Annotated in this window: 108 protein-coding genes and 1 pseudogene (1 of these 109 running past the window's edge); 38 read left to right on the forward strand and 71 right to left on the reverse strand. The window is 42.6% G+C overall.

Annotated elements, in window-relative coordinates:
* On the reverse strand, positions 1-243 hold a 243-nt coding region (locus BP27_RS0103690; RefSeq protein ID WP_027850396.1), incomplete at its 3' end, for a helix-turn-helix domain-containing protein.
* A gap of 82 nt (positions 244-325) precedes the next feature.
* On the opposite strand from BP27_RS0103690, the gene BP27_RS0103695 reads away from it, so the two are divergent.
* Both BP27_RS0103695 and tusA read left to right on the forward strand, forming a co-directional pair.
* A complete protein-coding gene (locus BP27_RS0103695) occupies positions 326-778 on the forward strand; it encodes a universal stress protein (protein ID WP_036239334.1) in 453 nt (150 codons plus the stop codon).
* Positions 779-850: 72 nt separating this feature from the next.
* Entirely contained in the window at positions 851-1,093 is a 243-nt protein-coding gene (gene tusA, locus BP27_RS0103700) for a sulfurtransferase TusA (RefSeq protein ID WP_027850398.1), read from the forward strand.
* A gap of 16 nt (positions 1,094-1,109) precedes the next feature.
* Here the strand turns inward: tusA and BP27_RS15115 are convergent, their stop codons facing one another.
* Positions 1,110-2,345, reverse strand: coding sequence for an EAL and HDOD domain-containing protein (locus tag BP27_RS15115; RefSeq protein WP_051610257.1), 1,236 nt, complete (start codon positions 2,343-2,345; stop codon positions 1,110-1,112).
* 300 nt (positions 2,346-2,645) lie between these two features.
* Here BP27_RS15115 and BP27_RS0103710 point away from each other — a divergent pair, with 300 nt between their 5' ends.
* Positions 2,646-3,812, forward strand: a complete 1,167-nt coding sequence (locus BP27_RS0103710; RefSeq protein ID WP_027850399.1) for an HD-GYP domain-containing protein — start codon at positions 2,646-2,648, stop codon at positions 3,810-3,812.
* An 89-nt stretch (positions 3,813-3,901) separates the two neighbouring features.
* Here the strand turns inward: BP27_RS0103710 and rpsA are convergent, their stop codons facing one another.
* From rpsA to BP27_RS0103725, 3 genes are all read right to left on the reverse strand, one after another.
* The gene (gene rpsA, locus BP27_RS0103715) at positions 3,902-5,569 is read right to left on the reverse strand and encodes a 30S ribosomal protein S1 (protein ID WP_027850400.1); all 1,668 of its coding nucleotides are present in this window, start codon (positions 5,567-5,569) and stop codon (positions 3,902-3,904) included.
* Between the two features lie 213 nt (positions 5,570-5,782).
* On the reverse strand, positions 5,783-6,478 hold the full coding sequence (gene cmk / locus BP27_RS0103720; RefSeq protein WP_027850401.1) for a (d)CMP kinase: 696 nt from the start codon (positions 6,476-6,478) through the stop codon (positions 5,783-5,785).
* A gap of 87 nt (positions 6,479-6,565) precedes the next feature.
* A complete protein-coding gene (locus BP27_RS0103725; RefSeq protein WP_027850402.1) occupies positions 6,566-6,979 on the reverse strand; it encodes an acyl-CoA thioesterase in 414 nt (137 codons plus the stop codon).
* 164 nt (positions 6,980-7,143) lie between these two features.
* Between BP27_RS0103725 and BP27_RS0103730 the strand changes: the two genes are divergently transcribed.
* From BP27_RS0103730 to BP27_RS15120, 9 genes are all read left to right on the forward strand, one after another.
* The gene (locus BP27_RS0103730; protein ID WP_084324497.1) at positions 7,144-8,682 is read left to right on the forward strand and encodes a TrkH family potassium uptake protein; all 1,539 of its coding nucleotides are present in this window, start codon (positions 7,144-7,146) and stop codon (positions 8,680-8,682) included.
* A gap of 11 nt (positions 8,683-8,693) precedes the next feature.
* Entirely contained in the window at positions 8,694-10,070 is a 1,377-nt protein-coding gene (gene trkA / locus BP27_RS0103735) for a Trk system potassium transporter TrkA (protein ID WP_027850404.1), read from the forward strand.
* Positions 10,071-10,177: 107 nt separating this feature from the next.
* Positions 10,178-10,567 carry a response regulator transcription factor gene (locus tag BP27_RS0103740; RefSeq protein ID WP_027850405.1) on the forward strand — a complete coding sequence of 130 codons (390 nt, stop codon included), beginning with the start codon at positions 10,178-10,180 and terminating at the stop codon, positions 10,565-10,567.
* A gap of 2 nt (positions 10,568-10,569) precedes the next feature.
* Positions 10,570-12,606, forward strand: coding sequence for a 3'-5' exonuclease (locus BP27_RS0103745; RefSeq protein WP_027850406.1), 2,037 nt, complete (start codon positions 10,570-10,572; stop codon positions 12,604-12,606).
* Between the two features lie 52 nt (positions 12,607-12,658).
* Positions 12,659-12,856 (forward strand): hypothetical protein, encoded by a 198-nt coding sequence (locus tag BP27_RS0103750; protein WP_027850407.1) that lies wholly within the window; start codon positions 12,659-12,661, stop codon positions 12,854-12,856.
* Positions 12,846-15,575 (forward strand): sensor histidine kinase, encoded by a 2,730-nt coding sequence (locus BP27_RS0103755; protein WP_027850408.1) that lies wholly within the window; start codon positions 12,846-12,848, stop codon positions 15,573-15,575. The genes BP27_RS0103750 and BP27_RS0103755 overlap by 11 nt, the downstream gene beginning before the upstream one ends.
* Positions 15,576-15,644: 69 nt before the next feature.
* Positions 15,645-16,019: a hypothetical protein gene (locus BP27_RS0103760; RefSeq protein WP_027850409.1), complete on the forward strand. Its 375-nt coding sequence runs from the start codon at positions 15,645-15,647 to the stop codon at positions 16,017-16,019.
* Between the two features lie 36 nt (positions 16,020-16,055).
* Positions 16,056-16,658: an SCO family protein gene (locus BP27_RS0103765; protein WP_036239336.1), complete on the forward strand. Its 603-nt coding sequence runs from the start codon at positions 16,056-16,058 to the stop codon at positions 16,656-16,658.
* A 9-nt stretch (positions 16,659-16,667) separates the two neighbouring features.
* Positions 16,668-17,147 carry a copper chaperone PCu(A)C gene (locus BP27_RS15120; RefSeq protein WP_036239338.1) on the forward strand — a complete coding sequence of 160 codons (480 nt, stop codon included), beginning with the start codon at positions 16,668-16,670 and terminating at the stop codon, positions 17,145-17,147.
* Here BP27_RS15120 and BP27_RS0103775 read toward each other — a convergent pair.
* The 3 genes from BP27_RS0103775 to BP27_RS0103790 all read right to left on the reverse strand — a co-directional run bounded on the left by BP27_RS0103775 (position 17,144) and on the right by BP27_RS0103790 (position 20,774).
* Positions 17,144-18,277 carry a DUF294 nucleotidyltransferase-like domain-containing protein gene (locus BP27_RS0103775; protein WP_027850411.1) on the reverse strand — a complete coding sequence of 378 codons (1,134 nt, stop codon included), beginning with the start codon at positions 18,275-18,277 and terminating at the stop codon, positions 17,144-17,146. The genes BP27_RS15120 and BP27_RS0103775 overlap by 4 nt on opposite strands.
* A gap of 175 nt (positions 18,278-18,452) precedes the next feature.
* On the reverse strand, positions 18,453-19,688 hold the full coding sequence (locus BP27_RS0103785) for an argininosuccinate synthase (protein WP_036239340.1): 1,236 nt from the start codon (positions 19,686-19,688) through the stop codon (positions 18,453-18,455).
* 162 nt (positions 19,689-19,850) lie between these two features.
* Positions 19,851-20,774: a MotY family protein gene (locus BP27_RS0103790; protein ID WP_051610258.1), complete on the reverse strand. Its 924-nt coding sequence runs from the start codon at positions 20,772-20,774 to the stop codon at positions 19,851-19,853.
* Between the two features lie 177 nt (positions 20,775-20,951).
* On the opposite strand from BP27_RS0103790, the gene rnt reads away from it, so the two are divergent.
* Positions 20,952-21,581: a ribonuclease T gene (rnt, locus tag BP27_RS0103795; RefSeq protein ID WP_084324507.1), complete on the forward strand. Its 630-nt coding sequence runs from the start codon at positions 20,952-20,954 to the stop codon at positions 21,579-21,581.
* A gap of 2 nt (positions 21,582-21,583) precedes the next feature.
* On the opposite strand, the gene grxD is transcribed toward rnt, so the two are convergent.
* Positions 21,584-21,916, reverse strand: coding sequence for a Grx4 family monothiol glutaredoxin (gene grxD / locus BP27_RS0103800; protein WP_027850415.1), 333 nt, complete (start codon positions 21,914-21,916; stop codon positions 21,584-21,586).
* Between the two features lie 193 nt (positions 21,917-22,109).
* On the opposite strand from grxD, the gene BP27_RS0103805 reads away from it, so the two are divergent.
* Positions 22,110-23,294 carry an aspartate aminotransferase family protein gene (locus tag BP27_RS0103805; RefSeq protein WP_027850416.1) on the forward strand — a complete coding sequence of 395 codons (1,185 nt, stop codon included), beginning with the start codon at positions 22,110-22,112 and terminating at the stop codon, positions 23,292-23,294.
* A gap of 3 nt (positions 23,295-23,297) precedes the next feature.
* Entirely contained in the window at positions 23,298-24,224 is a 927-nt protein-coding gene (argF, locus tag BP27_RS0103810) for an ornithine carbamoyltransferase (RefSeq protein WP_027850417.1), read from the forward strand.
* Positions 24,225-24,330: 106 nt separating this feature from the next.
* Here argF and BP27_RS0103815 read toward each other — a convergent pair whose 3' ends face one another.
* Positions 24,331-24,768 (reverse strand): hypothetical protein, encoded by a 438-nt coding sequence (locus BP27_RS0103815; RefSeq protein WP_027850418.1) that lies wholly within the window; start codon positions 24,766-24,768, stop codon positions 24,331-24,333.
* A 159-nt stretch (positions 24,769-24,927) separates the two neighbouring features.
* On the reverse strand, positions 24,928-25,410 hold the full coding sequence (locus BP27_RS0103820) for an FKBP-type peptidyl-prolyl cis-trans isomerase (RefSeq protein WP_027850419.1): 483 nt from the start codon (positions 25,408-25,410) through the stop codon (positions 24,928-24,930).
* Between the two features lie 154 nt (positions 25,411-25,564).
* On the opposite strand from BP27_RS0103820, the gene BP27_RS0103825 reads away from it, so the two are divergent.
* Positions 25,565-26,398: a peptidoglycan DD-metalloendopeptidase family protein gene (locus BP27_RS0103825; protein ID WP_027850420.1), complete on the forward strand. Its 834-nt coding sequence runs from the start codon at positions 25,565-25,567 to the stop codon at positions 26,396-26,398.
* Between the two features lie 17 nt (positions 26,399-26,415).
* Here BP27_RS0103825 and BP27_RS15125 read toward each other — a convergent pair whose 3' ends face one another.
* The 8 genes from BP27_RS15125 to BP27_RS0103865 form a co-directional block, all read right to left on the reverse strand.
* Positions 26,416-28,617, reverse strand: coding sequence for an acetate--CoA ligase family protein (locus BP27_RS15125; protein ID WP_084324499.1), 2,202 nt, complete (start codon positions 28,615-28,617; stop codon positions 26,416-26,418).
* An 8-nt stretch (positions 28,618-28,625) separates the two neighbouring features.
* Entirely contained in the window at positions 28,626-29,456 is an 831-nt protein-coding gene (locus tag BP27_RS0103835; RefSeq protein WP_051610260.1) for an enoyl-CoA hydratase/isomerase family protein, read from the reverse strand.
* The gene (locus BP27_RS0103840) at positions 29,446-30,357 is read right to left on the reverse strand and encodes a MurR/RpiR family transcriptional regulator (RefSeq protein WP_051610262.1); all 912 of its coding nucleotides are present in this window, start codon (positions 30,355-30,357) and stop codon (positions 29,446-29,448) included. Before BP27_RS0103840 ends, BP27_RS0103835 begins: the two co-directional genes overlap by 11 nt.
* Before the next feature lie 222 nt (positions 30,358-30,579).
* Positions 30,580-31,509: an eIF2B alpha/beta/delta subunit family protein gene (locus tag BP27_RS0103845; protein WP_027850423.1), complete on the reverse strand. Its 930-nt coding sequence runs from the start codon at positions 31,507-31,509 to the stop codon at positions 30,580-30,582.
* Positions 31,506-32,192 carry a bifunctional 4-hydroxy-2-oxoglutarate aldolase/2-dehydro-3-deoxy-phosphogluconate aldolase gene (locus BP27_RS15130; RefSeq protein WP_051610264.1) on the reverse strand — a complete coding sequence of 229 codons (687 nt, stop codon included), beginning with the start codon at positions 32,190-32,192 and terminating at the stop codon, positions 31,506-31,508. Before BP27_RS15130 ends, BP27_RS0103845 begins: the two co-directional genes overlap by 4 nt.
* Positions 32,193-32,238: 46 nt before the next feature.
* Complete coding sequence (locus BP27_RS0103855; protein ID WP_027850424.1) at positions 32,239-33,015, reverse strand: alpha/beta fold hydrolase; 777 nt, start codon at positions 33,013-33,015, stop codon at positions 32,239-32,241.
* A gap of 66 nt (positions 33,016-33,081) precedes the next feature.
* Positions 33,082-33,741 (reverse strand): 7-cyano-7-deazaguanine/7-aminomethyl-7-deazaguanine transporter, encoded by a 660-nt coding sequence (locus tag BP27_RS0103860; RefSeq protein WP_027850425.1) that lies wholly within the window; start codon positions 33,739-33,741, stop codon positions 33,082-33,084.
* Positions 33,742-33,887: 146 nt separating this feature from the next.
* Positions 33,888-35,777 carry a propionyl-CoA synthetase gene (locus tag BP27_RS0103865; RefSeq protein ID WP_027850426.1) on the reverse strand — a complete coding sequence of 630 codons (1,890 nt, stop codon included), beginning with the start codon at positions 35,775-35,777 and terminating at the stop codon, positions 33,888-33,890.
* 385 nt (positions 35,778-36,162) lie between these two features.
* Here BP27_RS0103865 and BP27_RS0103870 point away from each other — a divergent pair, with 385 nt between their 5' ends.
* Positions 36,163-36,498: an ArsR/SmtB family transcription factor gene (locus tag BP27_RS0103870; RefSeq protein ID WP_051610266.1), complete on the forward strand. Its 336-nt coding sequence runs from the start codon at positions 36,163-36,165 to the stop codon at positions 36,496-36,498.
* Between the two features lie 37 nt (positions 36,499-36,535).
* Here the strand turns inward: BP27_RS0103870 and sohB are convergent, their stop codons facing one another.
* Positions 36,536-37,558, reverse strand: a complete 1,023-nt coding sequence (sohB, locus tag BP27_RS0103875; protein ID WP_027850428.1) for a protease SohB — start codon at positions 37,556-37,558, stop codon at positions 36,536-36,538.
* An 86-nt stretch (positions 37,559-37,644) separates the two neighbouring features.
* Here sohB and BP27_RS0103880 point away from each other — a divergent pair, with 86 nt between their 5' ends.
* On the forward strand, positions 37,645-37,959 hold the full coding sequence (locus tag BP27_RS0103880; protein WP_027850429.1) for an SCP2 sterol-binding domain-containing protein: 315 nt from the start codon (positions 37,645-37,647) through the stop codon (positions 37,957-37,959).
* A gap of 162 nt (positions 37,960-38,121) precedes the next feature.
* Positions 38,122-40,401, forward strand: a complete 2,280-nt coding sequence (locus BP27_RS0103885; protein ID WP_027850430.1) for a PP2C family protein-serine/threonine phosphatase — start codon at positions 38,122-38,124, stop codon at positions 40,399-40,401.
* A 1-nt stretch (position 40,402) separates the two neighbouring features.
* On the opposite strand, the gene cheD (BP27_RS0103890) is transcribed toward BP27_RS0103885, so the two are convergent.
* From cheD (BP27_RS0103890) to BP27_RS17495, 12 genes are all read right to left on the reverse strand, one after another.
* On the reverse strand, positions 40,403-41,014 hold the full coding sequence (gene cheD, locus BP27_RS0103890; protein WP_027850431.1) for a chemoreceptor glutamine deamidase CheD: 612 nt from the start codon (positions 41,012-41,014) through the stop codon (positions 40,403-40,405).
* A gap of 4 nt (positions 41,015-41,018) precedes the next feature.
* The gene (locus BP27_RS0103895) at positions 41,019-42,365 is read right to left on the reverse strand and encodes an ATP-binding SpoIIE family protein phosphatase (protein WP_027850432.1); all 1,347 of its coding nucleotides are present in this window, start codon (positions 42,363-42,365) and stop codon (positions 41,019-41,021) included.
* Positions 42,362-42,646, reverse strand: coding sequence for an STAS domain-containing protein (locus BP27_RS0103900; protein ID WP_027850433.1), 285 nt, complete (start codon positions 42,644-42,646; stop codon positions 42,362-42,364). Before BP27_RS0103900 ends, BP27_RS0103895 begins: the two co-directional genes overlap by 4 nt.
* Before the next feature lie 38 nt (positions 42,647-42,684).
* Positions 42,685-43,344, reverse strand: a complete 660-nt coding sequence (locus BP27_RS17565; RefSeq protein ID WP_425411876.1) for a methyl-accepting chemotaxis protein — start codon at positions 43,342-43,344, stop codon at positions 42,685-42,687.
* A 534-nt stretch (positions 43,345-43,878) separates the two neighbouring features.
* Positions 43,879-44,961, reverse strand: coding sequence for a protein-glutamate methylesterase/protein-glutamine glutaminase (locus BP27_RS0103910; protein ID WP_027850434.1), 1,083 nt, complete (start codon positions 44,959-44,961; stop codon positions 43,879-43,881).
* 16 nt (positions 44,962-44,977) lie between these two features.
* Positions 44,978-45,577, reverse strand: coding sequence for a chemoreceptor glutamine deamidase CheD (gene cheD, locus BP27_RS0103915; protein ID WP_027850435.1), 600 nt, complete (start codon positions 45,575-45,577; stop codon positions 44,978-44,980).
* Positions 45,578-45,580: 3 nt separating this feature from the next.
* On the reverse strand, positions 45,581-46,429 hold the full coding sequence (locus BP27_RS0103920) for a CheR family methyltransferase (protein WP_027850436.1): 849 nt from the start codon (positions 46,427-46,429) through the stop codon (positions 45,581-45,583).
* Between the two features lie 3 nt (positions 46,430-46,432).
* Positions 46,433-48,151: a methyl-accepting chemotaxis protein gene (locus BP27_RS17490; protein WP_027850437.1), complete on the reverse strand. Its 1,719-nt coding sequence runs from the start codon at positions 48,149-48,151 to the stop codon at positions 46,433-46,435.
* 15 nt (positions 48,152-48,166) lie between these two features.
* Complete coding sequence (locus BP27_RS0103930) at positions 48,167-48,664, reverse strand: chemotaxis protein CheW (protein ID WP_027850438.1); 498 nt, start codon at positions 48,662-48,664, stop codon at positions 48,167-48,169.
* A 23-nt stretch (positions 48,665-48,687) separates the two neighbouring features.
* Complete coding sequence (locus tag BP27_RS0103935) at positions 48,688-50,787, reverse strand: chemotaxis protein CheW (protein WP_027850439.1); 2,100 nt, start codon at positions 50,785-50,787, stop codon at positions 48,688-48,690.
* A 36-nt stretch (positions 50,788-50,823) separates the two neighbouring features.
* Positions 50,824-51,189 carry a response regulator gene (locus BP27_RS0103940; RefSeq protein WP_027850440.1) on the reverse strand — a complete coding sequence of 122 codons (366 nt, stop codon included), beginning with the start codon at positions 51,187-51,189 and terminating at the stop codon, positions 50,824-50,826.
* 34 nt (positions 51,190-51,223) lie between these two features.
* Positions 51,224-52,948, reverse strand: a complete 1,725-nt coding sequence (locus BP27_RS17495; RefSeq protein WP_036239344.1) for a methyl-accepting chemotaxis protein — start codon at positions 52,946-52,948, stop codon at positions 51,224-51,226.
* 240 nt (positions 52,949-53,188) lie between these two features.
* Between BP27_RS17495 and rsxA the strand changes: the two genes are divergently transcribed.
* The 9 genes from rsxA to BP27_RS0103990 are packed head-to-tail and all read left to right on the forward strand — an operon-like array spanning position 53,189 to position 61,060.
* On the forward strand, positions 53,189-53,770 hold the full coding sequence (gene rsxA, locus BP27_RS0103950; protein ID WP_027850442.1) for an electron transport complex subunit RsxA: 582 nt from the start codon (positions 53,189-53,191) through the stop codon (positions 53,768-53,770).
* 10 nt (positions 53,771-53,780) lie between these two features.
* Positions 53,781-54,395, forward strand: a complete 615-nt coding sequence (rsxB, locus tag BP27_RS0103955) for an electron transport complex subunit RsxB (protein WP_027850443.1) — start codon at positions 53,781-53,783, stop codon at positions 54,393-54,395.
* Between the two features lie 2 nt (positions 54,396-54,397).
* On the forward strand, positions 54,398-56,218 hold the full coding sequence (rsxC, locus tag BP27_RS0103960; RefSeq protein WP_027850444.1) for an electron transport complex subunit RsxC: 1,821 nt from the start codon (positions 54,398-54,400) through the stop codon (positions 56,216-56,218).
* The gene (locus tag BP27_RS0103965) at positions 56,215-57,270 is read left to right on the forward strand and encodes an RnfABCDGE type electron transport complex subunit D (RefSeq protein WP_027850445.1); all 1,056 of its coding nucleotides are present in this window, start codon (positions 56,215-56,217) and stop codon (positions 57,268-57,270) included. Before rsxC ends, BP27_RS0103965 begins: the two co-directional genes overlap by 4 nt.
* Positions 57,263-57,943 (forward strand): electron transport complex subunit RsxG, encoded by a 681-nt coding sequence (gene rsxG / locus BP27_RS15140; RefSeq protein WP_051610270.1) that lies wholly within the window; start codon positions 57,263-57,265, stop codon positions 57,941-57,943. The genes BP27_RS0103965 and rsxG overlap by 8 nt, the downstream gene beginning before the upstream one ends.
* Positions 57,940-58,653, forward strand: coding sequence for an electron transport complex subunit E (locus tag BP27_RS0103975; protein ID WP_027850446.1), 714 nt, complete (start codon positions 57,940-57,942; stop codon positions 58,651-58,653). The genes rsxG and BP27_RS0103975 overlap by 4 nt, the downstream gene beginning before the upstream one ends.
* Positions 58,654-58,655: 2 nt before the next feature.
* The gene (nth, locus tag BP27_RS0103980) at positions 58,656-59,288 is read left to right on the forward strand and encodes an endonuclease III (RefSeq protein WP_027850447.1); all 633 of its coding nucleotides are present in this window, start codon (positions 58,656-58,658) and stop codon (positions 59,286-59,288) included.
* Between the two features lie 40 nt (positions 59,289-59,328).
* Positions 59,329-60,024 carry a DUF3334 family protein gene (locus BP27_RS0103985; RefSeq protein ID WP_027850448.1) on the forward strand — a complete coding sequence of 232 codons (696 nt, stop codon included), beginning with the start codon at positions 59,329-59,331 and terminating at the stop codon, positions 60,022-60,024.
* Between the two features lie 34 nt (positions 60,025-60,058).
* Positions 60,059-61,060, forward strand: coding sequence for a branched-chain amino acid aminotransferase (locus BP27_RS0103990; protein ID WP_027850449.1), 1,002 nt, complete (start codon positions 60,059-60,061; stop codon positions 61,058-61,060).
* An 18-nt stretch (positions 61,061-61,078) separates the two neighbouring features.
* On the opposite strand, the gene BP27_RS0103995 is transcribed toward BP27_RS0103990, so the two are convergent.
* Both BP27_RS0103995 and BP27_RS0104000 read right to left on the reverse strand, forming a co-directional pair.
* Positions 61,079-61,582 carry a L,D-transpeptidase gene (locus BP27_RS0103995; protein ID WP_027850450.1) on the reverse strand — a complete coding sequence of 168 codons (504 nt, stop codon included), beginning with the start codon at positions 61,580-61,582 and terminating at the stop codon, positions 61,079-61,081.
* A gap of 3 nt (positions 61,583-61,585) precedes the next feature.
* Positions 61,586-62,236, reverse strand: a complete 651-nt coding sequence (locus tag BP27_RS0104000) for a TetR/AcrR family transcriptional regulator (protein WP_027850451.1) — start codon at positions 62,234-62,236, stop codon at positions 61,586-61,588.
* Between the two features lie 164 nt (positions 62,237-62,400).
* On the opposite strand from BP27_RS0104000, the gene acnA reads away from it, so the two are divergent.
* Together acnA and BP27_RS0104010 are read left to right on the forward strand one after the other, a co-directional pair.
* Positions 62,401-65,061, forward strand: coding sequence for an aconitate hydratase AcnA (gene acnA / locus BP27_RS0104005; RefSeq protein ID WP_027850452.1), 2,661 nt, complete (start codon positions 62,401-62,403; stop codon positions 65,059-65,061).
* Positions 65,062-65,190: 129 nt separating this feature from the next.
* Complete coding sequence (locus BP27_RS0104010; protein ID WP_027850453.1) at positions 65,191-66,111, forward strand: 1,4-dihydroxy-2-naphthoate polyprenyltransferase; 921 nt, start codon at positions 65,191-65,193, stop codon at positions 66,109-66,111.
* A gap of 32 nt (positions 66,112-66,143) precedes the next feature.
* On the opposite strand, the gene BP27_RS0104015 is transcribed toward BP27_RS0104010, so the two are convergent.
* The 4 genes from BP27_RS0104015 to BP27_RS15145 form a co-directional block, all read right to left on the reverse strand.
* The gene (locus tag BP27_RS0104015; protein WP_027850454.1) at positions 66,144-66,569 is read right to left on the reverse strand and encodes a DUF2335 domain-containing protein; all 426 of its coding nucleotides are present in this window, start codon (positions 66,567-66,569) and stop codon (positions 66,144-66,146) included.
* Complete coding sequence (locus tag BP27_RS0104020; protein WP_027850455.1) at positions 66,547-66,744, reverse strand: hypothetical protein; 198 nt, start codon at positions 66,742-66,744, stop codon at positions 66,547-66,549. The genes BP27_RS0104015 and BP27_RS0104020 overlap by 23 nt, the downstream gene beginning before the upstream one ends.
* A gap of 88 nt (positions 66,745-66,832) precedes the next feature.
* Positions 66,833-68,104 carry a serine--tRNA ligase gene (serS, locus tag BP27_RS0104025; protein ID WP_027850456.1) on the reverse strand — a complete coding sequence of 424 codons (1,272 nt, stop codon included), beginning with the start codon at positions 68,102-68,104 and terminating at the stop codon, positions 66,833-66,835.
* On the reverse strand, positions 68,101-70,530 hold the full coding sequence (locus tag BP27_RS15145; RefSeq protein ID WP_051610272.1) for a Lon protease family protein: 2,430 nt from the start codon (positions 70,528-70,530) through the stop codon (positions 68,101-68,103). Before BP27_RS15145 ends, serS begins: the two co-directional genes overlap by 4 nt.
* Before the next feature lie 142 nt (positions 70,531-70,672).
* Here BP27_RS15145 and BP27_RS0104035 point away from each other — a divergent pair, with 142 nt between their 5' ends.
* The 4 genes from BP27_RS0104035 (at position 70,673) to BP27_RS0104050 (ending at position 73,836) form a co-directional block, all read left to right on the forward strand.
* Entirely contained in the window at positions 70,673-71,506 is an 834-nt protein-coding gene (locus BP27_RS0104035) for a substrate-binding domain-containing protein (RefSeq protein WP_027850457.1), read from the forward strand.
* Between the two features lie 262 nt (positions 71,507-71,768).
* Positions 71,769-72,404 carry a type IV toxin-antitoxin system AbiEi family antitoxin domain-containing protein gene (locus tag BP27_RS15150; RefSeq protein WP_051610275.1) on the forward strand — a complete coding sequence of 212 codons (636 nt, stop codon included), beginning with the start codon at positions 71,769-71,771 and terminating at the stop codon, positions 72,402-72,404.
* Positions 72,401-73,243: a nucleotidyl transferase AbiEii/AbiGii toxin family protein gene (locus BP27_RS0104045; protein ID WP_036239346.1), complete on the forward strand. Its 843-nt coding sequence runs from the start codon at positions 72,401-72,403 to the stop codon at positions 73,241-73,243. Before BP27_RS15150 ends, BP27_RS0104045 begins: the two co-directional genes overlap by 4 nt.
* Before the next feature lie 302 nt (positions 73,244-73,545).
* Positions 73,546-73,836 (forward strand): GIY-YIG nuclease family protein, encoded by a 291-nt coding sequence (locus tag BP27_RS0104050; protein WP_027850459.1) that lies wholly within the window; start codon positions 73,546-73,548, stop codon positions 73,834-73,836.
* A 244-nt stretch (positions 73,837-74,080) separates the two neighbouring features.
* On the opposite strand, the gene BP27_RS0104055 is transcribed toward BP27_RS0104050, so the two are convergent.
* From BP27_RS0104055 to BP27_RS0104065, 3 genes are all read right to left on the reverse strand, one after another.
* The gene (locus tag BP27_RS0104055; RefSeq protein ID WP_027850460.1) at positions 74,081-77,023 is read right to left on the reverse strand and encodes an insulinase family protein; all 2,943 of its coding nucleotides are present in this window, start codon (positions 77,021-77,023) and stop codon (positions 74,081-74,083) included.
* Positions 77,024-77,148: 125 nt separating this feature from the next.
* Positions 77,149-78,366, reverse strand: a complete 1,218-nt coding sequence (locus BP27_RS0104060) for an O-antigen ligase family protein (RefSeq protein ID WP_027850461.1) — start codon at positions 78,364-78,366, stop codon at positions 77,149-77,151.
* The gene (locus tag BP27_RS0104065; RefSeq protein ID WP_027850462.1) at positions 78,363-79,760 is read right to left on the reverse strand and encodes an MBL fold metallo-hydrolase RNA specificity domain-containing protein; all 1,398 of its coding nucleotides are present in this window, start codon (positions 79,758-79,760) and stop codon (positions 78,363-78,365) included. Before BP27_RS0104065 ends, BP27_RS0104060 begins: the two co-directional genes overlap by 4 nt.
* An 82-nt stretch (positions 79,761-79,842) precedes the next feature.
* Here BP27_RS0104065 and BP27_RS0104070 point away from each other — a divergent pair, with 82 nt between their 5' ends.
* The 4 genes from BP27_RS0104070 to BP27_RS0104085 are packed head-to-tail and all read left to right on the forward strand — an operon-like array spanning position 79,843 to position 84,867.
* Positions 79,843-81,885: an LTA synthase family protein gene (locus tag BP27_RS0104070; RefSeq protein ID WP_027850463.1), complete on the forward strand. Its 2,043-nt coding sequence runs from the start codon at positions 79,843-79,845 to the stop codon at positions 81,883-81,885.
* A gap of 28 nt (positions 81,886-81,913) precedes the next feature.
* The gene (locus tag BP27_RS0104075; RefSeq protein ID WP_027850464.1) at positions 81,914-82,711 is read left to right on the forward strand and encodes a glycosyltransferase family 2 protein; all 798 of its coding nucleotides are present in this window, start codon (positions 81,914-81,916) and stop codon (positions 82,709-82,711) included.
* The gene (locus tag BP27_RS0104080) at positions 82,708-83,754 is read left to right on the forward strand and encodes a CDP-glycerol glycerophosphotransferase family protein (protein ID WP_036239347.1); all 1,047 of its coding nucleotides are present in this window, start codon (positions 82,708-82,710) and stop codon (positions 83,752-83,754) included. The genes BP27_RS0104075 and BP27_RS0104080 overlap by 4 nt, the downstream gene beginning before the upstream one ends.
* 33 nt (positions 83,755-83,787) lie before the next feature.
* On the forward strand, positions 83,788-84,867 hold the full coding sequence (locus BP27_RS0104085) for a glycosyltransferase (RefSeq protein ID WP_036239348.1): 1,080 nt from the start codon (positions 83,788-83,790) through the stop codon (positions 84,865-84,867).
* Here BP27_RS0104085 and BP27_RS0104090 read toward each other — a convergent pair.
* The 30 genes and pseudogenes from BP27_RS0104090 to asnB form a co-directional block, all read right to left on the reverse strand.
* On the reverse strand, positions 84,864-86,078 hold the full coding sequence (locus BP27_RS0104090; RefSeq protein WP_027850467.1) for a nucleotide sugar dehydrogenase: 1,215 nt from the start codon (positions 86,076-86,078) through the stop codon (positions 84,864-84,866). The two genes, BP27_RS0104085 and BP27_RS0104090, sit on opposite strands and share 4 nt — an antisense overlap.
* 4 nt (positions 86,079-86,082) lie before the next feature.
* Positions 86,083-87,048 (reverse strand): NAD-dependent epimerase, encoded by a 966-nt coding sequence (locus BP27_RS0104095; protein ID WP_027850468.1) that lies wholly within the window; start codon positions 87,046-87,048, stop codon positions 86,083-86,085.
* A gap of 140 nt (positions 87,049-87,188) precedes the next feature.
* Positions 87,189-89,291, reverse strand: coding sequence for a S8 family peptidase (locus BP27_RS0104100; RefSeq protein WP_027850469.1), 2,103 nt, complete (start codon positions 89,289-89,291; stop codon positions 87,189-87,191).
* 83 nt (positions 89,292-89,374) lie between these two features.
* Entirely contained in the window at positions 89,375-90,829 is a 1,455-nt protein-coding gene (locus tag BP27_RS16670) for a hypothetical protein (protein ID WP_051610277.1), read from the reverse strand.
* A 238-nt stretch (positions 90,830-91,067) separates the two neighbouring features.
* Positions 91,068-91,805: a glucosamine-6-phosphate deaminase gene (gene nagB / locus BP27_RS0104110; RefSeq protein ID WP_027850470.1), complete on the reverse strand. Its 738-nt coding sequence runs from the start codon at positions 91,803-91,805 to the stop codon at positions 91,068-91,070.
* A gap of 31 nt (positions 91,806-91,836) precedes the next feature.
* Positions 91,837-92,838: a UDP-glucose 4-epimerase GalE gene (gene galE, locus BP27_RS0104115; RefSeq protein WP_027850471.1), complete on the reverse strand. Its 1,002-nt coding sequence runs from the start codon at positions 92,836-92,838 to the stop codon at positions 91,837-91,839.
* Positions 92,839-92,959: 121 nt separating this feature from the next.
* Positions 92,960-93,475, reverse strand: a complete 516-nt coding sequence (locus BP27_RS16675; RefSeq protein ID WP_051610279.1) for an RloB domain-containing protein — start codon at positions 93,473-93,475, stop codon at positions 92,960-92,962.
* A gap of 2 nt (positions 93,476-93,477) precedes the next feature.
* A complete protein-coding gene (locus BP27_RS0104125; RefSeq protein ID WP_027850472.1) occupies positions 93,478-94,668 on the reverse strand; it encodes an AAA family ATPase in 1,191 nt (396 codons plus the stop codon).
* A gap of 114 nt (positions 94,669-94,782) precedes the next feature.
* Positions 94,783-94,929 carry a hypothetical protein gene (locus tag BP27_RS17240; protein ID WP_160169814.1) on the reverse strand — a complete coding sequence of 49 codons (147 nt, stop codon included), beginning with the start codon at positions 94,927-94,929 and terminating at the stop codon, positions 94,783-94,785.
* 5 nt (positions 94,930-94,934) lie between these two features.
* Positions 94,935-96,926, reverse strand: coding sequence for a polysaccharide biosynthesis protein (locus BP27_RS0104135; RefSeq protein WP_027850473.1), 1,992 nt, complete (start codon positions 96,924-96,926; stop codon positions 94,935-94,937).
* Between the two features lie 12 nt (positions 96,927-96,938).
* The gene (locus BP27_RS0104140; RefSeq protein WP_027850474.1) at positions 96,939-98,096 is read right to left on the reverse strand and encodes a DegT/DnrJ/EryC1/StrS family aminotransferase; all 1,158 of its coding nucleotides are present in this window, start codon (positions 98,094-98,096) and stop codon (positions 96,939-96,941) included.
* 9 nt (positions 98,097-98,105) lie between these two features.
* Positions 98,106-98,600, reverse strand: a complete 495-nt coding sequence (locus BP27_RS0104145; RefSeq protein ID WP_027850475.1) for a hypothetical protein — start codon at positions 98,598-98,600, stop codon at positions 98,106-98,108.
* A 3-nt stretch (positions 98,601-98,603) separates the two neighbouring features.
* Complete coding sequence (locus BP27_RS0104150) at positions 98,604-99,863, reverse strand: AAA family ATPase (protein ID WP_027850476.1); 1,260 nt, start codon at positions 99,861-99,863, stop codon at positions 98,604-98,606.
* Between the two features lie 65 nt (positions 99,864-99,928).
* Positions 99,929-100,570 carry an acetyltransferase gene (locus BP27_RS0104155; RefSeq protein WP_027850477.1) on the reverse strand — a complete coding sequence of 214 codons (642 nt, stop codon included), beginning with the start codon at positions 100,568-100,570 and terminating at the stop codon, positions 99,929-99,931.
* A gap of 19 nt (positions 100,571-100,589) precedes the next feature.
* Positions 100,590-101,186 carry a sugar transferase gene (locus tag BP27_RS0104160; protein WP_027850478.1) on the reverse strand — a complete coding sequence of 199 codons (597 nt, stop codon included), beginning with the start codon at positions 101,184-101,186 and terminating at the stop codon, positions 100,590-100,592.
* Between the two features lie 61 nt (positions 101,187-101,247).
* Positions 101,248-102,456 carry a nucleotidyltransferase family protein gene (locus BP27_RS15165; protein WP_051610281.1) on the reverse strand — a complete coding sequence of 403 codons (1,209 nt, stop codon included), beginning with the start codon at positions 102,454-102,456 and terminating at the stop codon, positions 101,248-101,250.
* A gap of 10 nt (positions 102,457-102,466) precedes the next feature.
* Positions 102,467-102,934 (reverse strand): Panacea domain-containing protein, encoded by a 468-nt coding sequence (locus tag BP27_RS0104170; protein ID WP_027850479.1) that lies wholly within the window; start codon positions 102,932-102,934, stop codon positions 102,467-102,469.
* Between the two features lie 246 nt (positions 102,935-103,180).
* Entirely contained in the window at positions 103,181-104,404 is a 1,224-nt protein-coding gene (locus BP27_RS0104175) for a glycosyltransferase family 4 protein (RefSeq protein WP_027850480.1), read from the reverse strand.
* Positions 104,405-104,440: 36 nt separating this feature from the next.
* Positions 104,441-105,376 carry a non-hydrolyzing UDP-N-acetylglucosamine 2-epimerase gene (gene wecB / locus BP27_RS15170; protein WP_281172125.1) on the reverse strand — a complete coding sequence of 312 codons (936 nt, stop codon included), beginning with the start codon at positions 105,374-105,376 and terminating at the stop codon, positions 104,441-104,443.
* A gap of 235 nt (positions 105,377-105,611) precedes the next feature.
* The gene (locus tag BP27_RS0104185; RefSeq protein WP_027850481.1) at positions 105,612-106,058 is read right to left on the reverse strand and encodes a hypothetical protein; all 447 of its coding nucleotides are present in this window, start codon (positions 106,056-106,058) and stop codon (positions 105,612-105,614) included.
* A gap of 4 nt (positions 106,059-106,062) precedes the next feature.
* Positions 106,063-106,479, reverse strand: a complete 417-nt coding sequence (locus BP27_RS15175) for a helix-turn-helix domain-containing protein (protein ID WP_036239349.1) — start codon at positions 106,477-106,479, stop codon at positions 106,063-106,065.
* Positions 106,480-106,493: 14 nt separating this feature from the next.
* Complete coding sequence (locus BP27_RS0104195) at positions 106,494-106,991, reverse strand: hypothetical protein (RefSeq protein ID WP_027850482.1); 498 nt, start codon at positions 106,989-106,991, stop codon at positions 106,494-106,496.
* Positions 106,992-107,042: 51 nt separating this feature from the next.
* A complete protein-coding gene (gene wecB, locus BP27_RS0104200; protein ID WP_027850483.1) occupies positions 107,043-108,116 on the reverse strand; it encodes a non-hydrolyzing UDP-N-acetylglucosamine 2-epimerase in 1,074 nt (357 codons plus the stop codon).
* A gap of 104 nt (positions 108,117-108,220) precedes the next feature.
* A pseudogene (gene rhuM / locus BP27_RS15180) lies at positions 108,221-109,086 on the reverse strand (RhuM family protein).
* 139 nt (positions 109,087-109,225) lie between these two features.
* A complete protein-coding gene (locus BP27_RS0104210) occupies positions 109,226-110,359 on the reverse strand; it encodes a glycosyltransferase family 4 protein (RefSeq protein ID WP_084324505.1) in 1,134 nt (377 codons plus the stop codon).
* Positions 110,346-110,840, reverse strand: a complete 495-nt coding sequence (locus tag BP27_RS0104215; protein ID WP_027850485.1) for a hypothetical protein — start codon at positions 110,838-110,840, stop codon at positions 110,346-110,348. Before BP27_RS0104215 ends, BP27_RS0104210 begins: the two co-directional genes overlap by 14 nt.
* A 2-nt stretch (positions 110,841-110,842) precedes the next feature.
* Positions 110,843-112,444, reverse strand: coding sequence for an anti-phage dCTP deaminase (locus tag BP27_RS0104220; protein WP_051610282.1), 1,602 nt, complete (start codon positions 112,442-112,444; stop codon positions 110,843-110,845).
* A gap of 35 nt (positions 112,445-112,479) precedes the next feature.
* Positions 112,480-113,583, reverse strand: a complete 1,104-nt coding sequence (locus BP27_RS0104225; protein ID WP_027850487.1) for an N-acetyl sugar amidotransferase — start codon at positions 113,581-113,583, stop codon at positions 112,480-112,482.
* Between the two features lie 31 nt (positions 113,584-113,614).
* Entirely contained in the window at positions 113,615-114,757 is a 1,143-nt protein-coding gene (locus tag BP27_RS0104230; protein WP_027850488.1) for a glycosyltransferase, read from the reverse strand.
* Positions 114,750-115,343: the final stretch of an asparagine synthase (glutamine-hydrolyzing) gene (gene asnB, locus BP27_RS0104235; protein ID WP_027850489.1), read on the reverse strand. The gene runs 1,305 nt beyond the window's last position; 594 of the gene's 1,899 nt are visible here — the last part of the coding sequence; the start codon falls outside the window, past its right edge; the stop codon is at positions 114,750-114,752. The genes BP27_RS0104230 and asnB overlap by 8 nt, the downstream gene beginning before the upstream one ends.

Below are 115,343 nucleotides of genomic sequence, written 5' to 3' on the forward strand. Positions count from 1 at the left end.
AACAACACCCCAAATAGGCTCAATAAAGCGTTTTTTTGAGCGTTGTTTGATCCTTTCTTCGGTAAATTCGTGAGCCTGTTTAGGCCGATATCCACGTTTGCCTGTATTACGTTTAAGCTCTCGACTAATGGTTGATTTGTGAACACCAAGCGTTTTAGCGATCTCAGTTTGGGTTAAATTGTTATCAAGCAGGGCAGATATTTGGTATCGTTGCTCTCTGGTGAGCTGTGTGTAGTGTCTCATGTTTGCTTCTCATTCTTGGTCGATTGAAAAGCATAAGATGCTACAGCAGCTTGCCATCCAATCCTAGTTTAATGAGTTGCACTTGAGAGTTGAATCCAGGTACCAAAACATCTTAGTCGCTATTGATCTATCTGAAGATTCACGCAAAGTATTAATGCGCGCCAAAGAAATTGCTGCACGTAACCAAGACGCAAAACTATCTGTTGTTCATACGCTAGAACCTTTAGGCTTTGCTTATGGCGGCGACATCCCTATGGATTTAACCAGCATACAAGACCAACTAGACTCCCATGCTCGTACCCGCTTAAAAGAGCTGCTAGATGATATTGATATTCCTGAAGAAAACCAGCATGTGTTGGTAGGTATGCCAGACACAGAAACACATCGGTTAGCCAACGAAAAAGATATTGATCTAATTGTTGTAGGTAGCAATGGTCGCCATGGCTTCCAACTACTTCTAGGCTCAGTTTCTACCGGTGTTTTACACGGCGCACCCTGTGATGTTCTTGCCGTTAGAGTTGGCAAAAAAAGTTAAGTCAACTGAAATACTGGTTAACAGTTTAACACCTGCGGCTCATTTGTAGCCGCAGTTTTTTTGGAAAGGTTTATGAATAAAGCAGTAGTTGAGCATCAGCACTTATTAGATACTTCGGGGCTTTACTGCCCAGAACCTATAATGCTGCTGCACAAAAAATTGGATGAGATGTTAACAGGAGAGGTCTTGCTATTAATTGCTACTGACCCAGCTACAACCAGAGACGTACCTAAATTTTGTCAATTTTTGAAACATAATTTAGTCGATCAACAAGAGGATCAGCAGCACTACCGCTATTGGCTTAAAAAAGCCTAGTAAGTTAATAAATGGTTTAGTATTCAACCTCACCCATAACTTCATTTGTCCATTTCTGGCTTTCTAACCAAGCTTTATTTAACCTAGTGACCAACTCTGGAGACTTACCATTTAACTGAGCATGCTCGAAGGCTATCACTAGATTGAGCAGCTTACCTAAGCGGCCCTCACGCAGTAAAATTGCATTTTTTATTTCTTGCGACAAAGGCAACTGCTCCATTAGCTCTGACATTTCCATTGCCATGAGCAAATCCATCATCGACATTAAACCTAACATAAACGCAGATCGGGGATTAATATCACTGGTTTCGCTAGCTATAATTTGACACATTTCTGCACGTGTTAAGGCTTGAGGCAAAAGTAAACGACTGGCAGGTCCATTATTAGCCAACATAACCGTAGTAACTATACTGCGAACCCTATCTAAGCCAAGTGTGTTCAAAGCTTGGTGGATGGTAGTAATTTCATTTCTACGGCGAAAAGCAGCTGAGTTAACGTATTTAAGCAGCATAAAAGTTAACTGAGGGTCTTGTGCAATGTAGTTTTCTAATAGCTCATAGTCAGGCTCTTCAGTTTGCAGTTCTGAAAGAATACGTATTTGTGCGCCATGGTTATTAGCTCGGCCTTTGCGTGAAGTTTCTTTATGCACTTCAGGGCGAGCATAAAAATAACCCTGAAACATTTCAAAACCCATTTGTTTGTAATGGTTAAAGCTCTCTAAGTCTTCAACTTTTTCAGCTAAGAGGCGGATACCACGACTTTTGTATTCGGCGATATCTTCTTCAAGAACAGGCTCAAAAAGATCTACCTTGATAATGGTTGCTACATCTAATAAAGGGCGGGTTTCATCATTAAGAATAAAGTCATCGAGCGCTACATCGTAACCTAGTTTACGCACCTTCTTTAAGGCTTCTACAATTTCAGGTTCACCAGTGACGCTTTCTAACACTTCAACAACCACTTGATCCGGGTGGGGCGGCAGTAATTCCGGCTTAAGAATCCACTCTTTTGGCGCATTAAAGAATAGTTTACGATTACCTATGAGGTTCTCTATGCCGTTTTCTAAAAAAGTAGCATTAATAACCCTCGCGGTCGCCATAAGGTCATCATCAACCTGTGCAAAGGTTGCTGTTGCACTAGAACGATAAAGCAGCTCATCTGCAACATGCCTCATTTCTGCATCACATATAGGTTGTAATGCAATGCAGTAATTTTCTTCAGCTACAGATTCAACATCCTTTGTTTCGCTCATTTTATTAGCCCACCCGCTTGTAGTTACCGAAATTACAAAACAAACAATTGTTTTAAGTCAAAATAAGACGCTGCTTAATTAATGTTTTCTAGTATATAAAAAATAACTCCAATAATCCATAACATCATTTAACACAAAGTTGCATAAAGAAGCTTACCAAATACACCTTTATGCCTCTATCTTCATTAAAATATAAATACTACAAGAACAAACACGGATCAAGGAAAAAAATACACCTTCAATGTAGGTTAGGCGCTATTCTAGCTAGTAGCTTGTATTTTTTTATTGAGAACGACATAAATGCTTGAAAAAATTCGCCCAAGTGAATTAACCGTTGGCAAGAAAACAACACTAGATATTTATACTAGAGGCGGACGCTTGCTCCTTTCTCGTGGAGCAATGATAAGTAACGAACAACAAATAGAAATTCTTATGCAGCGGGGCTTGGTAAAAAGAGATCCTAATGACCGAGTTGATTACAGCAGTGAATTTAAACCTTTTCGTTACTCCAACAATGTTAATCCTTTTTTAGAAATTATCGAACTAGAAGACCAGTTAGGAAAAGCTTTTAGCCATATTAAAAGTGGCAATTCTGCTGCTCCTGAATTGTTTTTTAGAGATATACGCAATATATGCAGCCAACTACTCGGTTTAGCTGAAAGATCACCTGAAGCCTTGTTAGGTACTGTTCATTGGCCGCGTGAAGAAAAAAGCAATTATAGCCTTCACCATCCTATTCAATGCGCGATTTTAATTGCAGTGGTAGCCACCAGATTAAAAATTCATGGTGAGCAACTGTTTAGCATTCTAGCCGCCGCCTTAACAGCTAACCTTGGCATGCTAACCATTCAAGACAGGTTAAATAAACAAAAAACGCCTTTAACAGAAGATCAAATTCAGGCGGTACGCACTCATCCAGACAAATCAGTTGTGATGCTTGAGTCTATGGGCATTCGTGACCCTATGTGGATTAGAGCAGTTTTACACCACCACGAACGCTTAGATGGCAGTGGCTATCCTCAGGGCCTTAAAGGTGAAGCCATCTGTAATGAAGCCAAGCTAGTTGCTTTAGCCGATATTTATATTGCCCTTATAGGTAGGCGTGAATACCGCCAGGCCTTACCTGTTAAATTTGCCTTAAAAAAAATATTCAGTGAACGGGGCACCTTAGTTGGCCCAGCATTAACTAAGTTGTTTTTAAATCAAATAGGTATTTACCCACCTGGCACAGCAGTCAAGCTTCAAAATGGTGATACTGCAGTGGTCACGCAACGAGGTGAAAATATCTCTCAACCCATCTGTGCGGGCATTCGTGCTATAAGTGGTCAGGTGTATATGCACCCCCCACCTCGCGATACACGTCTACCTGAATATGAAATAGTTGAAGTATTATCTAGCGATATTCTAAAGTCTCTGCAACCCTTTCTTTTTTGGGGTGTGCATGTGCGCAAGGCCGTTGAGCTTTAAAATAACAATTAAAAAAACGCTTAAAAAAGACCAAAAAAATCCCCGCCTAGGCGGGGATTTTGGTTACTAAGCTTAATTATAAATAAGTCTTAGTTGTTTTCCATTTTTTGCTTGATTAGGTCACCGATAGTGGTTGGACCTGCAAGCTCAGCCTGGGCTTCGCGCTGAGTGGCAACGGCCTGTTCAGCTTCAACCTTATCTTTGGCTTTAATAGACAAGCTAATCACACGGTTCTTACGATCAACGTTGATAATACGTGCTTCAACTTCGTCGCCTTCTTTTAGAGCGTTACGTGCATCTTCTACACGCTCTGCGCTAATTTCAGAAGCTTTTAGAACAGCTTGAACTTCATCTGTTAGGTCAACAACGGCTTCTTTAGCTTCTACAGCAGAAACCTTACCTTTAACGATAGAGCCTTTATCGTTTAGTGCTAGGAACTCATTGAAAGGATCACTTTCAAGTTGCTTAACACCTAGAGAGATACGCTCACGCTCTGGGTCAATCGAAAGAATGATGGTTTCAACTTCTTCACCTTTCTTGAACTTGCGAACTGCTTCTTCGCCAGTGTCGTTCCAAGAAATATCAGACAAGTGAACTAGACCGTCGATACCACCATTTAAGCCAACAAAGATACCAAAGTCAGTGATTGACTTGATAGCGCCAGAAACTTTGTCGCCTTTGTTGTATTTGCTTGAGAACTCTTCCCAAGGATTAGGACGGCACTGTTTGATACCTAGAGAAATACGACGACGCTCTTCATCGATATCTAGAATCATGACTTCTACTTCGTCACCTAGGTTTACAACCTGCTTAGGATTAACGTTTTTGTTAGTCCAGTCCATTTCAGACACGTGTACTAAACCTTCAACGCCTTCTTCTAGCTCAGCAAAGCAACCGTAATCAGTTAGGTTAGTAATGCGTGCTTTAATGATAGAAGACTCGGGGTAACGTGCTTTAATTTGAATCCATGGATCTTCACCTAGCTGCTTAAGACCTAGGGATACACGGTTACGCTCACGGTCAAACTTAAGTACTTTAACGTTAATTTCATCGCCAACAGCAACAATCTCAGAAGGATGCTTAATGCGTTTCCAAGCCATGTCGGTGATGTGTAGTAGACCGTCTACGCCACCCAAGTCAACGAAGGCACCGTAGTCTGTAAGGTTCTTAACAATACCCTTAACTTCTTGGCCTTCGGCTAGGTTAGCTAGCAGCTCTTCACGCTCTGCAGAGTTTTCTGCTTCTAGTACGGCACGACGTGAAACAACTACGTTGTTACGCTTAGCGTCTAGCTTGATTACTTTGAAATCTAGTTCTTTGTTTTCAAGGTGTGCTGTGTCACGTACAGGACGCACATCAACTAATGAACCAGGTAGGAAGGCACGGATGGTATTGATTTCAACTGTAAAGCCACCCTTGACCTTGCCATTGATAATACCCTTGACGATTTCGCTCTTCTCGAAAGCTTCTTCTAGCTCAATCCAAGATTCAGCACGACGTGCTTTCTCACGGGATAGACGGGTTTCACCAAAACCGTCTTCTACAGTTTCTAGTGCAACCAATACTTGTGAGCCAACGGTTAGATCTTCAGTGCTTTCAAACTGATTACGGTGGATAACACCTTCCGACTTTAAGCCAGCATTAACGGTAACCCAGTCACCATCAACATCAACAATAGTGGCTTTAATGATAGAGCCCACTTCCATATTGACTGTTTGCAAGCTTTCTTCAAAGAGTTCGGCAAAGGATTGTGTCATGTATTATTTACTCGATTTTAAATGTCTTTAATGCGGCGAAATTGCCGCCCTCCACGCCACTAGCAAACGCGGGCCTGATTATTTTTATGTAGGAGTGTTAACGCTAGTTAAGCTTGGCAGAACTTTCAAAAGTGGATTCTGACAAACTATGACACCTACCCTACACAACCTCCATACTACTTAGACTACTAGAGCCACCTTAAGCGGAGGGGCTTAAGACACCAAGCCTCGGCTTTTAGCCTCAGCAAGAATTTGTTCGACAACCTGATCGATACTTAACAGCGTACTATCTAGCTGCAAGGCGTCTTCAGCAGGTTTTAGCGGTGCAGTTGAGCGACTCATATCCCGCTCATCCCGCTCTAAAATGTCATTTTTTAGGTCGCATAGTTTAGCAGCCACACCTTTAGACCGCAACTGCTCTAATCTGCGTCTAGCTCGCTCATCGGCACTAGCGGTTAAGTATATTTTCAAAGGTGCATTAGGGAAGACTACGGTACCCATATCGCGCCCATCACAGATAAGGCCAGGTAGGTCTGCAAAGTCTCTTTGTCTAGACAAAAGCGCTTCACGCACACCATTTAAAGCAGCCACTTGCGAGGCTAGCCCACCAACACGCTCTGTGCGCAGTTCATGGCTAACATTCTCACCTTCTAACATCACTTGTACTAAGTCATCTTTGCCGGTAAGAAACTGCACATCTAAATGCTCTGCTAAAACACTCAGCGCCTGTTCATTATCTAAGGCCACACCATGGTGCTCGGCAGCTAAACCGACTAGGCGATAAAGCGCTCCTGAATCTAAAAGATGCCAGCCAAGTGCTTGTGCAAGGCGCATGCTTACCGTGCCTTTGCCTGCGCCGCCTGGCCCATCAAGTGTAATGACGGGTGCATTGCTTGTTGAGGAATTCATTAATTTACTCCCAAGTAACTCAGTAGCAGGCTTACTTACCGCTACTTTTTAGTGGGAGCTATTATACGCCCTAAGGTTACAATTGCATTACTCAGGTTTTTTTTGCCAAGCTTGTAATAACTTTAACAACTCACCTTCAAAAGGCACTGCTTTTTGTGCTTTTTGATCTGTCACCACAAAGGTTACATCCGCATCTGCAATGAGTGTATCAGTGCCTTTTAGTTGTATTTTCTGTTGAATAAGCGCACTTTTATTACCGACTTTGGTAAGTTCGGTTAGCACTTCTAACTCTTCATTCATAAATGCACCCCGGCGAAAATTAATATTAATATTCACCACCGCCATGCCTAAGCCAGACTTCATCAGCTCTTCTATGCCCGGTTGCTGCTCAAGAAAGTTCCAGCGTCCTTCTTCTAAAAACTCTAAATAACGCGCATTGTTTACATGGCTGTATAAATCTAAGTGATAACCACGAACTTTTATTGGGGTACGTGTTTGCATTTTTTACTCCTAACAAGTTAATTTGCTCAGCAGTTTAGGCTTTTTAGACCAACTTTCAAACATGCGTTTATTTTTTTAGGATAAATTGCTCAGGAGTGACTGGTCACTTTGCTGCACTAGCGTTATCCTTGCAGGCTTAAACCAAGTGTCTTTCAAGGACTCGTATGCTGCCTGCTTCAAGAGCTAACTTCGCACAAAAAGTTAGCCGTTCTAAACGTCGCCAAGAGATATCTATATTACGACAGGGGTTTGAGTGGATAGCACCACTCATTAAACTCTTAGGTCTGCTTCTTATCTTACTGGGTAGCTTCAAGCTTGCTCCAACACTACTTTTGGCTTTTCAAGGTGAAGGAGTTGAAACTAAAACCTTCTTCTACTCTATGCTGGTTACACTGGTTAGCGGCGGAGCCATGGTATTTATTGGTTCGCTTGCTCCCTTCCATTTACGTGGCAGGCAAATCTTTTTATTAACTAGCCTTAGTTGGATTATCCTTAGCTTATTCTCTGCTTTACCCTTTATTTTTGGCCCTACTCAACTGCCTTTAGCCGATGCTATTTTCGAAAGCGTTTCTGGATTAACAACAACGGGAGCAACCATTCTTAGCGGCTTAGATGCAACCTCTCAAGGTATTTTGTTGTGGCGAGCCATTTTGCAGTGGCTAGGCGGTATAGGCATTATTGTTCTGGGCATGGCTATTCTGCCCTTTTTGCAGGTTGGGGGTATGCGTCTCTTCCAATCTGAATCGTCTGACTGGTCTGAAAAAGCTCTACCCCGCTCGGGCACCTTGGCTAAGGCCATAGGCAAGGTTTACGTGGGCTTAACTACACTATGTATTCTTAGTTACTGGATAGCGGGCATGGAACCTTTTGATGCCCTTGTTCATGGTATGACCACCTCAGCAACGGGTGGCTTTTCTAATTATGATGCATCAATGGGACAATTTGCAGCAACTAGCAGTATTCTGTGGATAGGTGTTGTTTTTATGTTTCTTGGCTCTTTACCTTTTGTGCTTTTTGTACACATGATTCAAGGTAACCCCTTACCTATTTTTAAAGACAGTCAGGTCAGAGCCCTAGCCAAAATATTATTAAGCGCTGTGTTAATTATGTCCCTCTACCTTGCCACACAATTAGATTGGGATTGGTCTAAAGCGATTACTCAAGCCAGCTTTAATGTTGTTTCTATAGTCAGCACCACAGGATTTTCTTCAACTGACTATAATGGCTGGGGTAACTTTGCAGTGCTGTTCTTTTTATACATTATGTTTATCGGTGGCTGCTCAGGTTCAACCAGTGGGGGTTTTAAGGTGTTTCGTCACCAGCTCTCTTTGGTGTTAATGCGCAACCAAATGATGACTCTACTTCACCCACGCGGCGTTTTTTCACAAAACTACAATGGTCGCCCTGTTCCTGATGACGTCATTCGCTCTATGGTGGCTTTTGCTTTTTTCTTTTTTGCAACCATAGGCACCTTGGCTTTAGCCCTTTCTTTTATGGGGCTAGATTTTATTACTAGCTTTACTTCTGCAGTCACTGCGGTTGCTAATATCGGTCCAGGACTGGGTAACACCGTTGGCCCAGCAGGTAATTTCTCCAGCTTGCCAGATTTAGGTAAATGGCTTATGAGCTTTGGCATGATTCTAGGCCGACTAGAAATTGTGACCTTTATGATTCTCTTCACTCGTGCCTTCTGGCGCACTTAAGGAGCTTAACCGTGAAAATAATTATTCTAGGTGCAGGTCAAGTAGGCGGTAGCCTTGCAGAAAACTTGGCGGGTGAGGAAAACGATATTACTGTTGTAGATAGCGACTCCAGTCGTCTGCGTGACTTACAAAACAAACTCGAAATTCGCATCATTCAAGGTAAGGCTTCTTACCCTGCTGTTTTACGCCAAGCCGGTTGTGAAGATGCCGATATGCTGATTGCAGTCACTAGCTCTGATGAAGTGAACATGGTGGCTTGCCAGGTTGCTCACTCGTTATTTAACACGCCCACTAAAATAGCTCGGGTTCGCTCTGCTGCTTACCTGTCACGCAAAGGCATGTTTAACCCCGGCAAGGGCTTTGATATTGATGTGCTTATTAGCCCAGAGCAAATAGTCACTAACCATATTCGCCGTTTAATTGAATACCCAGGCGCTTTACAGGTATTAGACTTTGCCGGTGGCCTTGTTCAGCTAGTTGCTGTAAAAGCCCACTATGGCGGCCCGCTTATTGGTCAAGAGCTATCAACACTGCGCAAGCACATTCCCAATATCCATACCCGTGTCGCTGCTATTTATCGCCAAAACCAAGCGTTAATCCCTAAAGGCGACACCCTAGTACAGGTGGATGATGAAGTGTTTTTCATTGCTGCGCGTAAAGATATTCGTGCTGTTATGAGCGAAATGCGCAAAATCGACCATAGTTATAAACGGATTGTAATTGCAGGCGGCGGCAATATTGGTGAGCGCCTCGCAGAAAGCCTTGAACATGAATACCAAGTAAAATTAATTGAATACAACCCTCAGCGCTGTATTGATTTAGCCGAAAGACTTGAAAGAACTGTAGTTTTAAATGGCTCTGCAACAGACAAAAGCCTACTACAAGAAGAAAGCATTGATGATGTCGATATTTTTTGTGCCGTCACCAACGACGATGAAGTCAATATTATGTCTTCTATGCTGGCTAAGCGTATGGGCGCAGGCAAGGTCATGACGCTTATTAACAATGCTGCTTATGTAGACTTAGTTCAAGGTGGAGAAGTAGACATTGCCTTCTCACCACAACAAGCGACCATAGGTAGCCTGCTAACCCATGTCAGGCGTGGCCAGGTTAAAAACGTGCATTCTTTACGTCGTGGTGTTGCAGAAGCCATAGAAGCCGTTGCAGTAGGCGATGAAAAAAGCTCAAAGATTGTCGGGCGCAGCATTGAAGCCATCGTTTTACCTGAAGGCGTTACTATAGGTGCGCTAGTAAGGGATAAAGAAGTTATGATTGCTCACCCAAAACTGGTTATTCAAGCAGGCGATCAGGTTATTCTCTTTTTAGTCGACAAACGCAAGGTGCGCGAAGTTGAAAAGCTATTCACTGTTGGTATTACCTTTATTTAGAGACTCAAGGCTTAGTTGCGTAAGTAGGTAGCTACACCTTAGTAGACTTGCCGTAAAGTTTTAAACCTCTAGACTCAGATAAGGTATATTTTCCTAGGGGATAGCTTATGGCTAAAGTTTTGGTAGTAGACGACGAACCCAACATTGTATTGTCATTAGAGTTTTTAATGCAGCAAGCAGGTTTTGATGTAACCACTGCACTTGATGGTGAGTCAGCCATGGCATTGGTGACTGAAAACCCACCCGATCTAGTACTGCTTGATATTAGTTTACCTGGTATCAGTGGCTTCGAAGTGCTCGAACAACTGCGCAGCCAAGAAAGCTTTAAGCGCCTTCCTATCGTTATGCTGACCGCACATGGGCGCGAGGTTGAGCGTGAAAAAGGCTTAGCTTTAGGTGCTGATGACTATATCACCAAACCTTTTTCAACCCGCCAACTGGTTGAAAAAGTTCAAGCCCTGCTTAACGAAAGCTCCCAAGGTTTACAGGAAGACTAATCATGCCAGCACGCCATAAGCTATTAAGCCTTTGGTTACTGCTCAGCGGTGTGACCTTTTTTGCTGGCTTACTTTGTGCTGCTTGGCTAGATAGCCAAATTCAACCCACGGGTAATCTGCGCCTTATTATTTGGGGTGTTTCCCTAGCTAGTGGCCTACTTATTTTTTTACTGGGCTTTGTTTTAGAAGCCCGTTTGATGCGTCCTTTACGTCATTTGCAAGTACAGGTAGCCCGCATGGCTGCTAATCCAGATGCCCAAGACGACTACCCCCCCGAAGGCTGGTTAGAAACACTACAGCCTGACCTTAATCAATTACGCCAAGGCTGGCGTCAAGACCGAGCCCTATTAGCTGATGCACGCATTCAAGGGGCTAAAGATGCGGCACGTATTCGCCAAGAGCTAGAAGCTTTATTGCAAGTTTTAAAACTCCCCTTATTGCTGTGCGACCAGCATCAACGTCTACTTTTATTTAACCCTGCTGCAGAAAAACTTTTTGCAGAAAACCCTGCTTTAGGCTTAGGCCGTAGACTAGAAGAACTTTTGCCAGCACCCAGCTTAATCGATGCTCTGCAAAACTTGCCTAAAGATGGTAGTCCACGTCAACTTCTACTCCCCCATCGTAACCGTTGGTTTTTATGTGATTTACGCCGTGTTGTGGCTAGCCAGGGGGAAGCACTACTGATGCTGGAAGATACCACCGAGCGCCAGCAATCTGATATGCGTTGGCGTAAACCTCTTTCAACCCTCTTACCTGCCTTACGTGGACATGCTGCTAATCTTGCTACTGCTGGCGAACTATTAAGTAATGGTGGTACTACAGCAGAGCTAAACCAGCGTTTACAGCTAGCCATGCAGGAAGACAGCCAAGCCCTAAGTGGTTTAATTAGTGAATTAGCCCAACTTTTAGAAGCACTCCACCTAGATCAAGGCCAGCTAACCGATACCTGGTCGAATGACTTATGGCAGGCCTTAACCCCTAGCCTGTCTCAGCAAGAAATTAGTCTAACCCCAATTGGCATTCCCCTATGGGTAAGAGCCGACACACCTAGCTTGCTAGGCTTATTACAGAAGGTTATTCAGCTTTTACAGCAAGTGACGAATAAAAAAGACTTTGAAGCTGAAATACAACTGGGCAATAACCGCGTTTACCTAGACCTTATTTGGCAAGGCCAGCCACTGCATTTAAAGCAACTAAAAGAATGGAGTGAGTTACCTCTAGCCAACGAGGAAATATCGCCCAAGTTAGGTGATATTTTACGCCGTCATTCTAGTGACTGGTGGAGCTTGGCTGACTTAGATCAAAATTTTGCTCGCTTACGCATGCCCTTGCCTGCTGCTACTCGCGTTTACCCGCCCCTACCAACCATTGAGGCGCGTCCAGAATTTCATGACTTTAGTATTGCCGATTTGCCGCCACCTACCAATGAACTGGGCCAACTGGCTCTTAATCAATTAGAGCTGGTGGTTTTTGATACAGAAACCACTGGCCTAGAACTGCGTAAAGGCGACAAAATAATAAGCATTGGGGCTTGCCGTATTATAAATGGCCGCCTGCTTGCTCAAGAAGTGTTCGATCAAAAAGTCAATCCTGGTCGCGCTATTCCACCGGCTAGCACAAAAATTCATGGCCTTGTTGATGCCGATGTTGAAAAAAGCCCACCGATTAGTGTTGTACTACCGCGCTTTCGTGAATTTGTAGGCAATGGTGTGTTAGTTGCTCATAACGCTGCCTTTGATTTACTGGCAGTCACTTTAGAAGGAGCTGAAGCTGGCATAGAGTTCACCATGCCAGTGCTGGATACTTTGCTTTTATCCCGCGGCCTAGATGAAAACTTAGAAGGTCATGGTTTAGATGCGCTAGCTAAACGCTTTCAACTCACCTTTCCACCCAATACCCGCCACACTGCACTAGGTGATGCTCGCGTTACTGCAGAGCTATTACTTACTTTATTATCACGCCTAGAGGCCAGAGGCATTACTACCCTAGAAGCAGCTTTAGAGTTACAAAACACGGTTATGCATAATAAAAAAAGCTAACAAACGATTATAACGACTCACCCTATAACGACTCACCAAAGGAGGCACGGCTATGAAAGGCTCACCTACCCGCTCTAGGCTGGTCGGCTTAACGCTTTTAGCCCTAGTGCTTTTTTTACCGCCCATTTTATTACTCTTCGATAGACCTGGCAGCTTAGGCTTGTCTATTTTGCCTGTTTACGTTTTTAGCGCTTGGCTGGTTATTATTCTGCTAGCAGCATGGGTTCTGGAGCGTAAAGATGAGAACTGAATGGGTTTCGCTTGCGGTCGGTTTTAGCTATTTAGGTATTTTATTTTTAATCGCAGCCTGGGGTGATAAGCGCTCTATCCAAGGGCGCTCGATTATTAACTCCCCCTTAGTTTATGCCCTCTCTATTGCCGTTTACTGTACTGCCTGGACTTTCTACGGCAGCGTGGGCCGTGCTGCAGAAACTGGTTTAAGTTTTTTATTGGTGTATTTAGGCCCAACACTGGCCATGCTATTAGGCTGGTTTATGATCCGTAAAATGATTCGGATTTCACGCGCCCAAAAAATCACTTCCATTGCCGACTTTATCAGCGCCCGTTACGGTAAAAGTACCCGCTTAGGTGTGCTGGTTACGCTTATTGCTGTTATTGGCGTTATGCCTTACATAGCCTTGCAGCTTAAAGCCATTACCATCAGCCATGCTTTATTAACCGGTTATCCACTTGAACCCACCCAAGCCTTGGCCACTAAAGCCTTTTTGTTCGACAAATCCTTTTGGGTAGCAATTGTTCTAGCGGTTTTTATTATTCTTTTTGGAACACGCCACTTAGATGCCAGTGAACGCCATGAGGGCATGGTGGCTGCTATTGCTTTTGAGTCCATTGTTAAGCTTTTAGCCTTTTTAGCTGCGGGTATTTTTGTTGTTTTTTGGTTGTATCAAGGCCCGATGGATTTATTTGAGCAGGCAGCCAGCCGAACAGACTTAGTAGGCACCTTAGGGTTAGATGCAGTGCCAGGGGGCGCAGTTGGCTGGGTGGGCACTTTAATTCTTTCGACTCTAGCCTTTATAACGCTTCCACGACAGTTCCAAGTTTTAGTGATAGAAAATGTTGATGAGCGCCACGTTAAACGTGCAGGCTGGATTTTTCCTCTCTACTTATTTGCTATCAATATCATGGTTATTCCCATCGCTCTGGCTGGGTTATTGATGGGCGATGGTTCACCTGATGACTATGTTTTAACTTTACCTTTAGCAGCGGGTTTAGATGCCTTACCACTGTTTGTATTTATTGGTGGTTTATCAGCGGCTACAGGTATGGTGATAGTCGAAACCATTGCGCTTTCTACTATGGTCAGTAACCACTTGGTCATGCCGGTATTGTTACGTTGGAAATGGTTGCACCTAGATCCTGCACTAAACTTAAGTGGCTGGCTCTTGGGTATTCGCCGTGTTGCTATTTTACTTATTCTTTTACTTGGCTACCTCTACCATGCACTCATTGGTGAATCTTACACCCTAGTTACCACAGGCTTGGTGTCTTTTGCGGCAGCCAGCCAGTTTGCGCCAGCTTTATTGCTCGGCTTATATTGGCGAGGTGGCAATGCTAAAGGCACAGCTGCAGGTTTAGTCGGTGGTTTTATTGTTTGGGGTTACACCCTGCTTTTACCTGGCTTTGCGCTGTCTGGCTGGTTAGATTCTTCTCTCATTAATCAAGGCCCTTGGGGTATTGCTTGGCTAAAGCCCTATGCATTATTTGGTTTAGAAGGCTGGGATATTTATGCTCATGCATTATTTTGGAGCCTGCTAGTTAATATAGGCTTGTTGGTGGGTGTATCACTTTTTTCACGCCAATCCAATTTAGAACAAACCCAAGCTGCTTTATTTACCGAGGCCTTACGACCCGATGTGATGCAAACCCCCCTTTGGCTTGGGCAAACCACCAAAGGTGAGCTGTATCAGCTAGCTAATCGTTACCTTGGCAAGGTCGCCACCTTAAAAATATTTACCCAGTTAGGTAGCACCGAGTCACCCAGTGCGGCAGATGACACGCCCGCTTCACCCACACTAATAGCACACACTGAAAAAGCCTTAACCGGTGCTTTAGGCAGTGCTTCGGCTAGGGTGTTAATCAACTCTGTGGTTAGAGGTGAAGCTCTAGATATTGAAGCTGTACTGAGTATCTTAGACACCACCTCTCAAGCGTTAGAGTACAATAAGCGCCTTGAACAAAAATCGACGGAATTAGCACAGATTGGTGAGGAATTACGCGGTGCCAACGTAAGACTGCGCGAACTAGACAAACTAAAAGATGAGTTTGTGGCCATGGTTAGCCATGAACTCCGCACTCCACTTACCTCTATTCGAGCTTTTGCAGAAATACTCAGAGATAGCCCAGAAGTATCACCTGAACAGAAAAGTCACTTTTTAGATGTAATTGTTAAAGAAAGTGAGCGCTTATCTCGCTTAATAGAAGAAATTTTAGACCTAGCCCGTTTAGAGTCTGGGCGAATGCGTTTAGACCTTAAACCAGTTAACCTTAGTGAACTCGCTAAAGACTCTGCCGATGCCATTACTCAGTTATATGATGACCGCCAAGTAGCGTTAAAGCTTTTATTGCCCGCTGAAGAAGCTTGGGTTAAGGCAGATCCAGATAGATTGCAACAGGTCGTCATAAACTTGTTAGATAATGCCAGCAAATTTACTTCTCCTGAAGACGCTAGGGTGGTTATGACAATTAGCTCTAAAACCAACCGCTGGCTTTTAGCTGTAGAAGATAATGGTACCGGCATAGTCACTGAAGAACGTGATAAGGTATTTGAAAAATTCCACCAGATTCAGCAGCATAAAGATGCCAGCGGCTCAAGACCCAAGGGCTCTGGTTTAGGCTTACCTATTAGCCGAGGTATTATTACTCATCACCAAGGGTTGTTATATGCGGAGGCAGGGCAAGTTCTAAAAGGTGCAAGGTTTGTTATTGAGTTGCCAACAATACAGCCCTAGCAGCACACAAATTTTTAAAATTAGCTTTTTGTTGATATATTGTCCTGCAAACACTTTGAAGGTTAGAGCATGCTTATAAAACGTCCATTGTTTAATACCCTAATGCTATTGTTAGCATTATTGGTTATTACACAGCGGGTTATTACGCCTTTTTTAGTGGCACCTATTCAAGTTCATGCCAATGGCTATATAGAAGTTTGTGCTTGGCACGGTGGTTTTGAAAAACGCTTAATTGCCACTGATACCGAGCTTAGTGAGTCTCTACAACCTTTCAACTATTGTCCTGCTTGCCTACCCGCTCTGGCTACATCTAGCCTAGCCGACCTAGATTATTTAAGCTATTTACCAATAGAGTCTTTGCTGTTCACTTCAGTTCCTAACCCCCTTCACCAACACCCTAACCTTTTTACTGCTTCTCCTAGAGCGCCGCCCTTAATTAGCTAAAAATATAAAATTATTTATCGCTAAATAGGAAAATACATGAAAGTTAATCGTTCACTGCTGTACTTAGGTGCATTGCTGTTATTAAGCCTTGCTTTTTTTCAAATAAAAGGTGGCTTAGACCAGCCTAACCCTTCTGCTACCAGTGGAAAGCCAACCGGTGCACCTTTCACCCTAACTAGCCATCAAGGTGAGGTTTCGTTAAGTGACTTTGAGGGACAGTTAGCACTCATTTATTTTGGCTACACCTGGTGCCCAGATATCTGCCCTACCTCTATGCTGTTTTTAGCTAAGGCAGTTAATTCACTTCCTGACGATTTGTGTGATCAATTACAGCCTATTTTTATTTCTGTGGATCCAAAAAGGGATAGCCCAGAAAGGCTAGCTGATTATGTCGATTTTTTTGAAGCAGGCATTTTAGGTTTAACTGGAGAAGAGGACTATCTAGCCAAGCTTGCCAAGCAGTATGGGGCTTTTTATCGTTATGTCGAAATTGACTCTGCTATGGGCTATGCCGTTGATCATACTTCAGATTTTTACCTAGTAAACTCAAGTGGCAAACTGCTAGCAACCTTACCTCACTCAATTAGTGGTGAAGAACTACAGGCAGTCTTAATTCAAGCCCTAGAAAACCAACTTTAAGGAATTATTATGCAAATTTTACGTTTATTAATTACTGTATCTATCTTTGCTAGCTGTTCTGCTTTAGCAATGGACATTCAAGTTCACCATGCTCACGTTCGTGCTGTGCCACCGACTGCAGCAGTAACAGCAGCCTTTATGGAAATTCATAACACAGGTGATAAAAGTCGTGCCCTCGTTAGCGCAAATAGTGCAGTGGCAGATGCGGTTGAACTACATACCCATACTAAGGTCGAGGGTGTTATGCAGATGCGTCAGGTTGAACAAATAGACCTACCTGCTGATAGCATCACTCTTTTACAGCCAGGTGGATTACACATCATGCTAATCGGCTTAAAAAAGCCGCTTAAAGTAGACGATAAGGTGTTGGTTAGCTTAAAACTAGATGATGGCAGCCTGATAGAGCTCAACCTACCTGTTCGCAAGCTAGAGCCTTCTAGCCACATGAAGGGTCGCATGAAAGGTCATATAAAAGGACACCATCACTAATCAGTAAACTTCTTGCGTAGTTGACGCACAAAACTTTTTATTAATTTAAGGTCGATCCTTAACAGTTGCTTTTGTCTTTCAGTTAACTGTTGAAGATCGACCCAACTATCTGCCAAGCGCCCAGAGTCTAAGCTTTCAAGTTGAGCGGTTAATAAAATCTCTTGCAGATGATTCAAAGCTTGAGTTAAATCTTCAGCTTCTTCAGGTGATAAAACCTGCCTGGTCACTAAAGCAACAAGTCGTTCCCTCGTACCGACGGCTCTTACACCCTGCATAATTGAAAGCAACCTAACACTAGACTGTAAGGGTAGTAAGCCTTGCTGCTTAAGGTTTAAAGCGTGGGTGTGTGGTGCATCTTTACCGCTGGCTTGCAAACGATCAAAGCTATCTAAGGCAACAGGAATATCATCTAATAAACTACCCATGATATTTAAAAAGCCTTGTGCTTTAGGTAATAGCTGGCTGAGCTCTTCTTGAAGTTTTTTAGCTAACTCTGCATTACCGTACACAGGGTTAAAGTCTAAAAAGATATTAGACAACTGCACTTTTTTAACACTACGTCCAGCTGTCCATAAGCGCATCTGTTCCATCCATTCACTGGCTGGCTTGCGCCATAAAGGCCAACGCGCCATAACATGCCCCTTGCATAAAGGAATGCCTGCAACATCTAAGCGCTGGGTAAACTCCTCACTCAAATGCTGCATCCAAGTATCTATTTCTAAATAACGCGTAACAGGAAAATCTTCGATAATCATGGCGTTATCTTGGTCTGGTCGTAACAGGCTCTCATGGCGTGCGGCCGATCCTAACTGCAAAATACAAAAATCGACCGGTGGCTCACCCCAACCATTGGCCTGCATTTCTGCAAGGCTTTTAGTAATGGTTTCTTTATAGAGCCAATCATTATGATCACTTATCAGTTGGCTAATACGCCAGGCAGGGATGTCCATTTGTTGCAAGGCTTTTACAAAAGCTAGTTGCCAAGGTTTAATTTCCTGTGCATCTAACTGTTCAGGAAAGTCAGCAAAAACTTCTTGCAAGGGTGCTAACAAAATAGAAGGATTAATCTGTAACCTTTGCGGGTTATCCAATAATCGCCGCCAGGGTGAGGAACGGGTTAAAATTTGCATAACAACTCCTTGTGTTTATTAAGCCAGCAGCTAGCATCAAGTGCTTTTTAGTTATTTTAGCCAGTTAATAAAATAAAACACCTGCAAACCTTTTAACACTACCTCTTCTCTAGCCAATAAAAAACCCTGCCGAGGCAGGGTTTTTTTAGCAGTAGTAGTTTTATAATGAATAAAACTATAAAAGGTTACGGCCTTTTTGTGCAGCAATACGCAAGCGCAGTGCATTCAGTTTAATAAAACCTTCAGCATCTTTTTGGTCATAAGCACCTGCATCATCTTCAAAAGTTGCTACGCTTTCATCTACCAAAGTATCAGCAGATTCACGGCCCACAGGAATAACATTGCCCTTATAAAGCTTAACGCGCACTTTACCGTTAACAAACTCTTGCGACTCATCAATCATGGTTTGTAGCATTTTACGCTCTGGGCTCCACCAGTAACCATTGTAGATTAGCTCAGCATAACGTGGCATTAGGTCATCTTTAAGGTGAGCGACTTCACGGTCTAAGGTGATGGACTCGATAGCACGGTGAGCTTTTAACATAATGGTGCCACCGGGTGTTTCATAAGCACCACGCGCTTTCATACCTACGTAGCGGTTTTCTACGATATCTAAACGACCAATACCGTTAGCACCACCTAGCTGGTTAAGCTTTTCTAGTACTTCATGCGGTTTAAGTGCTTCACCATCTATGGCTACAATATCGCCTTTCTCGTAGGTTAGCTCGATATAGGTGGGCTCATTTGGCGCTGCTTCTGGGCTAACGCTCCAACGCCACATGGCTTCTTCTGGTTCAGCCCAAGGGTCTTCCAACAAGCCGCCTTCATAAGAAATATGCAGTAGGTTGGCATCCATAGAATAAGGTGATTTAGTGCCTTGGGTAGCAAAATCGATGGGAATATTATGTTCTTTAGCATAAGCCATAAGTTTTTCACGGGATAGCAAATCCCAATCACGCCAAGGGGCAATAATTTGTACGCCAGGCATCAGTGCATAAGCGCCTAGCTCAAAACGTACTTGGTCATTACCCTTACCCGTTGCACCATGAGAAATGGCATCAGCACCCGTTTCTTGAGCAATTTCTACCAAACGCTTGGCAATTAATGGGCGTGCAATGGAAGTACCTAAAAGGTATTCGCCTTCATAAATGGCGTTGGCACGAAACATAGGGAAAACATAGTCGCGTACAAATTCTTCACGCAGGTCTTCGATGTAGATTTCTTTCACACCCATGGCTTCAGCTTTTGCACGAGCCGGCTCTAGCTCATCGTTCTGACCTAAGTTAGCAGTAAAAGTAACAACCTCACAGCCATAGGTGTCTTCTAGCCACTTCAAAATAATAGAAGTATCTAAACCACCAGAATAAGCTAGAACTACCTTTTTAACATCAGGCTTTTGTGTATCAGACATGATTTCTCCTTAAACTACTCTGACGTTAAGGCCAGAAGCAGGAACAGTAAACAGCAAAAGGCTGCCTAAGCAGCCCGAAAACTTAATAAATGGGATTATAACGCAAGGAAGGTTAAGCGTCAGCGACTAGCGCTTAGAAACTGGTTAAAAATATCCAAACAACTAAAAAATAGGTTTGATTTCCAGCTCGCGCTCTAACTTAATGGTTACGCGACGGTTTTTACTACGGCCTTCTGTTGTGCGGTTACTTGCTACAGGGTAACGCTGACCATGGTACTGACTCTTAATCATTTCTTGTGGCATACCACGTGCAACTAAGTATTCAGTAACAGAATCGGCACGCTCACTGGATAGCTCTCGGTTGTCACGGCGTGTACCCGAAGAGTCTGAATGACCATCCACCATCACTAATACAACTTCAGGGTCAGCATAGGTATAACGCACTAATAAATCGAGTTGATCACGGTCAGCTTGGGTTAGCTTAGCACCACCTAAATGAAAGCCTATAACCACATCACGAATTTGGTCATAGTTGACGGGTAGAAGTTGTGCTTGGCAGACCTGAAAGTCAGCAAATGCTTGATGAAAATTAATGGGAGTTAAGCTGGCACGGCGAGCTTCAATGCGTTGATCTTGGTCTTCTTGCAGCATTGATGGCATTAAACCTTGGCGCAAGCTTTCTAAAATTAGTTCAGTTTGTGGGGTAGTAATACGAATGGGCAGGTCTGTTTTTTGAAAATCATACTCACCTAAAGGACGCGTGTTAGCACCCGGCATCCATTGAGGAGCCAAGGCAACCAGCTTAACAGCACCACCACGCAAAGCATTACGAAAGGGTTGAACTTCTAAACGTACGGTTTCACCTGCACGATGTATAAAACGTGCCTCACCAAAATTAGGAATGTAGTGGGTTAGTTCACAATTCAGTTTAGAGGGATCACTAGCTTGCCATAAAGCACTCTCATAGCCTGCCTGCCAACTACTTGCATAAACGCCACCACTAGTGGTTAACAGGCATAACCCCATTAAAGCTAATGGCCGCAAGCGTTTAATACTAGGCTGTAACAAAGCTGTTAGAAAAGACACGCTAAAATCCTTTAGTTAACTAGGTTAAAGAATTGTCGACCTAGACAAGTTAAACTTTAGGTAAAAAATAAAATACCTTTCAGCTATGTTAAGCTAGTTGCTGCTGTAACCCAAGCCTTTCATTTACACGCCGGTCAGGAGCATTGCGTGAACAGTCAGTCGAATATCAAACATCCTATGTCCAAGCGTTTTCGTGGCTATTTGCCTGTAGTGGTGGATGTTGAAACCGCCGGTTTTAATTCTGCTACCGATGCTTTACTTGAAGTGTCTGCCACAACTCTAACCATGGATGAAAGCGGCATCATTTTACCTGATCATAGTGTAACTAAGCATTTAATTCCTTTTGCCGGTGCCAACATTGAGCAGGCGGCCTTAGACTTTACTAAAATTGATTTAGACAATTCCTTTAGACACAGTATAGCTGTAGATGAGCGAGAAGCTTTAGATGAGGTGTTTAAAGCTATCCGCAAGGCTGTTAAGGCACATAATTGCACCCGAGCCATTTTGGTAGGACATAACGCTAGTTTCGATTTAGGCTTTATTAATGCTGCTGTAGAAAGGTGCAACATTAAACGCAACCCTTTCCATCCTTTTTCAAGCTTCGATACTGCAACCCTTGCTGCCTTAGCTTACGGCCAAACGGTCTTGTCTCGTGCTTGCCTAGCCGCTGGCATTCCTTTTGATAACCGAGAAGCGCATTCTGCTTGTTATGATACGGAAAAAACCGCCGAGCTTTTTTGCAGTATTATTAACACTTGGCACCAGCTCGGCGGTTGGGATCTGGCATTAAAAACCATGCCAGAATAACTTTAACTTTGAGCTGAGGCTTGTACAGCAGCTTCTACCATAGGCTGCAACTCACCTTGCTGGTGCAGATCACCAATAATATCATTACCACCGACTAATTCACCGTTTAGCCAAAGCTGTGGAAAAGTAGGCCAGTTAGCATATTTAGGTAACTCAGAACGTACATCTGGATGCTCTAAAATATTTACAAAAGCAAATTTTTGACCACAGGCCATTAAAGCTTGTACAGTTTGCGATGAAAAACCACACTGAGGCAGCTGCGGCGTACCTTTCATGTAAAGTAGTACAGGGTTGCTAGCAATTTGTTCTTTAATGGTATCGATTGTAGAAGACATTTAAACTTACCTTTTCTGCAGATTAAAAAATACTTAGGGCTTATACCCGACCAAGTTAGTCAATCTTACCGCTCAAACCAACTGATTAACAAGCTACATAAAAAAATTAAGTGCACCTTGCCAGTCACCAGGCAAGTGCTTAGACTAATTGTTTTTCGGGTTCGCCCGCTTATTTATGGAGGGATTTTGCACCATGGCTAACTCCGCCCTGATGCACACTTATGGTCGCTTACCTGTTGCTTTTGCTGAAGGCAAAGGCGCTTGGCTGACCGATACTAACGGCAAAACTTACCTAGATGCCATTACCGGTATTGCTGTCTGTGGCCTTGGCCATGCACACCCTGCGGTTACTCAAGCTATTTGTGAGCAGGCTAGCCGATTAGTGCATACCTCCAACCTTTACCAAATACCTATGCAAGAAGCGGCTGCCACCAAATTAAGCCAGCTCTCTGGCATGGACAATATTTTCTTTTGCAACTCTGGTGCTGAAGCTAACGAGGGTGCTATCAAGCTAGCCCGCTTACATGGCCGCAAAAAAGGCCTAGATATTCCTCATGTACTTGTTATGGAAAATGCCTTCCATGGCCGCACCCTAGCCACTTTAACCGCAACAGGCAACCGCAAAGTACAAGCGGGTTTTGAACCCCTAGTTAGTGGCTTTGTACGCAGCAGCTACAATGACTTAGAAGCCGTTACCAACCTAGTAGAACGTCGTAAAGATATAGCCGCTATTTTGGTTGAGCCAGTTCAAGGTGAAGGCGGTTTGACGCCGGCAACGGATGAGTTTATGAATGGCTTACGTGCCCTGTGTGATAAGCATGATCTGCTGCTTATGCTTGATGAAGTTCAAACGGGTAATGGTCGTACAGGTTACTTTTATGCCTACCAACGCTATGACTGGAAGCCTGATGTACTCACCACGGCTAAAGGGTTAGGCAATGGCTTTCCTATTGGTGCTGTTATGGCTCAGGGCAAAGCTGCCAACCTTTTTCAACCGGGTAACCATGGTTCCACTTATGGTGGTACACCTCTTGGTTCCGCGACAGTATTGGCTGTGCTAGAAACCTTAGAAAAAGAACAGCTAGCAAAACGAGCAGGTGAACTAGGCGATTACTTAACCAAGCGCTTTAATGAAGTCTTTGCAGAAACCCAAGGCGTAAAAGCCGTTCGCGCTCGTGGTTTAATGATGGGTATAGAACTAGATCAACCCTGTGCTGAGCTAGTTGAACTTGCTTTAAATGAAGGTTTATTAATTAACGTGACAGCTGGGCAGGTGGTTCGCCTTTTGCCTCCCCTGACACTTACCGACGAAGAAGCTGACCTACTTGTCAGCAAGTTAAGCCAACTCATTATTAATTGGCTAGCATCACGGAGCTAACTCATGAGCGTCAGACACTTTTTAACCCTGACTGATCTATCACCACAAGAATTAGAACGCCTTATTCAACGCGCCATCTTACTTAAGCGTCGACACAAAGAAGGCATAATTGATGAAACCTTAAAAAATCGTGTATTAGCCATGATTTTTGAGAAATCCTCTACCCGTACCCGTGTATCTTTTGAAGCAGGCATGATTCAACTAGGTGGTGGTTCTATCTTTTTATCGCCTAGAGATAGCCAGCTAGGCCGTGGCGAACCACTTGAAGATACCGCACGCGTACTGTCTGAAATGGTTGATGCCATTATGGTGCGAACCTTCTCACACCAAGATGTTGAAACATTGGCTGCTTATTCAAGTGTGCCTGTTATCAATGCATTAACCGATGATTACCACCCTTGTCAGCTGCTCGCCGATGTACAAACCTTTGTAGAGTGCCGCGGTAGCCTGCAAGGCAAAACTGTCACCTGGGTAGGCGATGGTAACAATATGTGCAACTCCTACATGAAAGCAGCTCGTCAGTTCGATTTTCAGTTAAGAATTTGTGGGCCTGAAGGTTATCAGCCAGATACACAGTTACTAGAAGATCACGCCGATAGAGTAACGCTAGTCAGTGACCCTAAAGCTGCCGTAGAGGGTGTGCAACTCGTTGTAACCGATGTATGGGCCTCTATGGGGCAAGAAGAAGAGCAAGCAAAGCGAGAGCGCGACTTTGCACCCTACCAGGTGTCTCCAGCTTTAATGGATTATGCAGCTAAAGATGCACTTTTTATGCATTGCCTACCTGCGCATCGAGGTGAAGAAATTAGTGAAGATATGCTAGATGATCCTCGCTCAGTTGTTTGGCAAGAAGCTGGTAACCGCCTCCATGCTCAAAAAGCTTTACTTGAGTTTCTTATAACGGGTTCCAATATCCAAGCACCAGTTTAGTCACTCATTTTTTAAAGCAATAAAAAGCCCTGCACTGGCAGGGCTAATATCTTTCTAACAACTTATTGAGCTTAAATTGTTTAAGTTTTTGAAGTTAAGTCGCTTTCTAAACCAACTTCTGCATATCATTAAAGCTAGTGTCTTGGCTAGCTGCAACGGTGGATGGACGACCTTGCACAACCAAAGTTTCATCTAAGTCTTGACGCTGTTGAGCCACTTGCTCATTCACATCTTCAGTTGTTGGTGTTTGACGAGCATTCTCAGCCACTTCAATGGCAGGACGAATAATGCTACCCGTTGGACGATTAGCTTCATAAAGAGGCACCTGCTCGGTTGTTTCACCTAGGCGAGTAACCACACCTGCTGGCTGACTTGAAACAGCAGTAACAGAAGAATCTGCAGTTTCAACACCACTACTTGCCATAGGATTACTAGAAGCTTGCTCTGTTACTTCGGCTGTATTAGCTTCTCGCTGACCTTGTACACTACGCACATCCTGACGTGTTGCTGCCGCCGCCACATTGTTAATGTTAGATTCAATCATAATTGCACCTCAGCTTTTTAATCTTAGTACTAGATTAGACAATTAATACCAAGAGATCAAATTTTGAGCAGCATTTTTTTCCAAACAAACAAAAACCCCTTACTGCCTTTTATAGCGGTAAGGGGTTAAGACACTGGTAAATTAAGCTAAAGCTTAATCTTAGTGATCAGCCATATCGCCTTCATGTGGATGACCATGCTCAACTTCTTCTTCACGTGCATCGCGTACAGATTCAACGTTGCCTTTAAAGTTAAGTGCTACACCTGCTAGTGGGTGATTAGCATCAATGGTAACCGTTGCTTCTTCAACTTCAGTTACTGTCACCACCATAGCGCCACCAGGCCCTTCAGTTTGAAACTGCATACCCGGCTCAATGCTTTCTACACCCTGAAAAGCTTCACGCGGAACCTGTTGTTTAAGGTTATCATCACGCTCGCCGTAACCTTCGGCTGGCTCAACAGCCACCTCAAAATCATCACCGACACTACAACCTTCCAACTGTTTCTCTAAACCTGGAATAATATTGTTGTGACCATGCAGATAAAAAAGTGGGTTGCCGCCCTGAGATGAATCAAGAACCTGACCCTCACCATTCGTTAAAGTGTAATGAATAGCGACGACCTTATTGGCTGCAACTTGCATAGGTAAACCCTGTAGTAGATGAATGAACTTCGCATTCTAGCCATTTTTACCACCTCTACACAAATTCCTAAGCAACTTTATTTAAAAAAGGGTTTTATTAGCTCTAGATGCTGTTTAGACTAAAGGCTTTACTTAACCTTTTCAGGTGCTGGATGTGCTGAAATTTAACAGGCGAACAAGCTACGGCTGGCTAACCCTCCTGTGCCTAGCATTACTGCTTATTGGCTGCAGCTCTAAAAGCCGCTTAAATCTGCCTGAACCACCCGGACACCAAGCCTTTTACCAGCCTTCAGGACAAGAAAGCTTTGCTGACATAGCTGCTAAATTTAATCTTGAAGAGGCCGTTTTAAGACGTTTTAATCCTCGCAGTCAGCAAAACCCACCCAGCAGCCAACGTCAATTACGTATCCCGGAAAATAATAAAGATGTGCCTAAAAGTGGCCCTTATTATTACCGTATCCAATCAGGCGATACTTTTGGTGCTTTAGCTCAACACTTTCATTTGGCATTAATCAGTCTTTTACAGGCTAACCCAACATTAAAGCCAGAAAAACTGCGTATTGGTCAACGCATTATTATCCCTGTTATAGAGCGCCACCAACACAAGTATCGCTGGCCTGTTGCCCAGCCTAATGTAAGAATCAATTTTTCTTGGCAACGCTGGGGGCTTCACCAAGGTTTAGCACTAGAAACCAGCAAGCGAGAAGAGATTTTCCCGATTGCACCAGGAAAAGTAATTTTTGCAGGACAGATGCGTAGCTTTGGTAGAGTGATTGTTATAAAGCATAAGAATGAACAGCAATCTATCTACGCCTATTGCCATGCACTTTTTGTAGAGCAAGACGACTACCTTTCTGGTCGTCACCCGGTTTGCTCTGCAGGTAAACAACGCCAAATAGACAAACCAGGCATTTATTTTGAATTACGTGAAGCGGGCCAAGCGGTATCGCCAGAAAACTACCTTCCCGCCCTTCCCTGGGCAGATTAACAAACTATGAATACTCATTAGTGCACTAGTGCAGCTTGCGGCTGCTTTGGTCGTTTATCTTGCTGAGGTGATTTATTGGCGGCGGCTGAAAACAATACCATGCGAGCATCCAATACTGCATAGCCATCGCGAAAACAGCGTACAGGATTAAGGTCTAATTCAGCTATTTCTGGGTGAGCCGTTACTAAAGCAGAAATTTTTAACAAGAGTTCTACTAAAGCACCTTTATCAACCGGAGGCTGACCACGAACACCTTCGAGTACTTTTACCGCTTGAATACCTGCTAGCATATCCCAAGCATCAGAACGCGCTAAGGGCAAACTACGGAAAACCACATCTTTTAAGACTTCAACAAAAATACCGCCCAGACCAAACATTAGTAAATGACCGTATTGCTTATCGTAAGTCACCCCTAGAATAACCTCTGTTCCTTTAGGGTCAGCCATAGGACTCAGCAAGACGCCATCTAAACGTGCTTCTGGTGCAAAGTGCAAAGCGTTAGCATAAAGCTTTTGCCAGCCAGCTTTTAAGGCGTTTAAGCCTTGCTTGTTGAGCAGCACTCCACCTGCATCTGACTTATGCAGAATGTCTTGTGAGACAACTTTCATTGCTAGAGGCTGGGCGAGTAATTCGTCAGGCAAACTATCCAGCTCTTTAGAGTGGGTTAACCAGTGCTGCTCTGGTAGAGCAACCTCGAAAGCACTCACCAGCTGTTTTGCTTCTGGCTCCAACAAAGCTGTGCGACCTTCAGCCCTAACTTTTTGCACTAAACGCTCAACCCTCAAGCTAGGTTCACCCCGTCCGGTTAACCAGTCGTCATCACTGATACGTTTACGGTATTCTGCATAATCAACCAAGGCTTTAAGAGAAGCACAGGCAGTCTCTATGCTGGCATAAACTGGGGTACCCTCCTCAACCAATTCTTGTAAAGGTGCCGGCTTATTTAAAGCAAATAAGCTATGCACCAATACAGGCTTGCCACTCGCTTTAGCCAGTTTAGCTATAGCAGTTGCAGTGTTAACTTCTGCTTCTGCCAAGCTCGCATCAAAGCGCAATGCATAACCACCAAACAAACCGACTAATAGCAGTTGGTCTACACTTGGGTCTGCTAATAGTAGTTCTATGCAATGCGCAAAATTCATTGGGTTGCTATCCGTGCCGCCAGCCACATCTATTGGGTTACTCACTGCTGCACCCTTAGGGAGTAGTGCTTTCAAAGCAGCTTGGGTGCTTGCGGATAATTCAGCTAGGGGTAAGCCCAAGGCATCCAACTCATCTGCTGCAATGGTGGCATGACCCCCACCATCAGCCAAGACTGCTACTCTTCGCCCAGCAGGTAACGGCTGAGTAGCTAAAGCTTCTGCAACAGGTAAAAGATGGTCTGGTTGATCAACCAGCACCACACCCGCTTGGCGCATTACACCCTTAGCTACCTGGTAACTCCCTGCTAAAGCACCCGTATGTGATTTAGCAGACCGCTGCCCAGATTCTGATTTACCCGATTTGTACAAAACCAAGGGTTTATTAGCCGTAAAAGACCTAGCTGCCTTTAAAAAAGCCTGCCCATCGGTTAAACCTTCCATATAGGTAATCAGTGCTCCAGTACCTTTATCTGAGGCAAAGTAATCAAGGTACTCATGAAAATCTAAATCTGCGGCATTACCTATACCAACATAGCTACTAAAACCTGAATGAAGCTGAGTTGAGCCTTCGGTTACTAAAGATAAAGCCATATTGCCCGACTGAGATAAAATACCTAAAGGCCCAGCAGTTAAATGCGTAAAACCAACCAGGTTCATTTTTGCATGCGTATTGAATACTCCCGAGGTGTTTGGTCCAACCAAGCGCATATTAAAACGTTTAGCCAAAGCCACTGCTTTGCTTTGCAGGGCTTGACCTTCTTCACCCGCCTCAGCAAAACCACTGGCAAGCACTATGCTGGTTTTAACACCTTTTAAACCACAGCTTTGAATCACATCTAACAAACTGGCAGCTGGCGTACAGACTAATGCCAGTTCAGGATTAGCTGGAACCTCTTCAATTGAGGCATAACAGGTTAAGCCTAAAAGCTCGTTTAAACGCGGATTAACTGGATAAATATCACCAGCAAAACCATCACGCAATAAGGAGCGTATAGATTGGAACCCTCGTTTAGTTGGATCAGCTGAGGCACCTACAACCATTAAAGCATTTGGATAAAAACTCGATAGCAAGCTCATACCTACCTCTACTGGCCAATAAATTTTGGTTTACGCTTTTCGGCAAAGGCATCAACGCCCTCTTGCCAATCTTGCGTTGTTGAACAAAACATCATGCCTTCCAATTCTGCAATTAAGGCATCATCAAAGCTTCTTTGTCCGGCTGAATTAAGCTGCTGTATAGCCAAAGCCACAGAAACAGGTGCTTTAGAAGCTAACTGCAAAGCAAAATCTTGCACCTGCTTCTGAAAATCTTGTTCAGATTCAGCAACAAAACACCGTTGCGCTAAGCCATTAGCCACGGCTTGCGAGCCATTTAAACGCTCACCCAATAAAACCAATTCTTTAGCTTTAGCTAAACCAAGGCGCGCAGGCAACAACCAAGAGATGCCACCACCAATAAAGGCGCCTAAACCTGTTTCGGGTAAGCCCCACTGGGCTGTATCACGCATTAGCATAAAATCTGCTGCTAAAGCTAACTCTGCACCTGCACCTAAGGCATAGCCATTAACTGCTGAAATAACCGGTTTAGTAAGGTTAAATAAACGCCGACACACTTCCTGCTCACCACGCAGGTATTCACGGCGCTCATAAGGGGTGCGGGTACCTGCACCATGAGCTTTCATATCTGCACCCACACAAAAAGCACGACCAGCACCTGTTAATACAACCACTCTTACTTGAGGATCAGTTTCAGCTTCATCTAATAAACAACAGAGCTCGTCATACATAGGTTTACTAACCGCATTCAGGCGCTCTGGTCGATTAAGTGTGACCCATAAAACGCCATCTTTTAATTCCTTTAGCACTGGCTGACTCGCAGCATCTATTGCATCACCAAATTCTGACTTATAACTCATGACTCACCTCATCAATTAACTGTTCATGCTGCTTTAAGCTAGCCAAACCCCGACGACCTAAACGGCCTGCCATCATGGCCATTAAGCCTTCAATGAACACTAAAAACGCAGCCATAGAATTGCTGTACCAAGTACTGCTAGTGGGGGCAATAAAACTTAAGGTTGCTTCAGTTGCGAGTGGGGAGCCGTGAGAATCGGTAATGGCAATCACCTGCATTCCATGGTTAGCTGCAATACGTGCAGCAGCAATGGTTGCGCGGGTATAAGGTGCAGCACCAATAACAACCACAACATCTTCTTGGGTTAGCTCATTTAGGCCATGCGCAACCCCGTGGTGAGGGTTGCCTAGTAAGCTGACATCTGGACGAAGCAAACCTAAAGCATAGGTAAAAAAATTAGCTACCGTATTAGCTTGGCGCAGGCCATATACCCTCACCCTAGGAGCCTTAGCTAATAAGTTAACGGTTTTTTCTAAAGCATCCACATCTAGGCTAGATAACATTTGAGCAATATTATCTGTCTCTTCTTCTGCTACCTGAGTCATTAATGCAAGGGAAGCGGGTGCCAAACTGGCTCCACCGTCACTTTCTTCATCTACAAAGCGCCCTGCAAGATCACTGTAGAAACTGGTACGACTAGAGCGGGCTAGGTGCTTACGAAACACCAGTTGAAACTCAGCAAAACTTGCAAAACCCAACTTGCGCACTAAGCGGCTAAGGGTAGAAGCATTGACCCCTGCCTCCTCAGCCAACAAGGAAATACTTGTCACTGCTACTTTTTCAGGGTTATCCATCATTTGAGTTAGCGCAGCTAAAGCACGCTTACCCAGCTTCAAGTCACTTGTAGGGGAATTAAGTTTTTGTAATTTACGCTTTAACTCTTCAAGGGTTCTAGGGGCCACAACAATCACTCTTATGAATTTTTTAAGCTGTGACTTAGAGTGTAAAGCTTAGACAGATAAAAGCAAACAGATTTGCACAAATATAAATCTGTGCAAATATTTGCGCAAATATTTGTTTCCCAAATAAACAACCAGAGATTATTAAGTCTTAGCAAGACACTAAGATAACGGTATAAATAATGAATAGGATAAGGAGTTATAGCTTAAATAAGCTCTAAACTTTTATTGAACAGTTGGAAGTGTTTCAGGCCGTGCTTCTGCCAAAGACCGAAAAGTAACGGCCACTCTTTCTTCATCGACCCAAGCAGTCACTAAACGTGCGGGAATCAAATCAAAGTAAACATTTCGCACTTCCACATGAGGCATAGTCTCTAGCTGAAGTTCTTCTGGATCCACTTCTTCCAGTACTGCATCTTCGGGAAGCACCAAGGCATGTTTAAACCCTTCTGCTAAAACCCATACGGGAATACCCGAATCTTTTGCTGCTAGTGCTAGCAAGTAGCTACCTGCTTTTGTTATCAGCGAGCCATCACGCAGTACGCTATCACTCCCTAACACTACTTTGTCGGCCTGAACGACAAAATGAGCCATTTGTGCTTCTGTTATAAACTGACAAGGTATTTCAAGCTTGTTTAAATAACGGGCTAATTTGCGCCCCTCCATACCTGGTCGAGACTCAGTAATTATGGCTTGAACATTTAAGTTAGCTAGATGGCAAGCTCTAAATAAGGCCATAACATTAGAACTACTAGAATGAGTCATAAGCGTCATGCCTGGTTGAATTTCTTCCAAGCACCTAGCAACCACTTCATTTTGCGCTGCTTGAAGTAGGTCAATCACTTCTTCTGCATGCGCACCTGCCCTACCTCTTGCACGGTCTAAATCATCGGGCAGATCAGGTAAGCTATTTAACCAATAACGCAATAAGTTGCCCACCACTAGACGACTAGGTCGCGCTGCAATTAGTTGTTCAGCTAAGTCCTTTAATTCGATTAAGAGCTCAGCAGTTGTCTCAACCTGACAGCTATCAGCATAGTCAATCATATCTTCTAAAGCTTTACGGGCTAATACTGCAGCACCTGAATTTAAATCATAGGTTACTGCTTTTAAGCGTCTAGCTTTAAAGTCATCATTGTCCTTAGCGTAAATCAACGCTCCTCTCCTTGTTCTAGTCCTTGTTGTAAGCTTTGCCTCCCTAGTGCTTTAGCAGCCTCAAGTGAAGCTTGTGCTAAGCTAGCTAGCGTTTCCCAAGCCTGCTGCTGAATTAAAGCTTCAGGTAACATCCAACTACCACCCACTGCTGCAATTTGGGGCAAAGCAAACCATTCAGCCATGTTTTGTTCGCTTACCCCACCTGTGGCTACAAAGGTCATCTCAGGTAAAGGGGCTGCAATAGCCTGCAAATAAGCAGGGCCACCTAATGCTTTTGCAGGAAATAGCTTAACCTGCTGATAGCCCATTCTGCTGGCTTGCATCGCTTCGCCAGGCGTACTGATGCCTGGCAATAAAGCTATACCCGACTGCTGAGCTGCTTCAGCTAAAACAGGACACCAGCCAGGGGAAACAGCCCAGCGAATGCCTAGGGTTTGTAAACGCGCCAATTGGTCAGGGTGACGCAAACTTCCAGCTACCAAAATAAGCCCAGATGCTTGCAAGGCTTCTAAAGCAGCACAGCTTTGTTCTTGCCTAAGGGTTACTTCTAGCACCTTGTAGCCAGCACCCAGTAAGCTTTCGGCTAACTTAGGTGCAGCCAGTGGGTCAACTTTTGCCCAAACAGGCAGTAAAGGCTGCTCAGCCAAAAGTGAAGACCAATCAAAAGGCAAAATTCGTGACAAAGCCTGCTCCTTCAATACTGTATCTTGTGCATCTAAACCTAGCTAATTAACCAATAAAATCTTTTACCGCTGCGGCAAAAGCATCGGTTTGTTCAGCATGTAGCCAATGGCCACCATCAAGATCGACTAGCTGATACTCAGGAAAAGTCTGCTTAAATATGGGTAAAGAACTATCCGGCACATAATCAGAACGAGTTCCGCGAATAACTAACGTAGGCCCAGCAAAAGTCTTGCCTTCAGCAATCGACTCAGGTGCATCTAAAATAGAAGCATAGCCCTCTTTTATTTCTTCTATGCCCACCCGCAAGCGTAAACCATCAGATGTACGACGCAGGTTGGTGAGTAAGAATAAGCGAGTTTGAATAGCTTCTTCACCTAAATACTCATTGAGTAAGCGGTCTGCCTGACGTCTTTCATGCCAGGGTTCCTGTGCTTTTAATGCTATCAAGCTAGCAATAATTTCATTATGGCTAGCCTCATATTTAATAGGTGCTATGTCGACAATAATCAGTTTTTCTACACGGCTAGGGTAACGTAAAGCAAATTCCATCACTACCTTGCCGCCCATAGAATGCCCCAACAAGGAAACCTTATCTAACCCAGCGTTATCTAACCAGTTAAGCAAATCTTTAGCCTGTTGGGCGTAATCCATACCTGAGCGATGAAAGCTATTACCATGGTTGCGTAAATCCACACCCCAAACAGCCAAATCATCTTCCAGTTTTAATGCAACATTACGCCAATTACTGGCACTACCAAATAAACCATGCACTACAACCAGCGGCTGGCCTTGGCCATTACGCTGATGCGCCAAAATACTCATACTAGGCTCCTTGCTTACAAAAATTTCTTCTGATGATTATGCCAACATCTACTACCTAATGGCTAATTAAACTTCAGCTAGCTTTGCTTTAACACTCAGCAAGCGCTTTTGTAGCCAAGCCAACACCAACCCATAAGCAGGCAAGAAGAAAAGCAAACTCACTAAGAGTTTAAAACTATAGTCCATGAAAGCTATTTCAGGCCAATGCAAAGCCATATAAGTATCGCTACTGGCATAAAAAGCTATGGTAAAAAATACTAGGGTATCTAAAGCATTACCTAAAAAGGTTGAAGCTGCGGGTGCTACCCACCAGTGTTTAATTTCTCGCAAACGATCAAAAATTTTAATATCTAAAAACTGACCTAATGCATAGGCCATAAAACTAGCCAAAGCAATACGAGCTACAAAAGGGTTGAGTTCATACAAGCCTGCTAAACCTGCAAACTGTCCTTCGGCAAAAACCACAGACACTAGGTAAGAAACCAGCAAAGCTGGGAACATCACCATAAAAATAACGCGTCTGGCTAAGTGCTTACCTAGCACCCTAACAGTTAAGTCAGTTGCTAAAAAAATAAATGGGAAGGTAAACGCCCCCCAAGTGTTATGGAAGCCTAAAGCTTCAAAAGGAAACTGCACTAGATAATTACTAGCAGCGATAATAATAATATGCGCTAAAGCCAGCCAGAATAAAGCACGACGGAATTGAACAGCAGAAAGAGACAACATACTAGCTACCTTTTTTTTAGCAGGGGGCGAGGGAACCCTGAATGAATAAAAAACCAGCTCAAAAACAAAAGCAAGTCGTTTGCCAACTAGTATAACCCCTAGCTAAACAAACGCCTTGCTTATTTTATTACCACTAACCCCAGCGATTAAGCCGTTGTTAGCTTAGTTTTGATTGCATCTTCTACTTCAGTAATGCTCGACATATCGTCAATAGTTGAAGGTACAACATAGTCTTTACCATCAGCGATATTTCTTAAAACATTACGTAGAATTTTACCCGAACGAGTCTTAGGCAAGCGATCAACAATTAATGTTTGACGGTAACAAGCAATGGCACCAATATCTTTGCGCACCATAGCGACTAGTTCTGACTGTAGCTTATCAGCATCGCCATCCCAGCCATCTTTGGTAATAACCAAGCCAACTGGTAGCTGACCACGCAGCTCATCAGCTACGCCAATAACTGCACACTCGGCAACCGCTGGGTGATTAGCAACAATTTCTTCCATTTCACCCGTAGATAAACGGTGACCAGCAACGTTAATAACGTCATCAGTACGACCCATAATGAAAAGGTAACCGTCTTTATCAATTTTACCGCCGTCACCTGTTTCATAGTAACCAGGGTAAGCATTCATGTAAGAGCTCTTATAACGGTCATGGTCGCCCCAAACTGTGGTTAGGCAGCCAGGTGGTAAAGGCAATTTAACAACCACGCTACCTTCTTCGTCTGGTGCTGCTTTTTCGCCCTGACCATCTAAAATCATCACGTTATAACCAGGTGTTGGGTAGGTAGCAGAACCCGCTTTAGGTTTAGCTGGCTCTAATCCCATCATATTCCCTGCAATCGGCCAGCCTGTTTCTGTTTGCCACCAATGGTCAATAACGGGCACAGGTAGCAATTCATTTAACCAGTGATAGGTAGGTGGATCTAAACGCTCACCTGCCAAGAACATGATTTTCAAACTAGAAATATCATAGTTGGCTAGCAGTTTGCCTTCAGGGTCTTCTTTTTTAACCGCACGGAAAGCCGTAGGTGCAGTAAAGAAAGACTTAATTTTGTATTCATCAATTAAACGCCAGAAAGCACCAGCATCTGGCGTTTTAACGGGTTTACCTTCATAAACAATAGTGGTGCAGCCCGCTAATAGCGGTGCGTAAACAATATAAGAATGACCTACAACCCAGCCCACGTCAGACGCAGCCATAAATACTTCACCTGGGTCCATGTCATAGATGGTTTTCATGCTGTACTTAAGCACAACCGCATAACCACCCGTATCACGTACTACACCCTTAGGTTTACCCGTAGTACCCGAGGTGTAAAGAATATAAAGAGGGTCTGTTGCTTTAACATTCACTGGATCTGCAGGTTCTGCAGCAGCCATTAGGTCATTCCAGTCAAGGTCACGACCTGCAATCAGTTCACAAGTGTGCTGTGGACGCTGTAGAACAACACAGTGATTTGGTTTGTGCGTTGCTTGGTCTATAGCATCATCTAACAAACCTTTGTAAGGAATTACTTTTTCTACTTCAATACCGCAAGAGGTTGAAACTATCACTTTAGGCTGAGCATCATCAATGCGTACAGCCAGTTCTGTGGGTGCAAAGCCACCAAAAACAACTGAGTGAACAGCACCTAAACGCGCACAAGCATACATAGCGACTAGAGCTTCAGGCACCATAGGCATATAAATAAGTACCCTGTCACCCTTTTCAACACCAAGGCCACGCAAAGCACCAGCAAACTTAGCAACCTGATCACGCATTTCACGGTAAGTCAGTTTAGACTTAGTTTTAGTAACGGGTGAGTCATAAATAACTGCCGTTTGGTCAGCACGGCCATTTTCAACGTGGTAATCCAAAGCACAGTAGCTAATGTTTAACTCACCATCCACAAACCAACGGTCAGTCCCTTGGTCATCTTTGCCCAGTATTTGGGTAGGTTTTTTATGCCAAGGTAATTTATCGGCTTGCTCACGCCAAAAATCTTCAGGCTGGTTAATCGAACGCTCAAATTCAGCTTTATAACTCATCACTCTCACCTCTGTGGGTATTATTATTTTGTCGACATCTGCCTGCAATAGCTAATAAAGATAAAAACTCTTTGCTTTATTGCTAACAAACTCACCGACAAGTGTCGACAGTTTTTAGAAATCCAGCCCACTTTAATGCAAGATCAACATTTTGCAACTAATACAAAAGGCGCAAACCTAGATAAAACCCAGATATAATCTGCCAAATAAAACTACCTCAAAGCAGATCAAGGCACTAACAGCCCTTAACTGATGGCTTAAGGTTAAGATCTAAAGGTTAAGGTATTGAGATTTTTTAATTTTCACTATTAAGGTCAACATCTAGCTTAAAAAAAGGTAGAATAGGTAAAAACTAATCAACTTAAGCGAAACTTGAGTAAAAACCATGGCAACAACTGCAAAAGCAAAGCAAGAAACTCAAAGCGAATTCATTGATGACTTACGCAATAATGCCAAGCAGGCTACCACCCTTTTAAAAGCACTAGCGAATGAAAGCCGCTTACTAATTTTGTGTTACTTAGATGACCGAGAGCTTTCGGTTAGTGAATTAAATGCTTGCCTAGACTTAAGCCAGTCTGCACTTTCACAGCATTTAGCAGTGTTGCGCCGTGACCAGCTAGTTAAAACACGCCGCGAATCACAAACTATCTACTACTCACTTAACGGTGAAGAAGCTAAGCAAATTATTCGCACCCTACATAATATGTATTGCAACGTTTAACCTACCTAGCTAAGTCTGTGTTTTATCGGTAGAAAATTTAGCGATGAAAAAAGGTGGCCTGTAATTTAGGCCACCAGCTAAGCAAACGCCCTTCTATAACTTTAGCTGTTTGACCTGCAATTTTTTCAGTTAAGTTCAAGGGTTTCTTTAAGCGCACCTTAAATACCCTAGCTTCATCTTGACGCTCTAATAAATAAGCCTCACTGGTCTGCAAACCATCCACCAAGTGTAAGCCTAACGCCTGTTCTCCATACCAAACCTCTCCCTTAGTCACCTTATCTATATCTAACTGCGGACGACAACGCTGTACAAACGCTTTAAATAAATCATGAGTTTGTTCTAAATCATCAATAAACTTCTGCTTTCCTTCAGGTGTATTTTCACCCAAGAGGGTTAAAGTACGTTTATAGTCGCCTGCCGTTAACACTTCATAATCTATTTCATGTTTTTTTAGCAACCTATGCAGGTTAGGTACTTCAGCCACAACGCCTATAGAGCCCAAAATAGCAAAGGGTGCAACCAACAGCTTAGTCGCAGTACAGGCCATCATATAACCACCTGAAGCTGCCACTCGGTCTACACACACGGTTAAATCAATATTTTTATCCCTTAAACGCTGTAACTGAGCGGTAGCATGACCATAGCTATGCACATAACCACCAGCGCTCTCCAAACGCACCACCACTTCGTCTTCAGAGCGCAACAAGCTTAGTAGCAAGCTAATTTCTCTACCTAGAACAGCAGCCTGGCTTGCATCTAAATCGCCCTTAAAATCTAAAACAAACACTCTAGGTAAACTAGCCAACTTGGCCGCCTGAACCTTGGCTTTTTTCTCTTTTTCCTTGTGCAGTTTTTTTATAGCTTTTGTTTCTAGCCACTCTGCCTGCAGTGAAAGCTGTAAATCTTGCTGACGTTCATTAAGCTCCTGGACTTGTAGCTGCTCATCGCTTTCACGGCTACGCTTAACGGCTGCCACACTCACTAATAAAATAACTAGCGCAACCAATAGGGTTGCTATCTTCAATACAAAAACCACATAGTCTGCAAGTAATTCCCACACTTAGAAATTCTCCATTAAAAGCTTGAATTAAACATACGTTTGAAATAAGCTGAACTCATTAACCAGCTCACAAAGAGGATAAAACCATGGCTGATATTAACGCAATTATTGAAGGACTGAAGGACAAATTTAACACTGCTGCTGCTGCAGGTATGGATGACGTGTTTCAGTTCAACGTTGAAGATGGTAACAACTACTACGTTGTTATTAAAAATGACCAGTGTGAAATTGCTGAAGGTGATCACGATGACCCTTCCGTAACACTGATTATGAACAAAGAAACCCTAAAAGATGTTTTAACCGGTGAAGAAGATGGTATGCAGGCCTTTATGGCAGGCAAACTGCGTGCTGAAGGCGATATGATGTTAGCAACCAAGCTAAGTGCGCTTTTTCCAGTTTAATAGTTAAAAGCATTAAAAGCCCACCAATAAAGCAGCTTTTTAAGCTGCTTTTTTTGTACGCGGCAAACTGACTCATCTACAGACTAGCAAGGCGATAGACAAGAGCAAGCAAGCAACGGATAATTAGAACTTTATTCAGCTTGCCCAAACTTGGAGCCTCAGTTGCTCAAATTTTTCTTAAATAAATTGCGTACCCTCCGCTGGTTTATCTTTTTAGCTGTTTTTTTCAGCACCTTTATTGTTTTTATTGGCGTAACAAGTATTTCTTCTTTGCTCTACGAAAGCTTAATGGATGAACAAGCTAATCAGCTGGTAGAACAATTAGAAGCTCTACCCGAAGCAATCCGCCCTCAAATTACACTGCCCAACATAACCACTGAAGTTCGCCTAACCTACATAGGCACCTTTGCTCTTTACTCATTTATTTTTTTAATTATTGCTTTTATTTTCTCTCATTTTGCAATCCGCAAAATTAACCAATCAATCAAAGCCTTCAGCCAGCAAATAAACCAAATACAAACAGGGCAAGATTTACAAAACTTTAACCCCACCCAGCTCAACTTTATTTTTAATGAGCTAAACCTTGCTTTCAACAACATTAGCGCCCTAGCTCGTCAGTTAGGTCAAGTATTGAATGACAAGAGTCAGTTAGAGGTTGAAACCAGCTTGCTGAGCAAGCTAGTGATAAAAAATACCCGCCTAGACAACTGGCAGGAGTACATTAAAGGCATTTTTATAGATATTCATAAAACCCTAGCCTTCGATTTCATTAGTGTTTACTTAACAGAGAAAAGCCAACCCAAATTAATTATTTACTGGTTTGCTGAAACAGATCAAATCACTGAGCTGGAAGCAGAGAAACTACTGCAAGAGCAGCTAAAAAACACCACTCAAGCCCAACACTCCTTAACTGGGTTAAGCATTGTTCATCAGTACCTAACCGACCAGACAAGAAAAAACACGCTCACTCAACCAAGTTTTTTAGTGAGTCACCTAGAAAAAGAACCACAAATTGGTTTTATACAAGGCATATTTATTCATTCACCAGCCATGAATGACCTAAGCCTACGTTTAAGAATTAACAGCCTACTAGTTTTATTGGTTAACCTACTAGGTGCCTCAAGGGCAATCAGTGGTTATACCCAAAAGTTAGAAACTGCTATTAACCTTTCTGAACAAGAAAACGCCATGGCTGCTGAAGTACTTTATGGCCACCTATTAGTTAAAAATACTGACCAGCTTGCAGGCATTAACTACCAAATTTGTTCCTCTAGTCGTTTTAGTGGTGATGTTATCCAAGTAAAACGCTCACCCTCAGGCAGCACTTTTATTCTGGTAGCCGATGCTACAGGTCATGGACTTAGTGCCACCATTACCGTCATGCCAGTTATTTCTGTTTTTAATGCCATGGTACAAAAAGGTTATCAGCTACCCTTTATTTTAAGTGAAATGAATAAACACCTAGTTAGAGACCTACCTGATGACCGCTTTGTAGCTGCCCTGTTAATTGAAATTAACCCTAGCCAACAAGAAGTGAGCATTTGGAATGGCGCTATGCCACCCGCATTACTTATGAATAATGAAGGGCAACTGGTAGAAAAATTTAACTCTAAAAATATGGCACTCGGTATTCTTGATGAAGCCATGTTTGAGTCAACCCCAGAGCTACTCTCCCTACCTAAAGATGGGCAATTATTCCTTTATTCTGATGGTTTAATAGAGCAAGAGAACCCTAATCAAAAAGCTTTTGGTTACAAAAAATTGATTAATGCGTTGCAGCACCCAACAAAAAACAACACCCTAACTAACCTTATAAACAGCGTGCTTAACTTTGCTCAGTTAAAAGAGCCTGATGATGATATTTCACTCTGCCAAATTGACTTCACTCAGCTAGAAGTTACAACTCAGGAATTTAATGCTAGAACACTCTTATGTGATAGCTTAGATACACCTTTTGAATGGCAAATGAAAATTTATGGCAGCAAGTTAGCCAAGCAATCTTTACCTGCACTATGCAATGAATTTATGCAGGCTCAGGGTTTAAGTATGCCTTTAAAGCGCTGGGCATTTAATGTAGTGCATGAGCTAGTTCAATTAGTGATAGAGACTAATTTATTAGAACTGCCTGCTAATTCAGCCAGCGAATCAACTCCAAGTACAGAAGATTTACAGCAGGTCAAACGCCAAGCCTTAGAAAATTTAAGTGATGATTATTATCTAAACTTGAAGTTTCAAGGTAGTTTAAAAGATTGCAATCAACCCTGCCCAAGCAGCTGTATTGCTATAACTTCAGCCGCTCCCTGCCTGCTTATTGAAGTAAGCGATAACGCAAAAGGTAAGAGCAGCTTGGTAGAGGAAGCGAGCTTGGCTAGTTTACGGGCACTCAGTGATCAAGTGATCGTTTCAGAGCAAGGGCACTGTATTCAAGTTAGGGTGGGGTAAACTAAAAAAGATCCACTTCACCGGCGATGGGCTTATGCTCTACTTGACGTAGATAACCCTTCTCTCGCTCAATCAGAGTTGAATTGTGCAGACTATTAATTTTTTTAAGCATGACACGACCTGAATGTGGAAAGAAGTGCACTTTACGTGGATAGATATCCAATAAATCCCTAGCCACTATAGGAATACCTTCCTGCTTTAAGTGTTCTAATACAAAGCTAACATTGCGCTCACCCACATTAGCAAAGGTAAAGTCTTTAATGACTTTGCCCCCACCAAAAACCTTCGCTTCCAAGCGCCGCCTTTGAGCGCCTAGTTTAAGTAGGTGGTTAACTAGTAACTCCATTGCATAAACACCATAGCGTGCTGATTCAGCTAAGGGCGAGTCACTAGCGGAGCGATCATGGGGTAATAAAAAGTGATTTAAACCGCCAATGCCAGAATAGTTGTCTCTTAAGCAAACCGAAACACACGAGCCTAGAACGGTGACTATCATTTCATCACCCTCAGTCGCGTAATATTGACCAGGTAAAACTTTCACAGCTTGAGTTTTAAATTTAGGGTCATAGTAGTGCGACAGGGCAAAGTGTTCATCAACAGCAAAATTATTCATCACACTACTCTAAGGTGGCTTGTGCTAAACGACCGAAATCACTATACATCAAGTTAGATGTCAAGCGTTTCACTAATAACAAACCTCGGCCAGATAACTCATCTGAGGTCTTAGCCAAAACCTTGTCAGCATCGAACCCTTCGCCTGTTTGTTGAATTTCAATCACCAAACGTGGCTGACTAGCACTAGGTTGCCAATCTAAAGTGATTCTTAGCACATCTTCTTCAGCTAAGTTTAAAATTAACTTATCTCGCTGAGTATAATATTCAGCAAAACCATCGGCAAAATTTTTCAGGTTAGAAGATAAACCTAAAATACCATGGTCTATTGCATTAGTACTCAGCTCGCTAATTACAGTAAAAGCTCTTTGGCATAAAGGTTGTGGCATACCCATTTGCTGCAACAAGTTATTGCACTGGCTAGCCACCTCCTGCTCAGCTAGCTGACGACCTTTGAGTGTTAACTCCCAACGAAAGGGGTGAATATCTTGTAGACTGCGTAAGCTTTTTGCTGAAAGCTCTTTTTGATCTAAGAAAAAAATAAGCTCTTGGAAGTGCAAATAAAATAAAGAAACATCGTCACTAAACTTAGCCAAACCAGTAAAAGACTTTAATGCAGCAACCACTCTACCCGTCATAAAATGAGGTGAGTTACCTTTTAGCTCTTTAATTAAGCGCTGACTACCAAAGTGCTCACCTACCGCATTTTCTTGCTCAATTAAGCCATCACTAGAAGCAAAAATTCCACCTTCGGTTGGTAAGGCTAAACGCTCTACCCCAGCATCAAACTTATCACTGTCTAAAATACCTAAGGCCAAATGAGTAGAGTGAAAGCTTCTGACTAGCTCTCCTTTAGCATCTAGTAAATAAATGGGCGGCATACCACCATTCCAAATACTGACTTGCTCATGCAATAAATCAACTTCAATCAGTGAAGCAGCAACAAACCTATCAGGAGGTAGCTTGTAATTCATTTTGCGATTCATTTCGCGCACTATCATGGGTAGGGCATAACCCTTATCAACCATGCTATGAAAAACATCGGCAACAGGTAAAAGGGTGACAGTGGCAGATAAACCCTGCCCCATAGCATCAACATGCAATACAAAAATACTACCCGAGGGAGAATAACGCGCCAGAATTAAATCTCCACAAAATTCTGACTTAGACAGGAGGTAACGGTCAAAACCCTGTAAGTCTTCTGACTTTTCATCGAGTAAATTATTATAAAAAATATGTGAAGCCATTTCGGCTTCAGCTTGACTAGCAATCAAATAGCTTTGTAAAGCAGCATTACTTTCTTCTAATTGTTTTTTTAGCAGGCTTAGCTGCTGTGCATCACTAGCGGTCATTTAATTTCTATAAGCTTATTTATATTGGCTACCATGAGTATTTCTAAGGCTACGCCAGACGCATTAATGATTTCAATTTTTTTATTAGCAGCTGCTGCTTTTTTATGCAGGTAAACCACCATACCTAAAGCGGCACTGTCTAAGTAAGTAACCTGTGAAAAGTCTAAGCTGATCACTTTAACCTGAGTGTTTTTTAAAACTTGCTCAGTATTTTCATTAAATTTTTTGTGACATGAAAAATCAAAACGCTCGGGAATACGTACCACTGAAAGATTAGACACAACCACTCTCCTTACCTAAAGCCTTGTCACTGATTAACTTAAAAAAGATCGATATCGCCACTGTCCATCGAACTACTGGAAACAGGGTTAGATTTACGCTGGGTACGAGCATCACGAAACTCCTCCATGCGTTTATGTAAAGCACGGTGAAATTCACGCGGGTCATCAGCACCTGTTTTTAATGCCTCAACCAACAGCAAGAGATGGCTTTGTTCAGAAGCCGTGTGTTGAATGGTTTGGCTACTCATATCTTCAAACTGCAAAGCACGCATTGCATCATTTAAAGCCTGGTTTAAATCCCCAGACAAGGTTTCTAACTGCTGAGTCACCAACTGATCGCTTCTAGATTTTTCCATCAGCAACTCTATAGCCACTTCCACTTCTTTTTTGGCCGTTAAAATAAAGCTCATATCTTGAGAAGCTATTTTACTGACGTCTTCAACTAAAGCCTCAATGCGCTTATTCATCGCGTTCAAGTTAACTTGAATAGTGCGACTAAATTCTGCAGAACGCGAAGACAAGGCTCTCACTTCATCGGCGACTACCGCAAAACCACGGCCATGCTCGCCTGCACGCGCAGCTTCTATGGCAGCGTTTAAGGCTAAAAGGTTGGTTTGTTCGGCAATGCTGTCTATGTCGCCTAAAACCTTCATTAACTCAGGCATACCCTCAGACAGCTCTGAAACCCTTTCTAGCATTTCCATTAAGTCAGCACTGGTTTGTACCGAGGTGCCTACAAAGCTATTCAGTGTTTTTAGCGTATCTTCGGCAAAGTTACTCATACGACCATGCGAACTAGACTCAGTTTCAGCCTGACCTCCATAGAGCAGTGACTCCACTAGGTTTTGCTGCTCGTCTAAATCTGTTTTAAAACGAGAGAAAGCATCACCCAGGGTAGCTAAGGCATCGTTTTGCATACTGGTCAGCGAATCTAAATCTTCCATAGACTCACTCACCACCTCTGCAATGGTTTCGCCTACCTGACGATAATCACGCTGCAAATCTACCTCAGAAATACCCGCAACAAAGTCACCCTGAGGTAAGTTTGAGGTTTGACTGGCTGTATTTTTGCTAGCCGACTGACTGGCAAACAAACCTAAAGCAAAGCTAGCTAAGCCAGATAACAAACCGGTTAACCAAGCTGGAATAAATTGACTAATAGCTAAACTCATCAGTAATACTGCGACCAAAGCTAACCATACAAAAGAGCGTTTCATTAACTTCTGATTTCCTTACACACGATTGGTTCTTTGTCCTAAGCACTCAATAACCCTAGCAGGCAGCTGTGTTAAAGGCAGAACCTCATCAACACCACCTAGAGTAATCGCTTCTTTAGGCATTCCAAAAACTACACAACTTGCTTCATCTTGCGCCAAGGTATGCGCCCCGGCACGCTGCATTTCTAACATACCCAGCGCACCATCTTTACCCATACCCGTTAAAATAACTGCAACCGCATTATTAGCAACCAACTGAGCAGCAGAATTAAACAGCACATCAACAGAAGGACGGTGACGATTAACAGGAGGTCCTGAATGTAAGCGAGTCATGTAGTTTGCACCACTACGCTTAACCTCTAAATGTTGATTCCCTGGTGCTATGTAAACATAACCAGGCAAAACCCTCTCGTTATCGACTGCTTCTTTAACCCGTAAAGCGCAGAGTTTATCTAACCGCTCGGCAAAAGTGCGGGTAAAATTTTCTGGCATGTGCTGGGTAATCATAATGGCGGGCATATCGGCGGGCAGATCAATTAAAAAATCTTTAATTGCTTCAGTTCCGCCTGTAGATGCACCCAAAAACACAATTTTCTCTGTTGACTTATAGCCCACACGTTTACTGGTTGCCGCTACAGTTTTAGCGCGCAGACTAGCAGCACTAACATCTTGCTGACGCCCCCTAGAACTCACTCTAGCTTGAGCACAAGCCCGAATTTTTTCAGCTATTAATTCAGAGTAACCCTGCAAACCACTGGCAATATCTACCTTAGGTTTAGCAATGTAATCTACCGCGCCTAACTCTAAAGCCCTAAGGGTAACCTCTGAGCCTTTTTCCGTTAGCGAAGAAACCATAAGAACCGGCATTGGCCTTAAGCGCATTAAACGCTCTAAAAAATCTAAGCCATCCATACGCGGCATTTCAACGTCTAGCGTTAGCACATCAGGATTGTGTTGCTTAATTAATTCTCTAGCAACTAAAGGATCAGGCGCTACGGCAACCACCTGCATATCAGCATGACTGTTAATAATATCAGTCAGTAGCTTGCGTATAAGCGCCGAATCATCAACCACTAGTACAGAAATTTTTTTTGTCATAACGAACCAAACAACTCTATCCAAATAGCTCTATGTTACCTGCCACTTGAATATTCAAGAGCTTCTCAAAATATTCGGCTTCACGATCAAATATAGTCGTATTATTTAATCTTTTAAGTTTTTTTACTAGTACTCGGCCAGAAGTCGGAAAAAAATATACCTTTTGTGGATAAGCACCTAATAAACTCTGGCTTACTACGGGTATTTTTTCTGCCTCCAAATAACTCAGCAAAAACTCAGCATTACGCTCACCTATGATTTGACTTCCATCGGCTGCCAATACATTGCCACCACCAAACACCTTAGCTTCAAGGTTCTCACGTTTAGCTCCTCGCTTAAGTAATTCATTAATTAAAACTTCCAAAGCATGGCTACCATAACGAATAGAGCAACCCACTAGGTCTCGGTCAAAATGTTCCCTAGGCAACATAAAATGACTGATACCCCCTAAACCGAGTGACTCATCACGAATACAAGCCGCAACACAGCTTCCTAACACCGTCACCAGCAACAATTCCTGCTGAGTAACGTAAAACTCACCGGGTAGAACTTTTACCGCACCCGTTTCAAAGTAAGGATCAAAGTAGATCCTAGAAAGCTGTTCATCGGCTTCCACAGCTTAGCTCCCATCCAACGACTTCTTAGTGACAGGGTAAAAAACTGTTTTACCTTTTAAGCGAAATAAGTCGGCAGCATGCTGAAAGCTTTCTGAGTGGCCTGCATAAAGCAGCCCTTCATCTAACAACATAGGATGAAAGCGCTTCAATACCTTGTACTGAGTAGGCTTATCAAAATAAATCATCACATTGCGACAGAAAATAGCATCAAATGGGCCTTTAATTGGCCAACCAGGTGCTAAAAGGTTCAGTGAGTTAAAGTGAATTAAATCTTTTAACTGGGAACGGACTTTCACCATACCTAAATGGCTACCCTTACCCTTAACAAAGAAGTTTTTAATTCGCTCATCACTTAATTTACTAATGCGATCAGAAGCATAAACGCCTCTTTTAGCTTGAGATAAAACATTGGTATCAACATCGGTTGCTAAAATACGCACGGGAGGTGCCCAACTACCAAAAGCTTCTATAGCAGTCATAGCTAAAGAATAGGCTTCTTCACCTGTTGAGCAGGCACTAGACCAAATTTTAATAGGCCCACGACGCTTATTAGCTAAAGCCAACATTTGTTCAGCCAGCAAATCGAAGTGGTGTGCTTCACGAAAAAAAGACGTTAAATTAGTGGTTAAAGCATTAATAAAATCCTGTGCTTCATCTTCATTTTCTTCTAAATGCTCTAGGTATTGCTGAAAATCAATCAGTCCTAATGCCCTTAAGCGCCGAGCAATGCGGCTATAAACCATGTCACGCTTTTTGGGGCTTAAGAAAATGCCTGCACGTGCCTGGGCTAGATTACGAATATTTTGAAAGTCCTTATCCGTAAATTCAAATTCGCGCTCTTTGTCGCTCACAGACTAAAACTCCTCCCATTCATCATCATCAAACTTTTTAGGCTTAGGAATAGGCTTGGCCGCTAACCTTTTAGCAGGCTTAGCTAAAGGTTGACTGGCTGGTTTATTTGCCAGAGATTTTGCAGGCTTACTAGCTTTAGTGGGTTGCTTGGCTGTATCTACCTGAAAAATAGCCACTGAATCACTTAACAGACCAGCTTGCTCCTGCAAAGACTCAGCGGCGGCAGCAGCTTCTTCTACCAGGGCAGCATTTTGCTGGGTTACATCATCCATTTGTGTAACCGCTTGGTTCACCTGCTCAATACCTTGGCTTTGCTCGTCTGAGGCAGCAGAAATTTCGCCAATAATATCAGTAACACGTTGAACAGAACCTACGATGGCCTCAATTGTACTGCCCGTTTCTTTTACTAGCTCAGCACCCTGGCTAACCGTGGCTACTGAATGGGTAATTAAGTCACTAATTTCTTTAGCTGCTGCTGCTGAACGCTGTGCTAAGGAGCGCACTTCTTCTGCCACCACTGCAAAACCACGGCCTTGATCGCCTGCACGGGCAGCTTCAACTGCCGCGTTCAAAGCTAAAATATTGGTTTGGAAAGCTATGTCATCAATTAGCTTAATAATGTTGGCTATTTTATTAGAACTGTCACTAATGGCTTCCATGGTAGTGATCACTTGACGCGACTTTTCACCACCTTCACCCGCTGTACTGCTAGCGTTTTGTGCTAGCTGATTAGCTTGGCGTGCATTATCCGCATTCTGTCTAACCGTTGAGGTTAGCTCTTCTAAGCTAGCTGCGGTTTCTTCAAGGCTAGAGGCTTGCTCTTCGGTACGCTGTGACAAATCAACGTTACCCGTAGCTATTTCTTGTGAAGCGGTATTAATAGAATCAACAGAAGACTTAATTTCAGTCACCAAACCCCGCAAGTGGTCTTGCATGGCTTGCAAAGCAGTTAACACCTCACCAATTTCATCTTGGTGTTCAATAACAATGGTGTTATTCAGGTTACCTTTAGAGATTTCCTGAAAGTAATTCACCGCCCTATTTAAAGGATTAACTATCACACTAATCAATAGCCAACCTAAGAAAGCTGCAATTAAAATACCGACCACTATCATCACGACAGCGATTAGCTGAGCGGTGGAATAAGAGGCTTGCTGGTTTTCAAAAAGATCGGAAGAAACTTGCCTTTGTAGCTCAAGTAGTTGCTCTGCAACCCCTACGCTACTAAGAAATAAAGGGTTGGTCTTTTCAATCATGTGCACATTGGCTAGCTCAAAAAAACCCGACTCAAGCAATTTAATGGTGGCGACTAAGCCCTGTTGAGTAAAGTCTCCCCTTAGCTTGGCATAGTCAGCAGCTAACAAACTTTCTCTTTCTGTTAAGCTACTAGCCATAAACTCAGTCCATAACTGGGTAATTTGTTTAATATTTTCTCTGACAATATCTGTGTGCATTGTGATTGGGTGATCATGCAGCACATGCTCATCAAGTCTAGGGTCGTGCATGGAAGCAAGGTTTAGCTGAATAATATTCTGCTGCATCAAATATTGAATTTCGGCTAGCAGTAGGGTGGGTCTTAAGCGGTCATTATAAACATCACCTAAAGCGGTATTAGATTTTTTCATGCCACTTAAACCCATCATGCCGATGATGAGCAAAAGCAGTGCCATAAAGCTAATAACTATAAAAAGTTTGGATTTAACTTTTAAGCGTTTCAGCATACTTGCAACCTCTTGTTAAAGTGCTTCAGCCACACTATCCATTAGCCCCATTTCACTACTAGACATAAGTTTTTCTATATCAACCACTATGGCCATGCGCTCTTCAATACTGGCTAAGCCTTGAATGTACTGAGTATCTAAAGCAGCGCCGAACTCTGGTGCGGGCCTTATTTGCTCTTCGCTTAAAGCCACTACATCAGAAACACCATCCACAACCATACCGACAACTCGACTACCTAAATTTAAGATAATCATCACTGTAAACTGGTCATAAACGGCTTCGCCTACTTGCAGCTTTAAACGCATATCAACCACCGGCACGATAACACCACGCATATTAATGACTCCCTTGATGTAGTCAGGAGTATTAGCAATGCGAGTCACACCATCGTAACCACGGATTTCTTGCACTTTTAAAATATCTATGGCGTATTCTTCTTCACCTAAAGTGAAAGTTAAGAATTCCTGGTGGCCCGTTAGAGCCTGAACACTTTCTGCGGCCAACTCACTCATAATTTTTTCTCCAATCAAAGTATCTATACAGGCTGGGTCATTCTTGCAAGCTGTTCTATATCTATAATTAAAGCCACACGACCATCGCCCATAATGGTGGCTCCCGACACACCTTCTACACGACGATAATGAGTCTCTAAACTTTTAATGACTACTTGGTTTTGAGAAATTAATTCATCTACAAATAAAGCCAATTTACCCTCTGCACTTTCTACGACTACGAGTATCCCTTCTTCAGGATTAGTAAAACGAGGCTCTAGGTTAAACACCTTGTATAAGGAAATCAGCGGCAAGTACTCACCACGAATATGCACTACACGACCTTGACCCGACACAGTTTTTAACTGCTCTGAATCTGGCTGCATGGATTCAATAATGCGCGTTAATGGCAGTATAAATACTTCATCGCCCACTCTCAGAGACATACCGTCTAAAATGGCTAGGGTTAGGGGTAGGCGTAAGCTAATGCGGGTACCCTTGCCTGGTTCAGAATCGACTTCTATTTGGCCTTTCATTTCGGTGATGTTACGCATAACTACGTCCATGCCGACACCACGACCAGAAACATCGGTGACCTGAGCAGCGGTAGAAAAACCAGCAGCAAAAATTAACTGCCAAACTTCTTTATCGGTTGGGTTTTCACTCAGTGGCACACCTTTTTTAGTTGCACTGGCAATCAGTTTGTCACGGTTTAAACCCGCACCATCATCAATTACTTCAACTAATATGCTACCGCCTTGGTGCCCTGCACTTAACGTAATCGTACCTTGCTCAGGTTTACCTACTGCCAAGCGTTCTTCAGGCGATTCAATACCATGGTCGATAGAGTTACGCACTAGGTGGGTTAAAGGGTCGGCTAGTTTTTCAATCAAACCTTTATCTAACTCAGTTTCCTCACCAACCAACTTAAGTGCCACTTTTTTGTTCATCGTGCTGGATAAATCACGTACTACACGTGGAAAGCGACCAAAAACAAAGTTAATCGGCATCATGCGAATCGACATCACCGCTTCTTGTAAGTCACGCGAGTTACGCTCTAGGCTACTTAAGCCGGAATAAATTTCTTCATGCTCCATAGGGTCTAAGGCAGATAACGACTGAGCCAGCATGGAGCGGGTTATAACTAATTCACCTACCAGGTTAATTAGCTGGTCAACTTTCTCTACTCCCACTCGTATAGAGGCTTCTGCAGCAGTGGCTGGGCGTTTAGCTGTTCCTGAACTAGCGCTTTTAGCTGGTTTCTTTTCAGGTGCTTTTTCTGTTGCAGCTTTGTTAGGTTCTGTCGCTGCCATTTCAGTTTCAAGGGGTAAGCTTTGCTCATCAATAAAGAAACCAAAGCCCTGCTCGTCTTCTTGCTCAGCTTGAAGCTTATCGAGTTCTGCAGGTAGCTCTGCTTCATCTATAAAAAAACCAAAGCCTAGGTCATCTTCAGTTTCTTCTTGGCTGCCCGTTTCTTCTAAAGTAAAAGTCACTTCATCTGCGGCGCAAACGTAAGCAAAAATTTCTTCAAGGTCTGCTCGCTCGGGGTTTCCCAACAAGCGCCAGCTGGCTTGGCCTTCAGATAACTCACTCAGCACTTGCAGCTCGCCCAGTGCTTGAAGGTCAGTATTAATCGCTTCCCAAGAAGCACCCTTAGCAAAAACATCTTCTGCTGGGTGTAGTTTAATTAACCAGCTAGCTTCAGTAGCTGGCTGAGTGGTTGCGCTGGGCTGGCTAACCTCTGCGAGTGGCTCATCACCTTCGGCTAGGTGAAGGAGCTCTGCCTGCAAGCTTTCAATACGTGCTTGATCAACCTCACCACCATGTTGATGGACATCTAGCATACTGCTTAATAAATCGCAGCAATGTAAAAATGCATCAATCATCACATCGGTAGGGTGTAACTCTTCTTTACGCAGTCGATCAAGCAACGTTTCAAGCGCATGAGTTAACTGGGCAATATCAGTAAAACCAAAAGTGCCAGCACCGCCCTTAATAGAGTGGGCAGCCCGAAAAATAGCATTTAAGTCATCTAGACTTGGAGTTTCCAAGTCTAGTGCCAGTAACAGGCTCTCCATTGTTGCTAGGTGCTCGTAAGCTTCATCTATGAATACCTGATGAAACTGGCTGAGATCAATACTCATAAAGCGGGCCTCTTCCAAAAACTGCTACGCAAAAAATTAACCTATAACCTTTTTAACCACATCAATCAGTTTTTGAGGGTCAAAAGGTTTCACTAACCAACCTGTAGCACCTGCCGCCTTACCTTGTTGCTTCATGGCATCGCCGGCTTCTGTGGTAAGAACCAAAATAGGTGTGCGTGCGTAGCTAGGTAAAGCTCTTAGGCTTTTAATCAGGGTTAAACCATCCATATTTGGCATATTTTGGTCGGTTAAGACTAGATCAAAACGACCCGTTTTAGCCTTTTGCAAACCCTGAGCACCATCGTTAGCTTCTACCACTGTGTAACCAGCACCTTTCAAAGTGAAAGATACCATTTGGCGAATAGAAGCCGAATCATCAACAGCTAGAATTGTCTTAGCCATAAACCTTTAATCTCCAAAATCTTCAATAACAAAATTAAAACTCTTCCCACTCATCGTCATCAGAACGCTTAGGTGCTGGAGGAGGAGTTAAACGGCGGGTAGGTGCAGGCTTACTTGCTGCAGCTTTAACGGGTCCACGCTTAGGCGCTACCAAAGGAGCTTTACGAGCAGCTTGTTTAGCAGCTGCTTTTTGTTCACCCTGCTGACCACTCACTTTAAACAAAGCAACGGCATCACTTAAAGCTTCCGACTGTTCTTCTAAAGACTCAGCCGCAGCTGCAGCTTCTTCAACTAGAGCGGCGTTTTGCTGGGTTACATCGTCCATCTGAATAACCGCTTGGTTAACCTGCTCTATGCCTTGGCTTTGTTCATCTGAAGCTGCAGAAATCTCACCCATTAAGTCGGTTACTCGCTTAACTGAGGTGACTATCTGCCCAATGGTTTCACCTGTTTCATGCACCAGTTTACTACCTAAGCTAACCGTCTCTACTGACTCGGTAATTAGCTCATTAATTTCTCTAGCTGCTGCTGCTGAACGCTGCGCTAAGGTACGCACCTCACCTGCAACTACCGCAAAACCACGACCTTGTTCACCGGCACGCGCTGCTTCAACGGCTGCGTTTAGAGCCAAGATATTAGTTTGGAAAGCAATGCTATCAATTAGCGTAGTGATTTCTGCAATTTTGTTTGAGCTAGCACTAATCTCGCCCATGGTGGCAACCACCTGCTTAGCACGCTCACCACCATCCGTTGCAACCACACTGGCTTCTTGCGAAAGCTGGTTAGCTTGGCGCGCATTATCAGCATTCTGACGCACAGTAGAAGTCAGCTCTTCTAAGCTAGAGGCAGTCTCTTCTAAGCTAGAGGCCTGCTCTTCGGTACGTTGTGATAAATCAGAGTTACCTGCGGCAATTTCACCTGCAGCAATGTTTATGGCACTCACCGATAATTTAATATCACCCACCAAGTCTTCAATTTTTTCAACAAACTGGTTGAAATGTGAGGTGAGCTGAGTAATTTCATCTTGGCCTTGCGTATTCAAACGTACCGTTAAATCACCATCGCCTGAACTAATTTCACGCATCGCACTGGCAGTTTCATTAATAGGTCGAATAATCGACTGGCCTATTAGCACACCCACCACCAGCATGATGGCTAAAATAACCAAGGCTGTACTACCTAAAGCAATTAGGCTGTCCATAAACATGGCGTCTATATCATCAACATACACGCCTGTTGCTAAAACCCACTGCCACTGAGTATTTAAACGTGCATAAGAAATTTTAGGTGAAGGCGCGTCGTTAGCTGTTCTAGCCCAGTAGTAGGGAACAGTTGCTGAGCCATTGCGCTTAGAACCCTCAATCATTGCCCGTACAAAATAATCTCCCTCGGTATCTTGAAGGTCGATTAGATTGCGACCGCGTAAATCTGCACTAGGGTGAGCTAGGGTCAACCCCTCAGAATCAAAGACAAAAACATAGTCATCGTCTGGCCCATAAAGAATATCGATAATTCTATCTAAGGCTTCTTGCTTGGCTACACGCTCGCTTAACTTGCCTTGCCTCACTTGCTTTTGGTAACCAGCAATAATGCTATCAGCCACATCGATGATCTCAGTCACCTGGCTTAGTTTTTCAGCTTCCATATCGCTATATTGACGATTTAAAGCCAGCGCTAGAATACCTAGCATGCCTATCACAGCTAAAAGATTAACAATCCAAATGCGGTGATTTATTTTTAATTTTCGCAACAACATCATTCCACTGGCCTCAAAATATAAAATATTACAGTCGGTGAATTACTTTCAAAAACAATGCTTGCTTCTGACATGGTTGGATTATGCCTTTTTTTTTTAAACACTGCATTGAAAACACCTACCAAACGCTGGAAGAAAACTGAATAAAAAACTATCCTAGCGGCTCTGCGGCAGTCTGCCACCTACATTAAGCCAGCGCACTTAGGTTAAAATTACCTAATTTAGTCGCTTAGAGCAGGATAAATGACCGAATACCTACTACTTCTCCTTAGCACAATTCTGGTAAACAACTTTGTTCTAGTGCAATTTCTTGGCTTGTGCCCTTTTATGGGAGTGTCGAACAAGCTCGACTCAGCCCTTGGCATGTCACTAGCAACCACTTTTGTGTTAACACTTTCCTCTGGTTTAAGCCACTTGGTTTATTACGGTCTTTTAGCACCACTAGAGCTAGAATACCTGCGCACCCTTAGCTTTATTATTATGATTGCCGCCGTGGTGCAGTTTACAGAAATGGTGGTACATAAAACCTCGCCACTACTTTACCAAGTGCTAGGCATTTTCTTACCCCTCATTACCACCAACTGCGCAGTACTTGGGGTTGCTTTGCTATCCATCAATAAAGAACAAACCTTTGTGGAGTCGATTCTTTACGGCCTAGGCGCTGGCCTAGGTTTTGCACTGGTTTTAGTTTGCTTTGCCGCCATGCGAGAACGCCTAGCCTTGGCAGATATTCCCAAGCCTTTCCAAGGCGCAGCCGTTGCTATGATAACCGCTGGCTTAATGTCTTTAGCTTTTATGGGCTTTACTGGCATGGTGCAGTTGTGAGGGTGCAAATTTGAGTTTAATCACCGCTATCTTCGCTCTTAGCTTACTGGCCTTAATTATTGGCTTGTTATTGGGTTTTGCTCAAGTACGCTTTCATTTAGAAGGCGACCCGCTGGTTGAAAAAATAGACCAACTCTTACCCCAAACCCAATGCGGCCAGTGTGGTCACCCAGGTTGCAAACCTTATGCAGAAGCCATAGCCGCAGGCGAAGCCATCAACCTTTGTCCACCAGGGGGTGAAACCACCATTCAAGCCTTGGCAGATTTGCTTGGGCGTGACCCCTTACCCCTAGATGCAGAAGACACCAGCAGTAGTATTAAACGCGTTGCCTACATAAGAGAAGATGAATGCATTGGCTGCACTAAATGCATTCAAGCCTGCCCAGTCGATGCGATTCTTGGCGCTGCTAAGCAAATGCACACCGTTATAGCTGATGAATGCACTGGCTGCGATTTATGTGTAGAGCCCTGCCCTGTGGATTGCATAGATATGCTGCCTGTCACTAGCAACCAACCTAAAGACTGGCAATGGCCAGCACCTTCAGGCCCACTTGCACCAGCAGCTAGCCGAATAATTACTACAGACCGAGCCACTGATCAGACAACTAGCCAGGAGGCTGTTTAAGCATGGCAACCACTTGGATAAAACGCACTTTTCATGGCGGCATTCACCCAGCTGAAAACAAACACCTATCTTCACTGGCTGAAGTTAGAGTTGCTGCGCTACCTAAACAAGTCGTACTTCCCTTGTCTAGTGGCAATGGCCCGGCACTTAAACCCTTGGTTGAGGTGGGCGACAGAGTAAAAACTGGTCAATTAATTGCTAGCTGCTCAAAAGGTTTTTCAGCCAATTTACATGCCAGTATTAGCGGTCAGGTAATAGCGCTAGAAGAACGCCCCCTAGTCCACCCTTCTGGCTTAAACGTGGCTAGCATTGTTATTACTAGCGATGGGCAGGACACGCCTTATCAGCATCCTGCCTATCCTCTTTGGCAAGAAGCCACCGATGAGCAGTTATTAGAGATGATTCAACAAGCTGGATTAGTCGGCTTAGGTGGTGCAGGTTTTCCTACGAGTGTCAAAATTAACGGGGCTTATCAGCAAGGCATTAAAACTTTAATTATTAATGCTGCAGAATGCGAACCTTACATTACCGCCGATGATCTTCTCATTCAAACGCAAGCTAAAGCACTCTTAGATGGCATTGCCATTTTACAGCGCTTACTTAAACCTCAAGCTATCTTGCTAGGTATAGAAGACAACAAACCTGAAGCCCTCGCTGCTTTAGAAACTGCCTTAAGTGAACACCCACTAAAAGCAGCACTAGAAATAGGTGTACTGCCAACCCGCTACCCTTCGGGCGGTGAAAAGCAACTTATACAACTCCTCACTGGGCAAGAGGTTCCCAGCGGTAAAATCCCTCTAGATCTAGGCGTGCTCTGTCATAACGTAGGCACTATTTATGCGCTTAATGCTGCCGTTACACTTGGGCAACCTTTAATTCAACGCCTAGTAACCGTCACCGGACAAGCCGTTAGCCAGCCGGGGAATTACTGGGTAAGACTAGGTACACCTATTCAAGATTTGCTAGATGAAGCAGGTATTAAAGAAACCAGCAGCAAAAAAGCTCAACGCTTAATTGTGGGTGGCCCCATGATGGGCTTTACTTTGGATAGCAGCGACTACTCGATAACTAAAAGTGTTAACTGCCTTCTACTGCCCACAGAAAAAGAACTTCCTCTGCCTGGAGTAGAACAGCCTTGCATACGTTGTGGTCAGTGTGAACTAGCTTGTCCTGCACAGCTATTACCCCAGCAGCTTTATTTTTATTCGGCTAACCAAGCCTATGAACAAGCAGCTGATCAGCAATTATTTGATTGCATAGAATGCGGTGCTTGTGCCTGGGTCTGCCCTAGTGAGATTCCGCTGGTACAATATTACCGCCATGCCAAGGCAGAATTAAGGCAAATGCAGGCAGAAGCGATAAAAGCAGAACAAGCTAAACAACGCTTTGAAGCACGTAACGCACGACTAGAACAAGAAAAGCTGGATAGAGAAGCTAAGCGCCTAGCTAGAGCAGAAGCCGCTGCTCGTATGGCTGCAGCAAAAAAAGCTGCTGCTGAAAAAGAAGCGACTGAAACAGAGGCAAGTCAGCAGACTAGCCAACAAACTAGTCAGGCAACGGCTAGCAAAGCACAAGCCACCCAAGCCCCAAAAGCAGTAGCCAACAACACTGCTTTATTGAAGCAACTTAAAACAGCCAAAGCAGCGGCTAGTGTCGCGGTTAGAAAAGCTGAAAAAACACTCAGCAACCTAGAAGTTAACCCCGATGCGACACCCGAACAAATGAACAAGCAGCGAGAGATGATAGACAAAGCCAAAGAACAGCTTGCCAAGGCTGAAGCCAAACTAGCCGAAGCAAACAGTTTGCAGGAAACCACTCAATGACCCGTATTCTACTTAGCTCCCCCCACGCTCACGGTAAAAGCAGCACCAGCAGGGTGATGCAACAGGTGATTCTTGCTTGCTTGCCGGGCATCGTTGCGCTGACCTACTTTTTTGGGCCAGGCATATTGGTTAACCTCTTGCTAACCACTGGCAGTGCTCTACTTGCAGAAGCTAGCGTTTTAAAGTTAAGAAAGCGTAACCTAGCCCCTTTACAAGACTATTCAGCAATTTTAACTGGGGTACTTTTAGGTGTTTGCCTGCCTGCCAGTGCCCCTTGGTGGATCCCCGTGAGCGGTGCGCTGTTTGCCATGCTAGCTGCCAAACACCTGTTTGGTGGGCTAGGCCAAAACCCTTTTAACCCTGCCATGGCTGCCTATGCCTTTTTGTTGATTAGCTTTCCTGTGCCCATGACACTCTGGCCTATGGCCGCTACTGCCGATCAACTGAGTTGGTTTAACAGCCTGCAAGGGGTAGATTCTCAAACGGGTGCCACGGCCTTAGATGCTTGGCGCAATAAAGGCCCGCAAATGGCCAGTGAGTTTTGGCGAGCCACCCAAAGCCTAAGTCCTTTAAAACCTCTACATCCAGCCATGCTTCAAGCTTCAACCTACATTGCATTGGCTTGGCTAGTGGGTGGTGCTTACCTTATTTATAAACGCATTATTAACTGGCAATTACCCTTAGTATTTTTAGCCACTCTTTTGGTTTACAGTGCTTTTTTATGGGGTATTGATAGCAGCCATTACGCGCCGCCTTGGTTACATTTTGCTGCTGGGTCAGCGGTCTTTGCTGCTTTTTTTATAATTACCGATCCAGTTAGCTGTGCGACCAGTGTCAAAGGTCGTATTTTTTTTGCTTTAGGCGTGGGCCTATTAGTTATTAGCATTCGTACCTGGGGTAGTTACCCAGATGGCGTGGCCTTTTCGGTACTTTTAATGAACTTTGCCGCACCAGCTTTAGACTACTTCACCCGCCCCAGAGTTTATGGGCATAACAAACCACAGAGCGGTATGGGTTCAGGGAGCAAAAAAGGGGAGCAAAAAAATGACTGATTCTAGCCCTAACCCCAATTCAGCACCCAGCTATAAATCTAGCCTTACGCAAAGCGTGATTGGCCTAGTCATTTTTGCCGTAATTACCGCTGGTGTGGTTAGCTTTACTCGCCTTATGACCGCAGAACGCATCCATAAAAACCAGGCACTAGCTGAGGCTAAAGTTCTTTATAGCCTAGCGCCAACCGATCAATACGAATTAAACCTAGATCAGCCTTTAACCCTACCAGCCGCACCAGAACTAGGGCATAACCAACCGTTTACTGCCCACCTAGCGACTCAAAAGGGTCAGCCAGCACTGATTATTCTGCCTCTCACGGCTAAAGATGGTTACACAGGTGATATCAACCTACTTGTGGCAATGAACCTGCAAGGTGAAATTAAAGGTGTGAGTGTTGTTAGTCACCGTGAAACTCCAGGGCTAGGTGATCGTATTGAAGAACGTAAATCTGACTGGCTAAAACAGTTTGCTGGCAAAAGTTTGACCAATCCTACAATTAGCGATTGGGCAGTAAAAAAAGACGGTGGCGAGTTTGATCAGTTCACCGGGGCAACTATTACCCCCAGAGCCGTGGTTAACGTTATTAAGCGCAGCCTGCTTTGGCAGCAAAACCAAGCTTGGCAAGAAGAAATTCCACTAGGCCTAGAAGCAGAAGTAGGAGCAGAAGAATGAGTGATTCGGCAGCCAGCGTTGATTATCGCAAAATTACCCTAGATGGCTTATGGCACAACAACCCTGCCCTAGTGCAACTCTTAGGGCTTTGTCCACTTTTAGCCGTTACCGGTACAGTGACTAATGCTTTAGGTTTAGGTTTAGCAACCCTGCTGGTACTACTTGGTTCAAGCTTTTCTGTCTCGCTGATTCGTAACCATGTTCCTGCTAGCGTGCGCCTCCCTGCTTTTGTGATGATTATTGCTTCTTTTGTGACCTGTGCAGAGCTGTTAATGCAAGCCTTCACCTACGAGCTTTATCTAATTTTAGGTATTTTTATTCCACTTATCGTAACCAACTGCGCCATTTTAGGCCGTGCCGATGCTTTTGCCTCTAAACATTCACCCTTAGCTGCACTGATAGATGCACTGATGGTCGGCCTAGGTTTTGCGCTAGTATTAATTTTATTAGGTGCTTTGCGAGAACTTTTTGGACAGGGCACCCTCTTTAGTGGTATGGATTTACTCTTTGGCCCCCTAGCCGCTAACTGGCAAATTACCTTTTTTACTGACTTCCAAGTATTAATTTTAATGCTGCCACCAGGTGCGTTTTTTGGTATGGGGCTGATTATTGCAGGTAAAAACCTGCTAGATAACCACCTAAAGGAACGCCAAAAACCACAAATAATTACTAGCGACAAAACCAGTCGGCGAGTACGTGTGACTAATTAAACATGAATAAAGACAAACGTTACCAAATTTTTAGCCGTTTAAGGGAAGCTAACCCCAACCCAACCACTGAGCTTAACTGGAGTAATAATTTTGAACTCCTTGCAGCGGTACTTCTTTCGGCACAAGCCACCGATGTAGGGGTAAACAAAGCCACTGATAAACTTTTCCCTGTTGCTAATACCCCCCAAGCCATTATTGATTTAGGCTTGGAAGGCTTAAAAAGTTACATAAAAACCATTGGCCTGTTTAATACCAAAGCCACCAACCTAATGAAAACCTGCCATATTTTGGTAGATAAACACGGCGGAGAAGTGCCTGCCACGCGCAAAGCATTGGAAGCCCTACCCGGTGTCGGCCGAAAAACCGCCAATGTGGTGTTAAATACTGCCTTTGGTCAGCCCACCATAGCCGTTGATACGCATATTTTCCGCGTTAGTAACCGTACTGGCATAGCCAAGGGTAAAGACGTAGATGAAGTTGAGCAAAAACTACTTCGCCATGTACCTGCTGAGTTTAAAAAAGACATTCACCATTGGCTTATTTTGCATGGGCGTTATACCTGTGTGGCGCGCAAACCCCGCTGCCTTAGTTGTATAATTGAAGATCTATGTGAATTTAAAGAAAAAACTGAGTAAGATAATGCCAATAATAAACATCTAATACTTGAGGTTTACTGTGACCAAACTTGCTACTGCCAGACGTTCTGGTGCAATCACCACTGAAGAAGTACTGATTATTCTTTGCCACTCAGTTAATGAAGTATTAAACAATGCTGGTAACCCTGGTGTTGAATACTCGCCTATGGTTCAAAAAATCAACAAAACCTGCCTACGTCCAGATATCGGCTGTTTTGTGCTCTTTGATGGTGGTTTTTCAGGCCTAGTGATTATCAACTTCACTGCAGAGTCAGCGATGGAAATTTACCGTAGTTACCTGTTGAGCATGGGCATGCCAGAAAATGAGCTAGCCCTTTTTCATACTGCCGATGAAGTAGGTAACGTGATGGGCGAAATCATGAACCAAATTGTGGGTGACTTTACTAATAAAATTCGCCACCAATTAAAAACCTCCATCACCCAAAGCCAACCTAAGATGATGGCGATTAACAAACAGGTACAAATTTCTGTTAACACCACGCTAGACCAACCCCAGTCACGTCGTGTTACCTTTAATACAGCACAAAATAATATTTTTTATCTAGAGCTATCCATGGATAAAACTGAATTTATTAAACTGCACGACTTTGACGAAGCCGAATTAGAAAACCCTGATGATATTCTTGCTAGCACTAAGCGCCAAACGAACCAACCCAGCAGCGATAGCTCATCAAACACTCAACACGATGACCTAATGAACGACCTAGGCATCTAATTAGCAAACAGTAATTTTTTAAGGAACACACAGCATGGCAACGGCATTTGGTACAGTTTTTATGCCTGAAATGGCAATCACTTGGTTTGATGGCAAGAACTGGAGCCCAGTAGAAATGGTACCCAGCGATCGCCTAACGCTTCATCCTGGCGCTCATGTGCTTCACTATTCCAGCACCTGCTTTGAAGGCTTAAAAGCTTTTCGCCATGCAGACGGTTCGGTCAATATCTTTCGTATGGACAAAAACCTAGAGCGTATGGCACAAAGTTCACGCCTACTAACTCTACCCGAGCTAGACCTTAAAATAGCAGCAGACATGATTAAACAAACCGCTGCTCGTTTTGCTGATGAAGTTCCTGCACCCCCTGGTTCTCTTTATATTCGTCCCACCCATATCGGTACTGAAGCTGCCGTTGGCAAGGCCGCAGCACCCTCAGAAACCTCTTGCTTTTATGTATTAGTTAGCCCAGTGGGTGACTATTTTGCAGGTGGCGATCAAGCACTTCGCTTGTTATTAGAAGAAAACGGTATGCGTTGTGCACCTCACATGGGCATGATTAAAAGCGGTGGTAACTACGCCAGTGCATTACAACCCATTATGAAAGCTAAACAAGAAGTCCAAGCTGACCAGGTGCTTTTTTGCCCTAATGGCGATGTACAAGAAACCGGAGCTGCTAACTTTTTGCTGATTGATGGCAATGAAATTATTACTAAAGCCTTAGATGAAAGCTTTTTGCATGGTGTAACTCGCGATACCATTTTAACCCTAGCTAAAGACTTAGGTATGCAAGTGTCTGAACGCCAGCTAACGGTGACCGAACTACTAGAACGTGCCGCCAAGCCTGGCTGTGAAGCTGCTCTTTCAGGTACTGCTGCTGTTCTTACCCCCGTTGGCACACTGATTCATAACGGCAAAGAATACCCTGTAGGTAACGGCGGTATAGGCCAAACCGTAGTGAAACTACGCCAAACCCTCAACGCTATTCAGTGGGGTGAGGCAGAAGATAAACACGGCTGGTTAGAGCGCGTTAATTAGCCTCTATTTAACTAATAACTACTCAATCAAAACCTTGGTGCCCACCGGCACCAAGTCAAACACTTCTAACATAGCCTCAGGGTGTAAATTCACACAGCCAGCCGAGGCAGCCACACCTAACGGCTTAGTAGCTGGCACGCCATGCAAATAAATAAAGCGCCGTTGAGTGTCCACCTGGCCACCCCGATTAAAGCCCACCTCTTCACCACACAGCCATAAAATACGGCCTAAAATCCAATCCCTATTAGGAAACTGCTCGTTTAATTCAGGTGACCAAGTCTCACCGGTAGGACGACGACCTCGGAACACCGCCCTTGCATCTTCACCGGCACCTATTTTTGCTCTTACTCTATGCCAGCCACGCGGAGTACAACCACTGCCTTCTTGCTCGCCTAGCCCAGCTAAACCTGTCGCCACTGGCCAAGATTGAAGTATTTGATTCTTAGCAGATAACCAATGTAAAACCTGATTAGCAGTATCAACCCTTAACCACTCAGCACTAGGTAAACGATTAGTTAACATAACTTACTGCTTTACTAGCTCTGGCTGCTCAGGAACCGGTGCTTGCATCGCAGCAGTCACCACAGGTAATAAACGAGCAACCAAATCGGCAATACGGGTTTTTTCATCATAGTCACTTAAAGCAATATCGCGTAAGGCATCTAAAGAAGACATGGTAAAAACTACCGCCCCCAGCATAAAGTGAATACGCCAAAAGCGCTCGGCATCAGGTAAATCGGCGGAGCTTAACTTAAGTAAATTAGTAAAACGTAGAAAAGTTTGCCCGTAATGCTCTTGTAAATAACGTCGCATGTGACCCTGCGCTTGGGTATAAGCTAAACCGAGTAAACGCATAAAGACCGACAAGCTACCCTTAGTGGCTGGCACACTGATAGTACAACGCGCTAAAACTTCTAAGAGTTCTTCGAGCGACACCTCAGATTTTTTTTCTAAAATGGCCAACTCTTGATTAAACTCCTCACAAAACGGATCTAAATAGCGCGCAAAAACGGCTTGAATCAGCGCCTTTTTAGAACCAAAGTGATAGTTCACCGCAGCTAAATTCACCTTAGCGCGGCTAGTAATCGCCCTAAGTGAAGTTTCAGCAAACCCTTTTTCTGCAAAAAGTGCCTCAGCGGTATCAAGAATACGAACAACGGTGTCGGACTGTGCCATGCCTGCTCCAAGTTAAACAACTGTTTCAAACATTATCCGTTTACTGCTAGTCAAGATCAAGCCTTTAAGCCTTAATTTTGCTGGGGATTTAACTCCACTTATTACTTCTTTAAATTTCAGCTAGACTGAATACCTTACTCGCAAAGTGCACTAGGAGCAGAAAGATGAATTTAAACGCTAAAAGCTTCCTTAGTTTAGATGTTGGTCAGCAATCCTATGGCTACTTTAGCCTAGCCGAAGCTGCTAAGACCTATGGCAAACTAGACCACCTACCTATTTCAATAAAAATTCTTTTAGAAAACCTGTTACGTTTTGAAGATGGCAAAACCATCACTCCAGAAGATATCCAAAACATTGTTGATGGCAAGAAACAAGAAATTGCTTTTCGCCCAGCCAGAGTATTAATGCAAGATTTTACCGGCGTGCCCGGTGTAGTAGACCTAGCCGCCATGCGCGCAGCCGTGGCTGAACTTGGCGACAACCCAGAAAAAATTAACCCCCTCACCCCAGTCGACCTAGTGATAGACCACTCAGTGATGGTTGACGAATACGCTAGCGAAGCTGCCTTTCAGAAAAACGTTGATATAGAAATGCAGCGTAATGGCGAACGCTACACCTTCCTACGCTGGGGCCAACAAGCCTTCAACAACTTTAGTGTGGTGCCACCCGGTACAGGTATTTGTCACCAGGTTAACCTAGAATACCTGGCCCAAAGTGTCTGGAGCCAAGAAGTAGACGGTAAAACTGTTATTTACCCAGACACCCTAGTAGGTACCGACTCTCACACCACCATGATTAACGGTTTAGGTGTTTTAGGTTGGGGCGTGGGAGGTATCGAAGCCGAAGCCGCCATGCTAGGCCAGCCAATATCCATGCTGCTTCCCGATGTGGTTGGCTTTAAATTACTGGGCAGCCTACCCGAAGGCATTACCGCAACCGACCTAGTTTTAACCGTGACTCAAATGTTGCGCCAGCATGGCGTGGTAGGAAAGTTTGTTGAATTTTATGGCCCAGGTTTAGCTGAACTGCCTTTAGCCGACCGTGCCACCCTAGCCAATATGGCACCAGAATACGGTGCAACTTGTGGCTTCTTCCCAGTTGATCAGGTCACCCTAGACTACTTAAAACTAACGGGTCGCGACCCAGCGGTGATAGCTAGAGTCGAAAGCTACTGTAAAATTCAAGGGCTGTGGCACAACCCAGATGTCGAACCGAATTTCAGCAGCAGTTTACAGCTTGACCTAAGCAGTGTAGAACCCAGCCTAGCAGGGCCTAAGCGACCCCAAGACCGAGTGCCACTAAGCCAAGTTAAAAACACCTTCCAGCAACTACTCAGTGAACAAATTGCAGTCAGTGATGCCGACCAAGACCTACAAGCCGAAGGTGGTGCTCAGGCAGCGACGGGGTCAGAGCTAGAAGAAGGCGCAGTGGTCATTGCCGCAATAACCTCTTGCACCAACACTTCTAACCCCAGTGTTATGTTGGCCGCAGGACTCGTGGCTAAAAAGGCTGTCGAACTAGGTATCCAAGTTCAGCCTTGGGTCAAAACCTCTCTTGCCCCTGGTTCTAAAGTAGTTACCAACTACCTAGCTGCTGCCGGATTAGACACCTATTTAGATCAGCTAGGCTTCAACCTAGTAGGTTATGGCTGCACTACCTGCATAGGTAATTCAGGACCACTTGACCCCAAAATAGAAAAAGCCCTAGTAGAACAACAACTCACCGTTGCCTCAGTGCTTTCAGGAAACCGTAACTTTGAAGGGCGCATTCACCCATTGGTTAAAACCAACTGGCTCGCATCACCACCCCTAGTGGTCGCCTACGCACTAGCAGGCAACATTAGCCTAGATATCAGCCAAGAACCCCTAGGTTATAACCCAGAAGGTAAAGCGGTTTACTTAAAAGATGTTTGGCCTAGCAATGCTGAAATAGCCCAAGCCACCAGTCATGTGACTAGCCAAATGTTCCAAAAAGAATACGCTGCCGTATTTGATGGCGATGCCAGCTGGCAGAATATCCAAATACCTCAAGATAAAACCTACACCTGGCCAGAATCTAGCTATATTAAACACCCACCTTTCTTCACCGGTTTAACTCGTGAACCTGCGCCTATAAAAGATATAGACAACGCAGCCCTGTTAGCTATTTTGGGCGATTCAGTCACCACCGACCATATTTCACCAGCAGGTGGTATAAAACCTTCCAGCCCAGCAGGTCGTTACTTACAGGAATTAGGTATTGATATAGCCGACTTTAATAGCTATGGCTCAAGACGCGGTAACCATGAAGTGATGATGCGCGGCACCTTTGCTAACGTGCGTATCAAAAATGAAATGTTAGACGGTATAGAAGGAGGCGAAACCCGTCATTACCCTTCAGGCGAGCAATTAGCCATTTACGATGCTGCTATGCGCTACCTAGAAGAAGACCGCCCTCTGGTTGTTGTAGCAGGTAAAGAATACGGCACCGGCTCCTCACGCGACTGGGCCGCTAAAGGCACCTTACTGCTGGGTGTAAGAGCGGTGATTGCTGAATCTTACGAGCGTATTCACCGTTCCAACCTAATGGGCATGGGTGTTTTACCGCTAGAGTTTGTTGAAGGTCAAAACCGTCAAACCCTTAAACTAGATGGTACAGAAAGCTTTAGTATCAGCGGACTTAACCAGTTAGAAGCCGGGCAGCTAATTAGCCTAACCCTCACTCGTAACAATGGCACAGTAGAAACCCTAAACGCTCGCTGCCGAATTGATACCAGCAACGAACTCGACTACTACCGCCACGGTGGCATCCTTCACTACGTACTACGCAAACTTATCAACCAATAAAATAAACCCTAAGTCACGGATTAAACCCCGTGGCTTAGTATTAAGCTTACCCAAAACCTTTAGCCACGGATAACACGGAACAAAACCAGTGGCTGATGTATAATACTTTTCTTACCTAAAGGACTTGGCATGAAAAACTCTCTACTTATCTGGCTCAGTGCTAGCCGCCCCAAAACCCTACCCCTAGCGTTAGTTTCTATCTTAACTGGTAGTGCTTTAGCTTTTGCTGGTGGTCAGTTTTCTTGGCCTGTCGCTTGTTTATCGCTAGTTACTGCCACGCTACTTCAAATACTTTCTAACCTAGCCAATGACTATGGCGACGCAGTCAAAGGTACCGACAATGCACAACGCCTTGGCCCTATACGTGCCTTACAATCAGGCGCGGTTAACCTTGCCGCCATGCGCAATGCTATTATTATCAATCTGGTACTTACCCTGCTGGCTGGCTTAGCACTTATTTTTTATGCCCTAGATTCATTAGAAAACATCTTAGTTTTTATGCTATTAGGTGTGTTAGCCATTGCCGCCGCTATTGCCTATACCGTTGGCAAGCGTCCTTATGGCTATGTTGGCCTAGGTGATTTATCAGTTTTTATCTTCTTTGGTTTACTCGGGGTGCTAGGCAGCTGTTTTCTACAAACTGGCAAGCTAGATTTCAGCCTGATACTACCCAGTATTGGCTGCGGCCTCATGGCTGTTGCAGTGTTGAATGTGAATAATATGCGGGATATAGAAAATGATGCAGAATGTGGAAAGTACACCCTTGCGGTACGCCTAGGGCAAAGAAAAGCCAAAAAATACCACTTTGCATTATTAGCCGGTGCAATTTTAGCTTTTACCAGCTACCTAGTTAGCCAAGACAAGCCACTCTGGATAAGCCTACCTTTTTTGCTAAGTTTAGTGGTGGTTATTCAACACGGAAGAGCCATTTGGAAAACCTCTAAACCTGCTCAAATAGCGCCTATGCTACCGGTCATAGTTAAATGCTCGCTAATCACTAACCTGCTTTTTGTGGGTGTTGTTATCGCTCAAACGTTAAGTATGGTTTAACCGGTAATTTATAAGCTGTAAATCATAGTTAATTAGTTAGTCTTATTCGATCGACGTACAGACCAAATAATACCTGCTAATGCTGTTATAACAGCAGTGGCTAAATAGTAAGCACCTTCTGAAATTGCATAAACAGCAACTCCCAAAAACAAAAACACAACGAGTAGTGCTACTAAAACACCTAGCCTATAGTCAGTATGTTCTTGTTTTTCTTGCCTATCACGAGAAGTTATCTCTAGCTCGCGAACTTCGACCGCTTTAGACTTTAGCTTAACTTCAGCACGCATTGAGTCCTCTGCCATACTAACTAACCTTTCGGCTAGCCCAGGCACTATTTCATCGTACTTTTTTAAAATATCAGGGTGGGGTACAGGACCAGAAAACTGTTCAACCCTATGTTGAACAGTTGATTCTTTCTGTTTATTTCTAGAAGGATTACGAGTTCGTTTTGTTGGCATCGCATAAGGCTCTTTCAAATGCTCTGTGCATCAAAGACTCTGCTTTTACAACTTCAGAAAACTCCCCATCGAATACCTTAGTTTTATTTTCTGCAGTATTTGTTGAGCGTTTTGGAGCAGGTTTAAAGGGATCAAACACACTTAAAAAACCAGTTTTGAAAGCACTGTAGCTCATTTCAAACTCCTGTATAACCTATCGAAACCCTAGTCAGAGTCTACAACACCAGCAGCAAGATGCAAAATTAAACCTTTACACCTTAACCTTAAACGTAGTCCACGCCACCCATATAGCCTTTAAGCACTTCAGGTACTTTTATCCGCCCATCTTCTTGCTGGTAGTTTTCCATCACTGCCACTAAGCAGCGCCCTACTGCCAAGCCTGAACCATTTAATGTGTGTAAAAGCTCTGGCTTATTGGTTTCTGGGTTTCTAAAACGCGCTTGCATTCGGCGGGCTTGGAAATCTTCACAGTTAGACACTGAAGAAATTTCTCGGTAGGTATTTTGGCTAGGCACCCACACTTCTAGGTCATAGGTTTTAGTCGCACCAAAGCCCATATCGCCCGTACAAAGCGTTAATACACGGTAGGGAAGTTCTAATTTTTGTAAAATGGTTTCTGCATGGCTAACCATTTCTTCTAAAGCAGCGTAAGAAGTGTCTGGGTGAACCAGTTGTACCATTTCTACTTTTTCAAACTGATGCTGGCGAATCATACCGCGGGTATCTTTACCATAAGCACCTGCTTCGGAACGAAAACATGCACTTAACGCAGTGAGTTTTACTGGCAGCTGTTCAGCAGGAAGAATACCGTCACGGGCTATATTGGTGAGCGGCACTTCAGCCGTTGGAATTAAATAGTAGTCATGGTCAACATTTAGCTTAAACAAATCTTCAGAAAACTTAGGTAGCTGGCCTGTGCCATATAGGCTATCAGCATTCACAATGAGCGGCACATTGCACTCTTCGTAACCATGTTCATCCACTTGGGTGTTCAACATAAACTGCGCCAGCGCCCGGTGTAAACGCGCAATACCGCCGCGCATTAGGTTGAATCTGGCACCGGTTAGCTTGGCTGCGGTTTCAAAATCTAATAAACCGCTCTGCTCGCCTAAATCCACATGGTCTTTAACTTCAAAATTAAAGCTAGGCTGCTCACCCCAACGACGCACTTCTAAATTGTCGTCTTCATCTTTACCCTCTGGCACAGAAGCATGCGGCAGGTTAGGCAGGTTAGCGATTAAATCTTGGTAGCGAGTTTGCACTTGGCTTAATTCAGCCTTGGCAGCATCTAGCTTGTCACCTAGGTTAGCCACTTCATCTAATAAAGGCTGAATGTCTTCACCCGCAGCCTTAGCTTTACCAATGTTTTTAGAGCGGGCGTTACGCTCGGCTTGTAGGGTTTCGGTTTGTACTTGCAGGGTTTTACGCTGCTCTTCCAAGGCAATAAAAGCAGCTTTATCTAGTTCAAAACCACGCTTGGCTAAGCTTGCTGCTACTGCATCCAATTCTGTTCGTAATAATTTTGCATCAATCATTTCTTTACTGGCTCACTTTTAGTGTCTTTTTCTTTAATATCTTTTTCTTTAGCATCTTTCGAATCTTCTTCGTCATCATCATTGTCTTTTTCACGCAAACGATCCAAGCGATCCGATATTTTTTCATAAACCTTTTTAGCGGGCAAACCTAGCAATAACTGTACGGCTTCTTCTACTTGACTCACCGCCCAAATATGAAACTGCTTTTGTTTAACCGCTTCCAATACTTCTTCACGCAGCATTAGCTGCATTACATTCTGTTGGGGAATAATCACTCCCTGCTCACCCGTTAAACCGCGTGCTTGGCAAACTTCAAAAAAGCCTTCAATTTTTTCATTCACTCCACCAATGGGCTGCACTTCACCCAGCTGATTAATTGAACCCGTCACTGCAAGGCTTTGTTTAACCGGTACTTCCGCCATAGCTGACAACAAACACACCAGCTCACCTAAAGAGGCAGAATCACCATCAACACCTGCATAAGACTGCTCAAAAACCAAGCTAGCATCTAAGGGTAGGCTATCTTCGGCACCAAACAAGCCACATAAAAAGCCAGTAAGAATCATCACCCCTTTAGAGTGCATAGAACCACCTAAATGTACACTCCGCTCTATGTCTAATACTTCACCATTGCCATAGTGTACCCGAGCGGTAATGCGCGAGGGCTGACCGTGGTAAAAATCGTGCCCACCCACCACCGTTAAACCATTCACCTGGCCTATACGTTCACCAGCACTGCTGATCATAATGAAGTCTTCGGTAATCGACTCCAGCATTTGTTCTGGATAAAGACCCGCACGGCGACGACGCGCTTGCAAAGCCTTGCGCACATCGTCTACTTCAATGCAGGGTTTTAATTCACGCGTGGCAAGGTAGTCGGCTTCACGCAATAAATGGCTAAGCTCAGCTGCATTGAGTGAAATTTTGCCCTGATGCTCTGCCATACGAGACGCTTCTTCAATCATGCGCATCACCCCTTGCTTGCTCACTGGCAAAAGGCTTTCCGTATTCACCATGCTAGAAATAAGCCGAGAATATAAACGTTGGTTAGGCACTGTACGCGGCATTTCAGTTTCAAACTCTGCCACCACTTTAAACAATTCCATAAACTCAGGGTCTTGTTCTTGCAAGGCATTTAAAATATCGTAATCACCCAACAAAGCCACGGTACAAGTAAGTGGAATAGGCTCAGGTTCTAGCGAAACACTGCCCGAAACTGACAACTGCCTTTCTAGCGTATCAATTCGCAAGCTGCCCGTGCGTAGCGCTAGCTTTAAACCATCCCAAGCGTAGGGTTGGCTTAAAATGCGTTCAGCATTTAAAAGTAAAAAGCCACCATTAGCACGATGCAAAGCACCCGGGCGAATTAATGAAAAATCCGTAGCTACCGTTCCCTGATAGGTTACATTTTCAATATGCCCCACTATATTGTTATGGGTCGGCAAGGCTTCTTCTATAACCGGCGCGTGATCACTTTTTGAATGGCTAATCACTAGGTTCACCTGATAACGGGTGGGAATACGCTTATCGGGCGAAACACTGGCAATGGCATCTTCATCTTCTTCATCTAGGTCTAAAAAGATGGCAAGATTATCAATTAAATCTTTATGTAAGGCTTTTAAGTAGGCTTCTATACGTGGGTATTCAGCGTATTGAGTCAGTAAGTTTTCTAACCCCTCACCCAAAGCATCGTTAGTCACCTCTTCGTTTAATGCTTGCTGCTCTAAACGGCTTTGCTTTTCTATTTGAGCTAACTGGCGCAACAACACTCGCAACTTTTTTTCCATCTGCTCAATGGCTTCACGAAACACCTTGCGCTGCTCATCGTTTAAGGCAGAAAACGCATCCGCCTCCATGGGCTGGCCTTCTTCATCAGCCGGCACAAACATATAACCACCTGGCGACTGCAACACCAACTTTAACTGCAAAGGCTCGGCTTCTAGGGCGAGTTTTTTTAAAGCATCTGATTGTTGTTCAGAATAATAGTCTTTAATTTTTTCAGCCCGCTCAAAAAAACCTTCGTTATCAAAAGCAGCTGGAATGGCTTGCTTTAAATCTAAAATAAAAGCTTGAAGATCGGCTTTAAAAACCTGACCCAAACCACAAGGCAAACGCACTGCCCAAGGTTTGCGTGGGTTTACAAAGTCATGCAAATACATCCAATCTGATGGCGCTTCCATCTTAGCTGCACGCTTTTCTAAAAAACGCCTCACCATGGTTCGCTTACCTAAACCATCGTGACCTACCGCAAAAATGCTATAACCTTTACGCTTCACTGCCGTAGCAAAACACAGGGCTTCTTCCGCACGTTCTTGACCAATAAAGCTATCTAAGGGTGGAATAGTCTGGGTGCTAGCAAAGCTAAAATCACTGGCGCGACAAGCTTTGTACAATTTACTGAGCGGTAGGGGCTTAGGAGTTCTCATTAGGGCTCTTGGTAATCCATTTTACATTTATCTATTAAAAGGCTGGAAGATTAACAGCCCTACAACAAAAGAGCGATAGGCAAAGCACATTTCAAACGGTAAGATTACAAGCCTTTATTAGAACAAACAAAAGTATAGATAGATGACGAACGGATTTAGAATTTTAAGCAGCCTTCTTATTGCTTTGCTCCTAGCCTTACCCGCTTGGGCAAACCCCATGCATTCTGAGTCTAAACTGCCCATGAGCCAGTTTAACTTCCAAGGCTATGTACCCGAAAGCAAAGAAAGCCGCAATAAAGATGAAGACCCCAACCTAATAAGAATTCACGTTGACCCAGACCTTTACTGGGTACTAAACAAAGTGATTGATAACTACCAGTTAGAGCATTCCAGTCCCTTTCGAATCCACCAGGGTAAAGGCGATGATCATTCTAACCTACTCGATGATGGCTACACCTTTGACTTAGTAATCAGTGCTGAAATGGACTATGTGCAAAGCCTATATAACAGCAAGGCAGCAACCCAAGCTCAAGTACTGGCTATAGGCCGCTTAGGGCTTTGGGCACCCAGAGAAACAGTACGCAGCACCAGTGTTATCACCCTTCAAACAGGCGCTATAGGCTTAATGCCAGAAGACAGTGTTTACCACCGCGCAGCCTTGGAAGTGTTAGAGCGCCATGAGCTAGATAAAAAAGTAAAAAAACGCTTAAAAACCATGACAGCCTCACAAGACCTTTATGCACAAATACAAGAAAATGAAATACCTATGGGCTTTTTACCTTGGAATCGTTTAGTGCAGGGTGGAGTAAGCCAGCGCAGAGAAGTGCTTAAGCTAAAAGCAGAGCATCATAGTGCGCTAGTGCATGGTATAGCGCTGACTAATGCAGGCAATGCTAGAGAAGAAGTAAAAGACTTCTGGCGGTATATTCATGGAGCTAAAGGAAAGGCTGTTTTTAAGGCAGCGGGGTTTGATTAGTTAGGTGGTATTTGTCACTGCGAGAAGACCGAGCCCTGCTGTCACTGCGAGGCCTTTAGGCCGCGGCAGTCTAGATTACTTCACTCCGTTCGCAATGACCGAACCTTTTGTCACTGCGAGGAGCAAAGCGACATGGCGGTCTAGATTACTTCACTACGTTCGTAATGACGGGAAATAGTTCGCAATGACAGTGTGGGTAGCCTGGTAATTTTTTGAGTGTATAATCGGATAGTTTCCGATTATATATTCAAGAGTAACACTTATGCTTGAGTTACGTTTGTCTTCTTTTGGTGGTGTGCCTTTTTCTCGTGGTGCGTTATTGCCTTTGTTGTCTGATTATGAACGCCCGAATGATAAAATTTCTGAGTGGTTGGCCGCTGGTACACTTATTTCTTTGAAGCGCGGCTTGTATGTTGTGGGTTCGCCTTGGCGTCAAGAAGCTTTGTGTTTGCCTTTAATTGCCAACCGTTTGTATGGGCCATCATGTGTTTCCTTAGAATATGCGCTGGCATGGCATGGATTAATTCCAGAGCGAGTCGTTGAGGTGACGTCAGTTTGCACTGGGCGTGGGCGTGAAGTGGAAAATGCCTTAGGTCGCTTTTCTTACTCTAAAATTCCGCAGGCACTTTTTCCGCTTGGTTTAACGATTGAAGCAGTCGGTAATCAACACTTTTGGCTGGCAAGTCCAACTAAGGCGGTGTGTGATACGGTTTTGTTAACGCGGCATTTAAAGGCCTTAGGTAAAGCATCCATGGAAGCATTTTTATTTGAAGATTTACGCATAGATGAAGAGCTTTTAGTTGATTTTGATGCAGCTGTGCTAGAGGGATATGCGTCTTCCGGTTATAAACCGCGACAGTTTAATGCTTTGCGTCAGGTGTTAGAGGGGTTGCTATGAGTGTTGTCGAGCAGATGCTGCAAAAATACCCTTTGACCGATGGCGATAATATGAATGATGCCTTACGAGAAGTAATGCAAGAGATTGCATTGGCAGGTTTAGTACGGGCAGGTTTTTTTGATAAAGCCGCTTTTTATGGTGGGACCTGTTTGCGTATTTTTTATGACTTACCGCGTTTTTCAGAAGACTTAGACTTTTCGCTGCTGGAATCTCAAGCAGATTTTTCGTTTGAGCCTTATTTTGATGCCTTAGTCGCTGAATTTAATGCATTAGGCTTTGAGGTAGAAATTTCGGCGCGTGAAAAGTCGGTTGAAACAGCGGTGGTATCGGCTTTTTTAAAGAAAAACACCAGTATTTATGATGTAAGAGTAGCTGGTCAGAAAGTGTTGAAAATCAAGTTTGAGGTCGACACTGAGCCACCACTGGGTTTTAACACTGAAGAAAAGCTGTTGCTGAATCCTTATTCTGTGTATGTGAAGTGTTTTAGTTTGCCTGATTTGTATGCCGGCAAAATGCACGCGTTACTGTTTAGGCAGTGGAAAAATCGAGTGAAGGGCCGTGATTGGTTTGATTTTGAATGGTATGTACGCCAGGGTGCTGAGTTGAATTTGACGCATTTAGAAATGCGAGCAAGACAAAGCGGGAATTTAGGTGATGAGCCTTTAACCTCAGCTTTGTTTAGCTCTTGGTTAACTCAGCGTATTGAGCAACTGGATGTAGAGTCGGCCAAGAGTGATGTAAGACGCTTTATTGCAGATACGCAGGTTTTAGATATCTGGTCGCGTGATTATTTTATGCAACTGGCCAAGCGTATTAGGTTTACAGATGATATTACTTAAAACCACACTTTCGTCACTGCGAGGAGCATCAATTTAACGTCACTGCGAGGAGCGCAGCGACGTGGCAGTCTCTAGATTGCTTCGCTACGCTCGCAATGACCGAACCTTTTGTCTCTCTGCGAGGAGCAAAGCGACGTGACAGTCTAGATTACTTCACTTCGTTCGTAATGACGTGGAAATAGTTCGCAATGACGGGAAAAGATGCACCATGATCCGTATTCGTCACTGCGAGGCCTTTAGGCCGTGGCAGTCCATGGATTGCTTCGCTACGCTCGCAATGACGGGGTAATGGGGTGTGAAATATGAAGTCTAGTTATGTTTACATTATGACGAATAAAAAGAACGGTACTCTTTATATTGGTGTAACCAGTAACTTAATTAAGCGTGTTTATGAGCATAAAAATGGGTTATGTGATGGCTTCACTAAGAAATACGCTCTTAAAACATTGGTTTACTATGAAATCAGCGAAGATATAACTAGCGCTATTTCTAGGGAGAAGCAGCTAAAGGCTGGAAATAGAAGAAGAAAAATTGAGCTTATTGAATCAATGAATATTAACTGGCTTGATTTGTATCCTGGCTTGTTGGGTTAGTACTAGTCACTGCGAGGAGTGAAACGACGTGGGGGTCTAGATTGCTTCGCTAAGCTCGGAATGACGGGAAAGGACGCACCATGATCCGTATTCGTCACTGCGAGGCCTTATGCAGTGGCAGTCTAGATTACTTCACTTCGTTCGTAATGACCGAACATTTTGTCACTGCGAGGAGCGCAGCGACGTGGCTGTCTCGATTGCTTCAAAGCGCCCTGAAAAAACTAACATCTGCCTAAGAATACAACTACACCTCTAACCTTTCATAGCTGGCATCTAAGCTTTCAGCTGTTTTGGCGTTGGTTACTACCGCTACACTGGCTAATTCAGGCTTTAAGTATTCAGCTGCCACACGCACTAGGTCTTCACCTTTTACGGCTAGAATACTGGCACGAAAAGCTTTGCGGCTTTCGGGTGTACGTCCAAAGAGGTTAGCAAAGTAGGTTTGCCTTGCATCACCCGCGGGTGAACCGGGTTTGTCGATGGAAGACACTACACCTAAAATCGCTTCTTCTAGCTTTTGCTGATCAACTGGGTTTTCTTGCAGCCAAGTTAAGGAAGCATAAAAATCAGCTAAAGTGCCTTCTACACGAGGATCACGGTAAGAGAAGAAGCGGAATACTGCATCGCCGTTATCCTGCCCAGCACCAGCGCCATAAGCACCGCCCTGTTCACGAATCGCACGGTGTAAAAAGCCATTACGCAAATAATCACCCAACACAGTTAAAGCGGCTGCATCAGCATGACCACCGGGAACCGTTGGGAAAGCCAAAGCACAGAAATTAACCTGCGTACTGGTTAGCCATAACTGCTTTACTGGCTCACGGGTTTTAGGCAAGTGCAAAGCTTGCCAAGTCGTTGCCACGGGTAAACTTGCCCAGTGGGTTTGTAAAGCATCTAACATAGCTTGCTGATGGTCAGCTTCTGCGACTAGCAAAAACTGCCTAGGTGCTTGTTTAATTTTATTATGCAAAGCCACTAAACGAGCCGATAAATCTTCTAGCACTGTGTTTGCAGCAGCCTTATCACCTTCTGCTTTAATCTGTTGCGCTAGTGCTTTAGCGGTTTGAATTGCCACTAAGCCCGAAGTTTGCTGGGTAAAATTAGCCACTGGGCTAAACTTTGCTGCAGCGGATTGCATGGCTAAGGCATGGCCTCGCCCAGTAATAGAATTAGCTAAACGTGAACTACGCTGGGCAACAATTTCTGCAATGCGGGGCAATTCATCAAAACGGGCTTTTTCTAGCGTTTCAGCCATTAAAGCTTGTAAAGCCTGTTGATTCACCGCCAAAGCTTTGCCCGATAACACCAAGTAGCCGCTAACCTGCTGCTCGTCTTCTTTAGCGCCACGCACCGTAAAGGAAGCACTTAAACCACCCGACACTTCACTTTGTAAAGCTTGGTTGGCTCGGTAATCCCGCTCGGCACAACCTAATTCAGTCATGCAGTGGGCAAATAAAGGCATTAACTGCTGTTCAGCTTCATTCAGTTGCGGCAAATCTAACACCGCCTGCAAATACACCAAACCATTAGTACCGGCAGTAAACCACTGGCCTTTTACACTGCCAGCAGCGACAGCTTCAGCGGTAGGCAGGTGCATTTCTAAAGGCACGTCTTGCAGGGTTACTTTAGGCAATAAACTATCGTCATCCACCTGCTGCTGACGGGCTTCTAAAGCTTTGGCCTGCTCAACAATTGCCTGCTTTTGTTCCGCCGTTAGTTCTGCTTTCATTGCCGCTAAACGTGCCGCTTCAGCCGCATCTTTTTTAGCGGTTAACTGGTTATCGGGGCGCAAAGTTACCCGAACACGGTGCGGGTTATCTAACAACCATTCACGAATTAAATTAGGAATAAAGTCCGCATCTTTAACGGCTTCACGCAGCTTTGCTAAGGCAGGGTCAATATTCAATACCGAAACTGGGTCGCCACGGTGAATTGCCGCTGACATACCGGCCAAAATTAACTGCAAACCAAACGGCATACCATCGCCAGTAATTTCACGCTGGCTTAATTCCAACTGATGCAACTGCGCCGCTACGCTGCGCGGGTCAACGCCTTCATCAGCCACCTTTTGCAAAGTATCTAAAATTAACTGCTCAACCGCTGCGGCATCTTCTGGCTCACTGCCTTCCAAACCACAGACAAAACTCATTTCACGGTTAGAATCTTCCAAACCACACAAGGGCGAAGGACCAGTACCCAAAGTGCTAGATTCCAAAGCCGCTAATAAAGGCGAACTGGAATTATCCAATAACACCCGTTCCAACAAATGTGCCTTCATTAAAGCATCAACATCAATCGAACGGGGTAATAACCAACCCAAAACATGGTGGGTTTGCTTAGATAAATCTTCTTGGTCTAGCGCATAAGCCTCTTCCACCCGCACCGGCGCAAAATAACGCTTTTCATCCGGCACCTTCAGCTCGATATCGCTGCGCTCAAAATTGCTTAACGCCTGCTGGTGAATTTTTTCTTGCAAAGCCGCCACATCTAAATCACCAAAAGTCATAAACACCGCATTACTGGGGTGGTAATGGCTGGCATAAAACTCACGCAACTGCTCATAGGTTAAATCAGGAATGGAAGCATGCTCACCACCGGAGTTATGGTGATAAGTGGTTTCAGGAAATAAATACTTGGTAAAAGTTTGCCACAAGCTAGCCACGGGTGAACTCATTGCACCCTTCATTTCATTAAACACCACACCCTTGTAAACCAAATCCGATTCAGGGTTATTTGGCTCAGCAAACTCAACTCGGTGGCCTTCTTGGGCAAAATCCATCGGGTCTAAACGCGAAAAAAACGCTGCGTCTAAATACACATCTAACAAGTTGTTAAAGTCTTTGTTATTCAAACTAGCAAAAGGGTAAGCCGTCCAATCACTGCTGGTAAAAGCATTCATAAAGGTATTTAACGAACGGCGCGTCATCATAAAAAAAGGATCACGCACCGGAAAACGCTCACTACCACACAAGGCCGTGTGCTCTAAAATATGCGCCACACCCGTAGAATCTTGCGGCATGGTACGAAAAGCCACCAAAAACACCTTCTCTTCTTGCTCAGCTGCCAAATGAAAATGCTTAGCACCGGTTTGAATATGCTCGTATTCCTGAACCTGCATATTTAAAGAAGCAACGGCTTCGCTGCGGATTAAACGGAAAGCTGAATTGAACTTGGGTGTAACAGACATAAAAAACCTCGTAGCAGCAAGCAATAGATACCTAAAAAAGCACACTAACATAAACGGGTTAGCTATGTTTTACCTCGGGTAGCCAAAGCCAAAGTATTAACTTATAAAAAAACAATTAAACAACTCTATTTTCTATTATTTTCGAGCGCTCGCATACTTCCCCATATAACTGCAAGCCAACACGAATAAACCATCACTCCACTATTGTGTGAAAAGAATGTTTGTGTTAAACCAAAATCCATAAATGCAACCGGCAAAAGAGCACCCATTGTCGCTAATGAACGTATTTCTATATTTGAATTAGTTAAGTGGCGTGCAAATAAACTAAAAGGAACTAAATACAAGGCCAGTAAAGAAACTAGACCCAACAAACCACGTTTACCATAATTATCTAAGTACTCATTATGAGTATGGTGGTCTGCAGCAAACTGTGGAAAATCTTTTTCATCTACCAATTCTTGCATTCTCTCTTTATAACCACCCCAACCCCAGCCAGAGATAGGTTTTTCAGAAATTAAATTTAAAGCTCCTTTCCACATATCTAAACGCAAGCCTACAGAAGTATGTTTATTGTCTCCTACTGTGTAATCTCTAATATTTTCTACAGCTTGACTTACACGTTCTTTAACTCCAGTTTGGGGTAGTAAATAAATAGCACTAATAAAAATAAAAACCATGCTTAATATTACAAATTTAATTTTAAATGTTAAATCCCTACCATAGGCTCGATATAAAATAAAAAACAAGAAAGGTAAACCTATCCAACCACCACGACTACCTGATAACAAAGAACCTAAAACACCTAGAAGAGCACCTAAAACTAACAAAGCCATCCAAGCTTTAGCTCTTGGTTGAATGCTCGCCCAACCAAGACCAGCCAAACAGAAAAAACCCAGCAATATACTGATATTACCGAATTGAATTGTATTAGTATAACCACCTGCCCTCTCTACATTTAAAAATAATTTTTGCCAAGCAGCCCACCCTCCAGTTAATATAGAGCCTAGAATTAAACCAGCAAATAAACTGGCTAATTTTGGTGGGTAAGCTATAACATACAGTATAACTGGCAAAGAAAATAAAAAACGACTTGGTCGATCTAATTCACGTATACTTGCACCATCCATTAAAAGCTGAGTGATCAGTATCAGGCTATAACTTGCAATTACAGCCATTATCAGTTTATCTTCTGCTTGCAAGTGAAAAGCTGGTTTTCGCCAAAGCAAAGTAAAACTAGCTAAAAGCAAAAGTGCAAAACCAATTGAATAACCACTAGGCACTACTAGTGCTACCGAGCCTAATAAAAACACTGCAAAACTTGAATAATATCGAGCTAAATTCACTTAGGTAGTATCACTTTTATAAGTTGTTGTTTATTAAAATATATCTCTTCAATTTTATTTTTTATTGCCAGCCTAGCTTCTTCCTGCCCATGCACCAAACGTATTTCTTTTGGCCAGTAGCGCATGCGCTTTATAAAATTCAATAAATCTTTTTGGTCTGCATGAGCGGAGTAGCCAGTAATGGTGTCGACCCCTGCTCTGATACTATAACGCTGACCATCTAAATCTACATAACCACCACTAGGGCCGTATTTTTGTATCTTGCGCCCTGGCGTTCCGGAAGCTTGATAACCCACAAAAAGCACTTGGTGGTGCTCATCACCTAACATGGCTTTTAGATAATTTACTATTCGGCCACCAGCACACATACCACTGGCAGCTATAACTACCGCTGCTCTGCCTGTTTTGGCTAGGTAAGCGACAGTTGCTTCATGTTCTTGGTGCGTATTAACCGTATATAAGTTCTCAAAATTCAGCGGGTGTCGCCCTGCCCTTAAGCGTCTTTGAGCTTCTTTATCCCAATAAGGTTTAAGCTGGCGATACACCTTAGTAAATTTGGCAGCCAAGGGTGAATCGACAATAATTTCTAAATCTTTCCACAAACCGCCAGCATTATGCACTAACCCTTCTAATTCATAAAGTAACTCTTGAGTGCGACCTATACTAAAAGCAGGAATTAATACCGACCCTTGGTTTTTTAAAGCTTTTTCTATCGCTACTTTTAACCGCTTGGCTCTATTTTGCCTATTACCATGCAACCTGTCGCCATAGGTGCTTTCTAGCACTAGGTAATCACATTTATAAGGTGATTTAGGTGCAGGCAACAAAGGTGACCAAGGCGCTCCTAAGTCGCCTGAGAAAACCACACGCTTTTTAGTATTTTCTTGCTTATAGTGCAAAGCCACTTCCACATAGCAAGAACCTAAAATATGCCCAGCTCGTTGCAGCTTCACTTTCATGTGCAGTTGGTTGCTATCTACTAGGGTGTGCCATTGTTTATAATCCAGCGGTACTAGCTGCTTTTGCACACGTGCTAAAAACTGCTCAATGACTTTAGAGTCTTTAGTGAAACCAATTTTCAAAGCATCTTCTATTACTAAAGGCAGTAAAAGAGCCGAAGGCTGGCTGCAAATAATTGGACCAGTAAAACCAGAAGCTAATAGGTAAGGTAAACGACCGATATGGTCAATATGCACATGAGTAACCACTAAGGCCTGAACTACAGATAAATCAAATTCAACCTGTAGTTGTTGGAAGCTATCAGTTGCAGCATCTTCACCTTGAAACAAGCCGCAGTCTACTAGTAAGCTGCTTTGGGCATTGGCAACCAACTGATGACAAGAACCCGTAACGCCTGAAGCACCGCCGTGATGAATAAAATCTGGAAAAGGCATAAGCTACCCCCTAAAATACTCAGCCCAAAACTGTTAAAATCTATTGAGCAATAAAGACCATCAAACAAAGGCAAAACCTAGGATGAAGCAAAACTTATCCCAACGCTGGATGCAATGGCTTGTATCAACTTGGCTAATATTCATTTTCACTCTTATAGGCTTAGGTGTATTTAGACTTTTGTACCTATATTTTTTAGGACCTAAATTAAATAGCTTACCAAGCAACGATCTTTTAACAGCTTTCAGTATTGGCTTAGCTTTTGATTTAAAAATTCTAGGCCCATTATCTGGTATTTTAATTTTACTAGCGCTACCTTTTTACAAATTATCAGCAGGGGCTTGGCGTTATTTTGAAAAAACCACAATAGCTTACCAAGCAGTTTTTGTAGTGTTACTTAACCTATTGGGCATTGTAAATTATTATTATTTTAGCTTTTACCAAAGCCCTATCAATGCGTTAATATTTGGCTTAAATGAAGACGATACAGGAGCAGTGTTGGCGACCCTTTGGTCCGACTTCCCTACAGTTAAGTTATTGTTTGCCTTAGTTTTTTTTAGTTTTTTACAAATCTATCTTGCTATAAAACTTGCTAAGCATTTAGCACCTAGTTTTAAGTTTAAAAAAGCTTTTTCTATTACACTAGCCAGTATTCTTGTGTTGGTTATAGCTACCAGCGGTGGTATCGGCTCTTCTAAACTTAGGTCCAGACACTTGAGTGTTTCCAACAACACCTTTATAAATCATTTAGTACCCAGTGGTGCTTACGCACTCTATTTAGCAAAGAAAGAACGTGAAAACTCCCAGTTAGGCAATAACCCCAATAGTCGATTAGTAAGCTTAGGTTTTACTAGCTGGCAAGAGGCAGCTGAACAGTGCTTTGCCGAGCCAATTACCAGTTTCAAGCAAAAGTTAACTTACAACCACCAAGTAGAAGAAAAACCACCCCATGTTGTTTTTGCAATTATGGAGGGCTGGGGTCGGCATTTAATGTTGTTTGATGAACCAAATAAAAACAACTTATTAGGCAAGCTTCGTCCTTGGGTAGAAGGTAAAGCTGACTATTTCCCCCAAGCTTTATCCGTTGAAAACGGCACATTTCAAAGCTTAGAAGGTATTTTACTAGACAGCCCTATTACCCCAATAACACAAAGTATTTATGGCTACCAAAGCTACGATACCTCTAGAGTTTTACCCTACAAAAAAGCAGGTTATAAAACAGTATTTTTAACCGCAGGGCCAGGTGCTTGGCGTCAACTAAATAAAACCCTCTACTTTCAAGGTTTTGATGAAGTATTAGACAGAGAGGTTATTATTAATGCTTACCCTCAAGCGACGACCCACACTTGGGGTGTAGATGATGAATGGATGTTTAAATACGCCTTAGACTATTTAAAAGCTGCCGAGCAACAAGGTGAAAAAGTCATGTTAGTAATGCTATCAGTTACTAATCATGCACCTTTTCGAATACCTAATCATTATATTCCTAAAGCTTTAGATGAAAAAATGCTAGGCAACGCTCTGGCTGTTGATTCTAAATTAGGTCGATCTATTTTGGAAACTTATCAGTATGCCAATAATTCTCTTGGAGATTTTTTGCAAAACTTAGAAAAACAAAATCTTTTATCGCATACACTGGTTGCAGCTTCAGGTGACCATCAAAGTCGCTCCATTATTACTTACCCTGACAATACTCAGTTGCCACTAAAGTTTGGTGTACCTTTACTTTTTTACATACCTAAAGACTATAAACTTAATAAAGAACCTATTAACCCTGAAATCTGGGCCAGCCATGCTGATATTTTTCCAACCTTATGGGAGCACTCCTTATCAGAAGTAGAAGTACCACTAACTTCTGATAAAAATATTTATACAAGAACGACTGAAAACTCTAGAGCTACCTCATTTATTAATACTGAAGGTGGGCAAGGCATAGTTATTAGTACTGCTGGTGCTGCTACCAACTTTACAGAACCAAGGTACTATCAATGGACAGATACTAGTCAACTAACTTTAACGCCTATTGCAAAGCCTACAGCTCAACTAGAAATCTTAGTAATGCAAGAAAAAGCTTGTTTAGTATTTAAAGATTGGCGTATTCGTAATCAAGCTTTAGAACAAAAGTAGCTAATCAATAACGTAAGGGTATTTATTCATGGTTAAAGAAAAAACACACACACTTTCTGTTTGTGTCATTACCAAAAATGAAGCTGATCGAATACGCACTTGTTTAGATTCAGTCAAACACCTAGCTGATGAAATAGTTATTTTAGACAGCGGCAGTACTGATAACACAGTTGAGATTATTCGAGAGTACACAGACCAAGTTGAAGTAACCGATTGGCCAGGTTTCGGCCCACAAAAACAACGTTGCTTAGAAAAAGCTAAAATGGATTGGGTACTGTTTATTGATGCTGATGAATCTTTAGATGCAACGGCACAAAAAGCACTTGCTAAACTGCTTACACAAGAAACGATAGAAGAAGTAGCCTTTACAATTAAATGGGGTGTAGTAAGGCATGGAAAGATGTTACGTTTTGGTCGCAGCGGTCGGGCACCATTACGCTTATTTATAAGAGAAGGCTCCAGCTTTAGCCCAGACCAAGTACACGAAAAAGTAATTCATCCAAAGGGGAAAGTAAGCCGTTTACCCGGTATTTTGATGCATCACACTGTAAGAAACTATGGTGAAGCATTAGCTAAAAATGCTAAGTACGGCTGGTTAGGGAGCCAAAAATATTTTGAAAGAGGTCGGCGCAACCACAGCCTTGCATTAGTTATACTGAGGTCTTACTGGACTTTTTTTCATATCTTCATATTACGAGGTGGTTTTTTAGATGGGAGAGTAGGACTATTAGTTGCATTAGACTACATGCAAACCAACTTTGCTAAACATGCTGGACTATGGACCTTAACCCAAGAAGAAAAATTAAAAAAGAACACACCCGTATGAAAAAACGCTATGTATTTTTTGTTAATGCAGCCTACTGCTATGCAGTTTTTAGACCTGTACAAGAAGCTATTTGGGAAGAAGGAAATGAAGTAGCTTGGTTTTTCACCAAAGATACACCTATCAACCTTTTAGCAAATGAAAAGCTTCTAGTTAATGAAAAAGAAGTGAAGGACTTCGCACCCGATGTAATATTTGGTGCTGGCGACTGGATACCTTACTATTTACCAGGGTTAAAGGTCATGCTTTTTCATGGTCTATCCATTAATAAGCGAGACTCCAAAAATAACGCTCACTTCAACATAAGGGGTTGGTATGACCTTTATTGCACTCATGCAGAACACGATACGAATACCTTTAGCAAGTTGGCAGAAAAACATAAAAACTTTTATGTTATAAAAACAGGTTGGCCTAAGTTAGACCCATTATTTAATAGCCAAACAGAACAAACCAAACCAAAGACAAAACAGGCAAAAATTTTATTTTTTGCATCTACCTTCTCACCATCCATTACTGCTGCGCCAGCTGTGGCTGATGAACTAAAAAGTATTTCCAATCTTCCTGGTTGGAAGGTTATAGCCACGCTACACCCCCTTATGGATCAAGATGTTGTCGAAAAATACTTAACAATGCAAGATGATAGCTTTGTCTTCTTGCAGCCTGACGCAGATCTCTACGATGCCATGACTCAAGCTGATATTATGATCTGCGACACCTCGTCTATTATGTACGAGTTCATGTTTCTTAATAAACCAGTAATAACATTTAAAACACGCAACCCAGGTCCATTTTTAACGGACACACAAAAAGTATCAGATATACTTCCTACATTAAAAGCACTAACAAAAGACGCTACAAAACAGTTATCTGAAGCTGAGCAAGTTTGTAAAAACCTTCATAGTTACAAAGATGGTAAATCTAGCCAACGCGTTCTTCGTGCTGTTGATGAAGTATTAGAGCAAGGCTTAGGTAAACTAAAACGTAAGCCATTAAACTTATTGCGTAAACTTAAACTAAGAAAGCGTTTAGGTTACTGGGGCTTTTGAAACAATACTATTTTTCTAAAAGATGAGATACCAATGAAAGTATTATTTGTTACCGATAAATGCGATCGCCCAGAAAGCGAGTTATTTATAGCCCTTTCTAAGAAAGTTAAGGTCACTGTTATGTGTAATCCAGATGGGCGTAACTATCCACTACTTAAAGCTGCTGGCGTTAATTTAATAGATTTAAAAATCACAGGACGCTTCGACAAACAAGGCACTGAAAAAATAAAACAAGCGTTATACGCAGGTGACTATGATCTACTACATGCTTTTAACTCCCGAGCTGTCACCTGTGCAATAAAAGCCGGGAAGAAGCATCGCGTAAAAATCTTAGGTTATCGTGGTGTAACAACTAATATGAGCTACACCCAGCCAGAAAACTGGTTTAGCTTTTTACACCCGTGTTTAGATGGTGTTTTTTGTGTAGCCGAAGCTGTTCGACAAGCCATGCTAAAGGCTCGCTTCTTATGGTTGCGTATTCCACCTAAAAAGCTAAAAACCATTTACAAGGGTCATAAACCAGAATGGTATACTGGTGAGCCAGCTGACTTAGCTCGGTTTAATTTACCCAAAAATAGCCAAGTTCTAAGCTGTATTAGTAGAAACAGTATGCATAAAGGCATACCCACTTTACTTGAAGCGTTTGATTCACTTCCTTCAGAATTAAATGCCCACCTACTGCTGATAGGTGATATTGATAAAAACCAACAAGCTCACCAACGAGCAAGCCAGTGCAAACACCCAGAAAGGATTCATTTTACTGGCTATATAAACAACCCAACTGATGTTATTCGTGCATCCGATTTGCTAGTGTCTGCTTCTAAAAGCGGTGAGGGTTTACCTAGAGTGGTAGTGGAAGCCATGTGTGTAGAAACCCCTGTAGTAGCAACCGATGCAGGCGGCACACCTGAAATAGTATTAAACAACAAAACAGGCTTATTAGTTAAGCAAGGCAATAGCGAACAACTAAAAGAAGCTATTATGCAAACCTTCCAAAACCCAGATGCAACCCAACAAAGAGTTGCGACTGCACTTAAACGTATAAATACTGTTTTCGATGCCGAAACCACAGCCCAAAGAACTTTAGAATGGTATAAAAGCTTAATTGCTTAAGCATCACTCTGAAACAAGTCTCTGGTATAAACTTTGTCTTTTACATCTAACAGGTCTTCACTTAACCGGTTAGCCACTATCACGCTACTTTGCTGCTTAAACTCTTCTAAGTCTGTAATTACACGTGAGTTGTAAAAGTGGCTTTCTTGCAGTACGGGCTCGTAAACAACTACTTCAATACCTTTGGCTTTTATGCGTTTCATAACGCCCTGAATGGCTGAGGCTCTAAAATTATCGGAGCCTTCTTTCATTACCAAGCGGTAGATGCCTACTAGGGGAGATTGCTTCGCTTCGCTCGCAATGACGGTTAAGCGTTTAATAATACTTTCCGCTATAAAATCTTTACGGGTGCGGTTGGCATCAACAATGGCACCAATAATGTTGTTGGGTACTTGGTCGTAGTTGGCTAATAGCTGCTTGGTGTCTTTGGGTAGGCAGTAGCCACCATAGCCAAAACTGGGGTTGTTGTAATGATCACCAATGCGTGGGTCTAAGCCTACGCCTTCAATAATTTGTTTAGCATCTAAACCATTCACGGCGCAATAGCTATCTAGCTCGTTAAAGTAGGCCACACGCATGGCTAGGTAGGTGTTGCTAAATAGCTTGATTCCTTCTGCTTCGGTGCTGTTGGTAAGCAACACAGGAACATTTTGCTTAATTGCCCCTTCTTGTAGCAGTTTGGCAAAGGTTTTTGCCGCCTCGGTTTGCGCCCCAACAATAATACGGCTGGGATAAAGGTTGTCATAAAGTGCTTTACCTTCACGCAAAAATTCGGGGCTAAAAATAATTTCAGGTGTTTGCTTACCGCTTTGCTCTTTTGTATTTTCAATAGTGGCGGCAGTAAAACCAACCGGTACGGTCGATTTAATAATAATGCTAGCGGCAGGGTTTATTTTTGTTACATCTGCTATAACGCCTTCTACGCTACTGGTGTCAAAATAGTTGGTTTTTGGGTCATAGTTGGTTGGCGTAGCAATAATCACAAAATCTGCATTTTGGTAAGCTTCTTGTGTATTTAAGGTGGCAGTTAGGTTTAATGCTTTATTGGTTAAAAAGTCTGTAATTTCTGCATCTTCTATTGGAGATATACCTTGATTAATAAGCTTAACTTTTTCTTCATCTAGGTCTAAAGCCACCACTTGGTTATGCTGGGCTAAAAGGACCGCGTTGGATAAACCCACATAACCTGTACCTGCTACTGCTATTTTCATGCGTTTAAATCCTTCTGTATTCTTTATACCAATCAACAAATTTTGTAATGCCGTCTTCTATTTCAGTTTGTGGCTTGTAACCGACCGAGGCTTCTAAACGGCTAGTGTCGGCGTAGGTGCGCTCTACATCGCCTGGCTGCATACCGAGCATAATTTTTTCGGCTTTTTTACCGCAGGCGGTTTCAATGGCTTGAATAAAGCGTGCTAGTTGAATGGGTTCGTTATTGCCTATGTTAAAAATTTGGTAAGGAATGGCTTGTTCTGGAGACTTGTCGGCTATGCGGATAACGCCTTCGACTATATCGTCTATGTAGGTGAAGTCGCGCATCATTTTGCCTTGGTTAAACACTTTTATCGGCTCGCCTTTAAGAATAGCTTCTGTAAACAACCAAGGCGCCATATCCGGGCGACCAGCTGGGCCATAAACCGTAAAAAACCGTAGCCCAGTAGTGGGAAGGTTATAAAGTTTGGAATAGCTATGCGCCATTAACTCATTGGCTTTTTTGGTCGCCGCATAGAGCGAAACAGGGTTATCGACCTGGTCTGCTTCACTAAAGGGAATTTTATCATTCATGCCATACACAGAACTCGATGAGGCATAAACCAAATGCTGTACCTTATTATGACGGCAGCCTTCTAATATGGTGGTCATGCCCACTAGGTTGCTGTCGATATAATCAAACGGCGCTTCTATTGAATAACGTACACCCGCTTGAGCAGCTAGGTGAATAACTCGCTCAAACTGCTCAGTTTTAAACAATTCCGCCATGCCTTCACGGTCGGCCAAATCTAATTTAACAAATTTAAAGTTAGCAAAAGGTTTTAGCTGTTCAAGCCGATACTGCTTTAACTCCGGCTCGTAATAGCTGTTTAGGTTATCTAAACCCACAACCTCATGGCCTTGCTCTAACAAACGCTTGGCGGTGTACATGCCAATAAAGCCGGCAGCGCCAGTGACTAGGTGTTTCATTACACAGCTCTATAAAATAAAAAGAGTAATTTTAACATAAAGATAGCCATTGGTACGCTTAACTAACATAAGAAGAAAAAACTAGCTTACATCACCTGCTAGTGACATACCCTCTGGCAGGAAAGTTAATCAACTAACTTCTAACGTAAAATTTTTACCAAAAAATCTAAACACCAACGTACTAAACCTTGTAATTTTGGTTTATCCGCAATCCATAGAGCCAAAGCAGGTGAATGCTTGTAATAAAATGCTGTCAGCTTTTTTCCTAACTCGGAATGCATCAAAACATCATCCCTAAATTGACGTAATACCATTACCTCTGGAGCATAAACATCACCATAAACCTGACTAGCTATGTAACAACTGTTTGAAGAACTGGATATCTCTGCGCTTGTACTAACTTGTGGTAACAACCAAAGCTGCTGTAGTGGAGCCGCAAGAGATGACCACTTCTCTGGCTCTTCAACCAGCCAGCTAACATTAGTTTCCGAATGTACAAGATAACCATTAGCGGTAGTTAATTCTTTCACTTCTCCCAGAGCATTGACTGCCTGCATACCTAAAACTTGTAATCTTGGAGCACCAGAAAACTTGAGATCCCAAATTCCAGATAAGTTACTTCCACTAATTACTAACGCTGTCTGATCTTGATATTGCTGTGTAGACAAAAACCAAGGTTGGTTATTACCATCAAGCCTAGTGATTGCTAGGCTTAGGTTTTCCCATTTAACTTCACAGTGCGAACCAACACAATAACCTGACTTTTCCGGCAAGCTATTAGCAACCATCAAAGTAAAATCCAGTGGTTTTAACTCATGGCTATCTGTAATAAATTCTAGGCTGCCATCCCTCCAACTTTCTGGCAAGATAACCAAAACCGCCTCCATTTCAGGCTTGTAACTAAAAGCAAGCTCTTTAACTGGTTTTAAATCTTTAAGGTTATGAAAGTTAACACCAACAACTTCATCCATTTTATAACCAGAAATATATATAGCATCAACGTCTTCTTGCCACTTATAATTAAACCATGCAGGTTTAAATAATTGTTCAGGAGTTAACGATAGAGAGTTACCAGTAGATAAAATGCCTGCATATTTCAGCTTGCCTTGTAAAGCGTCTGAGTAATTAAGACTATTAATTATTGCAGCACGAAAAGCTTCTGGTGGTAAATTAAAGTGCTGATATTTCTGCATTAAGGCGGCCAATGTTGCAGTTACCAAAGGAGTGGACATTGAAGTACCAGAAGAAACTGCGTAACCATCTTCAGTATCAGTCATTAACCAGGTGCTTAAAAGCTTTTCACCTGGGGCGGAAAAATCAACCAGCTGATAACCAAAGTTACTCGAGTCTGCTAAAAAACCACCACTATTAACATTTGCAACACTTATAACATTAGAAAAGTCTTTACTGTAAGCTGCCGGATAGCTTGGGCTAGTATCTAACTGCAAGCCACTATTTCCGGCTGCCACTACAACAAATTGCCCTTGCTTGCCTAATTCATTAATTGCAGTGCGTAAGCTAAAACTACTATTAGTGGTTAAAGATAAGTTTATTAAGGGAATAGCTTCACGCCCAGAATCTAGGATTGATTCTAGCGCTTCAATTACTCCAGAAACACTACCAAAACCATCTTGTTCAATTACCTTGTAATTATGCAAGCTAGCAGAATAACACAGGCCGGCAACAACTTCGGAGGGATCATTTAATTGCTGTCTACTTGCGCCGATTAACCCGGCTACATGAGTACCATGCCCATTATCGTCTTCAGCACTAGCAGTATTATCTATATAATTTTTGTGGGAAATAAAGTTAATAAATTGCAATGTCGAGTGATTACTAGCTATACCAGTATCTAATACAGCTATAGGTATATCATGACAAGCATATTGTTCTACATACTCATTAATAGTTACTAAATCTAATTGTTGAAAGTGCGCAGGAAGTTGAGAATCTGCTTGAATTTCGACAGCAGCATCAAGCTCAACAGAAATAACATTTGGCTTTAGCATCAGTTTTTGTATTAGCTTCAAGCGTTGCTGCCGATTAGGAACCTGATACAGATAAATTTCTTTCGTTTTAGTGTTAAATATTTTCTTACCAAACACCAAGGTAGATTTTTGTGTCGATGTTTGTGGTAATTCTAAACTCTGCTGCGAATAACCTTTTTTCCAAGTAACTATTACCCCTTCAGCAAATAGGCTATTAAATGGAAGCAGTAAAAGAACAAATAACCAGATGCGCATACACTTCACTATTATCTAGCTTTTATCTTATTAAAAAAAACAACCCTCTCAAAAGAGAAGGTTGTTTAAAAATCACATAATAATTAATTAGAACATGCTTCTACACGAGTAAGATCATGGAACTTATAATTATAGTCTCTACCCGATCCATAAAATATAGTGTTAGCAAGAAAAGCATCACTTACTTTTAATGTACCATTTTCTAACTTAAACCCGGTAGGTAAATAATCCAGTGTTAAAAAATCAAATTCACCATCAATAACTAAACAGCCTGTTACATCACTTTCTGTATCTGTGTATTCCCAACTACCCATATAATCTTCTATGGGCAATCTATTAGCCAATTTAGCATTAAGATTTTCATCTACCTTGATCGTATGTATTATATGCGTACCACGCGCAGGGTCACATTGCTCTACTGCATTCACAGCTCCAACTCTACAATCAGATACATCATTATCTCTAAAGCTTCCACCATTTCTGGCAGTTGGATTAAATTTACCTTCGTAAAATTGAGAGTCTTGCCCTTCTACGTTAACAGTCAAAAAATAGTTGGTTGCTTCATCATAACGACCATTTGCGAAGAAATTAACGGCCACATCGTAATCACCCTCTAGCATTTTATAGGCAAAAGTAATGTTTTCTGGGCCGTATTGGATAACGTTATCTTTATCCAACCAACCTAAAGATTCTGATGAAATACGGTTTGCATAGTAAATTTTTTCACTAAAAATCCCCATGCCTGCAGTATTACTATTTTCCCAACCTGGTTCTAAAACATACAAGTCAACATCATTGACACCATCCCAAGTTAAGGTTACTTGTATCGTGCTTGCAGCCACCGCCTCTACTACAAGCTTTATCTCATCATAATTACCAAAACTTCCACCACGATCAAGAAGCTGATTGAACGATAAATCAGCAACATTCGCTACTCTTGTGTTAACAAACAAAGGCATGACTCTGATAAATAAATCCCTAATATCTTCTTCAAGAATACCTTCGCTACTCCAGCCATTAATTCTGACAACTGCTTCCCTAACATTTGGAGCTTCAGTCGAAGCAATAGATACCTGCTTTTTTTCCAATTCGGCATAAGCTTTGAACTTGGGATGCGACTCATCTAACTGAACTGAAGAAATCATCGCCACTTCGGCTCTATCTGCTGCTTGAACAAAATGTTGCTCACCACCAGGTAGTTCTATTAAGAAACCAGCTACCTGTTCGCCTGCTGGTGGCGCTGCTTGCAGCCTCAATGGAAATACAGAACCTGAGGACACACGTACTTCTTCAGATAGTGAAAAAGAAGGCACATCATTTTTATTAGATTCTTCGTAAGCAACTCCAGACACCTGTTCAATTCCATCACCTTCCAAATGCATAAAGCTGGCAATATTTGCTTCTGTAACGACCTGAGGAGGTTGCTGGTTAGAGGTTTCATCAGATGAACCTGAGGAAGAACTACTATTACAAGCGGCTAGTAAAACTGTAAAGCCTATTGCTATAGCAATTCTTATTTTTAAAGCTATTTTTTTCATGCCCTTTCCTTATTTATTAGATAATCAATAGTGCCCACTTAAATGGATGCGTAATGATACAAAAACATTTTTAGCTTAGCATTGTTGCGCTATTTTTAGTGCCAAAACCACTTTATTTAAACCAAACTGTGACCAAGGTCACGGAATTTTAGACCTATTCAATTCCATTGAAAAAAAAGTTTAAATAACGGACAACTAGTATGACGGAGGGAGGCTGCCTAGTTGTTTAATCCTTATATTAAACAGAATTTGCTGGCAACAAAGCCGCTGCTTCTTTATCTAAAACAATGGTGACTTTGCTATGCTGTTTAAGTACAGATGCAGGTAAGGCTTCATTAACATCACTAGCATACAGCTCAGCCATAATTTCTGCTTTGTTGCTGCCAGTAGCGACAAGGAGTATTTCTTTAGCTTCTAAAATATCTTGAATGCCCAAAGTAATTGCATGGGTAGGCATTTGGCTTTTATCGGTAAAAAAGCGACTGTTATCTAGGCGAGTTTGTTCGGTCAGTTCTATTAAATGAGTACGGCTGCTAAAGCTGGTGTAGGGTTCATTAAATCCTATATGGCCATTAGAGCCTATCCCCAATAGCTGTAAATCTAGCCCGCCTACTTGTTTAATTATGTCTGAATAAGCTTGGCAGGCGGCTTCTATATCTTCTGCTAAACCATTGGGTAGGTTGTATCTACCTATCGGTGAACCTAGCCGGTTAAATAAATGTTCGCACATAAAGTAGTTATAGCTTTGTGCGTGTTCGCCGCTTAAACCTAGGTATTCATCTAGGTTAAAGGTGGTTAGCTGGGAAACATCTACAGGGTTGTTTTGTAACTTCTGAACCAAATGTGCATAAACCGGTTTCATAGTGCTGCCGGTTGCTAAGCCCAACACTGCATTAGGTTTTTCTTGTATTGTTTTTAAAATGCATTGCGAAGTGTAAGCAGATACTTCTTCGACAGTGTTGAATATTTTGTACATGCAATAGGGTCCTTGTTTGTTTAAATTGCCACTAAACTATATTTTGCTGCCAGCGCCAAGCATCTTGCATCATGTCATTTAAACCTTTTTTAGCCTGCCAGTTAAGTTCTTGTTTAGCTTTGCTTGGGTCAGAATAACAGGTGGCTATATCACCTGCTCTGCGCGGGCTAACTTGGTAAGCAATAGTTTTGCCACTGGCTTGTTCAAAGGCTTTTAGCATTTCGAATACGGAATATCCTTGGCCAGTACCTAAATTCCAGGTGTGTACACCTGCATGGTTTTGTAAATAGTTTAAGGCTGCAACATGGCCTTGGGCTAAATCGACAACGTGGATGTAATCTCTAACGCCTGTGCCATCTGGGGTGGGATAGTCATCACCAAAAATTGATAGCTGCTCTAATTTACCCACCGCAACTTGGGCAATGTAAGGTAATAAATTATTTGGAATGCCGTTGGGGTTTTCACCAATTAAGCCGCTGGAATGTGCGCCAACTGGGTTGAAGTAGCGAAGTAAAGCTATGCGCCAGCGGGAATCTGCCAAGGCTAGGTCGCGGAGTATTTCTTCAACCATTAATTTAGAGCGGCCATAAGGGTTGGTTGGCCTGCCGGTGGGGCAGTTTTCGCTAATCGGCATTTGCTCAGGCTCACCGTAGACAGTGGCCGAAGAGCTAAATACAAAATTAAAGACCCCTGCCGTTTGCATGGCTTGTAATAAAACCTGGGTACCGTGCACATTGTTATCGTAATAGAGCAAAGGCTCGGCAACACTTTCGCCCACCGCTTTTAAACCAGCAAAATGCACCACAGCTTGAAAAGTATGCTGGCTAAATAAGTTAGCTAAAAGGGCTTTATCACGAATATCGCCTTCTACAAAAGTCATAGGCTGGGCAGTAATTTGCTCAACCTTTTTTAAAACACCCGCCGTGGAATTGCAAAGATTATCTAACACCACCAACTGATAACCAGCGGCGGCTAATTCAACTAAAGTGTGCGAACCAATAAAACCAGCACCGCCTGTTATTAGAATTTTCATTTAAACATTTCCTGTCATTCTATGCTTTTCCCGTCATTGCGAACTATTCACCTGTCATTGCGAACGGAGTGAAGCAATCCATAGACTGCCACGGCCTACGGCCTCGCAGTGACGAAAAAACTCACCAACTCCCCTCGTACAGTTTCAATAAAGCATTCAAACCAACATTTACTCGCCTTAAACACTCAAGCATTTCTTTGGTACACCAACTTGCATAGCTATCTTTATTTAGCAGGTCTGCACTAATTACACCCACTAAAGCTTCTTTACAGCGTGCCGTTTCTGAAAATGATTTGTGGCCAAGCAATGCTAAAAACAAAGCTTCTATGCAGGGTTTATTACCTACTAGCAGCACACCGTGCTTTTTAGCGTCTTTTTTTAAAGCAGCTGTCCACTCAATATCTGTATCTAAAACAGCCACAACTCGGTCATAGCTTGCACGTTTTTGTCTGCTTATTGCTGTATTTAGAACATTTTCAGGGCCTTTACCCTGCGCATTCTCTACCTTTACGCTAGCACTGGATAATTCTCGGCAATAAAGCGCTTTCAAATAGTTTAAGAAAGCCACTTCTGTGTGTCCTTCACCCACTACTAGCAATGTTTTACGCTGTTTTCTTACCCGCCTTTGCTTTCTCATTACTAAATCTCCGGCACAGCACCATAGGCACCGGCCATATATTTAGCATAAAAATTATCATCAGAGCGCACGCCCTCAACTTCATCTAACCTAAATGCCTCTGTATTTAAGCACTCGTCCTTTTCAACCAGCAATAACTGCTCTTTCATCAACGAATTCAGTACTTCGTGGCTATGTGTAGAAAAGATCAACTGCGCATTATGCGGATTAGTTTCAGGCGAGATAAATAAGTCTAAAAACGCTGAAAGCATATGTGGATGAAGATCACTTTCTAATTCATCAATAATAGCCAAACCACCTGCCTCTAAAACAGGCAGCACTTTACTAAGCAAAGTAAAAGCTGATCGAGTACCACTAGATTCATCAAATAAAGGCAACTCATAAGCTTTATTTTTAATTTCATGCACACCAAAGGGAATATACAAAGTGTGCTCACGACCTTTTTCATCTGGCCTTTGCTGCTTATCTATGGTCACACCACTTAAGCCCAAATCCCAGTGAGCTAACAGCTGGCTTGCTGTCGCCAACGAGCGCTCACGACCATGCAAAGCTTCTGCAGCATTAAATAACTGATCAACACTACTAAGACTGTACTTACCCATAGCGGTGATATTACTCACCACATTTAGCTGAGAGAACCTAACGGCAAGCTCTACATTAAACTGTGCAGCCATAGCTATTAACGAGGCATTTTCACGAGCTCTGAGTGCTTCTTTTTCAGGCAAGTCAAACTCTGGTTTAGCCACTACTTCATAAACCTGGCTTTTATCGTTCCAATCACGTTTAAAAACATACATGAAACGATAACCATAGCGATGCAGCGATTCATGCAGCACACGCTTATTATTAAGCACTAAATCATAACGCCACCTTTTATCCATGGCTTCGAATTCAATACTAAATTCAGTGGGTTCATTCCTGCCCAAAAAGTGCGACGCAACGGGAATCTCATCGTTCGGTTTCTGAGAAAAAAAAGAATGGGAAATAAACCAGTGTAAAAAAGCTAGCGCCTTCAAAATACTTGTTTTACCACTGCCATTTGCACCAACAAGTGCCATCAACTTGTTTACGCGCGAACCATCAACGTCTTCCAGTGAGCGATAATCTTCTGGCACACGCTGATTCAACAGCAACGAAACTTCTAACTTTTCGTAAACTGAGTAAAAATTCTTAACGGAAAATTTTCTAAGCATTATTAAGCTCCTGTTCTTCACATGAGAACAATAGCACCAAAACGCATTTCAAACAATATTTATACCCAAACGCATTTACATGACAGCTTTCAGATATTCAACAATAAAAGCAAATTACCAAGCAGTAGTGTATTGCCAAGTTGCTTTGGTAGGTGCTGAGACTTTAAGTTGATGAGTTGTATTTTGCCAAACAGCCAGCCTACTAGCCAGCTGGGTAACAGACTTATAAAAAGCTAAAGCAATGGCTATTAATAACTGCATCAGGGTCACCTTTCAGTATTAACTGTGTCTTGCTTGTTTTTAAACACCAGGTCAACCAAACCACCCTGGGGTTGGTAGCCTTCAACTAGCTTGCGTAGCTGTTGGCGTATTTCAAGGCAGTTATCAGCCCGGGCTAATTGGTTAAGGGTGCCTAGGTGTTCGGTAAGGGTCTGCCAATCAATAAAGTCTTCATTGGCGCGCATAATTTTAGGGTGCTGGGTGTTGGTAACATTATCGCCTATCAGTAATTCTTCGTAGAGTTTTTCACCCAGGCGTAAACCAGTAAACTTAATTTCAATATCGCCGTCGGGGTTTTCTGGGTTACGAACACTTAAGCCGGTTAACATAATCATTTTTTGGGCTAAATCTAAAATTTTAACCGGCTCACCCATATCTAACACCAATACATCACCGCCCTGCCCCATAGAACCAGCTTGAATAACCAGCTGTGCGGCTTCGGGTATGGTCATAAAATAACGGGTAATTTTGGGGTGGGTAACGGTTAAACAATTACCGTCTTTAATTTGCTTGGTGAATAAAGGAATCACCGAACCAGAAGAACCCAACACATTACCAAAGCGCACCATGGTAAAGCGGGTAGTGTTTATATAGCTTTGCTTAGGTTCACGATCAAACAAAACCACTTCACGTTCTTGGCTAAGTGCTTGCAAAGTCATTTCCGCTAAGCGTTTAGTACTGCCCATCACATTGGTCGGGCGCACCGCCTTGTCGGTAGAGATCAGCACAAAGTTTTTAACCTGGGTGGCTATGGCTGCTTGGGCAGTGTTCAGCGTTCCAAACACATTATTAACAATGCCTTCCACCACATTCATTTCAACCAGAGGAACATGCTTATAAGCCGCTGCATGGTAAACAGTGTCTATCTGCCAGCAAGCCATGACTTCTTTTAAACGCCTAAAATTACGAATAGAACCTAAAATAGGAATCAGCTCTATCGACAAGGCTTGGTCTTCAATTAACTGCTGTAACTCGGTTTGAATGGCGTATAGATTAAACTCACTGTGCTCATACAAAACCAGCTTAAGCGCACCACTGGCTAAAATTTGTCGGCAAAGTTCAGAGCCTATCGACCCCCCTGCACCAGTCACCATTACATTTTGTTTTTTTATGCAGCGTTCAAATAACTGCCTATTGGGTTCTACTTCATCTCGCCCTAAAAGATCTGCAATATCAACGTCTTGAATATCTTGAACTTTAATTTTACCGCTGGCTAAATCCATAAAACCCGGAATGGTTCTAACATGCACCGGGTAGGGCGCAAGGCTTTCTAAAACCTCTTTACGCCTAGCACGGCTGGCTGAAGGAATGGCTAATAACACCTGGGTAGCGTTGGTTCTTCTAATCACCTTTTCTAGCTGCCTAGGCTTATATACCCTTAAACCCGCAATAGTGCGCCCATAAATGCTTGAGTCATCATCCACAAAAGCGATGGGCAGAATATCGCCACTTAAACGCAAAGCCGCAACTAGCTGGTTACCCGAAGAACCCGCCCCATAAATAATGACCCTAGGCAAATTGGTGTAAGACTGCTTAGAAGGCTTAAACTTTAAATAGTAGCTATTAGATAAAAAAACACGCATTAACCAACGTAAGCCACCCATGGTTAATAAGCTGAATACCCAATAATTAAAAACCACAGACCTAGGTACAGGGGTTGCTAGGCTTTCAAACCAATAAATAGCAAGGGCTAGCAATAATGCAGAAATAGAAATTGCATTAGTAATGGTTTTTAACGCATCAATATTAAAGTAACGAATAACCGCCCGGTACATACCAAAAGGAATAAAAACCATCACCGCAATAATAGGCGCCACTGCAAACAACCACAAGTGCTGATCTAGGTAAGGACCAACAGAATCAAAACCCACCCTAGCCACAAAAGCTAGCCATAAAGAAAGGCAGACTAAAGTTATGTCTGCCACTAGCTGTAAAAAACGCTTAGCCCAACGGGGCAAGCCTAAAAGAAGTTTTTTCATTCAATACTATCCTTAGTGTTCTGCCATGACTTCCTTTAACACTTTACAGGTTTTATCTATTTCTGCTTGAGTTAAGGTAGGGTGAACCAAAAACATTAGGCTAGTTTCCCCGAGTTGTTTAGCAACAGGCAAAGATTCTTTAGGCCTAAAACCCGTGTTATCAAAAGCTTTTTCTAAATAAACTTCTGAACAAGAACCCGAAAAACACGGTACACCGCGCTGGTTAATCTCCTGCATTATTTTATCACGCAAAGCGGCATCGCCTTCAACAAATACATAACACTTATAAGCAGCATGAAGAAAATCTTCGCCCACTTCGGCAACACGCAAGCCAGGTAACTGTTTGGCGGTTGCCCAAATTTGCTGGGCATAGTTTAACCGAGTTGTTTGCCACTCTTGCATACGCTTTAGTTGAATACGCCCAATGACCGCCTGCACTTCAGTCATACGCCAGTTAGTACCAAAGCTTTCATGCAACCAACGAAACCCAGGCGCGTGTTCACGCTCATAAACAGCCTCATAGCTTTTACCATGATCTTTATAAGACCACATTTTACGCCAAAGCTGTTCATTGTTAGTAGTGACCATGCCACCTTCGCCGCCCGTCGTCATAATTTTGTCTTGGCAAAAAGACCAACAACCCACATGACCAATAGAGCCAACCGCACGGCCTTTGTATTTAGCACCATGCGCCTGAGCACAGTCTTCAATAATGTACAGGTTATGCTTAGCGGCTAAAGCCATTAAGGCATCCATATCGGCAGGCATACCGGCTAAATGCACCACAACTATGGCTTTAGTTTTAGCAGTTAAAAAAGACTCAATCGTATGGGCTTCAATGTTTTGGCTGTTCAAGTCTACATCTGCAAACACAGGTGTAGCACCGGCATTTACAACGCTAGAAATAGACGCGATAAAAGTACGTGGGGTAACGATAACCTCATCACCTGCGCCAATGCCTAAAGCAATTAAGGCAACATCTAGCGCCAATGTACCGTTAGCCAAAGCAACAGCGTGTTTAGAATCAGCCCAAGCAGCAAATTCTTTTTCAAATTCACGGCACTCTTGACCAGTCCAATAGTTAACTTTATTAGAAAGAATCACATCACGAGCAGCATTGGCCTCTTCTTCAGTGAAAGAAGGCCAAGGAGAAAAAGGGGTGTTTAGCATAAAAATCTCTTAAATAGTAATTAAAGCTTCAAGCTTAAGTTCTGAACCTGTAGATAATTTGAATTCTTGCTTTAAAGCAGCCGTTTCCCGAACACGTGATCTTGGAACTTTTGGCCTTAACGAGTTACTTAAGTAGCATAGAGTTTCACTAGCTAGATTGGCTTCATATTGCTTATAAAGCTGCAAAGTACTTTTAAGTTGCTCTATTCCCGATGAAATCCAGCCGCTGTACCTACGCTCTTTTAGCTCTATAAAAAGCACCTTATTATTAGGTATCTTTATAGCTGCATCACAGCTTGAGATAACACCGCCATCAGCTTTTGTATAAACAATACATTTATCTATAGCGTAAAACGAAAGTTCTAGCGCACTAGTATTTTTGACAACTGCAATCCAATCTACTTTATTTTCAAAGTCAACAAATGCAGGACTGTCATTCTTATCGCAAACGCCAAACTCTTCTGCACTAACTAGCGTCAGGCATTTATCCTTAAAAAAACTCATTTCCTATCCTAAATCCAGCATTTTAGAAATATTCTCACTAATTTCATCAAATACGCTATTTAATGAATGTTCTTCAGAGATATAACCACCAGTTTTATTTAATAATTGAATATTTCCTGAATCATCGAGCACATAAACATTTGTGTCATCTAATGAAACTTCTGCACCAGTAGGTACCATTTTTCTAACTTCTGCTATTAAGTCAGTCGAAGCAAGCCCATCACCTAATATTTCTTCTAGCCGCACTAGAGTTTGCTTGGCTTCAATACAAAGTGCTACATAGCTTAAAATATAAGGGCTGTGTGAAGTAATCAGCAACTGGTTTTCAGAAATTTTATTTAAGTGCTGAATCAAACTAAACAAAGCTTTACGCTGAGAATCTGGGTGTAAGTTTTGCTCTGGCTCTTCAACAATATTTATAAAGCTTCCATAGTCGTACTGCTTCAACAGCTTATTAAGCTGCTCGTTTGTAGAAACATTAGGGTCAGTAGCATCACGATAAAGCCCTTTAGTAATTTTGATAAACCTATCAACAATATTTCGTTTCTGAACTTCGCTATAAACCTCATGTGAAGGGTCGTCAGTTCGATTCAACACATAGTTAGATAAAAACTCTGTCACCAAAAATAGCGGCACATAGCTTTGATAGCCGCTTGAGCCATGCAAAAGATTGGTTTCATAATCACTGCCAACTAATAACGAGATAGCATTTTTTTCTGAATACTTAAAACTTAACCTACCTATAGGAATAAGCACTTCCTTTCGGCTTTGTGCCCACTGTTTGGCGTGTTCATATTCTTTTAAAAAAGTTGCTAGTGGTTTTGGCAAGCCTTCAATATATTCAACCTTAGGAATAGACGTAAGAAAATTACGCTCTGCTGGCACATACATAATTTTTGGCATTAAAAAATCTGCTTGTTCAGATAACTGTGTAGCAGAAAACTTGCCATTTTCTAGTTTAAACTCACAAGCTTTACCAACAAAGTGAATATAAGAGTTATCCCTAAAGTAGCTTTGAATACCCTGATAAGAGATTACTTCTTTTAAAAAATAGCCCGATTTTTGGCATTGCTCAAGACTGACTTCTTCACGCACCACGGCTTTTTCTAACCAAAGTAACGATGAGTATATTTTAGCAAGTGTACTTTTGCCTGAGCCTTGCGGTCCTAAAAAAATAGTTAAGCGATTTATATGGATAAACGAATCACCTAAACCGTTTTTAACAGGCCCAACATTTTTTACGATTAGCTTATTCATCGTCATATAATAACACTCTTATTTATAGCGTTAGCCCAAGCACTTACATTACTGATAATGGCAAAAGTTTTTTATTGCCTCACAAGCAACCTTGCAGGGTTTCCTATAACAGTAACACCAGCAGGTACGCTTTTTGTAACAACAGCGCCCATGCCGACAATAGCACCACGACCAATTGTTAAAGGTTTATCTGGTGTTCCTTGCTTAATAATTGCTCCAGTTCCTATGTAAGCATGATCTTCTATATGCACATTACCGTTACACTGCACCTTAGGTGCAAAAGTCACGAAATCTCCAATTACGCAATCGTGTGCTACATAGCTATAAATATTGGCATGAAACTGCTTACCAATTTTTATATTAGAAGTCAGTTGGGTGAAGTGGCAAAGTATGGAACCTTCACCTATTTCCACTTGATCTAGGATAATTGAGTTCGATGCTTGTACAGGTGCATTTTTTATATTGTCTTGCTTGCACTTAGCTTCTAAAGACTCGCGTATTTGACTATTGGCAATCGCAAATACTATAAATTTATCTGCTTGAGGTAAATCTAAAAAATCTTGGTAGCTGTAAATAGGATACCCATTCAACTTACTATCAACTAAGCCATCATCAACAAAACACAATTCAGTATTTACATATTGCTCACGAACTAGTGGCAATATCTCTCGACCAAACCCACTTGCACCATAGATACCAATAATTTTTTGCATCTACTTAAGTCCTTAATAATTATTTATCACAACCCGTAAACTTACTCATGGTCGCCTCACCTTTGGCACTAATTCCATCCTTAACCAATACTTTTTTAACCGTCAAAAACACAATCTTCAAATCCAACCAAAAAGAACGGTTGTCTACATACCAAACGTCCAGCTTAAATTTATCTTCCCAACTAATAGCATTGCGCCCATTAACTTGCGCCCAGCCGGTAACACCAGGACGCGCCTCGTGGCGGCGGTATTGCTCTTTAGAATACAAGGGTAGGTATTCCATTAACAAAGGCCGAGGCCCAACCAAACTCATATCGCCTTTAAGCACATTCCACAGCTCAGGTAATTCATCTAAACTGCTAGAACGTAAAAAAGCACCAAAGGGTGTCATACGTTCTTCGTCAGGTAAAGGCTTACCCTGTGAGTCTAGGGCATCACGCATGGTACGGAATTTAATCATTTCAAACGGCTTGCCATCTTTACCCGGGCGCACCTGACGAAATAAAACCGGCGAACCCAGCTTGCGACGAATTTTCCAAGCCACAAAAGCAATAACAGGGCTAAGGATAAGTAAGCCAAACAAAGAGGCGAAGATATCGAAGAGACGTTTAAGCATTAAAAAATCCGAATGAAACTACAATAAAAACAAAGAGCATGTTAAATTACAAAATATACCACTATAAGAACCTATTAATCAACTTAATAAATTGCGAGCAATCACCTGCATAATTAGGGTATGCTTTAGAAAGATTTATAATTGAAGATACAGATATTAAAAGAACATTAAATCCACTTATTTCTGAATAAAATTTTTCAAACTGATCATATATTAGAATAGCCTTTTTTTTATTATCTTCTAAAAACTTCTGCTCAATACTTCTTTTGCCATTATTTAGGTTAACAACCAATACCATCCATTCAATATCTTTATTGTTTTTTTCATTTTCTGATAGCTGGTCATTTAGCATGTTGAATGACTGCAAGCGTTGTATTGCATTCAGTTTATTCTCTAGCATTTTTAAATCAGTTTTTTTTCTTTCATATAAGCTTTTTTTTAAATGAATAAACCCCTCATCAAATGCAATCAAGTCACTCATTATCTTAAATAAGGCTTCCCATTGTTTTTGATTATAAGTCTTAGACTCATCTGGTGCATGAGAAAGGTTTTTTATTTGAGTATTTTCAAGTGTATCTACAATTTCTATAGTAGTAGCCCAAATATGCTGCTTATATGTGCGTAACTGAGCTTCTACTCTAAATTTTTTGCTAGCCCTATTTTGATAGCTAAAAACCAAATGAATACTACGGTAGCGGCAATCATTACTTTTAGGCTCTAAAATATAATCCTTAGTTGATAAGATTTCTAATCTACTAATTCCTAAAACTAATTTATTTATTTTATTTTGAAGGGCTCGTAACTCCGTTACGGTATTACAAATAAATCTACAACCTCCAATATCACTCATGTTGGTAACACACATAGAGTTTGTAGTACTTCCATCTAATGAAGGTCTTTGTAGCTTATTAACTATTGTATCAAGTTGTTTAAGACGCTTAGCAGCTGTAGGCGCTATTTTTAAATTATCTGAAGCTTTTTTTAAAACATAAAAGACTGTATCTAAAGGTTTTTGATGATCAGCTCTATACAGTCTAATAATTTTTTCAGCATTTTTTAAATCCCCCTCCGAGCGCCTTAATGCACGTCCAGCATTTTTAACGCTTTTATTGGAGTAGGAAGAAATTTCTGTAGTTTGCTCTAAGCACTCAAGGTAGGCCAGTATTTCGCTGGTTAGGTTAATATCTTCATCTACAATAAGATGACCTAAAGGTTCATCATCGGTGATTTCAAAGCTAAAATCTCTGACCTGACCTTTAGGCTCCTTCAAACTTTTCACCTTATAAGCAGTTTGTAAAACCTGACTCTTTAATTAAAGCATAGTGATTTTTAATAATCTCATCAGGAATGATTTTAAAGCCATTATCATTCCAAACTTGGTGCCATGGGCTGCCTGAACGATGTGTGAGTTCTACCAATTGTGGCCCAGAGTAATGACCGAGAACTTCTATAACCTGGCAAACAATTTTCTGACTAGCAACATCAAGCTGTACTTCAGAGTGTTCACTAATAAAGTCAGCACCATATTGTTTAAAGTTGAAATAGACCGAAGGTACTACAGGGCCATATTTCCATGCATGAACATCCTCTAAAATTAAAGGGCGGTCAAAATGCGCCAAAGAAACACCATGACAGACATACACAAGCTTTTGAATTTGTAAATTTGTGAACTGCTTACCTTGTTTTGCAGCTTGCTCAAGCAATACATAAGCTACGTCTATAGCTGAATATGTATGATACGCTTTCATAAGACTATCCCCACAAGTTAAGAACTTAAAGAAAAATACGAAAAACATTAAGTTGAACGCAAACTATACAGCAAAAAAGCTTGGTGATACACACTAGTATACTTTTTGCACAGCCGGTCCTACCAATTTTACCAAAATGCAGGGTTCAAACCGGCTGATAAAATATCAGAGCTAACGCTTTACTTGTCACTTCTTCAGAAGTAAACCTGTTAAGCCACACAATGAGTGCCAATAATAAAGAAGCGTTTAATCACCAAACAACACCTTTTCTAATTTCTTTGTCAGCATTCCATATTCATACTCTTCTAAAGCTGCTTTACGCCCATTATTGCCCATTTTTTGGCGTTGATCTTCAGGCAATTGATAAAGTTTAAGGATTGCTTTTGCTAAAGCTTGTGGATTTTCAGCTTCTATAATTAAACCTGCATTAAATTGACCAACTGGGTCACATGCACCTGAGTAGGCATGAATTATTGGTTTTCCAGAATACAGATATTCAGGTATTTTATTGGCACCAATCCCAAACCTATATAAATCATCTTTAAGCCAGCCAATATAGCAAGCATCAAATTTACTGAGCATGGCTTGTATTTGTACTTTAGGTATTGGGTCTATAAAAGTAATGTTAGTTAGCTGCTTTTCTTTGACGCTGGCTTGTAGTGTTTCTTTTTCTTTACCGCGCCCAACCAGCACAAACTCAATCTCGGCTTGTTCTTTCAAAAGTTCAGCTGCTTCTAGCAAAGTATCTAGCGAGTTTGCGACCCCTAGCGTTCCTGTATAACCAATTATAAATTTATCTTTCGGTAGCTGCTGCTCTACTGCTGGGCTTAAAGGCGCTTTTTGATTCACCTCATCTAAAGAAAAACCATTAGCCACCCAAGTAAATTTATCTCTTTGTAAGCCATGTTCAACCATGTGCTCAACCGAGTTTTTAAGGTTGGAAACCACATGGTCAGATTCTCGATATGCCTTGTTTTCTACCCACTGCATTAAACGTATAAAAGGATGCTTTGCTGAATAGCCGCCAATTTCTGTTAAGGTTAACGGCCAAATGTCCCTTACTTCAAACACTAATTTTGCTGAAAACTTCTTAGCTAAGCGCTGAGCACCTAAAAATGCGATAGGTGAAGGTGAAGAACACAAAATAGCATCTGGCTTATCTTTAATAAGCTTCGCAAGCTTTTGAATGCGCCAAGGAAATAAAAACCAATTAAGTGCACGCTGTTTACTATGCGCTTCATCATACTGAGGCATTTTCACCCAAACAAAGGTAAAGCCAGCAATAGGCTCAAAAGTAATAGCACCACTTAACTTAGGTTGGTTATTTAGTAAGTGATTAGCAGATGATGCAATTACATAAACTTTGTGCCCTTGCTTAGCCAATTCCTGAGCCAAATAAAAATGTCTACCACCCATGCCTGTTTCAGGCGTGGAAGCATATTGATGTACTATCCAAATGGTTTTACTCATTAATTACTCTTTTCTTTTATTTAGTGCGTTTCGTGGCTACTGTTTTACCAATACTTCCGCTATTCTTTGCGCTGCTTTCCCGCCACCATACAGTTCGTTTTCATCTTTTACTGTACGTCCTAGGTTGCGCTTAGTGGCTTCTATAATTTTGTTAGTGTTAGCGTCAACTAGCTCGTTAAACCCGCCTTCAATCAGTTCTAGCCATTCGGTTTGGTCGCGCATGGTGACACAGGCTTTGCCGAAGAAGAAGGCTTCTTTTTGCACGCCGCCGCTGTCGGTGAGCACCAGCCCTGTGCGCTGTAAAAGCCACAGCATTTCTAAATAGCCAACAGGCTCAATCAAGTGCACATCCAAGGTTAAGCCTTGTGCGGCAATCACATTGCGCGTGCGTGGGTGCAGGGGTAAAACCACAGGCGCTAGGTTGGCGTGTAGGTGGTTAAGCGCTGCAACAATGGCCGCTAAGCGTTCTGGGTTATCGGTGTTTTCGGCACGGTGCAGGGTGGCAAGTATAAAACCCTCGTCAAGCTCAAAGCCTTGCGGCTGAGTGGCTTGTTGGGCAAAAAACTCGGCGCTGTCTTGCATAACATCACCCACTTGCAGCACTTGGATGGGCTTATCGGCAAAGCCTTCTTGCTTTAAGTTCGCCATGGTGGAATCGGTTGGGCAAAACAGCACACTGCTAATTTGGTCGGTAAGAATACGGTTAATTTCTTCTGGCATTTGCATATTAAAGCTACGCAAACCTGCTTCTACGTGGGCTACAGGAATATGCAACTTAGCCGCCGCCAAAGCACCGGCAAGCGTGGAATTGGTATCGCCATACAACAGCACCCAATCGGACTTTTCTTGCAGCAACACTTTTTCAATTTCTATCAGCATACGGCCCGTCATATCACCATGACTGCCGCTGTTAATATCGAGCTGATAATCAGGGCGTGGAATGCCTAGCTGCTCAAAAAACACATCCGACATCTTGGCATCAAAATGCTGGCCGGTGTGTACTAAAACTTCAGTTAGGTCATCTGTTTCAGAATGGCTTTGGACACGACACTGGCTTTAATAAACTGAGGCCGAGCACCGATGATCGTAAGTATTTTTTTCATTTAAAACTCTTTAGTGTTTGCCACGAAAAATACAAAAATCGCTAAAGTGTATTTGCCACGGCAATCCACTAAAAGCACAGATAAGCAAACTAAAAACTAGGGTTTTAGCTCACAGCTTTTTCTAGCCCTCTAAAATCTAGGCTGGGCAGCATCATAGGGCCATGTTGGTATCTAGCAGATAAGGTTAATAGTTGATCACGTATTGCAGAATAAAGCATAGATACAGAGTTCACTACAAACAAATGATTATGCTTATTATCTTGCTCATTTAAAGCTTCAGTACAGCTAACAACACCAAATAGCTCTACATCAAAACTGTAAGGGAAATCATTTTCTTCAAATGAAAACTTTAGCTCTATTGCGTTAAAATAAGCCTCTCCTTCAGGTAAGGCTTCAGGTTGTTTAACTATTATGTTGGTGCGAATTTTTTTTGTATCGGGTACAAGGTACATTTCATCAACAGCAGAATCGGCAGCTTGAAAGTTTTCATTTACCTCTAATACAAGCTTAGTAAAATGATAATGCTTCAACTGTATAGCAGAGTTTTTCATAAAATTAGCTCGCAAAACTATAGGCTTGCATGTTTACAAGGGGTTGCTGTTGGGTAGAAGCTAATTCTTTTTTTCGCCAAACAGCACCAATTAACTCACTAAGCTGCTCGCTTTTCATTTTAACTATCTCGATTTCTTGCTTTAACTGTGATTGCCCATCTATTTCAATATCGAAATCTGTTTGCATGGCTTCACAAATATCAAACAAAGTTCTGAGTGTTAGGTTGCTACCGCCATGCAGAACCTTGCTAACACGGCTTGTTCTCCAACCTAATTTTTCTGCCAACTCTTTTTGCGACATGCCCGTATTGGTAAAAGCTGAAGCTAGGTCCACCGAAACCTTCTGTGCTTTTAGTTCAAAACGAAATTCAGGGTCTTGTATAGACTCCTGCCATAACCCAGATAGTTGATTTAATAACATAGCTAACTCCTAAATTAGTTAACTCTTACTGCTTTTATTTGTTGGCTGGCTTTTGCTTTCAAGTAAATTTCAACCTCTTCTTCAAGTTGTTTTAGCTCACCAGCTTTTAGCTTGTCTGAACGCTTGGCTAATACCGTTGTTAGGTAAATAATTTTGCCTTCACAGTAGTAAAAATAGATACGTATAGCATTTTTTCTAATCCGCCAGATTTTTTGGACAACACCTTCAACCTTAAATTCATGTGCTACATGACACTGCTTTACATCATAAAAGTTTGCTACAGGCTGACCAGTTTTGGCTACTTCAAATAACTTTTCTAATGCAAGCAGTAGGTCTTTACTATCACGCTGATTCTTCTTTGATAACGCCACAACCTGTAACAAGAAAGAGCAAGTGTTAACATCATTTTCAACACATCTTGCCTGTAAGCTCCAATGCGGGGGCATCTGAACCGTTGTATTGCTAGCTTTGATTCCAAATAGCTCGGGTGTAATAGTCAGTAAAAAGGCCATAAAGGTTAACTTTAAAGTGAATTTTCTGCAAGCAGTTTGCAGTTAGGGTATCTATTTACTTTTACTTGCCAGAAATTCCGCTATCCGCTTAGCCGCCACTCCACCACCGTACAGTTCATTCTCATCTTGCACGCTGCGGCCTAAGTTACGTGTTGCGGCTTTTATAATGGCTTGGGTATCTGCACCCACCAGCTCATTCGCACCTACTTCAATCAACTCAACCCACTCGGTTTGGTCGCGCATGGTGACGCAGGCCCTGCCGAAGAAGAAGGCTTCTTTTTGTACGCCGCCGCTGTCGGTGAGCACCAGCCCTGTGCGCTGTAACAGCCAAATCATTTCTAAATAGCCAACAGGCTCAATCAAGTGCACATCCAAGGTTAAGCCTTGTGCGGCAATCACATTGCGCGTGCGTGGGTGCAAAGGTAAAACCACAGGCGCAACATGCTGGTGCAGATGATTCAGCGCTGTAACAATTGCTGCTAAGCGTTCGGGGTTATCGGTATTTTCCGCACGGTGCAGGGTGGCAAGTATAAAACCCTCGTCTAACTCAAAGCCTTGTGGTTGTGTGGCTTGTTGAGCAAAGAACTCGGCGCTGTCTTGCATCACATCACCCACTTGCAATACTTGAATGGGCTTGTCATTAAAGCCTTCACGCTCAAGGTTTGCCATGGCGGAATCAGTAGGGCAAAACAGCACGCTGCTAATTTGGTCGGTCAGAATACGGTTAATTTCTTCTGGCATTTGCATATTAAAGCTACGCAAACCTGCCTCTACGTGCGCTACAGGAATATGTAGTTTAGCCGCCGCTAAAGCACCGGCAAGCGTGGAATTGGTATCACCGTAAACCAACACCCAATCGGGCTGCTCTTTAAGCAACACCTTTTCAATTTCAATCAACATACGGCCCGTCATATCACCATGACTGCCACTGTTGATATTAAGTTGATAATCAGGGCGAGGAATGGCGAGCTGATCAAAAAACACATCGGACATATTGGCGTCGAAGTGTTGGCCGGTGTGCACTAGTACTTCAGTTAAACCAGCGGTTTCTTGAATGGCTTTGGAGACGACGCTTGCTTTGATGAATTGAGGGCGAGCGCCGATAATGGTAACTATTTTTTTCATTGTAAAACTCTTTTTTTGGCCACGGAAGGACACGGAAAGCACAGAAGGTTAAGCAAAAGCAAAGCACTTAGAGACGAAAGTTAAAACAGGGTTTGTTATCGAAATTATTTTCGCTTCTTTATACTTTGCTCTAATGCTTTTAGCTCCGTTTCATCTGCTAGGTCGGCTTCTAACGCTTGCTGTTGTTTGCGTGTTGTTTCAAAGTTTATGTAAAGTTGTTCGGTATGTTGTTTCATTCTCTGCCGACTAATAACACCTGCGTTTTCAAGTAACGCAAAACCATTAGAAGTAATAATTTGCCCAATATTCTCCATCCAGAATGCCATAGGTATGGACTGGCGGCTTTTGGTTCTTAGCTCGGCTGTTTCTAAAAAGATAACGACTAGACGATTAAGGGTGTCAACTTCATCTTCTGTAAGATAATTTTTAGCAATCAAAATATCTTCTTTACGAACCTGGCTACCCTTCCAAGTTAACAAACCAAAATGCGCGTCCTGTGGATTAGCGCGATCAACAACCAGCTCTGCTGCGGTTTTGCCAGTAACTGCATAAATGAGTAGATTTTGGACGGTAGCAAAAAACTGCTGGGGTTTTTAAGGCGCTCATCATCCATGGCAAAGCCTTTTTGCAAATACTCTTTAAGCACGGTATTTGCCCAACGACGAAACTCTACCCCACGTGATGAACGCACTCGGTAGCCTATGGCTAAAATGGCATCAAGGTTGTAATGCGCAACCCGATAATTCTTGCCATCGGCAGCAGTTGTCAACCAATGGTTGACAACTGAAACCTCGTCCAACTCTTGGTCTTCAAATATAGCTTTTAAATGCTTGGCAATATTTTGCTTTGAAGTGCTAAGTAAGTCTGCAATTTCTAACTGCGACAGCCAAACAGTGCCATCGCTAGCACGCAATTGAATGCGGCTTTGCCCATCATCAGTGGTGTAAATAATTAAATCACTCACCAGCACACCTACCTATCTGTTAATTTTTAGCCACGAAACCCAACAAAACCACCAAATCGAATCATTTTAATATCCGTGCCCTTCTGTGTGTTTCTGTGGCAAAAAAAACTTTAAACACTTTCGTGTTTTTTCGTGGATTTAGTGGCTAACCTAAAACCTCTTTATAAAACTCCAACAACTTAGCTTCTTCTATATCCCAGTTGTATTTTTCATACACTGCTTTTTGACCGTTACGGCCCATTTGCTCAGCTTCGGCTGGGTGGGTAACTAAGTAATCAATCGCTTGGGCGATGGCTTTTGGGTCTAAGGGGTCGACGCATAAACCGCATTGGTTTCCGTCAATTATCTGTTTCCATAGTGGGAAATTAGACGCAATAACGGGCAAACCTGTTGCCATATACTCAAACATTTTTACTGGCAATGAATCTAGGTAGTTAATGACTGGGTGCAGAGTGACCAAACCAGCTACAGACTCGTTAAGTAATTTACGCACACCACCACGGTCTAGCCAGCCTAGCTCATCTACTTTATCCCAGCCCTTTTCAACTTTTACTGCTCGCTCAAAGTCAGTCTCACTAAAACTGCCGCCCAAGCCAAAGCGTGCATCGCTGGTAACAAACTCCATGGCTTGTACCATCTCGTGTATTCCACGAATACGACCAATGCCCCCCACATAAGCCACTTGCGCTTTTTTCTGCGACCAATCAATTTCGCCGCTGGCTAACTCACCCAGCAAGGGGTAGTTGTTGATATCCACCGAAGTAACGCCCATCGCCAAATATTTATCACGGATAAAAGGCGTGGCAGCAATCACCGCATCCAACTTAGGCGTCGCCCAGCGTTCAAACAAAGCAAAGGTTTTAGACAACAACCACCTAGCAGGCTTGTTTAAATAGGGCTTACCCAATAACTGCTTAGGCACATCTTCATGGGCATCAAAGATCACCTTCTTACCCAGTTTTTTAAGTTTTAATCCAATAGGAATTAACTCAGGATCGTGCAGGTGGTAAATATCAGCATCTAGCTCAACCGCTTTTTTAAAAACACGGCCTGGCGCATTACGAATACGGTCGAAACGACCTTTAGATGCGCCCACATCGTAAATAGCCACGTTGTTTTTTTGCTCATCGCCTTTACCATCGGCGACAACTAAAGAAACAGAAAAGCCATTATTGGCTAAAGACGTGCATTCTTTTAAGAAGATGCGCGTGTCATAGCGGGGGTGGACGGACGTGAGGTGGGCGATTTTAATTGCTGGTGGTAAATTAGATTGTGGCATTATTTACATCTTTCATTGAAATATTCGATATATTTTGTGTGATCAAGCTAGTGTAATGACTTAAGAAAAACTCTTGCATGTGTTTAGTTGCAAAAACAAGCACAATACTGGAGTTAGAATTCATATCAAAAAACGAATCAATGATACTTTTAAAACCATTTATAAAATGCCAAACATCTTGTTTCTGACTACCCTTGTGAATTGGTAATACATTGTAAGCAATCGCATTTTTAGTAAAACTTTCTTTAGCGCTACTCATATTTTCATAAATACTAAAAAAATTAGGGTACTCTCGGGTATCTAAAATTAATCCAGGCTTTATTTTTATTAATAATTTATTAAAAGAGCTTGAATTAAAATTCTCCAAAGCAATAAGATGAATTTTTTTTGTAGTATCAAAAAGCTCCATCTGGTGGAAACTAGAGCTAGAGGCTTGTGGGGTTATTCTATTTTTAACAAGTTGAAGATGATTTTTTTTCATAACTAAAATCCTTCGGTTAACTTTTCTTCAAGCTCAGGATACGACTGTGTATAAACAGTGCTTGTCATGCCTGGCTCTGGTGTACCGAAGTTCAGCATACCTGTTTTTTTGTTTTTATAATCTCTATCCTTCAAGAAAGCTAGCTTATAAAACCGAGGAGCCACACCTACAAACGGCCTAAATAAAACCTTATCACCACCTTCTGAAGGAGGTTTCCAGTCAGTATTTAACTCTGTTGTGATGGAGTCATTATGTAACTCGGTAGCCTTGCTTTTGGGGTAGGGCTCAATAAACTGAACCTCATCAATTCCAGCAGTAACTATGTGCCTGGCACAGTAATGGCACGGATAGGTTGAAACATAAAGGCGACACCCTTTGGGTGATACACCTGAAATAGCAGCCGAAATTATAGCGTTCATTTCAGCATGTACAGCACGGCTAAACTCAATTAACCCGCCAATTCGCGTACCTCTAATTTTACCTATAACTTTTTCTTTTTTAGAAGCATCAGGCACAAGCTCAGGAAATTCAGAAATAAGCTCGTCAATAATGGCATTTTGCTCAACATTGCTACTGCAAAAGGGTGAGCTACCTCTATAAGCACAACGTGAATCCCTTTCTATACTTGTATTAAAGCCTTGCCCATATAAGCCACCGCCTGCTTTAGGCACATCATTTAAACCAACGGCTACAACGTTATGGTTTTTATCAACTAAAGCAGCCCCCACTTGTCTCGATAAACATGCACTTTGCATTTGAGCTGCATGTGCCTGATACATTGCCGCCTCATGGGTGGTCGGCCTAACTATTTTATTATGGGCGATAATGCTAACAAGTCTTTGTAATGGCTCATTCATTCCTGTTTCAGTAACATCATCATTACCTTCTTCAGAATTATCAACAAAATAATCAGCCTCATAAAAAAGCTTAGCTACCTTTTGCCCATAATTTTCTTTAGCATTTTCATCTCTAGACATATAGTCTTCAACTTTTCTAGTTAACTCTTCTTTCTTACCAGATCCTCTAGGAATGAGCTTAGACTTTATTCTTTTACTACGCTCTTCAGGATTACAAACAACGCCTATTAGCGTAAATAGTTCTTTATAAACTTCCCGCAATAAAACTGCTTCAGCAGGATGTCGTAACGAATCAATTATAAAAGCTCTATTTGCGTCATTTTCTACAGGTGAAATGTCTACACTACTTTGCTTAGTCTCACGCAACTCTTTAATTTTTTTAATTACTAATCTGGCAACAGCGGCATGATCCTCTTTTAATTCATACTCTTCACCTTTCCTAATAGAGTCACCAAGGTCTTGCATAGTAGTAACATCATCAATATTTTTATGACCTGCTGCTCTTGGTGCTGCCTTACCTTTACTAGCAACAAAGTCATTAATTAAAACACTAACCTTTATTATTTCGGTCTCGTAACCTTCACCCTGTAAAATGGAAGCTAAAATCTTTGCTGCTGTACCAGAGCCAGCACCCGCTGGACCTACAACAGCTACAAATTTCTCATTAGATTTTAATTGGGACAACAACTCAGTGCTATTTTGGTTTGAGCTTGTATCAGTAGCAATAACTTCCTTTTTTACACCCATATCCATTTCTACCTATTTCAGTTTGAAGCAATATTTTATGAGTAAAGCCTAACACGCTTCCCTGTCACTTTCGCCACAATCCCCTGCACTTTTTTCAGTAGCGCGTAGCGGCTATCCCAGTTAGGGAAGTCGGTGTAGTGCCTGCCAGGTTCGTTCACGTATTTATCTAATTCTGCAACGCTGATGCCTAATTTTTCTGCAATAAAGGCTTTGTCTTCTGCTAGTTCGGCTGGGTCGTATAAGGGTTCGTTTAGCTTTTCTACTGCCTGTTCACGAGTGATAACGCCAGACATGATTAAGCTGGATAAATGGGGTTTGCGTTTATCCATATTGAATTTTTTAGGCAGGTAGTAATTTTGGAAAAACTTGGTAAAGCGTGATTCACCATGCTTACGTTCGTAAGATATATAACCAATGCTTTCTAAACGTTGCTGCGCAATTTCTTTACTATAGGGCATAAGATTTAGCGGCCTTACAGCGGTCATTTTCTTCATAAAAGGGAAGTAAACGTAATACTCAAAAAAACTGATGGTTTGGTAATCTTTTAAAGCCACTTTACCGTATTTCTTATGAATCGCTTTTAGGCTAATTTCATCCATAGCGGCATGGTGCCACGCTGACGGGAAGGTTGATTCAGTTGCTATGTTGCCACCGTTGATGACATAGCGAATATCGTTGTCTACCGCAAAGTGATACAGATTGGCAAAAAACGCATGGTCTTGCACCACATCTTGGTTTGCCACGCCTGCTTTTAAATAAGCAAGTTGTAAGTCTTTTACTTCTTCCCAATCAACCACCTTGGTGTGCAACTTAAAACCACAATAATCAACCACAGCGTTAATGTTTTTGACGGCATCTTCACTGTTCCAACCGGCATCCACATGCACCATTAAGGGCCTTAAACCGTAGTCTTTCATGACTAGGGCGAGGTAAGAGCTGTCTAACCCACCACTGAGCCCTAAAATACAGTCGTATGCTTTGCCCTCACCTTCTTTTTTAAGCTGTGCGACTAAAACGTCTAACTTGCGTTTACCTTCTTCATTTGGAAACCAACGCTTAGTAGTCACTTGGTCAAACTCATGGCAGTGGTTACACACACCTTGAGCATCGAAGGTAATTTCAGGGTCGGTGGTGTCCATAACACAGCTTGGTGGTTATTATCAGTCATAGTTATGCCTTGTTTAACAGTTGTTGGTAAGCCGCTAGCATTTTTTGCTCTTGCACTTCCCAGGCGTTTTCGCAGGCGGCTTGGTAAGCGTTGGCTTTCATGCGCGTTAAATCTTGCTCTAAAAAGTTATCTACTGCCTGATTAATGCCTTCAGCAGAAAAATCACTGATAACAGCGCCCATTGCATAGCGTGTGACCAGTGCAGACATATCTTTCATATTAGAAACTAACACCGGCAAACCCGCCATAGCGTATTCAAATAACTTGTTTGGCATACAGTAATTATGATTTAAACAAGTGTTTTGAATTAAGTGAATACCCATATCAGCAGAAGCGGTGTAGTCCAATACCACTTGCGGCGCAACGGCGGGAAAGAAGTAGATGTTGTTATGCTGCTGAGCAGCGGCTTTAATATCTGCCTCTAACGGGCCATACCCCATAAACACCGCCACTACTTTGTCATCTTTACGCTGTTTAAAAGCCTCTAAAATCAAATGAACCCCACGACCAGGCATTAATCCGCCCTGATAAAGCAAAATAATTTGGTCTTCACGAATACCCAACTGCTCACGGAAGTGATTATTGATTTTTAATTCACGTGTGTTCGGCGCATTTAAAACTACAGGAGGGCGAGCGATGTTGTATTCATTGGCGTACCAATCAGCAATGCTTTCACTGACGACTAGAGTCATATCGGCAGAGTGTATTAATTTTCTTTCAAGCTTTTTTGAAAGGCGCTTGCGCAAATTCATTCCACCAACTTGTTCAGTTTCCAGTTCGTGAGCATCGTAAACTAAGCTGGCACCAAAGAGTTTCTTAGCCAAAAAACATATTGGCAAAACACCCAATGCATGAGCATTCACAACCCTAGGCTTTAGCTCTTTCATTAATAGCAAACACCGAATCAAAAACTCGATGTATTTAATTAACTGAAAAGGTAAACTTTTAGGCAAGTTGCGTGTAATAAGATTAATCCTATACAGCTCAATATCTTGGGCAATATGTTCATGCTTAGGTAATTCTTTAGAACCTAAAGCAATAATGGTTATTTTCTTAAAAACCTCAGCCTTGATAAGTGATTTCACCTGTTTTAATACTCGACTAGCATTGGTGAACTCATTCATATTGATATGAACATTATGCATCTGAATTACTACCCTCAATCACTAAGGTGTACCAACGTAAATAATTAACCCAACGCCATACTCGTAAATCAAACTTTCGTTGACCTGAAACCACCTCATTAAACTCTTTAATAATTTCTTGTTTGTTGATAAATGCAATTTCTGGTGCGTTATCTATCCACTGTTGAATAATATCACTCATTGAAAGTAACCATTCTGATTCTGGCGTAGCGAAGCCTATTTTATCTTTTCTATCTAGTATTTCTTCAGGCACAATTCCACGCATTGCTTCACGGAAAATATGCTTGGTCACGCCTTCATCCGATATCAAATACTCTTCAGGCAGGCTAAATAAAAACTCAGCCAATGGTAAGGTTAAGAAAGGAACACGGCTTTCTAAAGAAAAAGCCATGGAGTTTCTATCACCATGTCTTAGTAGAGATGGCAAACCACGCCCCTGTAAAGAGTTAGCTAAGGCTTCGCGTACACGCTTGCCTTTATTGGCTTTACTTAAAGCATCACGCTTTTCTGTGAATTTCACATTTTTAGTAGCTAAATAATCTACTTTTAACCAAGCAGGTGCAAAGTCGCGTCCCATTTTCTTTCT

Source organism: Marinospirillum insulare DSM 21763, from assembly GCF_000686905.1.
Taxonomy (GTDB): domain Bacteria; phylum Pseudomonadota; class Gammaproteobacteria; order Pseudomonadales; family Halomonadaceae; genus Marinospirillum; species Marinospirillum insulare.

Excerpts from the sequence above, each read along its gene's own strand:
- tusA (WP_027850398.1), top strand. The coding sequence starts at position 851 with ATGAATAAAGCAGTAGTTGAGCATCAGCACTTATTAGATACTTCGGGG.
- BP27_RS15115 (WP_051610257.1), bottom strand. The coding sequence starts at position 2,345 with ATGAGCGAAACAAAGGATGTTGAATCTGTAGCTGAAGAAAATTACTGC.
- BP27_RS0103710 (WP_027850399.1), top strand. The coding sequence starts at position 2,646 with ATGCTTGAAAAAATTCGCCCAAGTGAATTAACCGTTGGCAAGAAAACA.
- rpsA (WP_027850400.1), bottom strand. The coding sequence starts at position 5,569 with ATGACACAATCCTTTGCCGAACTCTTTGAAGAAAGCTTGCAAACAGTC.
- cmk (WP_027850401.1), bottom strand. The coding sequence starts at position 6,478 with ATGAATTCCTCAACAAGCAATGCACCCGTCATTACACTTGATGGGCCA.
- BP27_RS0103725 (WP_027850402.1), bottom strand. The coding sequence starts at position 6,979 with ATGCAAACACGTACCCCAATAAAAGTTCGTGGTTATCACTTAGATTTA.
- BP27_RS0103730 (WP_084324497.1), top strand. The coding sequence starts at position 7,144 with ATGCTGCCTGCTTCAAGAGCTAACTTCGCACAAAAAGTTAGCCGTTCT.
- BP27_RS0103740 (WP_027850405.1), top strand. The coding sequence starts at position 10,178 with ATGGCTAAAGTTTTGGTAGTAGACGACGAACCCAACATTGTATTGTCA.
- BP27_RS0103745 (WP_027850406.1), top strand. The coding sequence starts at position 10,570 with ATGCCAGCACGCCATAAGCTATTAAGCCTTTGGTTACTGCTCAGCGGT.
- BP27_RS0103750 (WP_027850407.1), top strand. The coding sequence starts at position 12,659 with ATGAAAGGCTCACCTACCCGCTCTAGGCTGGTCGGCTTAACGCTTTTA.
- BP27_RS0103755 (WP_027850408.1), top strand. The coding sequence starts at position 12,846 with ATGAGAACTGAATGGGTTTCGCTTGCGGTCGGTTTTAGCTATTTAGGT.
- BP27_RS0103760 (WP_027850409.1), top strand. The coding sequence starts at position 15,645 with ATGCTTATAAAACGTCCATTGTTTAATACCCTAATGCTATTGTTAGCA.
- BP27_RS0103765 (WP_036239336.1), top strand. The coding sequence starts at position 16,056 with ATGAAAGTTAATCGTTCACTGCTGTACTTAGGTGCATTGCTGTTATTA.
- BP27_RS15120 (WP_036239338.1), top strand. The coding sequence starts at position 16,668 with ATGCAAATTTTACGTTTATTAATTACTGTATCTATCTTTGCTAGCTGT.
- BP27_RS0103775 (WP_027850411.1), bottom strand. The coding sequence starts at position 18,277 with ATGCAAATTTTAACCCGTTCCTCACCCTGGCGGCGATTATTGGATAAC.
- BP27_RS0103785 (WP_036239340.1), bottom strand. The coding sequence starts at position 19,688 with ATGTCTGATACACAAAAGCCTGATGTTAAAAAGGTAGTTCTAGCTTAT.
- rnt (WP_084324507.1), top strand. The coding sequence starts at position 20,952 with ATGTCCAAGCGTTTTCGTGGCTATTTGCCTGTAGTGGTGGATGTTGAA.
- grxD (WP_027850415.1), bottom strand. The coding sequence starts at position 21,916 with ATGTCTTCTACAATCGATACCATTAAAGAACAAATTGCTAGCAACCCT.
- BP27_RS0103805 (WP_027850416.1), top strand. The coding sequence starts at position 22,110 with ATGGCTAACTCCGCCCTGATGCACACTTATGGTCGCTTACCTGTTGCT.
- argF (WP_027850417.1), top strand. The coding sequence starts at position 23,298 with ATGAGCGTCAGACACTTTTTAACCCTGACTGATCTATCACCACAAGAA.
- BP27_RS0103815 (WP_027850418.1), bottom strand. The coding sequence starts at position 24,768 with ATGATTGAATCTAACATTAACAATGTGGCGGCGGCAGCAACACGTCAG.
- BP27_RS0103820 (WP_027850419.1), bottom strand. The coding sequence starts at position 25,410 with ATGCAAGTTGCAGCCAATAAGGTCGTCGCTATTCATTACACTTTAACG.
- BP27_RS15125 (WP_084324499.1), bottom strand. The coding sequence starts at position 28,617 with ATGAGCTTGCTATCGAGTTTTTATCCAAATGCTTTAATGGTTGTAGGT.
- BP27_RS0103835 (WP_051610260.1), bottom strand. The coding sequence starts at position 29,456 with ATGAGTTATAAGTCAGAATTTGGTGATGCAATAGATGCTGCGAGTCAG.
- BP27_RS0103855 (WP_027850424.1), bottom strand. The coding sequence starts at position 33,015 with ATGAGTATTTTGGCGCATCAGCGTAATGGCCAAGGCCAGCCGCTGGTT.
- BP27_RS0103860 (WP_027850425.1), bottom strand. The coding sequence starts at position 33,741 with ATGTTGTCTCTTTCTGCTGTTCAATTCCGTCGTGCTTTATTCTGGCTG.
- BP27_RS0103865 (WP_027850426.1), bottom strand. The coding sequence starts at position 35,777 with ATGAGTTATAAAGCTGAATTTGAGCGTTCGATTAACCAGCCTGAAGAT.
- BP27_RS0103870 (WP_051610266.1), top strand. The coding sequence starts at position 36,163 with ATGGCAACAACTGCAAAAGCAAAGCAAGAAACTCAAAGCGAATTCATT.
- BP27_RS0103880 (WP_027850429.1), top strand. The coding sequence starts at position 37,645 with ATGGCTGATATTAACGCAATTATTGAAGGACTGAAGGACAAATTTAAC.
- cheD (WP_027850431.1), bottom strand. The coding sequence starts at position 41,014 with ATGAATAATTTTGCTGTTGATGAACACTTTGCCCTGTCGCACTACTAT.
- BP27_RS0103895 (WP_027850432.1), bottom strand. The coding sequence starts at position 42,365 with ATGACCGCTAGTGATGCACAGCAGCTAAGCCTGCTAAAAAAACAATTA.
- BP27_RS17565 (WP_425411876.1), bottom strand. The coding sequence starts at position 43,344 with ATGCTAGAAAGGGTTTCAGAGCTGTCTGAGGGTATGCCTGAGTTAATG.
- BP27_RS0103910 (WP_027850434.1), bottom strand. The coding sequence starts at position 44,961 with ATGACAAAAAAAATTTCTGTACTAGTGGTTGATGATTCGGCGCTTATA.
- BP27_RS17490 (WP_027850437.1), bottom strand. The coding sequence starts at position 48,151 with ATGCTGAAACGCTTAAAAGTTAAATCCAAACTTTTTATAGTTATTAGC.
- BP27_RS0103930 (WP_027850438.1), bottom strand. The coding sequence starts at position 48,664 with ATGAGTGAGTTGGCCGCAGAAAGTGTTCAGGCTCTAACGGGCCACCAG.
- BP27_RS0103935 (WP_027850439.1), bottom strand. The coding sequence starts at position 50,787 with ATGAGTATTGATCTCAGCCAGTTTCATCAGGTATTCATAGATGAAGCT.
- BP27_RS0103940 (WP_027850440.1), bottom strand. The coding sequence starts at position 51,189 with ATGGCTAAGACAATTCTAGCTGTTGATGATTCGGCTTCTATTCGCCAA.
- BP27_RS17495 (WP_036239344.1), bottom strand. The coding sequence starts at position 52,948 with ATGATGTTGTTGCGAAAATTAAAAATAAATCACCGCATTTGGATTGTT.
- rsxA (WP_027850442.1), top strand. The coding sequence starts at position 53,189 with ATGACCGAATACCTACTACTTCTCCTTAGCACAATTCTGGTAAACAAC.
- rsxC (WP_027850444.1), top strand. The coding sequence starts at position 54,398 with ATGGCAACCACTTGGATAAAACGCACTTTTCATGGCGGCATTCACCCA.
- BP27_RS0103965 (WP_027850445.1), top strand. The coding sequence starts at position 56,215 with ATGACCCGTATTCTACTTAGCTCCCCCCACGCTCACGGTAAAAGCAGC.
- rsxG (WP_051610270.1), top strand. The coding sequence starts at position 57,263 with ATGACTGATTCTAGCCCTAACCCCAATTCAGCACCCAGCTATAAATCT.
- BP27_RS0103975 (WP_027850446.1), top strand. The coding sequence starts at position 57,940 with ATGAGTGATTCGGCAGCCAGCGTTGATTATCGCAAAATTACCCTAGAT.
- nth (WP_027850447.1), top strand. The coding sequence starts at position 58,656 with ATGAATAAAGACAAACGTTACCAAATTTTTAGCCGTTTAAGGGAAGCT.
- BP27_RS0103990 (WP_027850449.1), top strand. The coding sequence starts at position 60,059 with ATGGCAACGGCATTTGGTACAGTTTTTATGCCTGAAATGGCAATCACT.
- BP27_RS0103995 (WP_027850450.1), bottom strand. The coding sequence starts at position 61,582 with ATGTTAACTAATCGTTTACCTAGTGCTGAGTGGTTAAGGGTTGATACT.
- BP27_RS0104000 (WP_027850451.1), bottom strand. The coding sequence starts at position 62,236 with ATGGCACAGTCCGACACCGTTGTTCGTATTCTTGATACCGCTGAGGCA.
- acnA (WP_027850452.1), top strand. The coding sequence starts at position 62,401 with ATGAATTTAAACGCTAAAAGCTTCCTTAGTTTAGATGTTGGTCAGCAA.
- BP27_RS0104010 (WP_027850453.1), top strand. The coding sequence starts at position 65,191 with ATGAAAAACTCTCTACTTATCTGGCTCAGTGCTAGCCGCCCCAAAACC.
- BP27_RS0104015 (WP_027850454.1), bottom strand. The coding sequence starts at position 66,569 with ATGCCAACAAAACGAACTCGTAATCCTTCTAGAAATAAACAGAAAGAA.
- BP27_RS0104020 (WP_027850455.1), bottom strand. The coding sequence starts at position 66,744 with ATGAGCTACAGTGCTTTCAAAACTGGTTTTTTAAGTGTGTTTGATCCC.
- serS (WP_027850456.1), bottom strand. The coding sequence starts at position 68,104 with ATGATTGATGCAAAATTATTACGAACAGAATTGGATGCAGTAGCAGCA.
- BP27_RS15145 (WP_051610272.1), bottom strand. The coding sequence starts at position 70,530 with ATGAGAACTCCTAAGCCCCTACCGCTCAGTAAATTGTACAAAGCTTGT.
- BP27_RS0104035 (WP_027850457.1), top strand. The coding sequence starts at position 70,673 with ATGACGAACGGATTTAGAATTTTAAGCAGCCTTCTTATTGCTTTGCTC.
- BP27_RS15150 (WP_051610275.1), top strand. The coding sequence starts at position 71,769 with ATGCTTGAGTTACGTTTGTCTTCTTTTGGTGGTGTGCCTTTTTCTCGT.
- BP27_RS0104045 (WP_036239346.1), top strand. The coding sequence starts at position 72,401 with ATGAGTGTTGTCGAGCAGATGCTGCAAAAATACCCTTTGACCGATGGC.
- BP27_RS0104050 (WP_027850459.1), top strand. The coding sequence starts at position 73,546 with ATGAAGTCTAGTTATGTTTACATTATGACGAATAAAAAGAACGGTACT.
- BP27_RS0104055 (WP_027850460.1), bottom strand. The coding sequence starts at position 77,023 with ATGTCTGTTACACCCAAGTTCAATTCAGCTTTCCGTTTAATCCGCAGC.
- BP27_RS0104065 (WP_027850462.1), bottom strand. The coding sequence starts at position 79,760 with ATGCCTTTTCCAGATTTTATTCATCACGGCGGTGCTTCAGGCGTTACG.
- BP27_RS0104070 (WP_027850463.1), top strand. The coding sequence starts at position 79,843 with ATGAAGCAAAACTTATCCCAACGCTGGATGCAATGGCTTGTATCAACT.
- BP27_RS0104075 (WP_027850464.1), top strand. The coding sequence starts at position 81,914 with ATGGTTAAAGAAAAAACACACACACTTTCTGTTTGTGTCATTACCAAA.
- BP27_RS0104080 (WP_036239347.1), top strand. The coding sequence starts at position 82,708 with ATGAAAAAACGCTATGTATTTTTTGTTAATGCAGCCTACTGCTATGCA.
- BP27_RS0104085 (WP_036239348.1), top strand. The coding sequence starts at position 83,788 with ATGAAAGTATTATTTGTTACCGATAAATGCGATCGCCCAGAAAGCGAG.
- BP27_RS0104090 (WP_027850467.1), bottom strand. The coding sequence starts at position 86,078 with ATGAAAATAGCAGTAGCAGGTACAGGTTATGTGGGTTTATCCAACGCG.
- BP27_RS0104095 (WP_027850468.1), bottom strand. The coding sequence starts at position 87,048 with ATGAAACACCTAGTCACTGGCGCTGCCGGCTTTATTGGCATGTACACC.
- BP27_RS0104100 (WP_027850469.1), bottom strand. The coding sequence starts at position 89,291 with ATGCGCATCTGGTTATTTGTTCTTTTACTGCTTCCATTTAATAGCCTA.
- BP27_RS16670 (WP_051610277.1), bottom strand. The coding sequence starts at position 90,829 with ATGAAAAAAATAGCTTTAAAAATAAGAATTGCTATAGCAATAGGCTTT.
- nagB (WP_027850470.1), bottom strand. The coding sequence starts at position 91,805 with ATGTACAAAATATTCAACACTGTCGAAGAAGTATCTGCTTACACTTCG.
- galE (WP_027850471.1), bottom strand. The coding sequence starts at position 92,838 with ATGAAAATTCTAATAACAGGCGGTGCTGGTTTTATTGGTTCGCACACT.
- BP27_RS16675 (WP_051610279.1), bottom strand. The coding sequence starts at position 93,475 with ATGAGAAAGCAAAGGCGGGTAAGAAAACAGCGTAAAACATTGCTAGTA.
- BP27_RS0104125 (WP_027850472.1), bottom strand. The coding sequence starts at position 94,668 with ATGCTTAGAAAATTTTCCGTTAAGAATTTTTACTCAGTTTACGAAAAG.
- BP27_RS17240 (WP_160169814.1), bottom strand. The coding sequence starts at position 94,929 with ATGCAGTTATTAATAGCCATTGCTTTAGCTTTTTATAAGTCTGTTACC.
- BP27_RS0104135 (WP_027850473.1), bottom strand. The coding sequence starts at position 96,926 with ATGAAAAAACTTCTTTTAGGCTTGCCCCGTTGGGCTAAGCGTTTTTTA.
- BP27_RS0104140 (WP_027850474.1), bottom strand. The coding sequence starts at position 98,096 with ATGCTAAACACCCCTTTTTCTCCTTGGCCTTCTTTCACTGAAGAAGAG.
- BP27_RS0104145 (WP_027850475.1), bottom strand. The coding sequence starts at position 98,600 with ATGAGTTTTTTTAAGGATAAATGCCTGACGCTAGTTAGTGCAGAAGAG.
- BP27_RS0104150 (WP_027850476.1), bottom strand. The coding sequence starts at position 99,863 with ATGACGATGAATAAGCTAATCGTAAAAAATGTTGGGCCTGTTAAAAAC.
- BP27_RS0104155 (WP_027850477.1), bottom strand. The coding sequence starts at position 100,570 with ATGCAAAAAATTATTGGTATCTATGGTGCAAGTGGGTTTGGTCGAGAG.
- BP27_RS0104160 (WP_027850478.1), bottom strand. The coding sequence starts at position 101,186 with ATGCTTAAACGTCTCTTCGATATCTTCGCCTCTTTGTTTGGCTTACTT.
- BP27_RS0104170 (WP_027850479.1), bottom strand. The coding sequence starts at position 102,934 with ATGAAAGCGTATCATACATATTCAGCTATAGACGTAGCTTATGTATTG.
- BP27_RS0104175 (WP_027850480.1), bottom strand. The coding sequence starts at position 104,404 with ATGAGTAAAACCATTTGGATAGTACATCAATATGCTTCCACGCCTGAA.
- wecB (WP_281172125.1), bottom strand. The coding sequence starts at position 105,376 with ATGTCGGATGTGTTTTTTGAGCAGCTAGGCATTCCACGCCCTGATTAT.
- BP27_RS0104185 (WP_027850481.1), bottom strand. The coding sequence starts at position 106,058 with ATGAAAAACTCTGCTATACAGTTGAAGCATTATCATTTTACTAAGCTT.
- BP27_RS15175 (WP_036239349.1), bottom strand. The coding sequence starts at position 106,479 with ATGTTATTAAATCAACTATCTGGGTTATGGCAGGAGTCTATACAAGAC.
- BP27_RS0104195 (WP_027850482.1), bottom strand. The coding sequence starts at position 106,991 with ATGGCCTTTTTACTGACTATTACACCCGAGCTATTTGGAATCAAAGCT.
- wecB (WP_027850483.1), bottom strand. The coding sequence starts at position 108,116 with ATGAAAAAAATAGTTACCATTATCGGCGCTCGCCCTCAATTCATCAAA.
- BP27_RS0104210 (WP_084324505.1), bottom strand. The coding sequence starts at position 110,359 with ATGCCACAATCTAATTTACCACCAGCAATTAAAATCGCCCACCTCACG.
- BP27_RS0104215 (WP_027850485.1), bottom strand. The coding sequence starts at position 110,840 with ATGAAAAAAAATCATCTTCAACTTGTTAAAAATAGAATAACCCCACAA.
- BP27_RS0104220 (WP_051610282.1), bottom strand. The coding sequence starts at position 112,444 with ATGGGTGTAAAAAAGGAAGTTATTGCTACTGATACAAGCTCAAACCAA.
- BP27_RS0104225 (WP_027850487.1), bottom strand. The coding sequence starts at position 113,583 with ATGGACACCACCGACCCTGAAATTACCTTCGATGCTCAAGGTGTGTGT.
- BP27_RS0104230 (WP_027850488.1), bottom strand. The coding sequence starts at position 114,757 with ATGCATAATGTTCATATCAATATGAATGAGTTCACCAATGCTAGTCGA.